The following is a 115343-nucleotide window of genomic DNA, read 5'->3' as shown; positions in this document are numbered from 1 at the left end:
GCCCAGATCCCAAAAAACTACAGTCGGCTGGAAAGCGGCTACCGTGAAAAGGCATTAAAACTCTATCCGTGGGTATGTGGGCGCTGCTCGCGTGAGTTTGTTTATTCAAATCTTCGCGAATTAACAGTCCACCATATCGATCACGATCATAACAATAATCCGGAAGACGGCAGTAACTGGGAGTTATTGTGTCTCTATTGTCACGATCATGAACACTCGAAATATACTGAAGCAGATCAATATGGCACATCGGTTGTCGCGGGAGAGGATGCGCAAAAAGATGTTGCTGCGGCAACCTATAACCCGTTTGCCGATTTAAAGTCGATGATTACGAAAAAGAAATAAGATTAGAAACATCCGCTTTCAGTACAGGGCTGCTCCTACAGCCCTGACCGGCAACACTGCTATGGTGAAGCCTCAGCGGGCAGAGTTGAGTGCCAGAACGCAGGCCGATTCCACTTTCACTCGTCCAGTTCGACGTCGCGCTGTACCAAATAAATCAGCACCAGAATAATGGTGACAAAGAAACGAAATGCACTAGGCACCCCGTTCCATTGTTGTGACATCCACATGCCAAACCATTCCCCGCCCACTGACATAAATCCGACTTGCCAGGTCAGAAAACCGAGTGTCAGGCCAGCCACCGCCATTGTTTTCGTTCTGTTGAAAACCGCTGCAGATTGTTTTAAACCATAAAACAGACGCAGCCCGCCAACCCAACACAGCAGTGCAGTCAGGCTTTCCAACGTGATAATGGCAATGTAACCGGCTTGATGCAGCCAGGGAGACTGTATTGAACGGTAGGTGATTGTAGCGTCAGGAAAAATGGTATCCATCATAAAGACATGGCGCACAAAGGCATAGTTAGAGCCGTAATCCGTAATATTGCCAAAAGCTACCAGCGTGGCAAGCAGCGCAATCGCACACACCAGCAGCGCTTTGGATAAGCGAATGATCATATTAATGAGTCCTGATGAGGTTAATCTGTACACCAAAGGTGCAAGCTGCGGGCTCAGGAATAGAAGGAAAATGAGCTTGATGGATACCCGAAAGAAACAAGCATTTCTTTTTTAACTTAAACAAAAAGCTTAATCAATACGATATTTACGCACGTAGAACCGAGTATCTTACCGTTGCCGCTGAGCAACCGCCGCCGCTCGACAAATCTGCCAGGTGGTTAAAAGTTTCCAGTCACGGTCCAGCGAGTTTTGAGCTGATTTTTGAAAGCGCCAGTTTGAAAAAGATAACCTCTTTAATAAACACCTGTTGGTGCTGCCTGACAATGTTGAGCCTAATTCTACTCAAAGCCTCCGTTAAAACTTCCTCTAGAATGTCCCCTCTCTCCTTCAATTGTGAAGTAATTCACATTAATTTCCATCCATTTATAAAAATAAAATGCTATATCTTTAAAAGTGAAACATCATTTCAATTTAATTTAAGTGTGAAATATTCAACTTTTGAAACGACTATTTTCAGGATGGATACAGATATGTGGCAAGGTAAAATACTTATTGTGGCGCTGGCAGTTGGGATTAGCGCACAGACATTGGCGGCTCCTCTATCCGATTCCGCTAACCTGATTTGGCATAGCATTACTTTCGGTCAGTCGACAGATATTAATTTTGCAACCAACGTGCTTCCTAAAAAAATTGGCACCAATGCGACACGGCTGGCAGACGGAAAAACTGTCCCGGCAGCAGGTACTCGACTCAATACACCTTTCACATTAGAAAGCCGTGGTGGAAAAATTGGTAACAGCCACGATGGTTTGACATTTTTTTATACGCGACTGCCGGCCAACGTAAACTTTGAGCTACAAGCTGACATCACGCTAAATCAATTTGGACCTGAAAATGGGGCAAAACCCGCCGGTCAGGAGGGAGCCGGATTATTGGTACGCGATATTTTGGGTAATGCGCGAGAACCCATACTCAAGCCAGGTGTTGAGGAATTACCCGCGGCATCAAATATGGTGATGAACAGTATAATGCAGACAGGAAATAATCTGCCCGAGGTGGCAATGATCGCTCGGCAAGGAGTCAAGCACCCTTGGGGAAATACCGGAATCGGGATCGTGAGGGAAGCTTATCATCCGCTGTCCACACCCCAAAATTTCTCTTTAAGGCTAATCCGAACCAACATTGGATTTGAGGCTGCTTATTCTTCGCACAATAGCGGACAGTGGGTAAGTAAAATGCTAAAAGGCGCGGATATCGTTACACAGCTGGACAAAACCGGTTATTACGTCGGATTTTTTGCTTCGCGTAATGCTAAAATCACCGTTAATCATGCGAAACTGACCTTAAGTCCAGCCGATATAAAGCCTTCCCTGCCCTATATTCCCCCTAATCTAGAACCTTATATTGAGTTAATGTCCTCGCCTGCTATCACTAAGCGCGATGGTATTTTCCAGCTGCGCAGCAATGTAAATGGAAAGATGCAAATAAAAATGGGGGATGAGAACTTGCTGGCTCCAAAAATGGTCAGAAGCGGTGAGGTCATTGCTGTGCCTGTGCATTTACAACAGCCCTCAGCGGAACTTAACGTGATATTTACTCCCGATAACGGAAAAACTCTGACAAAAAAATTCCCACTACGAATGGCGCAGATTAATAATCCAGATGTTGTTTATGCATCACCACAAGGTGAAGCCAGTAATGATGGTTCGCAACAGCATCCATTAGATTTTTCGAGTGCAGTCAATTTATTAGCCCCTGGTGGAACTCTGTGGATGGCTGAGGGTACCTATCCCGCCAGCACCATCCCGGCCACAGCAAGTGGCATTGCTGGAAAACCTAAATTGCTGCGCCCGCAGGGTAATAATGTGGTATTCAATGGGCTAAATCTCGACGCCAGCTATTGGGATATCAAAGCTATAGCCGTTACTCAAAAAAGTTTTCATATTTCTGGCAGTTATAATCAAATTGACCACGTTGTAGCACATAATGCCGACGATACCGGAATATGGGTCTCTTCACCTGACGGCATCGGCCGAGCTCTTTGGGCCAGCCATAACCTGATCAGCAATTCAGAGTCATGGGGGAATCAGGATCCAGGTCGTAAAAATGCTGATGGGTTTGCCGTGAAAATGCGAGTGGGTGAAGGGAATAAAATCGTCAATTGTTATTCTCACGATAATATCGATGATGGATTCGATTTATTCAATAAAATCGAAGACGGCCCTGACGGAATTGTCACGATTGAAAATAGTCTATCGGTTCATAACGGCAGCAACGGTTTTAAACTCGGTGGCGAAGGGTTACCCGTGGCTCATGTAATCCATAATAACGTGGCCATTAATAATGGCATGGACGGCTTCACGGATAATTTCAATCCAGGAGCTCTGGTTGTTGAGAATAATATATCAATCAATAACAAACGTTTTAATTTCTTGTTTCGCCCCTCTCCATACACAACCGCCGAACATCAGGGCATTTTTAAAGAGAATATCTCATTACGCACTGATGCAGGTAAACTTAGTGACATTGTTAGCGGAAATATTTACAGCGGAAATGATTTTATTGTTAAAAAATAAATATCATTTTATTAAAGTAAAGAATCTAAATAAAAAACAACACCCTCAATGTCTCTGGGAATCATATAATGAAAATTAACAGGCTGCTGCTCTGCGGGCTGCTGCTGTCCAGCACAAGCAGCCAGGCTTTGACCATAGATCTTCGCCATGAATGGCTTGATGACAGCAAACAGCAAAAAGATAGAATATTACTGTCGCATCGTTTTGATAATGGCATTGGTATTTCGTTTGAAGACAAATGGCGGTCAGGAGATAAAAACCCTAATCGACCATTTGATAAGATGGTGGGTAATGGCACAGAAACGACGCTAACCTATCAATATAAAGTCACACCTGCTTTATTTTTGCAGCCCGGCTTTGCCGTTGAGTCTAATACTGGTAATAATATCTATAAACCGTCCTTAAGTGCAGGATATACATTCTCTAACGGAGTTTATTTCAATACACGCTATCGCTACGAGGAAACACGTTACAGTAATGACACGAGTAGTAAGAAAACTAATCGTGGAGAAATCTGGTTGGGTTATCGGCTCAACAATTGGCGTTTGGAATATAATTATATTTATAGGCACAGCAATAAAATTCTTTTTGACAATGCTCGATGGGATTATGAAGAAGATCTTAAATTGGCCTATAACCTTACCAAACACTGGACGCCTTTTGCCGAAATTGGCAACGTGTCTGTTAACTCAACATCACACGACAGACAGACCCGTTTCCGTGTGGGCATTCAATATGCTTTCTAAAATCAGCAAACCTACCATTAAATAGTGATTAAATCTCAATATAGGCCTTGATAAGAAATGATGATTATAGAAATTTGCATGGGTAACTATTTTCCCCTCTATAACCTTTTCCTATCATAGCCTTCCCCTCTTTAACCAAATCTTAACTACATTTCAAATATCTCACCTTAGTTTCGTGATCAACATCACAGTTTAAGCATTAACAAAACTTATAACAAAATTTCACATTAATCTCATTGAATGATAATGATTGTTATTTATAATCTGATTCTCAATATCATTGGTTCTTATAGCCCTGATAATCCACACAGAAAGGAGTGGTTATTGTTCTGATCCGTTAAAAAACTTAGATATTCGAGTTTCTGAGGTGTTTACCTCTCCGCAAAAGCATTAGTAACCCTGAACTATAGATTCTTCGTCAGGGGTTTAACGCTGTCATTTTCAAATGGCGGCAGGGCTTTCTACGTCTTAAACAAAGGAAAAGAATATGGCCTTACGTTCGCCAACTCAGCTGGAGCCAACTCAAAGCGCTGCCGGTTCTCAGGATTATATTTTCAACGATCGCCAGCTTTCTGCGTGGGCCCGGCAAACGCAAGAAGCGTTGGCACTGATGACCAATACGATGAAAAACGTTGAAAAACCTTTCAGCGGCATTCTTCCTCATGAACTTGCACCTAAATTTAGTGAGGTAAATCTTGACCAGCCACTTGGCAGCAACGAAGCGGCTCTTGATGAGCTTAAAGACCTCTATCTGCGAGACGCCGTCTGGTTTCACCATCCTAAATATGTCGCCCATTTGAATTGCCCAGTAGTGCTCCCTTCCCTGCTGGCCGAGCAAATCATGGCGGCGGTCAACAGTTCGGTAGATACCTGGGATCAGAGCGCTGGCGGCACGCTGATTGAGCAAAAGGTAATTGACTGGACCCTTGGCCGCATCGGCTTGCCCGCTTCTTCCGATGGGATTTTTACCAGCGGTGGCACGCAGTCCAACCTGATGGCTATGCTATTGGCGCGTGATAGCTGGTGCGCAGCTCATCATCCAGGACATTTGATCAAACATCGCGGACTCCCGCAGGATGCCGCAAAGTGGCGCGTTTTCACCTCTAAACTGAGCCACTTCAGCATTCAGAAATCGATGGCAATCCTGGGACTCGGCTATGACGCGGTGATCCCGGTGGACTGCGACGAGCACTATCGCATGGATGCCCGCCTGCTCGAGCAGGAGATTCAGCAATGCCTTCACGAGGGGCTTATCCCGATTGCCATCGTGGCCACCAGCGGCACTACCGATTTTGGCAGCATCGATCCGCTGCAGGATATCTCTAAACTTTGTCGGCATTACGGCCTGTGGATGCACGTCGATGCGGCTTACGGCTGCGGATTGCTGGTCTCGGAAAATCATCGCCAGCGCCTTTCCGGCATTGAAAAAGCCGATTCTGTCACCGTGGATTATCACAAATCATTTTTCCAGACCGTTAGCTGCGGTGCCTTCTTCGTGCGTGAAAAGCAGAATCTGAGCCACGTGACTCATCATGCGGATTATCTAAACCCGCTTAGCGCGCAGCAGGAAGGGACACCCAATCTGGTCAATAAAAGCATTCAGACTACCCGCCGTTTTGATGCGCTAAAAATGTGGCTAACCTTGCGTATCATGGGCCCTGCGGCGCTGGGCGATGCTTTTGACAGCATCATCGCGTTGACTCAGGCGGCCCATCAGTTGCTGAAAGTGCATCCGGCAATCGAGGTGTTGCATGCGCCTGAACTAACCACCCAGATTTTCCGTTATGTGCCGCGTCAGGGTATGAATGAAACCCTTGTCGACGACATTAATGCCAATATTCGCAAAGCGCTGTTCCGCTCGGGCAATGCAGTCATTGCTGGCACCAAGGTCAACGGTCGCCAGTATCTGAAATTTACCTTCCTGAATCCAACCACCACGGCGGCAGACATCGAAGATGTCATTGCTCTGATTGTGCATTACGGCCGTGAACTCGTGCGCGACTCTGCGCTTAACGCGGCTAACCAATGAGAACTCTGTCATGAATAACAACATCTATGATTTTATCGGTATTGGCATTGGCCCATTCAATCTGGGCCTGGCCTGCCTGAGCGAGCCGGTTGAAGGTCTGAGCGGCGTGTTTCTCGACCAAAATCCCGGCTTCGACTGGCATACCGGCATGATGCTGGAAAGCGCGCATTTGCAGACGCCATTTATGGCTGACTTAGTGACTCTCGCCGATCCAACCAGTCCCTATAGCCTGCTGAACTATATGAAGCAGAAGGGAAAACTGTACTCTTTTTACATTCGCGAAGATTTTTTCCTGATGCGTAAAGAGTATAACCAGTATTGCCAGTGGGCCTGTTCCCAACTGAGTAATCTGCGCTGGAATACCTGTGTCGAGTACGTCAATTACGACGAGAGCTTACAGTGCTATCGCGTGCGTGCCGTGGATACGGTAAACGGTAAAATACAGGAATGGCTGGGACGTCATCTGATCCTGGGCACGGGTCCGGCTGCCTGGATGCCAGCCTGTAGTCGCCCCTATCGCGATCGTATGACTCACTCCAGCGAATACCTGGTCAATAAAGAAAAGCTGCAGCAGAAAAAATCAATAACCGTGTTGGGCAGCGGACAGAGTGCAGCCGAAATCTATTACGATCTGCTGTCGGATATCGACCGTTTTGGCTATCAGCTGAACTGGGTCACTCGCGCCCCGCGTTTCTACCCGCTGGAATATTCCAAGCTGACTCTGGAAATGACCTCGCCGGAGTGGGTCGATTATTTTCACAATCTGCCGCCAGCCAAACGCGATGAGCTAAATGCGCGCCATAAAAATCTTTATAAAGGCATTAATAGCAGCCTGATCAATGACATCTACGACCTGATGTATGTCAAAGAACTCGACGGCAAACTTGACGTCAACTTGTTTACTCACTCTGAGTTGACCGATATGAAATGGTTGCCAGAGGGTGAATTCGAACTGTCGCTGCATCAGCAGGAACAGGATCGCGCCTTTACCCGCCGTAGCGAAGGGTTGGTAATGGCAACCGGCTATCAGTATCGCCCACCGATGTTTATCGAAGGGATCACCCACCGCCTGCGCTGGGATGAAAAAGGCCGCTACGACGTGCAACGTAATTACAGCATCGATCATCACAACCAAGTCTTTGTGCAAAACGCCGAACTGCATACTCACGGTTTTGTTACCCCGGACTTGGGGATGGCCTGCTACCGCAACTCGGTATTGCTGCGCGAACTGACTGGCCGGGAAGTTTATCCGGTCGAGCGTCAGATTGCTTTCCAGACCTTCCCGTCACAGTCGGAGCGCTGATATGTCTGCTATTTTTCGTACCACACGCCCTGCGGGTGATTTTTCTCTCCGTCCAATGTGCGCAGATGATGCTTCGCTGATCCACAGTTGGGTCACCCGCGACTATGCCCGTTTCTGGGGGATGCAAAACGACAGTCTTGAGCAGGTTGCCGCCTTTTATCAACAGCTGGCGGCGAAAAATCCGCAGGCAGTGATGATTGGCTGCTGCGATGGAAAGCCGGTCTTCCTGATGGAATTTTACCGGGCAAGCGAAGATGACGTCGGTAAATTCTACGCCGCACAACCTGACGATTACGGCATGCACATTCTGATTGCTCCGGCCAACAAACCGGTCAAGCAGTTCAGCTGGCAGGTCTTCACCGTGGTGATGGACTACATGTTTAGCCAGCCACAGGTGGGGCGGGTCGTCGTCGAGCCGGACGTGCGTAATAACAAAATTCATCCGCTGAACAAGCGTGCGGGTTTCCGCTATCAACAAACCATTGATATGGGGCACAAAACTGCCTGGCTGGCCTTTTGCCAGCGTGAAGATTATCAACAAGCTTTAACGAAGGAATCGCTGAATATGAATCATACAACGCCTTTACTGACCGGAACCCACCTCTCGGGTGATAACTGGGCGCAGGCCAATCGCTTGCTGATCCGCAAAGCGATTGCAGAATTCGCTCACGAGAAAATCGTTACCCCAACCCAATCCGACAACAATTTCTATTCTCTTGCCGTTCCGGGCGGGGAAGCCGTTTATCAGTTCAAGGCAAAAAGGCTGGCGCTGGACCACTGGGAGATTGACGCAGGTTCGCTTATCAAACAGGAAAACGGTCATCCACTGACGCTGGATGCTTTACAGTTTATTGTTGAATTTAACCAGCAGATTGGTATTCCGCAGGCGTTATTAGCGACCTACATGGAAGAAATAAGCAGCACGCTGTGCAGTAGCGTATTCAAATTGCAGAAAAATAACCCTGACAGCCAGGCTTTGGTGAATGCGGATTTTCAAACCGTTGAATCCTCAATGACTGAAGGACATCCGTGCTTTGTGGCCAACAATGGGCGCATTGGCTTCGATGCCCGCGATTATCTGGCTTATGCCCCGGAAGCCGCGACACCGATCAATCTGGTCTGGGTCGCCGTCCACCTGCGTAATGCTCATTTCTCAAGTCTCAGCGACCTGGAATATGAGCAACTGATGCACGACGAGTTGGGGCAGCCGACGGTGGATCATTTTAATGCCCTGCTGGTCGAAAAAGGCCTGCCAATCGATGACTACATTTTTATGCCGGTTCATCCCTGGCAGTGGCAAAACAAGCTACTGACCGTATTTGCCGCAGATATCGCCAATAAAGATATTGTTTATCTCGGCACGGGCGACGATCAGTATCAGGCTCAGCAGTCGATTCGTACCTTTTTCAATCGCAGCCAGCCAAATAAACGTTATGTGAAAACGGCGCTTTCAGTGCTGAATATGGGCTTTATGCGCGGCCTTTCGCCTTACTATATGGCGACCACGCCGGCGATTAACCAATGGCTCGAAGAACTGGTAAAAAAAGATGGCTGGCTACAGCGTTGTGACTTCCGCATTCTTCGTGAAGTTGCGGCCGTGGGGTATCACAACCGTTATTACGAAAAAGCCATTCAGGGCGATTCCGCCTACAAAAAAATGTTCGCTGCGCTGTGGCGCGACAATCCTGTAGCCAGTTTGCAGCCTAATCAGCGCCTGATGACTATGGCCTCGTTCCTGCACGTGGATCATCATCAGCAACCCCTATTACCGGCGCTGATTGCCGATTCAGGTTTACCGGCGAAACAGTGGATTGAACGTTACCTGACCTGCTATCTCAGCCCGCTGCTGCACTGTTTCTATCAGCATGATTTGGTGTTTATGCCGCATGGTGAAAACCTGATCCTGCTGCTGGAGAATAATGTTCCGGTGAGCGCCTATATGAAAGATATCGGCGAAGAAATCGCGGTGATGAATCCAGATGCCGTGTTGCCGGAAAAAGTACAGCGCCTGGCGGTAGACGTACCGGAAAACCTCAAACTCCTGTCAATTTTTACCGACGTATTCGACTGCATTTTCCGCTTTATCAGCGCCATCTTGCACGAGTCAGATACTCTGCCGGAAGAGCAATTCTGGCAGGCCGTAGCCAACTGTGTGAAAGAATATCAGCAGGCGCATCCACAATTTGCCGGCAAGTTTGCCCGTTACGATATGTTCGCGCCGGAGTTTACCCGCTCCTGCCTTAACCGCCTGCAATTAGCCAATAATCAGCAGATGATAAACCTGTCCGATCCGGCCGAGAATCTGAAATTCGCCGGTACGCTGGTTAACCCGATTGCTAAATGGCGTTAAAAACTTTCAACTGCTCAGCATAAACACTGAACAGGTTGGCGCGGTCGCTCTAGTGGCCGCGCTTTTTATCATTTTTTGGGGAAGGATTTGCAATGTCAGTGTTTGTTCCCGCGTCGAGCTTAACCCGTCGACAGTTGATTTTCCCGATCTCGCTGGTGCTGTTTGAGTTTGCCACCTATATCGCGCATGACATGATTCAGCCCGGCATGTTGCTGGTCACCAGCGAGTTTCACGTCGGGCCAGAGTGGGTTTCGGCCTCACTGACCGCCTACCTGATGGGCGGCATTATGCTGCAATGGCTGCTAGGCCCCCTTTCCGACAAACTTGGCCGCCGCCCGGTAATGCTCTGCGGGGTAGCATTTTTTATGCTGACCTGTTTTGCAACCCACTGGGTGCAAAGCATTGAACAATTCGTTTTGATGCGTTTTTTACAAGGCGTCAGCCTGTGCTTTATCGGCGCAGTAGGCTATGCCGCGATTCAGGAAGCCTTTGAGGAGTCGCTCAGCGTGAAAATTATGGCGCTGATGGCCAACGTGTCATTGCTCGCTCCCTTGGCCGGACCGATCGCCGGAGCCGCGTTTCTCTCTTTCAGCGGCTGGCGCACCATGTTCTGGGCGTTTGGCGGCGTTACGGCTTTAGCACTGGTGGGTCTATGGCGCTATATGCCTGAAACGTCAGGAGATAAAAATGCATCAGTTTCGGTGAAATCTTTGGCAAAAGGCTATTACATCTTGCTCAAGGATCGACAAGTCATGAGCGGTTCGCTGGCAATTGGCATTGGGACGATCCCTTGCCTTGCCTGGGTTGCCCTGTCGCCAGTGATCCTTATCCATGACCAGGGGCTTAGCCAAATGGATTATGCGCTGCTTCAAATCCCGGTTTTTGTGGCCATGATCGCCGGTAACCTGACTCTGGGCCGCCTCGCCAGCCGACTGCCCATTGAGCAACCGCTTAAACTGGGAGCGTGGCCAATTATCCTTGGTTTAGCCATAGCGGCGATCGCCACCGCAGTGAATAGCCACAGCTACCTGTGGCTGACCGCCGGACTCAGCATTTACGGCTTCGGAACCGGGCTGATTAATGCCGGGCTTTATCGGCTGACGCTATTTTCCAGCAGTGCCGGTAAAGGCAGCGTGGCGGCCATGGTGGGGATGGTCACTATTTTGGTGTTTGCGCTGGGAATCGAGAGCTCGAAAGCCGCCTACTTCAGCGGCGGCAGCCTGCGTTTCAGCCTGATCAATCTGGCCTGTGGCCTGCTTTGGCTCTGGCTGGTACGCGCATTTCTCAGAGAGAGAAAGCGACGTAGCCAGATTACTGTCGTGGAATAATCGTCCGGTTAAAACCAACCCACCAAGGTTGGTTTTAACTGCTCCTCACACCGGCGTGATTGCACCATTTCCGGAAAAATATCCGTCAAGATTAGCCAATACGAGATCCAGCTGTGCCTGAGTTGCTTCTGGAGACCATCCGGCGAGATGCGGGGTGATGAGCAAGTTGTCGAGTTCAAGCAGCGCCTCGGGGCGCGCCGGCTCGGTTTCATAAACATCAATCCCGGCACCCGCAATGACACCATCACGTAGCGCCTCGGCAAGCAGAGTCGTTTCCACCAGACTTCCGCGACCAATATTGATCAGATAACCTTTAGGACCAAGCCTGGACAGCACCGCCGAGTCAATAATATGCATGGTTTCTGCACCGCCGGGCGCAGCGCAAACCAATACATCGCACCACTCGGCCAGCGCCAGCAAATGATCAAAATAGGTGTAAGTAGATTCCGGCTTTGGATTGCGATTGTGATAACCAATTTCCATGTCGAATGCTGCCGCGCGTTTGGCAATCTTCTCACCGATCATTCCTAAGCCAAAAATGCCCATTCGCTTGCCGGAAATATTGGTCGGCTGAGCAATAGCAGTGCGCCAAACGCCGTCGCGGCATAATTGATCGAGTTTACGGAAATTACGCATAGTCGCTATTACCAGACCCATGGCGTGATCGGCCGCGCAGTTATCATTGGTGCCGCGACCGTTTACGAGGGTAATTCCCAATGAACGAGCGGCCTGAACATCAATACCCTCATAACCCGCGCCCATACAGCAGATGAGTTTAAGAAAAGGCATAGATAGCATCTCTTCCCGGGTCAAACCCAGCAAGCCGATGGTCAGCACCGCAGTAAACTCAGCGCCTTTTTCTTTGATGACAGCCGCACGCGTTTCGGGGGTTGCCGCAAATGTGGTAATACAGGCCTGCGCCAGAGCTGCCTGATGTTCTTCGCTCAATGTATTGAGAACCAGCAACGTAATCTTCGAGGTCATTTATGCCCTTCCTTCATAATCATTTGTCGCCTTAAGAAAATCTATAAAAACGCGTAATAAAGGCTTCATGTGTCTACGGCCATGATAATACAAATAAAATCTTCCCGGTGCAGATATACGAATGAAGAGTTAAAAATGCTAACCCTTTAAATACATCTAAAGCTTTGAATATTAACCATCCGTTGAGCGCGTCACGCTTTCCCAGATATCAATTTCGCTGGCTAAAGCTTTAAGCTTGCCACGTACCAGGCCCAATGCGTCGCTTCCCAGCAGCAAATGGGCCGGAGGCGAGTCGCTCTCAATTGCCACCAGCATCGCCCGCGCTGCTTTGGCCGGATCGCCGAGCTGCTTGCCGTTTTTCTCTTCTCGCGCCTGGCGAATAGGGTCGAACAACGGATCGTAATCAGCAATCGTTCGCGGTGTCCTGACCATTGATCGCCCTGCCCAATCGGTTCGAAAGGAGCCCGGTGCTACTGCGGTGACGGCAATATTAAAAGGTTTTAGCTCTTTCCCTAAAACTTCCGAAATCCCCTCCAAAGCGAACTTGCTACCACAGTAATAGGCGATACCTGGCATGGCGATAAATCCCCCCATCGAGGTGATATTGAGGATATGCCCATGGCGACGCTGGCGCATAAAAGGAACCACGGCCTTGGTCATTGCCACTGCGCCAAACACATTGACATCAAACTGGCGTTTCATGTCTTCCAGCGGTGACTCTTCCATCACGCCTTCGTGCCCGTATCCGGCATTATTAACCAGTACATCAATCGGCCCGATAGAGGCTTCAACGTCAGCAATAATCCCTTCAATCGCATTAAAATCAGTGACATCAAGAACACGCGCAAAGGCCCGTGCAGCATTCAGTGCTTCAAAGGCAGTTTTTGCAGCGTCATTACGCACGGTGCCTACTACGCGATAGCCACTGTTTAAGGCTTCTTGCGCCAAAGCTCGTCCAAAGCCGCTGCTGACACCAGTGATTAAAATAATTTTAGAAACAGTCATAAAAACTCCCGTTCGTTAAGAGATGTATGCATACTATTCTCTTGAGTGAGTGTTTTTCAGACCAGATATTCTCTTTTTATTGCCTAAAACTATGAGGACACGTGCCGTGGAGGATAATCGCACTGAAACAGGGCGTTTTGAGGCCGTGCCGTTAAGCATGGCTGAACGTCTTTTGATACTGGCTCCAAACGAGGGTTATAACCTGACCGCCCTGCCAGACGTGCGTTTTCTGCGTTCCAATCGCCCACTGGCAAGGACTCCGGTGCTTTACGATCCCGGGATTGTCATTGTCTGTCAGGGTTCAAAACGCGGGTATTTTGGCGATAAGACTTACGTTTATGACCAACAGCATTATCTGGCGGTTTCTGTTCCTGTGCCGTTTGTAATGGAAACAGATGCTTCACCCAAGAGCCCTTTATTGGCTATTTATTTACATCTGGATTTCCAGTTGGCGGCTGAATTGCTCATTGAAATGGAGCGGCACGGCGTTCCACAGCCCACTGGTTCGCCAGAAAGCATGATGTCTAGCCCGCTGGACCCTGCGTTGAGATTATCAGTACTTCATTTTCTGGAAGTGATGGGCAACCCGTTGGATGCGGCAATATTGGGGCCCGCTTTGGTGCGCGAAATGTATTACCGCATTCTGTCTGGCGCACAGGGGAACGCGATGCGCGCGGCGCTTGGAATGCAGGGCCAATTTGGCAAGATTGGCAAAGCATTACGGCGTATTCATGCAACCTACGCCACGCGACTGGATTTGGCCCAACTGGCCGAGGAAGCAGGCATGAGCGTGCCGACTTTTCATAGTCACTTCAAAGCGATAACTCAGACCTCGCCGATGCAATATCTCAAGTCGACACGTTTACATCAGGCGCGGTTGATGATGGTCCGCCAAGGCATTACCGCGGCAGTCGCCAGCCAGTCGGTTGGCTATGAAAGCCCTTCGCAATTCAACCGAGAGTTCAAACGGCTGTTTGGCTTACCGCCTGCGGAAGAGACTCGCCGCATGCGGGAAAATTTTGCCGTCCCTCCGGCTCATGCAACCTCGGCGTTCGTTTCTTCGCACTGATCCGTCTTTACGCTGACGACTCGCTCCCCGCCAGCAGTTCTTTAGCCAGACTGCCAATCAATGAGCGCAACCAGCGATGAGCCGGGTCGTGTCGGTAGCGAACATGCCAGCCCATTTCGACTGGAAAAGTACCGAGATTGACGGGAGCAGGAATAACTTTAAGCCTTGGGTCTTTGGCCAGATGTCGGCAAATTAATCCCGGCAGCGTGGCGCAATAATCGGTGACGGCGATCATTTCCGGAACGGCTAAAAAATGGGTGACCGAAACGGCGACCTGGCGTTTTAATCCCTGCTGTTCCAGAGCCTGATAAAGCCCTGCGCGCATCCGGCCGGGAGGCAGCACGTTAACATGCTTAATTCGCTCATACTGTTCAGCCGTTAAGTGATTGCCAATTTCAGGATGGTCGGCACGCACCACGCACGCCAGTCCTTCATCAATTAAATGCTGCACCACCATATTATTCGGCGCATCAACGATTCTTCCCAGCACCATATCCGTAGTGCCGGAAATCACGCCGGTTTCAATCAGGTCATTACCAAAAGGCATCAGCCGAACACGAATACCCGGCGCAGACTCGCGTAGCCGCGCCACCAGCGCGGGCATCAGCACAAACTCGACATAACTGTTCGGCGCGAGAGTAAACAGCCGCGTGGTTTTCGAGGGGTCGAACTCCTGCTGACCCTGTATCACATCATCAAGGCTTGCCAGCGCAGTTGTGATCACCGGCATCAGCTCCTCGGCCATCTGTGTCGGGCGCATACCGTAACGTTCACGAATAAATAAAGGGTCGTGCAGCATATCGCGTAGACGATTTAACGCATTGGAAAGCGCGGGTTGCGTCATGCCAAGCCGTTCAGCGGCGCGAGTCACGTTGCGTTCTTCCATCAGCGCGACCAAAACTGGCAGTAAATTCAGATCGTATTTCATCTAGATATTTCCAATATGAATATCTGAAATAATATAAATAAATTTCCGAAATATGTCACTGAGGGAGATGATGCGTTTGTCCGAAACGAAGACGTTTCCCTGAGTGATACAGCTGACAGCGGGAAATCCCCTGCGCTACATAAATTCTTAAAGCAATTAAGGAATTAACAATGAAAATTCTTATGGTTCTCACCTCACATGACCAACTGGGCGACACTGGCAAGAAAACCGGCTTCTGGCTCGAGGAATTGGCTGCACCTTATTACGCTTTCAAGGACGCAGGCGCGGAGATCACTCTGGCTTCGCCAAAAGGCGGCAATCCACCGCTGGACCCGAAAAGCAACGAGCCAATGTTCCAGACTGAGCTGACCCACCGCTTTGAAGCCGATGCTGCAGCCACCGCGCAGCTCGCCACCACGGTGCGTCTGGATAGCGTTTCTCAGGATGATTTTGACAGTGTATTTTACCCTGGAGGTCACGGGCCGCTGTGGGATCTGGCAGAAGATCAGCATTCAATAGCGCTGATCGAATCCTTTATCGGTGCAGGAAAACCTGTCGCACTGGTGTGTCATGCACCGGGCGTACTGCGCCACGTCAAGGCGGCAAATGGCCAGCCTTTAGTCGCTGGCAAGAAAGTCACAGGCTTTACCAACTCGGAAGAGGAAGGAGTTCAGTTGACCCACGTGGTGCCATTCCTGGTTGAGGATGAGCTAAAAAAACTGGGCGGGATTTATTCCAAAGCTGATGACTGGAACTCTTATGTGGTCATCGATGGCTTGCTGATTACCGGCCAGAATCCGGGATCGTCAGCCGCTACGGCAGAAGCGTTGCTGAAGCAGCTAGCGAATTAATACATATATAATAGTGGCGGAAATAGCTGCGCTATTAAGTCATCGCAGATGATATTTCAGCTAAAGAATGAAAATACGGTGTATGCAGCATCGTTATAACTAAATTCCGCCACGGCTTGCATGCCCATATTTTTATGGGCATTGATCGAAGGCGCATTATCATTACGAATAAATAACACGCCTTGCCGCCCTTTAATCTGTAATTTCAACTCTTCGAACATTTTCTTTGCCAAGCCTTTATTTCTGGCTTTTTCGCTAACGCAGACCGGCCCATAGAGATACGCATTATCCCCACCGCGATAAACCGAAAGCATGGCATGCACGATGGGTATATTCGCATTACGTTCCAACGTGGCTGACATCATAAAACCCACGACGTCATCCCCTTGCCGCGTCACGATAATCGGCATCTCCTGCATCATTAACTTAATGGTTTCTTCAGCAAGACCCGAGGAAAGTGTGCCATTGTTGATCGCCAGATTTTGCTCCTGTAACAGCATAATCCCGTTCAGATCACCTAAGTTTGCGATGCCAACTGCAATAGGTTCAGTAGTCATTGTCACTCCTCAGTCTATTCGCTCAAACGAATCCATCGACGCCCGGAAAGCATGGTAATGATAACTATGGTAACACCCGCGGCGAGATGCATGGCAAAATCCAGGCTGTGCAGGTGAATATCATGACACAGCGTAAGCAGCGTTGATGACATGAACGCAATGCCACACCCAGCCAGCGCAAGAGTTTGCCCGGGATAGAGAGAACGGGTGCGGTAAAGGCCAACAATTGAAATAACGATCATCGGCAGGCTAGCCGACAACATAAAAAGATAGCAATGCAGCCCTTCTCCGAACTTGCCTATCCCCGCGTGATCGCTGGAAAAAGAGGTATTGAGCAGGTTGACCGCCAGCCAGATCACGGCGAGCAGTGCTGCCCATTTTAATTTCATCGGCTGCCGCCCGGCGATACTCAGATTAAAGGCCGCAGCAATCGCGATAGCGCCGATAACGAAAGCCAGCAGCAGAGAAAGGATCGCCAAAAGAGAGCCAGTTTGCGACCAATCGGTAAATTTATTGTGTAAGCCCCAGCTAGTCAGCATGCCGCAGGGCAACACTGCGGCTATCCAGGCTGCCACCCGCCAGCTCGTCGGCCAGATGCGTTTCACCGGCTGGGCCGATGCGCTAAGTTTATCGATTAATGGGTCATGGCTTCTCATGATTATCCCTTCCGTATTTACGAAGGCTGAGCATCGCGCGATGCAATAATGATTTTACCGCCGAAACAGAAAGATTATTTTCATCGGCAACCTGCGCCAGGCTTTTTTCGCGCAGGTGTACAAACTCCACCATCTCACGCTGGCGTTGCGGCAAGACTCCCAGATAACCGCTTAATTCTTCATGCAAATCCTGCTCGGCACCGCCATGTTCAACGGGATAATTAAATACGGCGTCTTCGTCCTGAACCTCTTGCCTGCGCCCGTACTGGCGTAACGCATCGATAGCTCGCGCCGAAGTAATGGCCGCGACCCAAGGTAAAATCGGACGTTGGGGATCATAGGTATGACGAACGCGATGAATGGTGATCAACGTCTCCTGAATAACGTCCTCCACCAACACCTCGTCGCTGATTTTTTTGCGCACGAATACCCTGATGGCTGGCACCATCGCTTTTAGCAGTTGGTTATAGGCTTTTCTATCGCCTGCCTGCGCGCGGGCCATCAGTGCAGGCCATTGCAACGCGCGGGCATCAGTTTCCTTCATCGCCTATCCTGATAAACCTAAACAACGTTTTGCACTCAATTTATAGGCAAGCTGCGTTGTAAAAGGATTTATTAATCAATCTCTTCACGTTTTTTTCTCAGGTTCAGAGGCCTTGTCCAAAGCGCTGATAACAATCCCCGGAGTCAGTACTTGTGGCAATACCACCGGTTTTCCGCCGTTCGCTGGATACACCACATACAGCGGCAAACCACCCCGGCCAAAATCACTCAACGCCTGTTCGACATCAGGATTGTACTTGGTTGAATCCGCAATCATATAAATCGTGTTGGTGCGCGCCATTGCCGTTTTTACTGCCTGCGTTGACAGCGAGGTATGTTCGTTTACCTGACAGGTAATGCACCAGGAGGCTGTAAAGTCGACGAAAATTGGCTTGCCCTGGCCTTTAATTGCGTCAACATTTTGCGGCGACCAGGCTACAGGTGCTGCGGCGACGCTGGTTTCCGCCATCTCTGGCGCACCTGCGAAGGTTTTGAGATTGACCAACGGCGGCACAATCAGTAACGCGAAAACCACGGTGGCGATGTGCAAAGCCCAATGACGTCTGCCCATCATACGGCGTTTTTGCGCCATGCCATACAGCCAGGCAGCAAAACTGAGCAGGATACAACAGGCCAGAATGGCAGCAAGGGCGATGGATCCGCCCTGACGTTCAAGCACCCAGATGAGCCAGGCGACCGCCCCCAACATTGGGAAAGCCAGCCCGTGCTTCAAGGTCACCATCCAGGCACCGGGCGCAGGTAATATCCGAGCCAGTACCGGGAAAAACGAAATCAGTGTAAACGGTGCCGCGAAACCAATGGCCAGTGCAATAAAGATAACCAGACTGACAACCGGCGGTTGAGTTAATGCATAGCCTACCGCGCTTGCCATAAACGGTGCGCTACAAGGGGTAGCGACAACTATTGCCAGCGCGCCGGTCAACGCCGAACCGGTCAAACCGCCACGACCGCCGCCGACTTCGCCGACCTTTTGCACCGAAAGTCCGACTTCAAACAAGCCGAACAAATTCAGCGCCGATGCCAGCATCACGAGAATCAGCACTGCGATCACTACCGGTGACTGTAATTGGAAGCCCCAGCCGACTGCCGCCCCGCCCGACCGTGCCAGCAGCAATATGCCCGCCAGCACAAACATGGTCACCACAACACCCACCAGAAATGCCAGACCTTCGGCTCTGGCCTGTGCAGGCTTGTCGTGATGGCGAATCAGACTCAGTGCTTTGAGCGATATCACCGGAAACACGCACGGCATTAGATTAAGAATAATGCCACCCAAAAAGGCGGCTGCAATGGCAGTCAGCATATTAAACCTACTTAATCAATGGGTTAAGCCGGGTTGGCCTGACGGTATTTTTTCACGGCGTCTAATGCTTTCTGGATATGGGCATCCGGGTTTTTATCGGTATAGCTCAGCAGGATTTTGCCGTCCGGGGCAATGACATAAGAAGTTCGGTCGGACAGGGTATTGCCTTTCGCCTGCATGGTATTTTTGTATTCTGCGGCAACTTTAGCGCCTGGATCAGCAGCGACAGTAAATTTATCGCGACATTCGAGCTGGGAGAATTTAGCGATTTGGTCGACGTTTCCGGCAGTAACGCCAATCACCGTTGCGCCCTGCTTGTCAAAATCTGCGGTGGCTTCGGCGAAATCGTGGGCTTCAATGGTACAACCTGCGCTAAAAGCCGCCGGGAAGAAATACAGCACAACCGGCCCTTTCTGCAACGCTTTATCTAAAGAGAAGGTGGTCGGCTTACCGGCCAGAGCGGCTTTAAGCTGGAAATCAGGGGCTTTCTCACCAACCTGCAATGCGGCAAACGCGGAAGTCACAGGCAAACTTAAACCAAGAACGGCTGCAACAGCCAACGTGCCAAGGGTGCTTTTCATACGCATTATCTTTTCTCCATTGTGAGGCAGGCGATATCGCCTGATGACCTTAACCATAGGTTCGATGGCAACAAAGTAAAGGTTGCGGTCGGGAGAAAATATTTTTTAGCGCAGTAATTTCATAAAAAAACCGGCGTTGATTATTCAAAACCGGTTTTTGTGATAATTACGCTTTGAGGGAGGCCATATCAATCACAAAACGGTAGCGCACATCAGATTTCTCCATGCGTTCAAACGCCTCGTTGATTTCATCGATATTAATCACTTCACACTCTGGCAGGATATTTTTTCTGCCACAGAAATCCAGCAACTCCTGAGTTTCGGCAATTCCGCCAATCAGTGAACCGGCCAAACGGCGACGGCCAAATACCATCGGCATCGTTGGCTGCTCGTCGATCGGGCCAATCTGGCCAACCATCACCATAGTACCGTCGATATCCAGCAGCGGCATATACGGTGAAACGTCGTGCTGTACCGGGATAGTATCGATAATAAAATCAAAGCAGTTTTGCGCTTTTTTCATTGCAGCGGCATCGGTTGAAACCAGGTAATCATCGGCACCCAGCTCTTTGGCGTCTTTGGCTTTGGCTGCAGAACGGCCAATAACGGTAACTCTGGCGCCAAGACCTTCGGCGAGTTTAACCGCCATATGCCCCAATCCACCCAGCCCGACAACGGCCACGCGGCTTTCAGGACCAATGCCCCAGGTACGCAATGGCGAATAGGTGGTAATGCCCGCACATAACAACGGCGCAACGCGAGAATAATCCAGCGTATCCGGCACGCGGAGAATAAATTCCTCACGCGCAATCAGATGCTTAGAGTAACCGCCCTGCGTTATCTCCTTGGTTAAACGATCCTGCCCGGCATAGGTTGGCGTCATGCCCTCACGACAGTATTGCTCTTCGCCGTGCCGGCACTGATCGCACTCCTGACAGGAATCGACCATGCAGCCCACCGCCACCACATCGCCGACCTTGGTATTTTTCACACCATGACCAACGGCGGTGACTTTTCCGACAATTTCATGGCCAGGTACCATCGGGAACATCCCGACGCCCCAGTCGTTGCGCGCCTGATGCAAGTCAGAGTGGCAAACGCCACAGTAGAGAACTTCCATTGCTACGTCGTTATCGCGCAGATCGCGACGTTCAAAGGTGAAAGGAGCAAGCTTTTCACCTGCTTTAAGTGCGGCGTAACCTTTAGTCAACATTGTTGAAATTCCTCGGTTTATTCATTTAAGGGTTTACGGCCTTCGACCGGATAGCCTGGATCAGTATAGCCGTGAGTCGAGGCGTGGCCCGGTGCAACCAGAGAGTTAACAAACTCTTCATCTTCTTTCGTCAGTGTAAAGTCCAGGCAGCGCATGTAACTGTCCCAGTGCGCTTCAGTGCGTGGCCCAACGATGGCCGAGGAAATATTCTGATTATTCAAGACCCAGGCAATAGCGAAGGCGATGGAATCGGTGCCACGATCGGCCGAGTAGGTCGCTATCTTTCGGGCAATGGCGATCGACTCCTGGCGCCATTCAGTTTGCTGAATTCGCATATCACCGCGTCCGGCACGGCTGTCTGCCGGAGGAGCCGTTTCAGCGTTATATTTACCGGTCAGCACGCCGCGCGCCAGCGGACTGTAAGGCACCACGCCCAGCCCGTAATGGGCGGCAGAAGGGATCTGCTCGACTTCAGATTTTCGATCCACAATGTTGTACAGCGGTTCGCTAACCACCGGACGCTCAACGCCAAGCTGGTCGGCGATACGGCACATCTCGGCAATCCGCCAGCCCGAGAAATTAGACACGCCGTAATAACGAATTTTGCCCTGATTAATGAGTTCACCCATCGAGCGGACGCTTTCTTCCAGCGGGAGGTCCAAAAGCGCACGATGGAAATACAGGACATCAATATAATCGGTGCCAAGTCTTTTCAGACTGCCTTCCACACTTTGACGGATCCATTTTCTGGACTGCCCGACCTGGTTTGGGCCACCAGCAAAGGGAAAACCAAACTTGGTGGCGATAACCCAGTCATCGCGATGGGTTGCTACCGCTTTGCCAACCACCTCTTCGGATTTACCGGCATGATAGACGTCGGCAGTATCAATAAAGTTAACCCCTTGCTCGCCCGCTTTTGAAATAATACGTTTGGCGGTTTCTAAATCGGTTTCACCACCGAACATCATGGCGCCCAGACAAAGTGGCGAAACTTTCAAGCCGCTACGACCCAAGTTTTTATAATTCATAGTGATTCCTCTCGACGTGTAAACAAAAACCCTCTAACCGATAATGACTAAACAAGAGTGCTTATCAGTGCTGGCTAGTCGTTTGATTCATAAATAGTGGCACTCAGAGAAAGATAGATAAATAGCTAATCGTGAATAGATATATGAGAAGGATTCATTAATGGAATCTCTTCATAGTTAAAAATAAGATCCAGCAGAAACCAAACTAATGAAAATCCCTCATAAGTGTATGCAATATTCATGCATTAATATTATTAAATCCGGCAGGTATTATTGCATCATGAATTCATTACTCAGGTGCAGGCCATGAAAAATACCTCTTTAAAAACTTATTCGTCAGTTACCGAGATAACGTTGCCTTCGCTGGCAATGTATACCGAGAACACCCTGGCGAAAAATTTGTGGAACAGAAGCGGGCTTTCTCCACGCGACAGAAGCCTAATCACGCTAGCCGTGGTTATTTCCCGCAACCACAGTGTCGAACAGGCTAATCATATTCATCTGGCACTGGATAATGGGGTCAAACCGGCTGAAATCTCTGAGATAATTAGCCACCTTGCATTCTATGCAGGCTGGGGCAATGCCACTGCCGCTGCGCAATCAGTTCAGCAAGTTTTTGAGGAAAGAGGCATTATCATCAGTGAGTTACCGGGCAGTGACATTGTACCTTTGCCAATCAACCCGCATGCTGAAGATCAGCGCGCCCAACATGTGAGCAGTAATTTCGAGGCAGTTTCCCAAGGCGTGGTGCAGTTCACTACTGATGCAGTATTTAACGATCTATGGCTGCGCCCGGATCTGGCACCTCGCGATCGCAGCCTGGTAACTGTTTGCGCTTTGGTGGCTAACGGTCAGGTCGCGCAAATTACATTTCATCTAAATAAAGCAATGGACAACGGCCTTACTCAGCCTCAGGCAGGGGAAGCATTGACTCAACTCGCTTTCTACGCGGGCTGGCCAAATGTCTTTTCGGCATTACCGGTTTTCAAACAGGTTTTTGAGTCCCGCTGAAACAAACTTCTATAATCAAACTCAAAGGCCACGGCATTAGCAGTTTTAAGGAAATAAATGAAATCACGCGATAACCTGAATGACTATGTCGCATTTGTCACGGTTGCTCGGGAAAAAAGCTTCACTCGCGCCGCTGCACAGCTTGGCGTCTCACAGTCGGCGCTGAGCCATACTATCCGTGGTCTTGAGTCAAGTCTGGGTGTCCGGTTGCTGACCAGAACCACCCGCAGCGTTTCCCCTACGGAAGTAGGCCAGCGGTTGCTGGATAACCTGGCTCCACGTTTTGAAGAAATCAGCAGCGAAATTGCCTCGATTGGCGATGCGCTGGACAAACCCGCAGGGAATATCAGGATTTCAGCCACCGACTACTCTATCCAGAGAGTTCTATGGCCAAAACTGTCGAACGTTCTCAAGGAATATCCAGAAATTAACGTTGAGTTGATTAACGACTACGGTTTAACCGATATTGTCGCTAATCGCTATGATGCGGGCGTCAGGCTGGGTGAACAAGTCACTAACGGCATGATTTCGTTGCGTATTGGTCCAGATATACGATTTGTCGCCGTCGCTTCTCCTGAATATTTACATACCCATGGCATCCCTGAAACACCTTACCAACTGGCCAAACACCGCTGTATTAATCTGCGGCTTCCAAGCCATGGCGGCTTTTACGTCTGGGAGTTTAAAAGAGACGGCAAAGAAGTCCGGGCCAGAGTCGACGGCCAGGTGGTATTCAACACCGTGGTGCAAGTGGTCGAAGCGGCTATTGATGGTTATGGCATAGCGCAAGTTCCCGAGGATCTGGTCGAGGATGAAATTAAACAGGGAAAATTAGTGCTGATGCTCGAGGACTGGACGCCCTATTGCGAGGGGTTACATATATTTTATTCCAGTCGACGCCAGGCATCTAAAGCGATGCGTATTGTTATTGATGCTTTACGTTATCAGCGTGAATAAAGCGGTATTATTGCACGGGGTTAATAATTCCATTCATTAACAGCTCCTAATAATAATCAAACTGCAGTGCTATATTAATTCCCCATTGACGCTTTTTACAATGCGTTATCAATCATTTAAATATCACGCTATTAAAACCTCCCGGTTATAAAAAGGGAAGTCGGCAAACTAATGCATTAATAAATCATTTTATCGAAAAACTATCGTAAGGAATAACCATGAAACTCAATTTTGAAAATCAGGTCGCTCTGGTGACAGGAGCTGCCTCGGGTATGGGGCTTGCGGCGGCAAAAGCCTATGCCATGGCGGAAATGATGAAGGAAGTCCCAATGCGCCGTCTGGGTCGTGCCGAAGAAGTTGCTGATGCCGTTATTTGGCTTTGTAGCCCGGCCTCCAGTTTTATTATCGGTCACGCTTTGCCGGTAGATGGCGGATATACCGTGCGATAATTAACTCGTTGCTGACACTGATGGCCCTAGTTCTCGCGGTTTTTTGATTATCGGCATCGTCGTGACAATCTACTCGGCGTTTCCTGACTTTGCCGTTAAAGCATCAACATAGGAAAAATTAAAATAGTTAGGAAAGTAATAATTAAGAGTACACTCGAAAACGAATCGCGGCACATAGCACCTTTTGCACAAAAAATCATAAGGTGGCGGTTATGATACTTGTACAAGTAACATTAGTTGTATAACTTTATATTGGCGCATTTAGGCGTTAACTATTAAATTTTGAACAAGGAAGCCCTTATGCGTCAGAGTGAATTTTCAAAATCTAAGATGGGTGATGCTCTTTTCCTGCTCAATAACGTCCCTGCTCTTTCGCAGGATGAGACCATGGGTCAGATTGTGGTCGAAATTTTACGAGCCGGTGAGAATCTTAATCGTAGAGAGATTTTGAAAAAGTTGGTAGGTCGAATTGAGCTGGCAGCCAGTGCCGAAGATGTTAAGCATTTTGAACAGTTGATTCTTGTGGTGCTTAAAAGCGAATTATAATCCTTCTCAAAACGCCCCTATTTTCAATGACACACGCAGCGGGCTGCGTGGTCAATGAAATTACCTGATTGTTTCCAGAACCTGAATAACGCCCCCCTTTTTAAATGAAGTCACGTCCAGGCTCTGGATAAATCACATTAATTAATCTGCGCGCGCCCTGGCAAAGTCTGGCAACTGCCGCCTTTGGAAGCCGGAGCCGTCACCGGATATTTAGCGTCAGGCGTGATATAAACCTGCGTCGTCGCCACGTAACCATCGGCGAAGGTCGCCTCAATAAATCTCGCCTGCCATCCTGCGCCACTGTAGTCCAGTGACAAATTAACCGTGTTTGCCTCGGTGGCCGTCAGCGGTTCAGAGGTGTAGCGAATACCACAGTTGTAGCGGAAATCTCTGGAATCAGTATTGACCGCTGTCCATTGCACCACTTTCACCGGCTTCTCGGAGAAAGTCACCAGCCGCTGCTGTGGATTATTTGCATCAGATTTCGCCACCGTCACGGTTGGCAGTGCAACATGGTCCTGATAACGATTGACGAAAGGCACCAGCGAGCTTTGCATGAATTTCTCAATGCCCATATGGTCGCTATTTGGCGCAACGCGCATCGATTTTTCGCCAGGCAGCTGATCGTAATAATAATGCGAATCATCGGCCGGGAAGAAGTCATCGCCGCTGGCATTGACGATATATTTCGGAATAGCCAGACGTGACGCTTCGCTGCTGTCGCGATACTGTAGCGGATCCTCAATTTTCATCAGCTTGTCAAACGCCGGTTTGTCGACGTCGAGATCAACTTTGTGGTCATAGTAAGGCTTGAACGCAATCGGCCAGTTGCCACCGTAAGTCTTATACATGTGCTTGATGATGTCTTTGGTATTCAAAATATCGGCAACAAACGGCACAATAGCGACCACGGACGGATCAGAAATTCCCGCCAGCCAGCTTGCCCAGCCGCGTTTTGAAGCGCCGGTCACGATAAACTTGTCCACGTGCCATGGCTTGAGTTCTAACTGAGCAAGCCTGATGGTCTGGGAAATCGCCGCAGACATCGGCACGTGCAGCGGCAGTGTTTGCCTCTGGTCCGGGTTATCCATGAATAATTCAAAACTACGCCCGATGCTGTCGTCCTCGATACGCGGCGTCTTGTCATTATCATAAATCAGGCCGACGGACGGGATATTGTCCAGTGACACCACAATAGTGTTGGTGGACTGCGCGATATCAATCATCACATCCGGGGTCATATCGATGGCAAGCACAGCCGTAGTGCCTTTTACATCCTTTGGAATGTAAATGCTGACGTCGTGGGTCCATTTCTGTGGCGTGACCAGTCCGGCAGGCGACCAGGATTGTGAATTCAGTTTATAGGTGTTGACCTGCACCGGAGGTTTCGACGGATCGATGTGGTAGTGAGCAGGTAAAACACTGTTCAATAAATAGCGATACTCGCGAGGCGCCTGTTTGTTATCGACAAACCAATAGTCCAGGGGCTGCTGTGCAAGCTGCTGACGGTAGCACGACAGGACTTGCGAGCCATCAGCCTGCGGTCCCTGACTGTTGCATGCCGGCGCTACGGGAAGCGTTTGTGCAAACAGACCATTTGACAATAAAGCCAGTGAAAACAAACTCAATCGTAATACTTTCATATATACCCTGGGATAGAAATTAAATGCTAAAGTTTTAGTAAGATATTTCTTTATTAATACTAGGCCTGTAACGGCTCTTAATTAACTATGTAAGCTAAGCTCCAAATTCAGCCTTCTGTCATTTTAACTGCAATGACAATAATTAAAGTTATAGTCACGTTGCTAAATGGTTAACGCACAAACATTTGCATCATGGATAATTACTTTGTTTATCATTCGCATTAAAGCAGATGCACAAGGAGCTACTCAGCAAACTCATGGTTATTTTGCTGAAGAATTTAATTTACTATCGCTGTTATTTTTCCCTTTCAAAATCCACGCATTATTTGTTAAAAAATGCTGTTTTCTGTGTGTTAGAGAAACTTACCAACACTAACGAGTTTCGCCCCCGATTCATGACGAATGGGAGCAAGAGATTCCTTTCAATAAATAACAACAGATCAGAGGGATATGTAGCCTACCTGCGGACACCCCGTTATAGCGCTGCTAAAACTATACAAATTCATCTCTGCTGTACAATAATTTTGATCAAAAAATTGACAACCCATAGGTTAACCCACACCAAAACAAAGGTAACTATATGTTTTTGATCGATAAAAATCCAAATGCAGACTTTTCTTATAATTTAAAATTTTTTTGAAATTTTGCTAGCACTTAACCTAAATTAACCGTTCATCATTATTTGGCTTTTAACACCGCGTAAATTAATAACGAAATTCTCTAATTATATTTATTTGCTATAGAGAATTTTACAAAATATTTCATAATATTTGATGTAATTACATCAAGCATTAAATTGACATTCATCCCCTTGCAAAGTTTTAGACATAAGTAAATACCGGCTTGCTATTTATTCTGTTTTTAAGTCATGAAACACACGAATTGCCACAAATAAATCAAGTTTAACCATCAATATCCACACAATAACTACAAGTTTAACATTTATTTAATTTCCCCCCGCTTGTTTCAATTTGAGGAATCAATGTGAATCGTAGAAAAGTGCTTAAAGGCGGAATGGTACTGATTGCCAGTGCCACTGTTGCATCCGTTTTCAGACCCGCAGGCGCAGCTGTAAAAGTGTTTACCGGCGGCCAACAGTGGAATTCCCCCCCTGGCCGCCTACCGCAAATAATTGATGACAGCAAATTAGTCTTCTTTACTCCGCGCGAGGCCGATCTTCTTAAAGCAGTTTATGACCGCCTGATCCCGGCCGATGAATTGTCAGTCAGTGCTTCTCAGGCAGGTTGTGTCACCTTTACTGACAATCAGTTAATTGGGCCATTTGGTTCGGCACAAAACCGCTACAAGTTAGGTCCCTTGGTTCAGGGTACGCCGGAACAAGGAATACAAGACATCATTACTCCAGCAGAGATTTATCGGAAGGGTTTGGCTGCAATGGATAGTCATTGTCAGAAAACGACAGGTAAGGCCTTTTTAGATCTCAGCGATGAGGAAAAGGATAACTACTTGGAAAAAATGGAATCAGGCAGTTTTGATTATGGTGAATTTAATGGCAGTAAATTGTTCAGTTTAATGCTGACAAACGTCAAAGAAGGCTTCCTGGCTGACCCTGTATATGGCGGAAATAAAAATATGGCAGGCTGGAAAATGATTGGCTTCCCTGGCGCACGTTACGATTATCGCGATTATATAAATATTAAAGGAAAAAGAGTCGAACTAGAGCCAATTAGCCTAATCATGATTTGATATTTAGTTATTTTTCTTTTTTTTGGGGAATGTGAGCATGGAATATAAAAGACCTAAAGCAGATGTGGTTATTGTCGGACTTGGCTGGGCTGGCTCGGTTATGGCTGAAGAGTTAACGCGCGCAGGACTGAATGTGGTCGCTATTGAACGTGGAGCCTGGCGCGAAACCAGCGCCGATTTTCCCACAACGACCGATCCTGATGAATTAAGATATTCTGTACGCAAAGAGATCCTTCAACCCGCCTCGGTTGAAACTTATACCTTTCGCAATAATAGCAATCAAACGGCCCTTCCAGGGCGTGAATGGAATAACTGGACGCTAGGGATGAACGTTGGCGGCGCTGGAACTCACTGGGCGGCCGCTTCGTGGCGTTTCCTGCCTTATGATTTGGCCGTTGCAAGCCACGTTGAGCAACGTTATGGAAAAAAGCAACTGGTAGACGGGCTTATCGTTCAAGACTTTGGCGTGACCTACGATGAGCTGGAACCTTTTTACGACCGTTTCGAGAAAATAGCAGGAACTTCCGGTACGGCAGGCGTCATCAATGGCGTCAAACAGCCCGGCGGGAATCCGTTCGAAGGCAGTCGCAGCAGCCCTTATCCCACCCCTTCATTGGTTCGTTCACGCTGGAATGATATTTTCGCCGAAAAAACCACCCAAATGGGATTCCACCCTTTTCCTGTTCCAGCAGGAACTATCGGCGCAGCCTATAAAAATGCCTTAGACATCGAGCTGGCACCTTGCACCTACTGCGGTTACTGCCAACTTTATGGTTGTGGCAACTGGTCGAAATCCTCCCCCAACGCCTGTGTAATGCCAGCTTTGATGCAGCGTAAGAATTTCACCATGCTCACCGAATGTGAAGTTTTGCGCATTGAAAAAAGCCCGGATGGTAAAACGGCTTCTGGCGCGACTTTTATTGATTCTGATGGCAACTATGGATTCCAACCTGCTGATATCGTTGTAATCACAGCATATCAACTGGATAACGTGCGATTGCTGATGTTGTCGAAATTCGGGAAAATGTACGATCCTAAAACCGGTGAAGGCACTTTAGGTCGGGCATTTAATTTCCAGACGCTTTCCTATGCGTTTCTGAATCTTGAAAATGAATTTTTCAATCCGTTTATGAATACCGGCGCATTGGCAACCCAGATTGACGATTTTAACGGCGACAATTTCGACCACACAGGCCTTGGTTTTATCGGTGGTGCCGGTATTCAGGCGCTTTCCAATACCGGCTTGCCAATAAGCCTTTCCGACCAAATCCCGCAAGGGCATCGTCAGTGGGGATCAAGCTGGAAAAAAGATTTTCAGGAAGGTTATCAAAACTGGGCCATGGTCCAGGGTCAGGGAACCAGCTATTCGCATCGCGATCAGTTCCTGGACCTTGACCCGACCTACAAAGACCGCCACGGCCAGCCGTTATTGCGCATGACTTACGATTACAATCTTAACGACCGACGCTCAGGCGCCTATATTCGGGATCGCTGCCGTGAAATTGCCGAGGCCGTTGGGGGCAAAAACATTCGTGCACTGAATTTTGCTGACGATCATTATTCGCCATATCGCCCTTTTGACAGCTCGCATACGATGGGTGGCGCGGTGATGGGCCTCGATCCCAAAACTTCGGTGCTCAACCGTTATCAGCAGCATTGGGATGCACATAATCTGTTCGTTTCTGGCGCTTCCTCATTCCCGAACAACGGCGGCTACAACCCAACCATTTCCATTGGTGCGCTAACTCTCCGTACTGCCCGAGCCATCATCGAACGTTACGTTAAAAACCCCGGTTCGCTGGTTTAAACATCCCCCCCTTATACCTTGACGCTAAGTCACTATTTATTAAGGTTAAAAGTGTATAAGGGGGACTTTTCCTTCATTAGCCGGTTAACTATTTTACCTCCTGCTGTGTAATAACACGGCGATGCGAGCCATGGAGCAACAATTTTTGTTCCGATGCAAAATATCGAGCTGCTACACAGCGAGCTTAACAATAAGCACTATGGCTATGGACGCCCGGACATTGTTCAGCAAGGCTGGGGAAAGGTGCTGGAAGTTTATGATCCTTTCGGCAACCGTATCCGATTTTGCCAATACTAACTTTGTTCAACGTGCCGACTTATGTCGGCACTTTAATTGCCTGAATTCTGCTATTAAAGGAACCTATAAATGAATAAAAATGTGATATAAATGAATTAAAAATCACAATCGAACAAAGGTTAAAATGACAGGAAATCATGGTACCAGATCGAAACTATTGCAATTTTACGCTTTTTTAGCATTGGTGTACGTGAGTGATATCGTCGTTTTAGTTGGCATAATTTGGAATACTTATAAAATAACCGCCTCTTCGTGGTTCCTTGGCGTTGTTCTCTCTATCAGTATTATTACTCCCTATTTGCTGAGGAAGATTTTTCCAAAAGCCAACCTTTTGCATCTGAATTTGAAACAATTATTTTTATTTCGCATTTTTATCTATGCAGTAATACTTTTAGTGTCAAGAACGCCATTCTCTGAGAGTTACTTAGGTATTACTCTTTTGATTATATTCTATGGGGTACTAACCCTATCAACCCAGAGTGCATTTGAAGCAAGAAATACTCAATTAGTAATTAATAAATCGATTACTTCCGGGAATGCTTCAAGGGTCATGCAAACGGTAATGCAAACTGGGGCTTTTGTCGGTTCTTTAGTAAGTGGTTTGCTTTCTGCAAAGTATCCTTTGGCGATGACCCTGCTTTTTATCAGCCTCGTTGATATCACCTTGAGCTTAATTGCGTTAACTTTACTTTGGAATCATAAAGATAAAGAAAGAGTTACTTCAGATATCAACACGTTTGCAAACAAATCCATTGAACAATTCAAGGCTTCCAGTGATCAGATTGCGCTATTTTTTACTAATGGTCTGATCGGCTTGCATATTGCGGCATTCAACGTCTTAACTCCCATATTCTTTCAGAGTTTAAATCATTGGAGTAGTCAACAATTTGGAATAGCTGCCGGTATTTCGGGGGTGGGGGCATTGAGTGCTGCATTGTTGAAACAGGGAAGATTTTCATTTCTTCTCTGTTCAATCCTGTTAGTTATAGGCGATACAATTTTTTGTTTAGTACAAATAAGACTCATTAGCTTAGCGGCCTGCTTCTTTATCGGCTTTTCATTAAACACAATTCGAATCGGCAATCGTGTCAAAATGATAGATTCAGTACGAGACGATAAAGACGCCCATCCTGTTGCAGCCCAGAGTGCTACTTACTTTTCAGCCTTTCAGGCCATTGGCCCCTTGGTCATGGGATTTTTGTTAACCAATACTTTTTTCGGACTGGGAGCTTCAAAGTGGATGCTACCCGTGGCTGCGCTGCTGATTTTTGCATCGATAGTCATTCAAGCCTCGGTTGTCCCCAACAGAGTGACTAAGCCTGATATTTAGGCTTATATTCGGGATGATCTTTTGGCAGCTTGCTCTATTCCCCCCTGTCGTCTATACCCTCTCATAGCACAGTTCAATCACCTTCAATCTAAGTGACCACTCACTTAGATAAGTGACTGCCATTGGCGGAAACAATAACGTCGCGAAACGAGTGGCATTTGTTGTATAGTATTTAAAGCGTGCTCAATCTAATTGAGCACAACTTATATTGAAAAAGCTAAGGCCACGAAAAGAAGCAAAGTAATGGTTTACTACCTATCCAGCTGATAAGCGGAAAGGTTTCAACATCACTGAATGTGACCCTGACAGCCTTTGCTGTGAGAGGGCGAATAATTTGGAACCCTACATGTTGTCAACAATCATTTATCGTAGCCATCTCTGCGATAACGTTTCGGTAGAAATTTTGGCTGGTTTAGCCGCTGACGCCAATGTCAGGAATCAGCTCTTTGACGTTACAGGCATTCTGCTTTTCAACGGAAGCCACTTTTTTCAGTTGCTTGAAGGTCCTGAAGAAGCTGTTAACAAGATTTACGATAATATTTGTTCAGATAACAGGCATAACAATCTGGTCGAGCTGATGCGCGATTACGCACCCGAACGGCGTTTTGGTAACGTCGGGATGGAGCTTTTTGATCTCAGTCAATACGCCCAGGAAACAGTTCTCGAGGCGGTGCTGAAAAAAGGCACCTCCAAGTATCAGCTTACCTATGACGACCGAGCACTTCAGTTTCTCTGCACCTTCGTTGAAGCAAGAGAGCAGGAAAACTATCTCGAAATCCCGCCTGCTGACAGCTGGTCATTTGTTGCGGATGAGACTCCAGAACCGGCAATTGAGTTCAGCAAGGCGAGTATGGAAGATTACAGTTTTGCTTTTCAGCCGATTGTTGATCCACTGACTCGTGAAGTCATTTCGCTGGAAGCCAAGCTTTGCAATCTGGAAGGCAATTCTGCGCACAATTATTTTTCTTGTCTGTCGCCTGAAAAAGTTTATCAGGCCGATTTGGACTCCAAAAAACTGGCATTCGCTCTCGCCGGCAAGTTAGGGATTGGCAGGAAAACGCTTTCTATAAAACTATTACCGATGTCATTGGTTAGGGTACCCGAGGCCGTTGATTTCCTGATTGAGCAAATCAAAGCAAATGGCCTGGTCCCGGAACAAATAGTGGTCGCGGTCACAGAGACCGAGGTTATTACGCAGGTTGAGGAATTTGCTTCAGCCATCAGGAAACTCAAGGCATCGGGAATAAGTCTGGCCATAGACGATTTCGGGGCAGGCTCTGCGGGTTTGTTGTTGCTGGCTCAAATTCAGCCCGAAAAAATCATTATCGATCGCAACATCATTAGCGACGTGCATAAAAATGGTCCGAAACAGGCGATCGTTCAAGCAATCATCAAATGTTGTTCTTCACTCGAAATATCAGTGATTGCAGCTGGCGTTGAGAGGCCTGAAGAGTGGATGTGGCTTGAAGCCGCAGGAGTGCTTAACTTCCAGGGTGATTTGTTTGCAAAACCTCGGCTCAATGGCATTCCGGCAGTTGCCTGGCCGGAAACAGAACTATAGGTTGATTCATTGAACACCATTTAACTTTGCCTTCCTTTGAGAAGGCCTTGTTAAATATAGTAAAAGGTATTTATATGAAGAAAATCACTATAGTACTTCTGGTCGTTTCATCATTCCCCGAACTCGCGGATTGCCAGCAATAAGATTTTTAGCCCCGACACTTAGCCGGGGATTAATATCATCAGCTCATCCCAGTCGCAATGTCACTTCAACATCCCCGCCGAAAGGTACTGAAACATAGCCATTGCTGGTCGAACGGATATAAGCCAGATAGTCAGGGCTGTAATCGGCATCATCAGCAACAATGATTGCTCCTGGTCTGAGCCGACTCTCGAGCAAAGCCAGAATCTCTGGATACAGGGCCTTGGCACCGTCGAGCACCAGTAAATCAATATTTTCAGGCATATCAAAAGCGAGTGTCTGCAAGGCATCCCCTGCGCGGATTTCCACCAAATCTCCTACCCCGCCCTCAATCATATGCTGAGCAGTATTTTGCAAATAGAAAAAAGTCGCCGCCAGAAAGGTTGCGCGAGTTGGTGCAGGTTTTTATTCAGTCGGAATGTGAAGAAGCATTGATGCGTACCGCGCTCGATGATGCTGCGCCGCTTTACCGTGATGCGCCTGAAGCACTTGAGATCAAGGCCGGTGCAGAAAAGATCTTTGACGATTTTATCCGTGAGGCGCTTCCCGACGTCGGGTCAGAAAAGCGGAAATTAGCGGGAGAATTAATTTCCAAAACTTTGGGCGCTGTAGGGAAAGACTTTTCCGAAAGCTCTCGGACTGCCGAGGAAATCAACGCCTATGCCCAGGCTATGGCAGACATGTTTTGCGCCTATCTTGCGGTAACGGAAAACTCTGCCGCTTAAGTTCGCGCAGCGTGCATTTCATCGACCAGTGTTAACACTAAATCTTGTGCACTCATTTCGCGAGCCAGTTGAGCACCTTGCCCGGCCCACTGGGCTCCAAAACCATGCTCTCCTTTCGCTGCTGCCGCACTGGCCAATGCTTTTCCGAGTGCATAAGTCAGAGGATAAGAAGGAATGGTATGTTTGGCAAAGTCACGCGCATAGGTACAAAAAGCGTTTTCGATACAGCGCGCAGGTCGGCCAGATATTGCAGAAGTTAACACCGTATTGGCGGCCTGCTTACTTTTTAGAGCCTCACGATAAGCGCTATTGGCCGAGGATTCGGGGCACAGAACAAATGCGGTTCCCAACTGTGCGCCCTCCGCGCCTAGAGCTAACATCGCCGCGATCCCTGCCCCGTTCATTATTCCCCCTGCGGCAATCACCGGTTTTCGACAGTGGTGCTTAATCGCCTGTACCAAGGCAAAGGTGCTGAGCATACTATCCGCCTGCATCGGGTCAAATATGCCCCGATGCCCTCCAGCTTCGATACCCTGCGCTACGATAAAATCGATACCGCTGGCTTCGATTTCTTTGGCCTCATTGATGCTCGTCGCCGTCGCCAGCGTAATAATTCCCTTTTGCTTCAGTAGATTGATTACTCCAGAAGCCGGTATGCCAAAGTGAAAACTCACCGCAGCAGGCCGAGTGTTTAACAAAATGTCGAGTAGCAGACTGTTGTTATGAAAGGTGGTGTAAATCTCTTCCAGCTCGCCTGGGAGCTGAGCATCATATTGCACAAACAACTCATGAAACTGCTTTATCCACGCCTTTTCGAGCTGTTCATCGCGCTGTACTGCCTGATGGCAAAAAACGTTAACGTTAACTGGCCCAGAACTCAGTGCGAGCGTCTTTTGAATCATCAGCTCGGCCTGTTCGGGGTTGGCGGCACCGATACTGATCGATCCCAAAGCCCCCGCATTAGACACTGCGGCAGCAAGTTCGGGGGTTGAAACACCAGCCATTGGCGCTTGAATAATCGGATATTGCAGGTTGAGTAATTCGCATAAAGAGTTTTTCATTCTTATCGCTGCTTGTCATTTTATGTGCTGAAAATATACAATCTCTTATAGAGACCATAAAATCAATATCGTTTTCATTATGAGAATATAAGATGAATCACACTTCATTAAAAATCTTCGAAGTTGTAGCTGAAGAGATGAGTATCATAAAGGCCGCGAAGCGCCTCGGACGAGTCCAGTCGAATATAACCACGCGTATTCAGCAGCTTGAGCATGAACTTGATGTGCAACTGTTTATCCGTGAAAGCAAAAAACTCAAGCTCTCACCCCAGGGAAAACAGTTTTTGGTGTATACCAAAAAGCTGCTCAGCCTGGCTGAAGAAGCCCGCCAGTCGCTACATCCGCAGCAACCCGGCGGCATTTTTTCTATAGGAACGATGGAATGCACGGCAGCCAGTCGCCTTTCTGCACCATTGGCAACATTCAGCCGCACTTGCCCAGAGGTAAAACTTAACCTAACGATGATGCCAACTCGTCAATTAACCGAGCGCGTTCAGCAATCTGAGTTGGACTGTGCGCTGGTCGCATTGCCGGTTATTGCTGGTAAAAGTGTACAATGTCCTGAAGATTTGCATAACTTGCCGCTATTTGTTGAAAATCTCACTCTGCTTTTACCTGCCAGCATGAGTCATGTAAACAAACTTGAAGACATAACAATAGGTAGATTGGCTGCCTTTAAAGAAGGCTGCACCTATCGCGATTTAGCCAGGAAGCTTCTAGAAAAAGCTTCAGCGCAAGGCGGCGGCATCCAAATTCAGGATGTAGCCTCTTACCATTCAATGATGGCGTGTGTCGCATCAGGGACTTACATCTGCCTATTGCCAGAAAGCGTGGTCGATTTGCTACAACTGCCAGAAGGATTAAAAAGAATTGAAGCAGGATCCGCTGTAACACACCTGATTTGGAGAAAAGATTTTGCTTCTCCGGTGCTGGAACAGCTGTGTCGAATTTTGCATGAAACTTCCAATCTTGATGGCGCTCAGCAGCAGGCGCTGAGTTAAACCTTTTTCTATTTATAATAGAAATCGAACATTAACCTCTCGTTTTTAACCACCAGCCCGGTTGCAATAATTAGACTCCTGCAATCAAAGGACCCGCAGGCCAGATAATGCTTGCGAGGCGCCTCGCAATACCCACACGGTTTATGTCCATATATTGGTTGTCGATCACGCCGATAAGATGTATTTTAAATACATCTTATCGACATATGGAGTGTGACCGTGTTAAATAATCAACAAAAAGAATTGGTTAAAGCGACAGTTCCTGTATTGCGTCAAAACGGCGTGGCTCTTACCGACTACTTTTACCACCGTATGCTCAACAATAATCCCGAGCTAAAAGAAACTTTCAATATGGGAAACCAGCGCTCTGGAGCGCAGGCAAAAGCGCTGGCGGGGGCAGTTTTAGCCTACGCCGAGAACATTGATGATCCGTCAGTGTTGGCACCAGTAATAGAATTGGTATGCAATAAACATGTGAGCTTGAATATTCAGGCTCCTGACTACGCGATTGTTGGTGAAAATCTGCTGCATTCGATTAGTGAAGTCCTCAATATCTCTATGGAAGATGAGCTGATTTCTGCCTGGTCGGCGGCTTATCAACAGCTTGCAGAGCTGTTTATTGCGACTGAAAAGAACCTCTACGATCAGCATCAAAAAACTCGCGGCAGCTGGCTCGGCTGGCGTCAGTTTGTGATCGATAAAAAAGTGAAGGAGAATGATGAAATCACCTCTTTTTACCTGATTCCCAAGGATAATCAGTCACTGCCAACCTATGAAGCAGGGCAATACATCACAGTGCGGGTCACCGTACCTGAACTGGGGATAAAACAGCCGCGACAGTACAGTTTGTCTGATGCTCCTGGAGGTCAATATCTGCGTATTTCTGTCAAGCACGAGCAGGCGCGGATTGCGGGACAAGACGCGGGATATGTCTCTTCAACGCTGCATACATGGATAAAGCCGGGGGATGTTATTGAAGCCAGCGCCCCCACGGGCAACTTCTATCTGCTTAATCCGCAGTGCAATAACGTGCTGATTAGCGCAGGTATTGGCTTAACCCCGATGTTAGCAATGCTAAAGCAGCTAACTGCAGAAAATTCGAGTTGCAAAGAGAAGCAAGAAATTGCACATAGTTCTGATATTGATGAAGGTAATAAGTCGATCTACTTTCTTCATGCGGCACGCAGTTCAAAAGCGCAGGCGCTACGCGATGAAATATCTTTTCTTGCCAACAAAAACAAAAACTTAAAAACATTTATTGCTTTCGAAAATATTGAACAGAATGATGTTTTAGGCAAGGATTATCATCTTGAAGGCAGGTTGAATCTAAAACAGGTTCCTGAGAGCTATCTGCCAAAGGATGCCGACTATTACCTTTGTGGCCCTCTGCCCTTTATGAGACAGCAAAATAATTCATTGTTAGAATTAGGTATTCCTCAAGAGAGGATCCATAGCGAGGCCTTTGGCACAGGCGGGGTTTCGCTATAAATCATCTTCAGCGTGCTCCAAATAGGGGCACGCATAGGGTCTTTATGAAACTTAATCAATTTACCGATCTTGGCTTAAGAACACTTATCTATCTGACCCAACCAAATCGAGAGACGCCGTTTACCATTGGAGAAATGGCGAGCGAGCTGAATGTCTCTGCCAACCACCTGGTAAAAGTGGTGCATTTTTTGGCAAGGCAAGGTTGGGTAAACACGACTCGCGGACGAAATGGCGGGATCGTATTAGCCAAAGACATGCTTGAATATCAGTTAGGTACCGTTATAAGAATTCTAGAGGAGCGGGCAGATAACTCGAATGAACTGGTAAATTGTCACAGCCCGGAATGTGTACTGATTAGACATTGTCAGTTGAAATCGCTGTTACACAGCGCGATGCTCAACTTTTTTGAGTATCTGAATCAATATACACTTGCTGACGCGGTAAATAATCCACAGTCTCTGAGCGCACTTTGGCGCATTGATTCTTTGGATTTTCCAGGGCGCTCGCTTTAACAAGATTTAACGAGAAACGCATTTGGTACCGCTTTACCAACTCAATGTTGCGCATTATCGACGCAAAGTTTTTCAAGTCTTTTCTTTTAAAGTACGCGTTTTGCTCAAGGCGTACTAAGATATAACTGTGTGTCACAGGTTTGTAATGTGATTAAGGTGCATTATTTTGAATGAAAATTTAGCTGGGGAGGTACAAGTGGTTATTACTGATGAAGCAAAGGGCAATGCTCTAATCGGCGAGGCGGCAATGAACCTTATCTTCAACAGGGAAGAAGTGACAGTCAGTACGTTGCTAAAAAAGTTGAAAACGATGGCCGAGCATGAACTCGATGAGGGAAGACTACTGCTAATGCATGAAGTTTGCCGCTGGCTTCGAGGATTCTTAAGCCTTGGAAGCCTTTCACCCGAAAGAGCTGGCTGGCTGGAATCCGCTTTGATGGGGGATGCTGCTAATTTCCCCGAGAACGCCATTCGATTTGAGTCATTACGTGCAATTAAGGAATAACCAGCATCGATTCTGGACCTTAGCCAACACTGGCCGCTGCAGCGGTCAGTTTCAATTTGCCAATTAATATAACGTCCTGCGTTCGCCATTAATCCCTATAAGCTTCTCCTTGCCGCAACAATAAGTTTCCATAAAGACTAAATGTGCATTTTTAGCACTTTTTGCACAAAAATAAAGTTTTTCGAAACTAAAATAACTGTACAAGAATGATTAAGCTGTATAACTTTTAGCATTATAGCCGATCATTTTTTAATCAGACCTAGCCTAAGGATCACTTATGCGTCAGGATGAATACGGTAACTCACAGACAAGCAATGCACAGTACTTTAATAACGTGCCTGTTTTCACGCAGGACGAGACCATGGGTCAAATCGTTGTCGAGTTATTGCGAGCCGGTAAAAATCTCAATCGTAAAGCGCTGTGTTCCAAACTGCTGCGCCGCATTGAAGTTGCTGGCAGTGCAGAGGAAGAAAAGCATTATCAGGAGCTTATTCGTTTAGTGCTTGAACGTGATGCTTGAGCAATGTTGATTTTTTCTAAATTTTAAACATGCATCCTCGCAAACCGTACACGTTTTATACCCTGACGTATTAAGCCAAAACGGACAGACTTTGCCCAAAGGAGTATCATCTCTGCCGGGTGCGGCCCCCGCTGATTAATTATAGGGCCTGATATCCGCCTTTTCCGGTACGCGCCGGACAGGCAACTGAATTCCGAGAAGCTGATATGAACAGAAACGACGACGAAAAATTAATCGATATCATGATGGGTAAAGCTGTCCTTGCGATGCTGCATGGCGGCGGCCCCGTATCTACTAGCGAGCTGATTACTCAGCTACAAGCTATCGCGACCGACGAAAAAAACGAATCTAGAAAGCGCGCTTGTGAACTCGCAATTGTCGAAGTGCGCAACAGCGCGACTGCAACCCGTCAACATACAACTTTCAAAGTACGGGGCAGTGACAACGTTGGTCATATTTTTTCTTCTGAAGGGCCGTCCGACAACAAGAAGAAACATTGAGATTTTTAAGTCAAATCCCTAACTTTTAACGGGCAATTTTGCCTGGAGAGGACGCAGCATATGCAGCAGCTTTCAGATGAAACTGAAATTTTCGAATACTTCGCAAGCGCAGGCGATTTATACGCAAGCGAAACCGAATTACTGGGCGCGGTGATCCGAAATATTACTGCAGAACAGGGTTCCATCACCAAAAAGGCAATTATATTGCGACTGATTGCTTTGATGGAACACACCACTGCTGCGGTCCAGCAAGACGTTTTACGTAAAACTCTTGAACTGGTCGTGAGTCTCACTCCCGATGATCCTGATCTCTAGCATTTTAATAGCTTACTTTCAGCAAACGAATTTTAAAGGCCGCCCGCAAGGCGGTCTTTTTATTTGGGATTTTATTAATACGAATTGGGTTTTAGCGGGGATTAATTCATTTTATCTGCGATGAGACGCACGGCACGCAAACAGTTTTTCCTCAGCGTTTTATCAGTGGCCCTCTCGGCCTGCTTCTTTAACTGAGCTGCAATTTCATGCATATGTACCGGCCTTCCTGCTTCAAGTAGCAACGATACGACAGAACCTATAACCGCGTGAATTTCATCCGAGTTTGCAGCTTTATCTTCACACAAAAGCCATCCTCCATTTTCATAAACTGGATACCTATACAGTTTACCATTTCGCTCCAAGGATGAACAAGTTTATGGCTCTGCAAAGTTAGCGATTATTGCTAAAAGAAGGACTTTATTTCGGGTGATAGATAACAACTTCCTCATTATTCATCTTCTACTCAAGTTCTGTACTGCCCTGATTTAGAGTTATTTCAATCCTTATACCTGAAAACATAAAAGCAACGCTCAAAAAAAGTACTGGATATTAACCCAGTTGTTTGTATAATATTTCCACAGCAGGAAGGTGTTGATTCAAACTCGCTGCAGGCCGTTAATGTTAATTGCCTGAGTGATTGATAGAGCAGGTTCTGATGCTGTGAGTCAAGGCAATCAGTGACCACAAATACGGGGTGAAACCTATGATGATTTCGACAAATAATCTGCATTCATTCAACCAGCCAGTGACGATGAGCAGCCGTGAAATCGCTCAAATGACGGGCGTCACTCACGGTGAAGTGAAGCGTTTCATTAAAAACCTGGAGACGTCACAGCGACTTTCACAGCCTCTCGCTGAGGTCCTGTATGAACGAGAAGGCGAAATGCGTCAGGAATATTGTCTGAATAAGCGAGACTCTCTACTCGCCGTTGCGCGTCTTTCCCCCGGCTTCACCGCAGAAGCTCTCGATCGCTGGCAAGAGCGGGAGAAACGCGCTCACTTGCCAGACTTTACCAATCCGGCAGCAGCGGCGCGTGCGTGGGCAGAGCAATTTGAACAAAGACAGGCCGCTGAACAACAGCTCGCGCTTACCGAGCCTAAGGCCAAGTTTTTTGACCGATATGTACAGGTGCAAGACTCACAGGGTTTTCGGCAGCTCTGCAAAATGCTCAAGGTTAAAGAGCAAGATTTCCGCCAGTTCTTGATTGAGCGAAACATAATGTACCGTGCCAACGGTGTGCTGACCCCGCATCAGCACTATAAGCATGCAGGATACTTTACCGTGCGGTCTGGCGTGGGCGAGAATCAGCACGCCTTCACACAGGCCCGCTTCACAGCCAAAGGTGTTGAATGGATAGCCAGCGTGTGGGCCAGGCAGCTGGTGTCTGAAGCAAAAGGCGCAGCCGCGTAAAACTGAAACAACTAGCTCCTCCTGGTGGAGCTAGTGTCTTAATGGCTGTTTTATTGCTTGACCCAAACGCTGACGCTGCCGCCGTTGCAGGTAAAGTCTCCTGCTCCTTCGTCATTACATTCCACCGTTGCGTCCTGATTGCCCGTAATATCCTTCCAATGGCTGTGAGCAAAGGGTTCGCCAAGAATGATGTGTTTTGCTCCCTGCTCGTGGTTTGACATAACTACCACACAACCGGGCTTCTCTGCCGTGCCGCTGCGGACAAAGGCAATACAGTTTGGATCGTCGAAGTAATCTGTCTGTATGCCCCAGGCAAAATTCTGGCGCGCGGAAATCAGGCTCTCCAACTCATTCACTTTGCCCAGCTCAATCTGATGAGTATTGCCATCGTCACCGCTGTCTTCGTATTGGGCACCAAACAGGTCTGGATAAAATACCGCAGGCACGCCCTGTTCACGCAACAGTATCAAAGCATAAGCCAAGGGTTTGAACCATGGTTCAACCGGTATCTCCAGCGACTGCAACGGCTGCGTATCGTGGTTGGCGACAATCGTCACCGCATGCCACGGGTCTGCCTGAACCAGCGAACCATCAAACAAAGTGCGCAAATCAAAATCTTTACCGTTCAGCGATGCGTGATGAAAATTTAACAGCAAAGGCGCATCAAAGAGCATCGTTTTGCCTTCAACCTGATGGATATACTGCTGTAGCTTTTCCGTCTCAAACGACCAATATTCCGCCACAATGTACATCGGTTGTTCTGCCGCTTCCTGAATGCTGTCAATCCACTCTTTATAAAACCAGGCAGGAATATGCTTGACCGCGTCAAGGCGAAAACCGGTGCAAGGCACCTGCTCCATCACCCATCTCGCCCAATATTTCAGCTCTTCCCTGACGGCGTTGTTGCGAAAGTCGATATTGGCGCCCATCAGATAGTCAAAATTGCCAAATTCATCATCGACCTCGGTATTCCAGCCCTCGGCGGTATAGTCGTTCACTATCTTGAATACGCCCTGTTCGTCAGGATCCTCGATATGATCAACACCGCTAAAACAATGATAATCCCAGACAAATTCGGAATATTGCCCCTGCCGAGCGCCAAAAGTAAATCGAGTCCACGCGTCGGCTTCAATGACCTGTTCTTCTATCTCTTCACGGTTATCTTCAGACACTCGATTTACTTTGACACGTTCCTTCTCATCGGCACCCATTTTGTGATTAAGGACTACGTCAAGCAGTACGCCAACGTTGTGCGATCGCAGTGCTTCAACAGCGGTGATCAACTGAGCCTTATCGCCATACTTGGTGGCAATGCTGCCTTTTTGATCGAATTCGCCGAGATCGAAAAGATCGTAAGTGTCGTAACCCACTGAATATCCGCCCGACTCCCCTTTGTTAGCCGGAGGCAGCCAAACCATCGTGATACCAATCGAGGCCAGCCACTGTGCTTTTTCAGCAACTTCAGGCCAGAGTTTGCCGCCATCAGGGTAATACCAGTGAAAAAACTGCAACAAGGTCGGGTTTTCCATTTTTACTATTCCTTGAGTGGAGGGCAATGAGTCAGGGCCGATTTTGCAGATGATAAAAATGATCGTAGAGTAATTTCGCTGTCTCATATCAGTTTCAGACCAAGTGCACATAATTGCCAATTTATCGACCGTGAGATCTAAAAAAGCCCCTGGCGATAGCAGGGGCAAACTTGGCTTTACAGAGACAGGAAACTTCCATGTTGGAACAGAGACGAGCATCCAGTATTGAAGATCAAACAGCAGTACTGCTATTCAAAAAAATATTCGTATTGAGTCAAAGCGAACTGTTTAAAGACGCGTGACCTTACTTGTTGGCGGGTAAAAAAACCCTCTGAAAGTGAAATTCCGTAACACTTTCAGAGGCGGCGCAAAGCACCTTTCGTTACGTGTAGCTCATCGCCACACTTCAAAGTTATACAACAAAATGAGTTTTGTACAACTTTGCAGTGAAAATAATTTACTGGTCGGATGAGAGGCGCTGCCGATTTGGCTTAATGAGCTTTACCCGTTTTGGCTAAAGCATAGGCCGCCGGAAGATTAAGTCGCTGCCAAAATGCCTGGTCCGGCGTTGTGCCAGACAGCGCATAACCGGCAGGTAGTGCAGTCTTGATCATCAACTGGCGGCGCTGTGCGGCCGAAAGATTAGGCAATGCGCTTTGCAGCAGCACTTCGGCTCCCGGTGGCACTACCAGCGGCGTATTTTTTGCAGACAGTTTTGGCAGGTTGTAAGTCATGGTGAATTGATAGAACTGTTTCATATCAGCTGAACGATATGGGTCGTCTTTCCCAGCCGTTTTCGCACACTCTGCAAGTGAAGTTCCGCACTCTTTTTCCAGCGCTGCACGCAGTTGTTCGCTGGCCTCTTTGAACAGCGCCTGATAACGAGGATCGTTGAGATAATTGGCTACGTTTCGCTGAGCGACCATTCTTGAGCCGATGATATCCAGGGGATAATGCACCCCCAGAACAATACGTGAATAACCGTAACGCGCACCCCGCTCGACCAAAGAGTCATAGCGCTCCGGCAGCATTTGCGCCAGCAGCACCGAATCGGTGAAGCCGGTATTGGTATGGCCGCTCGGGAACGAGCCACCGTCTGCGGAGTAAGGTTGATTATCTTTAACGACGGTGTCATCTGGCACCAAGTGAATGGTATTGCCTTTGACGAGGAACGGACGAGAATAGTTAAAGTGTTTTTTGGCAGCGCTGGTGCTGACTTCGCTGGCTTTAATTAACGCCGCAGCCTTGCTGATTTCCCCCTTGTCATAAGCTGTCAGGAAAGCTTTACCTAAACGAGGTCCGAGCGCGTCGGCAAGGAAATAAAGGTAGTTTTGCCCCTCTGCATCGGCCAAGGCTTTTTGACGGGTGCCTTGCACGGCATCGCGGTTAATATCGGTCACGCTTTGCAGGCTGGCCTGCAATATTGAAGCAGGCAAAGTACTAAAGCTGGCAAGCAGCTCAATCCCCGCTTTTTGATTAGTTTTGGTTTGAAAATCATATCCGCTGGCCTTCAACCAGGCGCGGTCCGCCAGAGCAGCGCCTTGCTTGGCCTTCTCCAGTTGCTCCCTCTTCAAGATACTCTCACTACCTTTCAGACTGGTGATTTCAGCCTGCAACTCCTGAGCCTGAAGTGCATCATAAGGCTGGCTGGTAGAGGCGAAAGAGGTACTGTTGGCAACCGCCGCGGCCTGCGGTAAAGAAACGGCCTGAGCCTGCTGTGCAAGCATGAGCGCAGCAGCAATCAGCGTTAAGCGAATTTTCATAACTTTCCCTTATAATCAGAAGATTAGTCTATTTGCGCTTAACGCTAGCACTGCGGGATGACAGTTTTATTGCAGAAATAATTATTATCCCTGGTTGGCTGCGACAGGAGTTTGATCGAACTATTTTCGATTTTCACCTAAACTAAGTATCCAGGATGAATATTTATTTTATAACTCTTTCAATACATTAAGAGTTTAGCATTACAAATGAGTGGTAGATTCTAACCATTCATGTTCGTCATGATCTTCTGTGTAAGCAGGTAGATTACTTTGCAAAGGATCGTGTTCCGAATAGGCTGGTGGACGATTCGAGTTAACAGCCTCACCATATGTCGGTAACCGAGAGGTATTTCCACCGACGGCCTGCGGGTTAGAAATCGGTACCGAACGAAATGTTCGTTGTCCGGAAGAAAGTCCTAACTCGTTGTAAACTCGTAGAAGCTGTGTGCGGTAAACCCCTTCAGGTGAAGCAATAGCGAGCAGATCGGTACTATAAATCGGTATTCTTACACCTAACATACGCAGATGCGGCCCCAAGTCTAAAGGGGACGATGGCAATGTATCTACGGGACCTAAGAGCCCTGCGTCGCTGAGAATAATTCTGCTAGACGCCTCATAACCCCTTCGGAACGTAACAAAATTACGAGGTAGTTCATAATGGACTATTCGCTCAGCAAGTTGATTCATTTCCCGCGCCGCAGCCTGCGCCCCACGCCCGCTCATACCAACGGTTTGAATAGTCTGTAATCGTCGACGTAACAGAGCCGTGCTGTTGTAAATCAATTTAGATCCCGAGGCACTGAGTACGCTGCCGAAAGACACGACTCCGCTAGCCAAAGATAGCCAGCCCAGCGCGGCCGAGGCCCGTGGGTTACTTTCCTCTGTTACCGCACTGGCAATCCCGCTAATACTGGCAACCAACGCCGAGCCTCCGACGACCAATGATGATGTAGAAGCCGTGGCAAACGCTGCTGCCAAACTACCGGCCGCAACCAGCGACGCACCACCGGTAAACACTGACCCCAAAACTCCCAGGATCCCTAAACCAATACCTATTTTGGCCGACCAGCTCATATGGCCGGAGGGATCGGCGCGGTTAATCGGATCGCCAAGACAGTAGGCGTAAGCATTGATTCCACCATTGGCAAAAGGACTCCAGCTATCTGGAGTATTAAATCGCATCAATGTGGAATTGAAGGTCCGATATCCGTTACCCAAATGCGTGCCACGGCCGAGTGGATCATGCCGTTCCCCGTTAAATCCTAAAGCTGAATAAGTCATACGCCTCCCATCAAACTCGTTGATTGACAAAGCGTTACTAATCACACAACGTGTTTCTAAAAACCATTAAAAAACAGTCACTTTAATCACATTAATAAACATGGGCGACAAGATTCTCTTCAATCTCGATTTGCCTGTCTATAATTTTAGCTCTGGGTTTTGTGATGCCTTGCCCCTGCAGCGGTCATTGATAAATTTGTTCAACAAGTTGTCCAAAATCTTGCCTTATCTTTATTAAATCCCGCGAGTTAATGTTATTGCCAGACGTCAAAAACATTGTTGAATTCACTAATTGATAAATAAGGGAACCTCATGAGCACATTTAAAACACAAGATGGTACCAGCATTTATTACAAAGATTGGGGCACGGGTAAGCCGATCCTTTTCAGCCATGGCTGGCCGCTTGATGCAGATATGTGGGACAGCCAGCTGAATTTCCTGGCTGAGCGCGGCTACCGCGTGATTGCTTTTGACCGCCGAGGTTTTGGGCGTTCAGAACAACCCTGGACTGGCAATGAGTATGATACTTTCGCCTCGGATATCAATGGTTTGATTGAGCACCTTGACCTGCACGATATCACCTTGGTGGGTTTTTCGATGGGTGGCGGTGACGTCGCACGCTATATCGGCAATTACGGCACCGACCGCGTCAGTGCTCTTGTGCTGCTGGGTGCGGTGACGCCAATCTTTGGCAAAACGGCGGATCATCCTGAAGGTGTCGATGAATCTGTATTTGATGGCATCAGGGATGGATTACGCAAAGATCGGGCGCAGTTTATCAGTGATTTTGCGACACCTTTCTATGGGCTAAATAAAGGACAGACGGTTTCAGAGGGTGTGCTCACACAGACATTAAATATCGCGCTGCTGGCATCGTTAAAAAGCACTATCGATTGTGTAACGGCTTTTCAGACCTCGGATTTCCGCGGCGATTTAGCCAAAGTTGATGTCCCGACTCTGATTATTCACGGCACGGCAGACCAGGTTGTTCCTTTTGAAGCCACCGGCGCTCTGTCGGCCAAAATAATTACTAATTCACAGCTCAAAACCTATGAGAATGGGCCACACGGTTTTGCCGCAACCCATCAGGATCAGTTGAACAGCGATCTACTGGCATTCATTAAAACTGTTTACTGATTTAGCCGCTAATCGATTGAAATTGATATAAATAACAATAAAAAGCCCCTGTACCGTGATGGTACAAGGGCTTATTTTATTATTTCTTGGTTTGAACCCAGAAACCGTGTATCAGGCCTGGGAAATAGCCACAGATAGTCAGAATGATATTAATGATAAATGCCCATCCAAATCCTTTGCCAATTAACACACCCAGCGGTGGAATAAGAATGGTAAACAGAATTCTCCAAAATCCCATGGTGCTCTCCTTTTCTTCATTGTAGCTCTAACCTTATTCCTATTAAGTTGATGTAACAATAAGAGTTCTCTTGTTTAACGATTGCCTCTCATGGGTCAGGAGATTAGTATTCGATTAGGCAATGATGCTGGTAGTGATTGGCTCAAGAGGAAACAGAGTTCATGAAACAAGATGTCGTGATGCTTATCCTGGTGATTATTTTTATCGTCATCCTGTTTGGAACAGCGGCCAGCATCGCCGTGCGCGCGAACGGGATGAAGAAAGTCTACTGGTTGCTTTGCAGCTTTTTGCTGGGCATGGGCAGTCTTTCCTTTATCTATTTTCTGGCCTTTCCGGTGCAGCATAAACTTCCTGACGGAAGCCTCTCGGGCGAGATGCCACCGCAGCTGGGCCTTGCCGGAACAATCACTCAATTAGGAGTCTATGGAACTGTGCTGGGCTTCATGGTCATGGGTCTGTGGCGGCTGATCGAGCTTTTCAACAAACGTCACGACTCCTGATTTTATCGAAATAATCGCTTGGCCCCTCCTCCGTTTAACTGTATATTTATCCAGCCAAAACTTCATGGGCGACATTTTTAATTCTATTGATATGTCATGATGACCGATGACGTCTTAAAACGACCAAGAAAGATAGAGAGCAGGCTATGCGGGTTGAACTGAGTTACGACAAAAGAAATGTGGCGGCAATCCCTGATGCCGGTGAAAAGATTACTGTTGAGTTAACCAAACGGGTACACAGAATGTTCCCGGATGCTGAAATAAAGGTAAAAGCCATGCAGGCCAACGGTCTCAGCACTCACGGCGCAAGTAAGCAGGAAAAGTCACAGCTGAATCAAATGCTTGAAGAGATGTTTGATGAAGCTGACGAATGGCTCTCCCACGAGTAATCCGTACTCATTTACTTACAAAGCGCAACTAAAATAAACATGTCACTGCGATGGCTTATTATAAGATAGCCAAAGAAGATAAAATATTTTAACGACTTTGCGAAGTAATCGATGCCAAATCCCAAGAAAAACAGCGCCCAACCTCATTTTTATTCCAAACGTTTCGCGTTGATTTGCTTGGGGATAGTCGTATGTATGCTATTACTGCTCGGACGAGTTGGCTATCTGCAGCTCCTCAACCGGCCAATGCTCGAGCGTCAGGCCGATCAGCGATCGCTGCGCACCCAAATCATTCCTGCCGATCGCGGCACCATTGCCGATCGTAATGGCCATCCATTAGCATTAAGCGTGGCTTCAAAAGACGTTATCGCCGACCCTTTCCGTATCGAACAACTGCACAGTGATTTAAACAGCCCTAAATGGCAGTATCTTGCTTCGGCTCTCGACATGCCGCTTTCACAGCTGCAGCAGACGATTACCAGCGATCCTAAACGTCGTTTTGTGTTCCTGGGCAGAAAAATCGAACAGGGTATCGCCAAAGATATCGGTGAACTGCATCTTGGCGGCGTTATCCTCCAGCATGATGACAGCCGTTATTATCCAATGAGTGAAGCATCTTCTAATCTGGTTGGCGTGGTCGGTACTGATAATGAAGGGCTGACTGGCATTGAGAAAGGTTTCAACTCCCTGTTGGAAGGTAAACCTGGCATGCGCGAGTATCGCCAGGATGGTCAGGGCAATATCATTGGTATTTTGAAGGACGTGCCGCCGCAGCAGCCGCCGACGGTTAACCTGAGCATTGACAGCTATATCCAATACACTGTTTATGCCGCGCTGCGCAAAGGCGTAATGTTGAACCAGGCAGACTCCGGCGCTGCTGTCATGGTTGACGTCAATACCGGTGAAATTTTAGGAATGGCCTCCTACCCCTCTTTCAATCCAAATAATTACGCTGGCACAGACGTTAAAGACATGCGTAACGTGGCGATTAGCGACAGCTTTGAACCCGGCTCCACTGTAAAGCCACTGGTTGTCATGGCAGGTCTGGCGCATAAGATTATTAGGCCCGATACCGTTCTGGATACTCGCCCCTATACCGTTAACGGACACCTCATCCGCGACGTTGGACACGAATCCGCACTCACCATTACCGGCGTGCTGCAAAAATCCAGTGACATCGGCGTATCACATATTGCGCTGGCGATGCCTGCACAAGTATTGGTCGATCAATATCGTTCATTTGGATTGGGCAAACCAACCGATCTAGGCATTGGCGGCGAAAGCGGCGGTTATTTCCCGCTGCACCGTGAGCGCTGGGCCGATATCGAACGTGCAACTTTTGCGTTTGGCTACGGCCTGCGCGTCACGCCGCTGCAAATTGCCCGCGAGTACGCCACCATCGGCTCTTTTGGTATTTATCGCCCGCTTTCTATCACTAAAGTGACACCACCGGTACTCGGAACGCGAGTCATGGACAAAAGTGTGGTTGAAACTGTGGTACATATGATGGAAAGCGATGCCTTGCCAGGCGGATCGGGTTTGAGCGCCGCGGTGCCAGGCTATCGACTGGCGATTAAAACGGGTACGGCAGAGAAGATGGGGCCGAGCGGAAAATACGACGGCGGTTATATTAACTACACGGCGGGCGTGGCTCCGGCAAGTAATCCTCGCGTCGCTTTGGTGGTAATGGTCAACAATCCTCAGGCAGGTCGACACTTCGGTGGTTCCGTAGCTGGCCCGATTTTTGGCGACATTATGGGGCAAGTGCTGAATCATATGAACATTGCGCCCGATGCTTTGGTCCCTGAAACACCGCCAACGACAGTCGTGTCTTCCAGTAAAGCTGTTAAGTTGAAAGAAAAAGGTGCTCAATAGAGGCGTTAATAACATATCAAAAGTTAACAATTTCATGCGGCAAGACTAGATTTGGCCAAATGAATTTTGTACCTTTCTGTGTTAATTTTCCTTCATAGACGCGGTCTTCCAATATGAAAAGACTCTTTATTGTTATCCTGGTTTTCCTGACAGTCTGTCTTTTAGTCATCGCCCTGAACATGCGTGGCACTAACCCCTGGGGTTAACGACACTAGGCTACAAGGTTCTTGAGAGGTTATTTTGCCCACCGGTAAACGTTTTATTTTAATGGTGATCGCAATCCTTGTTGGCATTGTGGTTCTGGACGATGTTATTGCCCGCATTATTCACTGGATACTGCTACGTTAAGCACCAGTGCAGGATTTTAAGCCATAATCGCAGATGATTTAAACTTGCTGCTCTGGATTGCGGATTCGTCGTGGCCGCTTAGGCCGCGAATTTGTGTATAATCATCTTATCGAAACTAATCACTGACAGGCTATGGCACAAGATATTCACCTCTCTGTCGTTAACGCACTCAGCAAATGGATTGAAGGCCATTTGGGCAGAGTGATCCATCTTGAGGAGCTGGCAGAATATTCTGGCTACTCACTTTGGCATATGCAAAAACTCTTTAAAGAGTCGACAGGCATTTCCCTCGGCAAGTACATTCGCGAACGTCGCCTTGCTAGCGCGGTCTATCAATTGAGCAGCAGCGATTCATCTATTTTTGATATCGCCATGGATTTTGGCTTTGGCTCGCAGTCGCACTTTACCTATATGTTCCGCAAGCGTTTTAACATCACGCCTCACGAGTTTCGCCAAAATCCCGAGATAAAACTCGATGTCGCACCACCGCTGCACATGATCCAGCAAAAATCTGCCTGATTAAAAACCTAACTCACCAAGACCCGGATGATCGTCGGGTCTACGCCCCAGCGGCCAGTTAAATTTACGATCTGATTCTTTAATCGGTAAATCGTTAATACAGGCGTGGCGCTCGTACATTAATCCCTGTTCATTGAATGCCCAGTTTTCGTTACCAAAGCTGCGGAACCAATTACCCGAGTCGTCGTGCCATTCGTAAGCAAAGCGCACAGCAATACGCTCGCCATCAAAAGCCCAAAGCTCTTTAATCAGTCGATAATCCAACTCTTTCGCCCATTTTCGCTGCAAGAACTCCACCACATCTGATTGACCGCTGACAAACTCACTGCGGTTGCGCCAACGGGTATCAACAGAGTAAACCTGACTGACACGCTGTGGGTCACGGCTATTCCAGGCATCCTCGGCAAGGCGAACTTTTTCGGCGGCGCTTTCTCGCGTAAAGGGCGGTAGTGGTTTTTTCACATTTGAACTGTTGTTATCGGTCATTATTTCCTCACTTTTAATAGATAATGCTTCTGCACCTTACGTAGACAACTCTGTCTACTTCTGTCACACTAGCCGATGTAGACAAAGCTGTCTACATGTATTAACTATTAACCAATCGACTTGCCAACAGGATGCTTTATGGAAATGCGGCCCTCTCCTGCAACCACTTCACTCGCCGCGCGCGAGCGGATCCTGCACACTGCCCATGACCTGTTTTATCGCGACGGTATTCGCGCTACCGGTATTGATTTAATTATCAAACAGGCGGGTGTCACCAAGGTCACGTTTTACCGGCACTATCCGAGTAAATCAGCCCTGGTTCTGGCCTTTCTAGACTATCGCCACCAGCGCTGGATATGCTGGTTTAGTGAAACTTTGCGTGAGAAGACATCGACAGCAATTCCTTTTCCAGCTGCATTAGCGGCAACTTTGCTGGAATGGTTCACGCGTGGGGACTATCGCGGCTGTGCCTTTATCAATAGCAGTCTGGAATATGGTGATGCCCTTCCTGAAGTATTGAAGATTTCAGTAGCGCACAAAAAAGACATGGTCGACGTGATAGCCGGATATTTTAAGGAATTCTCAGATAAAAATCAGATAGCCGAGAGTGCTGCGCTATTGATTGATGGAGCAATCGTGAAGGCACAAATGGAGAACGACGCTGTCAAGGCGACGCAACTTTTACAGCAAATGCTATGTTTGCTGCTCGAGCAGTGGTCTGCAACAGCCTGACTAAGCGGCCCAACGGCAAAAAAAACGCAACCCCAGGGCTGCGTCTTTTCTATCTATGTCTTTTCTGTCTGTGTCTTTGTATCTGTGTCTGTAAAAGGCAATGCTTAGAACTGGTAAATCAGGCCTACCGCTACAACGTCTTTGGTATTAATGCCCGTAGCGTCTGTGAAATCATTGGTTTTCATCAAGTTAAGTTTATAGTCGATGAAGGTAGACATGTTTTTGTTGAAGTAGTAGTAAGTGCCGATATCGATATATTTCTCGATATTCTGAGTACCATAGTTGGTACCCCCCGCAACATCACTGTTAATGCCTTTACCGCGCGATTGCAGGAACGCCAACGATGGGCGCAGGCCGCTGTCGAACTGGTACTGTGCAACCGCCTCAAAGTTAGTCGCTTTGTTGGCAAAGCCGTCGAGATCGTCTGAATCATCGCCAATGCGGGTCAAATCCTTGGTACGAGTCACCATCGCTGCCAGATAAACATTGTTGGCATCATATTTCAGACCCAGGCTACCGGCCTTGGCGCGGTTGCCATCGCCATAGTCCAGCTCGTTTTGATCGGTGGTGCGCTTGGAGCTGGTGTAAGCAGCTGCTGCACTGATGCCCATTCCCAGGTCATAAGTTGCAGACATACCGTAACCGTCGCCGTTTGCTGCCTGAGCAGAACGACCTGAGGATTCACCGCCCGGGTTGTCATTTTTACCCTGATACTGCAGAGCAATGTTCAGCCCTTTGATCAGACCAAAGAAGTCGGTAGCGCGATAGGTCAGCATACCGTTGCCGCGCTGTTCCATAAAGTTATCAGGGGTGTAAGTGTCACCCCCGAACTCTGGCAGGACGTCAGTCCATGAACCGATGTCATACAGCACGCCGTAGTTACGGCCGTAATCCAGTGAACCCCAATTGCCGAATTTCAGACCGGCGAAACCTACACGGGTATAGCTATTGGCAGTACCTTCTTCTTCGGCAGAGTTTAATGCTGCCTGATACTCCCACTGGCCATAACCAGTAAGTTGATCGCTGATCTTTGTCTGACCATCGAAGCCAAAACGCAAATAGGACTGGTCGCCATCGACACCGTCATTTTTTGAGAAATAATGCTCTGCGTCTACTTTACCGTTCAGATCTAATATATTGCCGTCTTTGTTGTAGATTTCTGCCGCACTTGACGCACCTGCGAATAATATCGCAGGGATCACAAGTGAAAGAACGCGAAGTTTCATTTATCTATCCTCATTATAGGTGTCGAGTTGCCGCCACTGGATTATAAGTTTACGAATGTGAAAAAATTGTTGTACTCGACAGACAAGCCTATTCTCAGGATTTATCTGTATTAATCCATAAAGAAAATGATACTGAATTAGTGATAGTGTTTCATATTAATAAGTAAATGTAACAAATATTGTATTTCTCTGAACTTTTGTCAGCAGTGTAAATAAAAAAAATAAGGCACTTATCGCTAAAATAAATATTAAACCATTAAAATCAGTAAGATGAAGGCAATGTAAAACGCACTAAGTGATAAATCAAAATCTGGGCTTTGCTCTATAATCAATCCCGCTATCATCATTATTTGTTATTTATTACTTTCATTATCCCCTGTTTTTGGACACAACAGCCGGCCTTATGGCCGGTTTTTTTTGCATTTAGTGCTGTAGTTTATAATGGTTATTACCCCACCCTTTACTCAACCTTCTTGAAAAATCTGAGTTCTCTAAATAGCCATTTATTTCACGGCACGAATTAAGCTCATTATTTATCAGTTTTAAAATATATCTTTGGTATAAACACCCAACCATTTATGACAATTCTTTAATAGTCAATATTTAAATCAATAATATAAAACAGCGATTTAGTTATTGGTGGTTGATTTAACATACAGTCAGTAAGGTTTTTATTTATTGTTTAACCTTATTAATGAAATGCCTTTAACCTCCACGTTTTTTCCAAATTCTGTTGTCAGTTAACCAAGAAGGTGATTGCAGATTCCGTTACTATAAGACCAATCCCGCTGTGGCGAGCTTCGAGGGTCGCTACACTGGCACATTTCGACTATTGATCAGGTGACAAGGAATCGCATGCAACAACCGGACAAGCAAGACAACATCGCCAAGGCACAAATGCTTCTGGCAACCCGCCGTTTCCTGAAATTAGACGAGTGGCTGTTGTCACAAATGCGCGGTTGGCAGAACCAGACTGAAGCAGGCAACGCTTATGGTTTAATCATGCATCCCGACACCCTATTCTCCAAGGACGAAAACGCCCACCAGCGGCTGGAAATTCTTAATGACTGGGTGCAACAGTGCCCGACCAGCTATCACGTCCACTGCCTGATGGGGATGTTCTGGCACGAGCAGGCGTGGGTTATCCGCCGAGGTAAAGGGCCAGAGCACGAAGTAGAAGATTCACAATGGCTTGGCGCGCAACTGTGCTGTGACTATGCAGTACTTTCTTTCCTTAATGCTATTGCCTGCCACCCGCGCCCTACCCATGCTTTCAGACACATGATGAATCTTGCTGGCGGATTTGGCGAACCTTACTGGCTGCGCGCATTGTTTGTCGGTCAATCACCCAAACCTTTGCACGAGCAGTTTAATATCAAAGACAGCCCGGTTTGGCATCAGGGTGCCGCTTATCTCTATGAATTAGGTGTTGCCCCGGCGACCCATTGGCCGCAACAGTTGCCCTCGGCGCTGCAACAAACTCGCCGTGACCAGGAAGATGCGCTGGATTATTGGCTGCGTATGGCGATGTCGGTGCGTCACAGCGATGTCGGCAGTATGGAGTCCTATCTGCTGTTCCATTCAAGCTATTGGGGCGGCGGCGAAGAGCAGCAAAATCAGATTATCGAAGGCCCGATGTGCGCAGAATTTAGCGATGACGAGCGTAATCAGTTCCGCGCCAATGCCCTGCTCGACGCCCTGGCCGGTGAAATAGCCGATCGCGAGTCCCCTCGGGCCGAAAAATTACAGCAGCAATTAACGGCACTGTTGGCTCAGCCCCTCGAGCCGGCTACACGTATCGCATTGTTAAATCTCGCCGGGACCTGTATCGCCTATTGGCAAGATGACGACAGCGCCGGGTTACAGGTTTATGCCGAGCTGTTTGCCGTTGCTCCCGACGCTATGCCGGGTAAGTTTGCCGCGCTGTTTATCTCGCGCGCCGTGCTGGCGAATGAGCAGCTGCAGGGCCTATCGGTGCTGACATCACTGCTTGTCCGCGCCATCAATCGCGCCGATGATCCACTGCTGACCGCTTTTGCCGCCGCTGCGGTTAATTACGGACTTTACGGTCTGCCTTGCGATCCTGCCTTGAGCAACGGGTTAATGGATTGCGCCTGGTCTCTCATGAAGCAGCAACAGTCTACCGAGTCAGTGAGTAAAGACTTACTGGTGCTGGCCCACGACATGGCTATTAATGATGACCTCGACGCGACACATTTTCTGATGACCGAAATGGCGCGTCGTGGCAGCGCAATTCACAGCTATGAACTGTTCTTCTTTTATCGTAATGCCTGGCACCAGGATGTCCCGGAAGCTTTACATAATGACAGCAATGCCCTCGACTGTGTGTTAAGCGCAGCGCGTTCAGGTCTGGTACCGGCAATGTTCAGCTGCGCCAATGCCCTGCGCGAAGGCCTCGGCGGCGAAGTGGATTATCAGCAGGCGATGCAGTGGTATCAGCGCGCCAGCGATGCGGGTCACCCTTCGGCGGACTACTGGCGTGCAAGCTGTGCGCTGGATCTCGGGCCGGATGCAGACAAACGTCAGGCGGTGGAAATCGATTTGCCTGCAATTTTGGCTCAGACCAGCCATTCCGAGCGTTTCGAAGCGGCATATACTCTCGGCATGGCTTACATGCAGGGCATCAGCTGCAAGAAGAATAAATATATTGCCTGGCAGTTGATGAATTTCGTGCTTGAGCTAAATCCTGAATCAGACGTTGCCCGCCATGCCCTGACACAGCTGGAGGGTTCACTTCGCGCGCGCATGAGCCTGTGGCAAGACAAACGCAAAGTCGATGGCGCAGACTTTACCGCGCCTTATCGACTAAGCAAGGCACCGACTTTGCCCGATGAAGAATCCGTGACACAGCAGGCAGATTAGGACGATCGGAAATAACACTGCCCGAAGCTATCTGTTAGAATATGCGGCCAGTTTTACCCAAAACTGGCTTTTTTTATTGAATGATAGCCGTTTATCGACAAATATTCGTTATCTCCTGCAAATGGACTTCCAAGAACAATAACAAAGGATTGACGACCAGATGCCAGCCGAATCGACGATAGCGCTAGCCAAGCCAGCAGCCAGACCGGGCCGAGCCCAACAGATGTCGACCCGTATTATCTTTTTACTTTCCGGATTCGCCATGTCGGCCTGGGCGCCGCTGGTGCCGTTCGTTAAAACGCGCCTTGATATTAGCGACGGCACGCTGGGGCTACTATTACTGTGCCTCGGCGCGGGTTCAACCTTTTCGATGCCTTTAACCGGCATGCTGACCGGAAAACTTGGCTGCAAAGCGGTGATCATTCTGGCACTCGTGCTTATCTGCATAGACCTTCCGCTGCTGACCTTGATGGACACAACCGCTGGTATGGCACTGGCATTATTGCTGTTCGGCGTGGCGATGGGCATGGTTGACGTGGCGATGAACGTCCACGCCGTGGTTGTCGAGAAAGCCAGCGGCCGTGCAATGATGTCAGGCTTTCACGGATTCTTCAGTATCGGCTGCATTCTGGGCGCATTGGCAGTAAGCGGTCTGTTATCGTTGAGCTTTACGCCGTTTATCGCCAGCCTTGTGGTGATCGCGGTGACGCTAATTACGCTGTTCGCGGTCAGCAGGCATCTCTGGCAAGATACTCGCAGCAAGCAAGGCGATCCCATGCTGGTGCTACCGCGAGGCTGGGTAATCTTCCTCGGACTGCTGTGTTTCGTGATGTTTATGACCGAAGGCGCGATGCTTGACTGGAGCGCACTATTTTTAACCAGCGAACGCGCGGTCAGTCCACATCATGCGGGGATAGGTTATACCCTGTTTGCGGTAGCAATGACCATTGGCCGCCTTTCCGGCGATAAAGTAGTTAACTATTTCGGTCGCTTCAAAGTGCTATTTTTCGGCAGCCTTCTTGCCTGCGCAGGGCTACTGCTTTCCGTGGCCGTAGATAGTCTCTATGCTGTGGCGGTGGGTTTTGTTATGGTCGGTTTTGGCGCTTCGAATCTGGTGCCTATTATGTTCAGCGCCGCCGGAAATCAAAAAACCATGCCAGCCAATCTGGCAATTGCGTCGGTCACCACGCTGGGTTATGCCGGAATTTTAGCCGGCCCGGCTCTGGTTGGCTTTATTGCTCAAGTATTCAGTTTGTCGATTGCATTAAGTTTCGTTGCTGCGCTGATGCTGCTGGTTACCGCCAGTGCCCGCGCCGTAACGCGCTAATCAAGGAAAAGCCTCACCACCATGCCAAGTAAATATTTATCGCTGAATTCGGCCAATATTACGCGATCATTTTGGGTCTTCATTTTGCTGTTGGCAATCGGCCTGGGCCTGTATGGCTATAACTATACCAATGCCTATTTGAGCGACAGACTGCACACTGTGCAATACACTGCCGAACGCCTGCAAAAGCGCGTCGATCATTATCGTTACCTGACCTACCAGATTTACGATAATTATACAGGTCAGCCACTGGCACAAATTCCGCCAAACGTGCAGGAAGTGAAGCTGCGTCAGGACATGTTTTTCATTAATAAGCCGCACAAGAAAACCGATGCGGTAATTTATGGCACCCATGACGCGGCCACGCTTGATCTCACACTCAAGATTTCCAATTTTCTCGATGACCAGTGGGGCGCTAAAAACCAGCCTTACACCCTGTATTATCTCAATGGGCAAGACAACAGCCTGATGATGGTGACTACTCAGCCGTTGCAGCAGCAAGACTCTAGGCTAAAAGAAAACTATTTTTATGCGGGATTGCAGGCCCGTCGCGCAGAAATGCTGCAACAGGCCAATACGCTGGACGAGCGTGAAAGTTACTCCAACCTGCGCAAGCAGCGAAATTCCAACGATTACTTCTTCTCGCTGCGTACCACCTTCAATAACCCTGGCAATCTGGCGACGGTAATCGCTTTTGATCTGCCTATGAGCGATTTAGTCCCTGGTAATCTCGCAAGGGACAATTTCCAGCTGACCAGCAACAATGACACAGTCAACGAAGGCGATGCGCCGCAAGACCCCAACGCGGGCAGCACTGTGACCCTGCACGACTGGTCGATTTACCTGACAGCACCGCTAAGCAATTCTCCGCTGAATCTGACCTATCGAATCCCGTTGATTGCTCTGATCGTCGATCTATTGCACAACAATTTCTGGTTAATTCTGGTAAACCTCATTCTGCTCGGCATGGCGATGGTCGGTATTTATCTGATCCGTCATAAATTTATCCGCCCTAGCGAGAACCTGGCACACCAGCTGCACACCCAGCAGGCATTGAATCAGGAGATTATTTCCAACCTGTCCGTTGGACTGTTGATTTACAACTTCAGCAGCCACAGCGTGGTGGTCAGCAACAAGATTGCCGAACAGCTATTGCCACATCTCAGCCTCGACAAGATTGCCAACATGGCCGAGGAGCACCACGGGGTAATTCAGGCGACGGTAAATAATGAAGTTTATGAAATCAGAATGGTGCGCAGCCAGATAGCGCCAGATACCTACCTGTTCCTGATGCACGATCAGGATAAAGAGGCGATGGTCAACAAAACGCTTCAACAGGCACGCCGCGAGCACGAAAGAAACCTTCAGGCACGCAAGCTAATGCTACATAATCTGGGCATCGAGTTGCATCAGCCGTTGATTGAATTACATGGCATAGTGGAAAAACTTCATGCTTCGGGTAGCGCCGACGACCGATATAAACTTGAACAAACGCTGCTTAATGGTTCGAAAGATACCCTGACGCTGGTGGATAACATCACTCAGCTCACTCGTCTGGAAACCCAGGACTGGCAGCCGGCGACACAGCGTTATTCGCTTGCTACGCTGACTGACGAATTGCTGATGGATGCCTTACCAAAAATCAACCAGAAAGGCCTGGTGCTGCTGAATCATTTCGAGATGAACCCGCAGAATCATTACCTTGGCGATGCATCGGCAGTGAAAAAGATCCTTTCTCTTCTGCTTGATTACGCAATTGTTGCCACTTCTGTTGGCAAAATCACGCTGACCAGTGAACAGGACCCAGAGCATCCAGATCAGTTGATTTTCCACATTACCGACACCGGCAGTGGCATATCGAAAGAAGAGCTGAGCAATCTCAACTATCCGTTCCTGAGTCAGACGCTGGTAGACCGTTTTAACCACGGCTCGGGATTGACCTTCTATCTTTGTAATCAACTGTGCAAAAAATTGGGTGGCCAACTGGAGATCCGCAGTAAGATTGATATTGGCACCCGCTACACGGTACGTATCAAGCAAACGCAGGAAGCAGTCGATACCGAGGCCGAAGCATCCGATGAAGGTCTGCTGGAAGATGTTACCGTGCTGCTGGACATCACCGCTGATGAAGTTCGCGGAATTGTTACACGGGTGATGAGTGCCTATGGTGCGATTTGTATCGTGGCCGACGAACGACAACCGACGCGTGAATATGATGTATTATTGACCGATAATGCACAAAATAGCGATAGCTTTACGCTGCTGCTCACCAGCGATGAGTTGGGCTTCCATAAACTGGAAAAACGTTATATTCGCGTCAATTACAATATAGGCAGCGCCCTGATTGATGCAACTTTACTGTTGATTGAACAACAATTGCTGGAAGAGGCGGAGCAGAATGTGACTTACTCCGACCCGAACAGCGTTGAAAATTCAGCTTACGGTAAAACAGGTTCCGGTACCGGCGAAGACGAGATCGACGCCTATGTTAAACAGCTGCTCGCCAGCGACTATTACCCGCTTTTCGTCGATACAGTACCGGAAGATTTAGAGAAACTGTATAATGAAAATCAACGTCGTGATTTTACATCGCTTTCCCAGACTGCCCATCGGCTCAAGGGAGTGTTCGCCATGCTTAACCTGACACCAGGTAAGCAGTTGTGTGAAAAATTAGAACAGCATCTCGCCGAAGGTGAAGTGTTGATGATCTCAGACAATATTAATCAGATTGATTCTTTTGTCTCCAGACTGCTGCAGCAAGGTAGCTAATCACATGAACAATATGAACGTAATTATTGCCGACGACCATCCTATCGTCTTATTCGGGATCCGTAAGTCCCTTGAACAAATTGAGTGGGTTAATGTAGTAGGCGAGTTTGAAGACTCGACTGCGCTTATCAATAGCCTCAGCAAGCTTGACGCCCACGTGCTGATAACCGATCTCTCCATGCCTGGGGACAAGTACGGTGACGGTATAACGCTGATTAAATACATCAAGCGCCATTACCCACAGCTGTCAATTATTGTTCTGACCATGAACAATAACCCGGCTATCTTAAGCTCGGTGCTGGACTTGGATATCGAAGGTATTGTGCTGAAACAGGGCGCGCCTACTGACCTGCCGAAAGCGCTGGCCGCATTGCAGAAGGGTAAGAAATTTACGCCTGACAGCGTTGCCAAACTGCTGGAAAAAATCAGTGCCAATGGCTACGGTGACAAGCGCCTGTCGCCTAAAGAGAGCGAAGTACTGCGCCTGTTCGCCGAAGGCTTCCTGGTAACAGAAATTGCCCGCAAGCTGAACCGCAGTATCAAAACTATCAGCAGCCAGAAGAAATCAGCCATGATGAAACTGGGTGTCGAGAATGATATCGCTCTGCTCAACTACCTGTCTTCTGTCAGCTCGACTCCGGTAGACCGTGGCTAAGCTTGTCGGCTTCGTCGGTTAGCAACGTCATAAAGCAGAAAGGCACAACATCAGTTGTGCCTTTTTTATGCCCTACCCTTTTCTACACCTTGGCCGAGACACTGGCAGATCGTTTGCGTCGCACATGCTGGCTGTAAAAGCCCAGAGTTTTACGCAGCTGGTCCAGCGTCACCGGTTTGGAAAGACAGTTATCCATCCCCGCCTCCAGACACAGCTGCTTCTGCTCGGCCAGCGCATTTGCCGTCACGCCGATTACCGGCAGCACATACTCCATCTCACGCAGGCGCTGGGTCAACCCATAGCCGTCAAGGTTTGGCATGTTGACATCGCTGAGCACAATGTCGACAGGATGCACTTTCATGGCTTCAAGCGCGTCCAAACCGTCATTGGCAGTAACCACAATATAGCCCATTGATCCAAGTTGGTCCGCCAGCAACCGGCGGTTAATCGGATGGTCATCCACCACCAGCAGCAGAATATCGCCGTTATCCTGTGACTCGATGGTTTCAGACAGCGCCAGACTGTTCTCAATTGCCGTTTTCAAATGATAGATACGGTTGAGCAACAGCGTAATTTCCAGCGGAGTCGAGGTGCTATGCAGCCAATAGCCTGGACTGCTTTCTCGCGGCGGCCCGATATGATCGATCGAAAACTCGATTTGAGCGCAAAGCACACCGCGATGGATTACCGGCATGTCGGTAATCAAAACGTCTTCGGCCTGACTTTCATCCTCCGGCTTCCAGCGCTGGACGTCTGCGCCGTGATGACGTAGCAGTTGCATCAAATAACTTTCGAGATAACTGTTGCGAATGTTGACCCAAAGTCGCTTGCCCGCCCAGATGGGTGACGACGGCGGTGCCGGATGTACCTCACCATAAACCGGCAGGCGTACGGTAAAGGCGCTACCCAGCCCCGGTTCCGAATCGACCGAGATATCGCCGTCCATCAGGTTGATCAGCTTTTCACAAATTGCCAAGCCAAGGCCGGTGCCCTGGAAATGACGCTGCACACCGCTGCCAACCTGGAAGAATGGGTCAAACAGGCGAGTTATCTCTTTGGTTGGGATACCCACACCGGTATCGCGGATCATAAATTCCAGATAATTTCCGCAGGTGCGCGCATGCAGCACAATGCAGCCGGTATCGGTAAACTTAATCGCGTTGTTCAGGATGTTGGAAAGCACCTGCTGCAGGCGCACCGGATCGCCGACGAAAATCTCCGGCACGTTGTGCTCGATAAAGCAGTACAGTCCAAGATGCTTTTTAACCACCAGCGGTAAATAGTTACCGGCAATATGGGTGATAACCTCGCGGCAGGAAAACTCCTGCGGCTCGATTTTAAGCTGCTCGGATTCAATTTTTGAAAAGTCGAGAATGTCGCTGATGATTTTTAGCAGCAGCGCCGAGGAGTTGTTCATCGCAGTGACCAGGCGATCGACCCCCTGCGGCAGACCTTGGGTTTGCAGCAGATCGAGGTTACCGATAATTCCATACAGCGGCGTGCGCAACTCGTGGCTGACCGTGGCAAGGAACATTGATTTCGACTGGCTGGCCTGCTCGGCGGCGTTGGCCATTTCCTGCAGCGACTCTTCCATCTTCACCCGCGAACTCACGTCAATCAGCACGCAGATTGCGACATCTTCGTTACGATAGCGCGAATGTACAAAACTGAGCTGAATGTTGTTGTTATCGCGAGTAATGATATCGACGAAACGCGTTTGCTGATCGCAAATAATCCGCGTTATGCGCTGGCGATCTTCGTGAGTCAACATGCTGATGTAATTATGCGCCAGCTCGTTACTCAAAATATTAACGCCGTCGCTGATGCGCAAAATCGAGATCCCGACCGGCGCAGAGGCAACAATCTTGTGATTGAACTGCTCGTGTTCTTCCAGGCGAAAAGCGTTCTCTTCCGCAGGCAGGAACATTTTGCGCTCAAACAGCCAGGCCAGCACAAACAGCACCAGCGCCGAGAAAACGTTAAGCAGTACAGCATTGAGAATAAGGATTCTAAAACGCTCAATCACCGTTTTAAACGGCAGCGAGTAGGCCACGCTTAACCCGGCAGGCGGCAAAGGTCGTTTATAGATCAGATCGTTATAACCATTCATGTAACCAAAATAGCTCTGGCTTGATGGATAACCGTCGAGTATCGAAGTGTAACGATCGCCCTCAAAGAAACTGAGTTGCGGCAAATTATCTGCGTCCAGCAGTGTCACTCCAGCATGAGCGGCGTTGCTGGCGGTTAAGTCTTCAAGACGCAGGGTTTGCTGAATGCCCATAATCGCCGCGAGCTTGTTGCCGACGTAAATCGGCGTCAGCACATACAGATTACCCTGATCTTTATTATTGCCTGGCTGAACCCAGTACTGGCTTTTTTGTTTGTCCTGACTTTTGCCGTTGCGGAATTTAACAATGCGATCGTGCAATGATTTGAGCACGCTATCACGCTGAATTGTCGGGACATTATCAACGACGCCAAAGTCTACCAGGCAAAGATTATCACCGCCGATATAAAATATACGCCGCAGTGAATAGTCGTCTGAGAAGTTGTCTTTCCAGTAGTGGATCATATTGCCGAGCGAGGTCAAGGCATTGCGATTACTGTCGGTCAGCGTGGAACAGTTAGATTCTGGAAACAGCGAATGGTAGGTCGGATCGACGTTTTTAGTGCTTAGTACGCCGTTGATTATGTCCAGACCGTTCAATGAATCGCTAAGGCGTTTTTCCGCAATCGACCTGACACTACGCACAATCTCGGCGGTATTTTTTATGTAAGCCTGAGCCTGATTGTAGTTAAGGTTGTCCTCTTCGCGGATCTCGGATTCTTTATTATGGAAGATATTCAGCACGTAAAAAGTCGTCAGCAATGCGCCAAGCGACCAAAGCATAATAGCCAATACCCTGAACAGGTAGCGGGAAATTCGTAATGTTGTTCGAAACGAAGTTAAGTACTTCAAGCGGCTACCATATCAAATAAACGAAAAGGGCATAATAAGTTGCCATATTATGCCCTCCTGCCCGATATCTTTGAAGCCGCAGAAACGGCTATTGCCATTGTGCGGCTGCAAATTTTTCGGTTATGACTTATCAAAGATAATCGATGTTACTCGTCTTCAGACGGTTGTTCGTCGTCTTCGGCATCGATTTCTTCAGGTGCGTCACTTTCCTGCGCAGCTTCCAGTTCACCCTCAACTGTGGCTACACCATCAAGTTCTTCATCTTCTACCGGTTCTGCAACGCGCTGCAAACCAACAACGTGCTCGTCATCAGCGGTACGGATTAGCGTCACACCCTGGGTGTTACGGCCAACCTTGCTGACTTCGGAAACGCGTGTGCGCACCAGCGTGCCGGCATCGGTGATCATCATAATCTGATCGGCATCGTCAACCTGAATAGCGCCGACAACCGGACCATTACGCTCGCTCACCTTGATGGAGATAACGCCCTGCGTCGCACGTGATTTAGTTGGATATTCCGCGGACTCGGTACGTTTACCGAACCCGTTCTCGGTCACGGTAAGAATTGCACCGTCGCCGCGAGGAACAATCAAAGACACCACGCTGTCGGTTTCGCCAAGACGAATACCGCGAACACCGGTGGCTGTACGACCCATTGAACGGACTGCCTGTTCAGAGAAACGTACAACTTTACCCGCCGCAGAGAACAGCATGACTTCATTGCTACCGTCGGTCAGGTCAACACCAATCAGCTCATCACCCTCGTTGAGGTTGATGGCGATGATGCCAGCACTGCGCGGACGGCTGAAATCGGTCAAAGCAGTTTTCTTGACGGTACCGCTGGCGGTCGCCATAAAGACGTGACGCCCTTCTTCGTATTCACGAACCGGCAGGATCGCAGTAATACGTTCGTTCGGCTCCAGCGGCAGCAGGTTGATAATCGGACGCCCACGGGCACCGCGACTCGCTTCCGGCAGCTGGTAGACTTTCATCCAGTACAGACGTCCACGGCTGGAGAACATCAGGATGGTATCGTGCGTGTTGGCAACCAACAGGCGATCGATAAAGTCTTCTTCTTTAATACGTGCCGCTGACTTGCCTTTACCACCACGACGTTGCGCTTCATAGTCGGTCAAAGGCTGGTACTTGACGTAGCCTTGATGCGACAGCGTAACAACAACGTCTTCCTGGTTGATCAGGTCTTCGATGTTGATGTCGGAAGTGTTGGCCGTTATCTCGGTGCGGCGGGCATCGTTATACTGATCGCGAATCGCTTCAAGCTCTTCACGGATAACTTCCATCAGGCGATCCGGGTTTTCCAGAATGAAGATCAGTTCTGCGATTTGAGTCAGCAGCTCTTTATATTCATCCAGCAGTTTTTCATGCTCGAGGCCGGTCAGTTTCTGCAAGCGCAGATCCAGAATTGCCTGAGCCTGCTGTTCAGTCAGGAAGTATTTTCCATCGTGAATACCAAACTGCTTCTCGAGCCACTCTGGACGCGCGGCATCGTCGCCGGCGCTAGCCAGCATGGCCGACACATTGCCAAGATCCCATGAACGGGCGATCAGGCCAGCTTTCGCTTCGGCTGGCGTTGGTGCCGCACGAATAAGCTCGATGATAGGGTCGATGTTTGCCAGAGCAATCGCCAACGCTTCGAGGATGTGCGCACGATCACGCGCTTTACGCAGCTCAAAGATGGTACGACGGGTCACCACTTCGCGGCGGTGGCGCACGAACGCAGACAGGATCTCTTTCAGGCCCAGAATCTTTGGCTGTCCCTGATGCAGGGCAACCATGTTGATACCAAACGAAGTTTGCAGCTGAGTGAGTGAATAAAGGTTATTCAACACCACTTCGCCAACGGCATCACGTTTGATCTCGATTACGATGCGCATACCGTCTTTGTCAGACTCGTCGCGCAGGGCGCTGATCCCTTCCAGACGTTTTTCTTTTACCAGCTCGGCGATCTTTTCGATCAAACGGGCCTTGTTCACCTGATACGGGATCTCGTGAACAATAATGGTTTCGCGACCGGTTTTCGCGTCAGCTTCTACTTCAGCACGCGCGCGAATGTAGATTTTACCGCGACCGGTACGATAGGCTTCTTCGATCCCACGGCGACCATTGATGATGGCGGCAGTCGGGAAATCAGGACCTGGAATGTGTTCCATCAGCCCTTCGATGCTGATGTTTTCGTCTTCGATAAAGGCCAGACAACCGTTGATAACCTCGGTAAGGTTATGTGGCGGGATGTTGGTGGCCATACCTACGGCGATACCCGATGAACCGTTAACCAACAGGTTAGGGATACGGGTAGGCATTACCGCCGGGATCTGCTCGGTGCCGTCGTAGTTCGGCACGAAGTCGACGGTGTCTTTCTCAAGGTCTGCCAACAGTTCGTGGGCAATTTTTGACATGCGAATTTCGGTATAACGCATGGCAGCAGCGGAGTCGCCATCTACCGAACCAAAGTTGCCCTGTCCGTCTACCAGCATATAACGCAGGGAGAAAGGCTGAGCCATACGAACGATGGTGTCATAAACTGCGGTATCACCGTGCGGGTGATATTTACCGATAACGTCACCGACCACACGGGCCGATTTCTTATAGGCTTTGTTCCAGTCGTTACCCAGAACATTCATTGCGTAAAGTACGCGGCGGTGCACCGGTTTCAAACCATCGCGCACATCTGGCAGCGCACGTCCGACGATAACGGACATCGCATAATCCAAATAAGAGTTTTTAAGCTCTTCTTCGATGTTTATCGGTGTGATTTCTCTGGCAAGGTCGCTCATGGAGCTGCTATCCCTCTACTGATTATTCATGGCCGCTGCCTAGATAGGCAAAGGTGTAAAACTATACCACAAAGCTGGGATTCGTGGGAAACAACCGCACCCGGATGTGCACTATTATTCAGCCTCTTTCAATCCGTTGCGCAAGTTGCACATTTGAACGACGCCTTTTGTATGAATATTGTGCAAAGGACAAAGCACTGACTCTTGGCTGCGGGAATATGTATAATCTGTCATACAAGGCATAAGGAGTTTATCAGCCCAATGACAACCACACCGAACAGCAAACAACCTAATAACATCCCTTATAACGTTGATCACCAAAACGTGGATCAGTCTGAAATCGCCAAGTTTGAGGCCGTTGCCTCGCGCTGGTGGGATCTGGAAGGTGAATTCAAACCACTGCACCGCATCAATCCGCTGCGTCTGAACTATATTCTCGAGCGATCCAACGGGCTGTTCGACAAAGAAGTGCTCGACGTCGGCTGCGGCGGCGGCATTCTGAGCGAAAGCATGGCGGTTGCCGGTGCGAAAGTCACCGGTCTGGATATGGGCGCAGAGCCGCTGCAAGTGGCTCGCCTGCACGCGCTGGAAAGCGGTGTCATGGTGAAATATGTGCAGGAAACGGTAGAAGCGCACGCCGAGGCCAATGCACAGCGTTACGACGTGGTGACCTGCATGGAAATGCTCGAGCACGTGCCTGATCCAGCTTCAGTGGTTGCAGCCTGCGCGCGTCTGGTCAAACCCGGCGGTCATGTATTCTTCTCAACCATAAACCGTAACAACAAAGCCTGGCTGATGGCGGTGTTCGGCGCAGAATATGTGCTCAAGATGGTTCCCAAGGGCACTCACGACATCAAGAAGTTCATCAAACCTTCCGAGCTGCTGTCATGGATTGACCGCACGCCGCTGTTTGAACGCAATATTATCGGCCTCCATTACAACCCGATTAGCGATCACTTCAAACTGGGTCGCAACGTTGACGTTAACTATATGCTGCACACACAATCACAGGAAACTGCTGAAAGTTAAGCATTAGTCAACCCCCAATGCCCCCTAATGGCCGCGTAAACCCCGACTTAAGTACATTTACGCGGTCATGAGTTACGATAAAAGCTTAGTTTTTAGCGCGTTGAGTGGGCAACCCCTTTAACATGATTTTTTAGAATAGTTTTCTCGCGCAATATAGCGTTTTTTTCTAACGTTTAATAAAACGGCAGTCGATCACCTTTTCGAAAAATATAAGAAAATCGTATCTCAGATATTGACAGTTCTTTAAGCCCAGCAGCTACGGGCACTGTGGAGATGACCACGGATTTTCTCCCCAACTTATCCACAAAACAGGCCGGTTTCATCCCTTGCAAAAGTGTGGGTTGAACACTATCTTGTCGTCATTAAATATCAAATCCACAATATGTAGTGTTTATATCCTGAGCAGCACACTAGGTTTGTCCCAGAGCTATTTTGCTCGGCAGAGCCTTTTTCGCGTTGTCGTCAGTTACTTTATAAACCTTAAAGGTATAATCCCGAATGAATCAGAGCCTACTTGTTACTAAACGTGACGGCCGTAAAGAACGCATCGATCTTGATAAAATCCACCGAGTTATCGACTGGGCAGCGGAAGGTCTCCAAAACGTATCAGTTTCCCAAGTAGAATTGCGTTCCCATATTCAGTTTTACGATGGGATCAAAACCGCCGATATTCATGAAACGATCATTAAAGCGGCTGCCGACCTGATTTCCAAAGACGCACCGGATTACCAATATCTGGCTGCGCGTCTGGCAATTTTCCACCTGCGCAAAAAGGCTTACGGCCAGTTCGAGCCCCCTGCACTGTTCGACCACGTAAGCAAAATGGTCGAGATGGGCAAATACGACAAACATCTGCTGGAAGACTACACGGTTGAAGAGTTCGAGCAGATGAACAGTTTTATCGATCACTGGCGCGACATGAGCTTCTCTTACGCCGCGGTCAAGCAGCTCGAAGGCAAATATCTGGTGCAGAACCGCGTTAGCGGCCAAATCTACGAAAGCGCCCAGTTCCTGTACATCCTGGTTGCAGCCTGCCTGTTCTCGGGTTACCCGCGCGAGACGCGTCTTGATTACATCAAGCGCTTCTACGACGCCGTATCCACCTTCAAGATTTCTTTGCCTACGCCAATCATGGCCGGCGTGCGTACACCGACTCGCCAGTTCAGTTCTTGCGTACTGATCGAGTGCGGCGACAGCCTGGACTCCATCAACGCGACCTCCAGCGCCATTGTTAAATACGTGTCACAGCGCGCCGGTATTGGCATCAACGCTGGCCGCATCCGTGCGCTGGGTAGCCCAATTCGCGGCGGTGAAGCTTTCCACACTGGCTGTATTCCTTTCTACAAGCACTTCCAGACCGCGGTTAAATCCTGCTCTCAGGGCGGCGTTCGCGGCGGTGCAGCAACACTGTTCTATCCAATGTGGCATCTGGAAGTTGAAAGCCTGCTGGTTCTGAAAAATAACCGTGGCGTTGAAGGCAACCGCGTTCGCCATATGGACTACGGCGTACAGATCAACAAGCTGATGTACCAGCGTCTGGTTAAAGGCGGCGACATTACCCTGTTTAGCCCTTCTGACGTGCCTGGCCTGTACGATGCATTCTTTGCCAATCAGGACGAGTTCGAACGCCTGTACACCCAGTACGAGCAGGACGACAGCATCCGCAAGCAAAAAGTCAAAGCGGTTGAACTGTTCTCCCTGATGATGCAGGAACGCGCCTCTACCGGTCGTATCTACATTCAACACGTTGACCATTGCAACACCCATAGCCCGTTTGACCCGGCTATCGCCCCGGTGCGCCAGTCGAATCTGTGTCTGGAAATCGCCTTGCCAACCAAGCCGTTGAACGATGTTAACGACGAAGAAGGCGAGATTGCGCTGTGTACGCTGTCTGCCTTTAACCTTGGCGCAATCGACAGCCTGGACGACCTGGAAGAGCTGGCCACCCTTGCCGTGCGCGCGCTCGACGCCCTGCTCGACTATCAGGATTACCCGATTCTGGCCGCCAAACGCGGTGCTATGGGCCGTCGTACACTGGGTATCGGCGTTATCAACTATGCTTATTATCTGGCGAAGAACGGCGTGCGCTACAGTGATGGCAGCGCCAACGGCCTGACTCACCGCGCGTTTGAAGCCATTCAGTACTACTTGCTGAAAGCTTCCAACGAACTGGCGATCGAGCAAGGTGCCTGTCCGTGGTTCAAAGAAACCACTTATTCTCAGGGTATCCTGCCGATTGATACCTATAAAAAGGATCTCGATGCGCTGTGCGACGAGCCGCTGCACTACGACTGGGAAGCGCTGCGTGTCAGCATCCAGGAGCACGGTCTGCGTAACTCCACGCTTTCTGCGCTGATGCCGTCTGAAACCTCTTCACAGATTTCAAACGCCACCAACGGGATTGAACCACCGCGCGGCCACGTTAGCATCAAGGCCTCAAAGGACGGCATTCTGCGCCAGGTTGTGCCAGAGTATGAGCGCCTGAAAGACCAGTACGAATTGCTGTGGGACATGCCGAACAACGACGGTTACCTGCACCTGGTTGGCCTGATGCAGAAGTTCATCGACCAGGCGATTTCGTCGAACACCAATTATGATCCATCGCGCTTTGCCAACAGCAAAGTGCCGATGAAACAGCTGCTGAAAGATTTGCTGACTGCCTATAAGTACGGGGTGAAAACTTTGTACTATCAGAACACCCGCGACGGCGCGGACGATGTTCAGGAAGATATGAAGGCTGAAGTAGACGACTGCGAAAGCGGTGCCTGCAAGATTTAATTGCTTTACCTGTCGCCGATAAACTCAGGTCGTAGCTCCGCAAATGCGGCTACGGCTTGAACTTTTGGCGCATCGGTTTCTAGAGGACGTTATGGCATATACCACTTTTTCACAAAATAAAAACAACCAGCTGCTGGAACCGATGTTCTTCGGCCAGTCAGTTAACGTTGCGCGTTTCGACCAGCAGAAATATGAAATCTTTGAAAAGCTGATCGAAAAGCAGTTGTCTTTCTTCTGGCGTCCTGAAGAGATTGACGTAGCCCGCGACCGTATCGATTTTCAGGGTCTGCCCGAGCACGAGAAGCACATCTTCCTCAGCAACCTGAAATATCAGACACTGCTGGACTCGATTCAGGGGCGTAGCCCAAACGTGGCTTTGCTGCCGCTGATCTCCATCCCTGAGCTTGAGACCTGGGTTGAAACCTGGGCGTTTTCGGAAACTATCCACTCCCGCTCCTACACGCATATTATCCGTAATATCGTGAACGATCCGGGTCTGGTTTTCGATGACATCGTGACCAATGAAGAGATCCTCAAGCGCGCGAAAGATATCTCCGGCTATTATGATTCGCTGATCGAAATGACCAGCTACTATCACCTGCTGGGTGAAGGCACGCATCAGGTCAACGGCAATACCGTAGTCGTTGACCTGCACGAGCTAAAGAAAAAGCTTTATATTTGCCTGATGAGCGTTAACGCGTTGGAAGCCGTGCGTTTCTACGTTAGCTTTGCCTGTTCCTTTGCTTTCGCCGAACGCGAATTGATGGAAGGCAACGCCAAGATTATCAAGATGATCGCCCGTGACGAAGCCCTGCACCTGACTGGCACCCAGCACGCGCTGAACCTGCTGCGCAGCGGCGTTGATGATCCGGAAATGGCCGAGATTGCCAAAGAGTGCGAGAAAGAGTGTTACGATCTCTTCGTGCTGGCTGCCGAGCAGGAAAAAGACTGGGCAGAATATCTGTTCCGCGACGGCTCGATGATCGGCCTGAACAAAGACATTCTTTGCCAGTATATTGAATACATCACCAATATCCGCATGCAGGCCGTTGGCCTGACTGCACCGTTCAAGACTCGTACCAACCCGATCCCATGGATCAACGCCTGGTTAGTGTCTGATAACGTGCAAGTTGCGCCACAGGAAGTTGAAGTAAGCTCTTATCTGGTCGGTCAGATCGATTCAGAAATGAATGCCGATGATTTGAGTGATTTTGAGTTCTAATTAATGAGCAACACAACCATCAAACTGCACGATCACGGCAAAACGCTCGTCTGCGAGGGCGAGCACAATAATTTGCTGGAACTGTTTGAGCAGCATAAGTTGGTGGTCGAATACCAGTGCCGCGAGGGTTATTGCGGCTCTTGTCGTATGCGTCTGGTGAAAGGTGAAGTGGCTTATAATCAAAAGCCACTGGCCTTTATCCATGACGGTGACATCCTGCCATGCTGCTGCCTGCCAGTGGGGGATATAGAGCTGGTGCTCTAAGCCTGCTTTTTAGGTCAAAATCTTTTGATTCAACGTCTTTTGGGGCAAAAGCTTTAAATTCAAAAGCATTCGCTTCGCTCAATGGGTGACGAACATGCAGGCGACACCAGAGGGCGCGGAGATGCAAGAGGGCTCGCCCTGTAGACCTCTTGCCCGGTTCCGGCACTGCCGGTTATATGCCCATTGAATTTAGCGAACCGGAAAAACTTCTCCGAGTCTATTGACCTGAAAAGCGTACAGGGCCGCTTTGCCCGAAAGATCTATACTTTTTCCACCACCGATAACCACGGATAATCCGCAACCACCGGCCATTCGTTCAGATAACGGCGCAGCATATCCATTGCCACCATCGCGATGGTTTCCTGACGCAGTTGCTGCCCGTGACGACCAGCAGTGTATTGGATCGTCATCCCGCTGGTGCCGCCCGGCGTGTACAGCGCCAGACTCAGGCGATCTTCTACCACGTTGCCCACTGCCAGTGCCAACTGCGCGCCGCTGCTTTGTGCCAGATTCTGCGCACGCGCCAACAGCGCAGACAGCGATTCATCCTCGCAACTGCCCGGCAATAGTTCACCGCGCGTCAACGGCACGGCAGCATTCTGCATCCGCCAGTTGAGCAATCCGCCAGTAAAGCCCTCACTGATTGCCAACCGTAGATTCTGCTCGAGCAGGCGTTCGGCCAGTCGCGCTGGCAGGCTGGTGAACCCTTCAAAAATGGTGCTCTCACCTGCGACCTCGCGCACCCGCTCCCAGATTTCACGCATGGCCGCTTCCTGGCTGCGCGGTCCGGTGAGTTTAAGTTCGATGATAGGTGATGAAGAACGATAACCGATGGTCACGCCTTCCGGCAGAGGTAACACGTCCAACTCGCTGGCAAGGTCGCTTTCACCGCGCCCGAAAGTGGTCAAACGCAGGCACAGTGGCGCTTCTAATGCAGGATGATCGCGATGCAGACGAGGAACAATCTGCTGCTCGACCATCACTTTAAATTCTGAAGGCACTCCCGGCGTAAAGAACAGCCGGCAGCGATTAAGTTTGAGGGTAAAGCCACAGGCGGTGCCAACCGGGTTGTCGATAACCTCGGCATTGGCTGGGATCTGCGCCTGTTTACGATTGGATTCAGCCATCGGCCTGCCACGCTGGGCAAAAAACGCTTCCATATTGGCTAACCAATCGGCGTCTTCGATCAGCTCAACGCCGCAGGCCTTTGCCGCCGCCTCGGAGCTGAGATCGTCGCTGGTTGGCCCAAGCCCGCCGTTGACGATCAGCACATCGGCGATGTGGCTGCGTTCAAGCATCACGGAAACCAGCTCGTCAAAGCTGTCGCCTACGGTTTCACGGCTGGTCATCGGCAATCCCTGATCAAACAGGTAAGTTGCCAGCCAGGCAGCGTTTGAATCGACGATCTGACCATGCAGAACTTCTTCGCCGGTGCTAAGCATCTCAACCCTAAGCATTACCCTCTCCTTAATTACATTACTTAAAAGTTCACCGAACCACCAACAAACAGGCCGTCGGCAATTTTCTGGTTAGGATGGTAGTTTTTACCTTCCATTTCTTCATAACGATAGCCTACGTCAACGCTTAGCAGACTGATAGGGGTGAAACGCACGCCAGCGCTGGCTTCTTTGTAGTTCTTGATGTGGCTGGAGCTGACGTTGGGCGCGTAATAGCCTTCGCCGTACAGGCTAACGTATTGGTTAACCGGGAACTGTAAACCACCGCCAACCGGAACTGCATAGCCTTCTTTGCTGTGGTTTGGATTGGTGTACAACAGCTTGCCGCCAACGGTTGCAAGAACTGGACCCAGTCCAATGTTGTAGCCCAGACCAACACCGGCTACGTCGCCGCGATGATTGCGCTGTGACCACTGGCCGCTCAATGCCAGACCTGGAGTAGAAGTCCCCAAACCGACGCCAAGGTTAGTGTAATGTTCACCAACTTGCGCATTAACGTCAATCGCGTGAGCAGAAACAGTGGTCATCAGCATAGCGGCTGCGGACAAGGCTACGAATGTCTTTTTCATCTTTTATCCTGAATTATCAAAAACTATGGGTATGTTGCTCAGGGCAGTCTAAAGCAATTCGCTAGCAGAGTAATTAATCCAAATGCTTAAAAATGTTTTCGTTTTAAGAAATATTTTGCAATGGCAAATCAGCGAACCTATTGCGAAAAATACGCATAAAAAAGCCCCGCCTTGTGATTTCTTGCCAAGGTGGGGCTAGATCTACCTTATCAAACAGTAGTTTTGACCATACTCTGCTGATAGGCGCGCTGGCGGGTGATCAGCGGCAGTACAATCAACGCCAGCAGACCACACGCCGCGGAGATAGCCAGCCACACGCCCGGCATAGCTTTGTTTCCCGTGACGTGGATCATGTAGCTCGAAATCGCCGGTGTAAAACCGCCAAAAATCGCGGTCGCCAGGCTGTAGGCCATAGAGAAACCGGTGGCACGCACTTCCGGTGGCATCAGCTCGGTCAAAGCCACCACCATCGCCGAGTTGTAGCTAGCGTACATAAATGACAACCACAGCTCGACCTCAAGCAGCCGCGCAAAACTCGGTGAGCCTACCAGCCAGTTCAACGCAGGATAAGAGGTGAGTAAAATCAGCGCGCTAAAGGTCAATAGCAGCGGGCGGCGGCCGATTTTATCCGAGAATGCCCCCATTATTGGCAGCCAAATCAGGTTAGATACTCCAACACACAGCGTGACGAGGAAACTCTCCTGCTCGGTAAGTTGCAGCACGTTTTTACCGTAAGTCGGCGTAAAGGCAGTGATCATGTAGAACGATACAGTGGTCGTGACCACCATCAGCATCCCCACCAGCACAATCTGCCAGTTTGCGGCCACAGAACGGGCAATCTCGCCCATTGAAGGATGATGCTTGCGCTGCTGGAAAGCATCGGTCTCCTCCATCATGCGGCGGATCCAGAACAAGAAAGGGACAATCAGGCAGCCGATGGCAAACGGGATGCGCCAGCCCCATTCGTTCATCACGCCATTGCCCAGCAGATGGTTAAGCGTCACGCCGAGCAGTGCGGCAAAGACCACCGCAACCTGCTGGCTGGCCGACTGCCAGCTGACATAGAAACCTTTTTTACCTTGCGGAGCAATCTCGGACAAATAAACCGATACGCCACCCAGTTCGACTCCCGCCGAGAAGCCCTGCAGCAGGCGACCAAGCAGGATAAGGATCGGCGCAGCGACGCCAATGCTGTGATAGCCCGGTACGCAGGCAATGGTGAGTGTCCCAAAGGCCATTAACCCAAGGGTGAACAATAACCCTTTGCGACGCCCGTGATGGTCGATGTAAGCACCTAACACCATCGCCCCCAAAGGGCGCATCAGGAAACCGGCACCGAAGGTCATCAGCGTCAGCATTAAAGAGGCAAAGGGGTTTGAGTCGGGGAAAAAAGTATGGGCGATGGCAGTGGCGTAATAGCCAAAGACCATAAAATCATACATTTCCAGGAAGTTACCGCTGGCGACGCGGAAGATATTTTTTGCTGTGCCTTGTCGGCTGCCGCCTGACGCGACGTTAAGTGAAGACTTGGGGTTAATGGACGACATGTGTTAACTCCTGATTTTATTTCTCTCCAGTTAACATGTCTTTATCATTACTCAATGTGATGGCTCTCACACTTTTCTTAGCCTGCTAGCTTATTTTCCGTAACATGATATTAACAATAAAAAACCGAGCCAGCGTGAGCCGTCTCGGTTTTTAACTGCGAGGTGAAAACCGGGTGATTATCGACGCAGAAGCAGACCGATAACCAGACCCACGGCAGCGCCAACGCCTACACCATGCCACGGTTTGTCATGAACGTAGCTGTCAGCCTGACGCACGGCAGTTTTTGCCCTGGCGCAATAAGAATCTGTTGCCGAACTGAGGCGTGATTGCACGTCATTCAGCGCCTGTTCGGCTCTGGTCTTTATTTCGATGTATTTCTCGTCTGCTTTATCACCAGAAGATTTAAGCACCTCTTCCAGCGTTTCACTGAGCATTCTGAGATCGTCGTCGAGACTGGTTTGCTGTGGTTCGAATTGGTTAGCCATTCTATTCTCCTTGTGATGTTGTTCTAATAACCCTAGCCTATTTTCTGCCACTTGCCGAAATGAATAAGGAGGATTGCGCTAACTAATTGGCTTTTAAGAACCTTCCGACCAGTTTGTCATGAAGGTGGCAAATTGCGGACAAAAAAAACCGCACACCTTGGATGCGCGGTTTTTGACAGTTCAGGCTGTACTACAGCAGCGGCTGAGCCAGCTGAACCAGCGAAATGAGCGGCTGTGGATAAATACCCAGCGCCAGCACCAGAATCGCGGAAATCAGCACTACCACACCACCGGCAGTAAATGCCCAGTTATTCGGCGTGTCGCGAACCAGCTTATCTGGCGCATTGAGGTACAAACTGACCGTCACGCGCAGATAATAGTAAAGGCCAATCGCACTGCCCACGACCACCGCACCGGTCAACCACCACAGGTGCGCAGTCACGCCGGTTGCAATCACGTAGAACTTGCCGATAAAGCCCAGCGTCATCGGGATACCGGCCAGCGACAGCATCATCACCGTCATTACGGCTGACAGGATTGGCTTATGCCAGAACAGCCCGCGATAGGAGAACAGCGATTCTGCATCCGGGCCGCTGTAAGGGCTGGACATCAGGCTAACCACGCCAAACGCGCCGAGGCTGCTGAACAGGTAACCGGCCAGATAAACGCCGACGGTTTCCATCGACAGCTGATGCGTTTGCACCGCGATCAGCGCGACCAGCAGGTAACCCAGATGCGCGATGGACGAGTAACCCAGCAGGCGTTTGATGTTGCTCTGGCTGATGGCCATTATGTTACCAAACAGAATCGAGCAGAAGGCGATAATGCCCAGCACGACGCGGATGGCTTCACTGTTGGCAACCGGTGCGTAGAGGAACAGGCGCATTACCACGGCGAAGATGGCAATCTTGCTGGCGGTGGCTAGGAAGGTTGATACCGGAGCAGGCGCGCCCTGATAAACGTCTGGTGTCCACAGATGGAAAGGCACCAGCGACAGCTTGAAGCCCAGACCAACAATCATCAGACCCAGACCGGCCAGCAGCAGCGGCTGGTGAATCGCCGCATCGCCGAGGTTTTTACCCAGCGCAGCAAAGGTCAGGTCACCGGATTCCGCGTATAGCAGCGCCATACCAAATAGCAGGAATGACGAGGCAGCGGCAGACAGCAGCATGTACTTGATACTGGCTTCCAGCGAACGTTTCTGACGATACGCGTAACCAACCAGACCAAACAATGGCAGCGAAATCAACTCGATTCCCAGGAACATTGAAGCCAGGTGGTTGGCGCAGGCCAGCAGGATGCCGCCCATTGCCGCGATAAGAACCAGCAGGTAAAACTCTTCGCGGTTGTCGGGATAGCCTTCGAGCCACGGATAGGCAAAAGTGCTGGTCGCCAGACTGGCCAGCAGCACCAGCCCGATGTAGAACATCGAATAACCATCGACACGCAGCAGCGGAGTCACATCCTGCGCCCCCGCATGGCCGACGAAGTACAGCGACAACAGCGCCAGGTTCAAACCAATAACAGTCAGGGTGGCATTAACAAAATGGTCGCGTCGCCACGCTATGGACAGCATCACCACGACCACCGTCAATCCGACGATCAACAGTGGTAACAGTGCGATCAGATTTTGAGGAGTAAATGTCATGGCGAATTACGGCCTTGTCGTTGAAATTGATGAAACTGATGACCCGAACCAGTGCTGAATATTACTCATCGCTGCGTTAGAGGTATCGAGGATAGGCTGCGGATAAACCCCGAGCAGCACCAGCAATACGACCAGCAGCAGGATGATTGACAGCTCGCGCGCCGTCATACCTTGCAGAGGTTGGTCCGACTTAGGCGCGCCGTAGTACGCACGCTGCATCATAACCAGCGAATAAACCGAGGCAAACACCAGCCCGAAGGTCGAAATCACAGTGATCACCGGCACAATCGGGAAGCTGCCGAACAGGATCATGAATTCGCCGACGAAGTTACCGGTTCCCGGCATACCCAGCGTCGCCACCGCGAAGAACAACGACAGCGCAGGCAGGTATTTGATACGCCCCCACAGGCCGCCCATCAGACGCATGTCACGGGTGTGCAGTCGTTCGTAAATCTGACCACAGATGATGAACATCCCGGCCGCAGAAAGACCGTGGGCGATCATCTGAATCACCGCGCCCTGATACGCCAACTGGCTGCCGGTATAGATGGCAATCAGTACGAAGCCCATGTGTGACACGCTGGTGTAGGCAATCAGACGTTTGATGTCTGTTTGCGAGAACGCCATCCAGGCACCGTAGAAGATACCGATAACGCCCAGCCACATGGCGATTGATGCAAACTCGTGGGAGGCCTGCGGGAACAGCGGCAGACAGAAACGCAGCATCCCGTAGGCTGCCGTTTTCAGCAAGATACCCGCCAGGTCAACGGAACCCGCCGTTGGCGCCTGACTGTGCGCATCCGGCAACCAGCCGTGCAGCGGAACCACTGGCATTTTCACCGCGAAGGCGATGAAGAAGCCGAGCATCAGCAGGTATTCCACGTTGTGCGACATTGGCGTCTTCAGCAGCTGTTCGTAGCTGAAGGTCCAAACGCCGGTAGCGTTATAGTGCACAAACACCAGCCCCAGAATCGCAATCAGCATCACCAGACCACTGGACTGGGTATAGATGAAGAATTTGGTTGCAGCGCTGATACGCGTTTTACCGTCTGACGCTTTGTGACCCCAAAGCGCAATCAGGAAGTACATCGGCACCAACATCATTTCCCAGAAGAAGAAGAACAGGAACATGTCGATCGACAGGAACACGCCGATTACGCCGCCAAGGATCCACAGCAGGTTCAGGTGGAAAAACCCTTGATACTTCTGAATTTCACGCCACGAACAGAGGATAGCCAGCAGGCCAAGCAGCCCGGTGAGCACCACCATCAGCAGCGAAAGACCATCCAGTGCCAGATGGAAACTAATGCCAAAGCGCGGGATCCACGGCACCGAAAACTCGGATTGCCACTGCGGAATGCCTTTAGGCGCTGTTAATGAATACCCACCCTGCAACCACAGTTGCAGGGAAAGTGCCAAGGTCAACCCCATTGCGATCAGAGCTATCCAGCGCGGTACTTTGCTTCCGAAGCGCTCAGTCTGCCAACACAGCAGTCCGCCAATAAAGGGGATAAAAATTAGCCAAGGTAATAGCATGGCGTATAGGTCCCTATGTTTTTACAATGTTTCAAATCGCCAGCAACAGCGCTAAAACGACGACTGCACCCAATCCCATTGACGCAACGTACCAACGCGTCTGTCCGTTTTCACTCAGCGTCAGCCCACGATTGCCCAGACGAGAGAGCAATGCAGGAATATTCATCAATGAGTTCAGCGGATCGCGTTGCAGGAGTTTCGCGATAGCCAGATAAGGTTTCACGAAAATCATGTCGTACAGCCAGTCAAAGCCCCAGGCGTGGAACCACCAGGTCGTGAAGAAGCGTCCCGGTGCGCTTTTCGCAATGCTGTTAACCAGCGTGCGCTTGCCGAGATACAACGCTGCCGCCAGCAAGATGCCGACAATGGCCACAACACCAGAGGTGATTTCAAGCTTCAATACCGTACCGTGCGGCAGTTCAGTGGTGCCTGGCAATACGCCCTGTAGTGGCGGAACAATCATCGCGCCAATAAAGGTAGACAGGACCAGCAGAACCAGCAGGGGTAAGTGGTGAGTAATCCCCTTGCCGGCATGAGCTTTGATTTTTTCTTCGCCATGGAAGACGATAAAGATCATGCGGAAGGTGTAAAGCGAGGTCATAAACGCCCCCACCAGGCCAGCAATCAACAGATTGTAATTACCGTTTGCCAACGCGCCGGAAAGGATTTCATCCTTACTGAAGAACCCGGCCGTGATGATTGGCAAGGCTGACAGCGCCGCACCGCCCACCAGGAAGCAGACATAAACCAGTGGAATCGATTTACGCAGGCCGCCCATTTTGAAGATGTTTTGCTCGTGGTGGCAGGCGAGGATCACCGAACCGGACGACAGGAACAGCAGCGCTTTGAAGAACGCATGGGTCATCAGGTGGAAGATGGCCGCGTCCCAGGCGTGAACGCCCAAAGCCAGGAACATATAGCCTATCTGACTCATGGTCGAGTAAGCCAACACGCGTTTGATGTCGGTTTGCACCATGGCTGCAAAACCTGCCAGCACTAGCGTTACCGCACCGATAATCCCCACCAGATGCAGAATTTCAGGTGCCATCAGGAACAACCCGTGGGTACGAGCAATCAGATATACACCGGCGGTGACCATGGTAGCAGCGTGGATCAGCGCGGAAACAGGCGTTGGACCGGCCATCGCGTCAGCAAGCCAGGTTTGCAACGGCAGCTGCGCCGATTTACCGACCGCGCCGCCGAGCAGCATTAACGTCGCCCAAGTAATAGCGGTGTCGCCGACTGCCAGCTTCTGCGGTGCCAGGATCATCAGTTCACGAATGTTTAGCGTGCCCAACTGGTGGTAGAGGATAAACAGCGCAAAAGCCAGGAACACGTCACCTACACGGGTCACGATAAAGGCTTTCATCGCCGCAGCGCCGTTTTCCGGATGGGTATAGTAGAAACCAATCAGCAGATAACTGCACAGCCCTACCCCTTCCCAACCCAGATACATCAGCAACAGGTTGTCTGCCAGTACCAGAATCACCATGCTGGCGATAAACAGGTTGGTATAGGCGAAGAAGCGTGAATAACCCTCTTCACCGCGCATGTACCAGGAGGCAAACATGTGGATGAGGAAACCAACGCCGGTGACCACAGACAGCATGGTCATCGACAGGCCGTCGAGTGACAGGGTGGCAGAGATGTTGAAATCGCCCACCTGCATCCAGTTCCACAGCTCTTGATTAAAGACCGGAACCCCTGCAGCACGCTGGCTCAGGAAGTTGATCCCGACATAAAGAGTGACTAATGCTGCCAGTCCGATTGAACCTACGCCGACCGTGGCTGACGTATTTTCTGACCAGCGTCCGCGAGAAAAGGCCAATAACAGAAAGCCAATCAGCGGAAACACAACTGTTAAATATAATAGGTTCATCCGCGCATCTCACTGACAGTGTCGATATTCAGGGTATGACGACGACGATAGAGTTGCAGCAGTAAGGCTAAACCGATACTGGCTTCCGCTGCCGCCAGGCTGATTGCCAGGATATACATCACCTGCCCGTCTGCCTGTCCCCAATAGCTGCCGGCTACAATAAAGGCCAGCGCCGCCGCGTTGATCATCACTTCAAGGCTTATCAACATAAACAACAGGTTACGTCTTACCAGTAACCCGGTCAGTCCCAACACGAACAGGATTGCGGCCAGGATCAGGCCATGCTGTAGAGGGATCATGCTCTCTCCTCCGATTTTCTTTTTGCCATCTCTTTGGCCGGCGCAGCGGATGCATTGCCGAGCACTTCGCCCGGCTTGTGCTCACGTCCGATGTGGAAGGCCACGACCAGACCGGCGAGTAGCAGCATTGACGCCAGCTCCACCGCCAGTACATAAGGACCAAACAGCGCGATGCCCACCGCTTTCGCGTCTACCATCGTGCCTTTGATGTTCTGATCGTGCAGCCCGGTAATAGAAGCAATCATCACCCCCAGCAACACCACCGACAGAATTGAAGGTCCAATCCAGGTCGAGGGCTTCAGCCAGGCCTTTTCCTGCTCCTGAACGCTGCCCAGGTTGAGCATCATCACGACGAACACGAACAGCACCATAATGGCACCGGCGTAAACGATTATCTCCAGCGCGGCGGCGAAGTAAGCCCCCAGCGAGAAGAACACTGCGGCAATCGCCAACAGCGAGATGATCAGATACAGCAGTGCGTGAACCGGGTTGGTGTGCGTAATTGTTCGCAACGTCGCCAACACCGCCACTACGCCTGCAATGTAAAATGCAAATTCCATGCTTGCGGCTCCTTAGGGCATGAGACCTTTGACGTTGATCGGCTTGGCTTCGTTTTCGGCTTCGCCTTTCGCTTTGCCGTCCACTGCCATACCGGCCATCCGGTAAAAGTTATATTCCGGATACTTACCGGGTCCAGATATCAACAGATCTTCTTTCTCATACACCAGATCCTGGCGTTTGAATTCACCCAACTCAAAGTCCGGCGTCAGCTGGATAGCCGTAGTCGGACAGGCTTCCTCGCACAGTCCGCAGAAGATGCAACGAGAGAAGTTGATACGGAAAAACTCCGGATACCAACGACCGTCTTTGGTCTCGGCTTTCTGCAACGAGATACAGCCTACCGGACAGGCTACCGCGCACAGGTTACAGGCCACGCAGCGCTCATCACCGTCTGGATCACGCGTCAAAACAATGCGACCACGATAGCGCGGCGGCAGATAAACGGGTTCTTCCGGGTACATCAAGGTTTCACGTTTGGCGAAGGCGTGCATGCCTATCAGCCACAAACTGCGAACCTGGGTGCCGAAACCAACCACCAGTTCTTTCAATGTCATGGTTCAATCACCCCTATATTAATGTGCGTTGTACAGAATGACCGCAGCGGTTGCCAACAGATTCAGCAAGGTCAGCGGCAGGCAAATACGCCAGCCAAATGACATCACCTGATCGTAACGAGGACGAGGCAAAGCAGCACGGAGCAAAATGAACATCACCATGAAGAACGCGGTTTTCAACGCAAACCAGATAAACGGCGGCAAGAACGGACCCTGCCAGCCCCCGAAGAACAGCGTGACGATCAGCGCAGATACCGTCACGATACCGATGTACTCACCAACGAAGAACAAACCGAATTTCATACCGGAATATTCAATGTGGTAACCATCGGCAAGTTCCTGCTCGGCTTCTGGCTGGTCAAACGGGTGACGGTGACAAACCGCAATCCCGGCAATCGCAAAAGTCAGGAAGCCAAAGAATTGCGGGATGATGTTCCACAGATGTTCTTGTGAACGAACAATATCTTGCAGGTTGAACGACCCTGCCTGCGCAACAACGCCCATCAGCGAAAGGCCGAGGAACACTTCATAGCTCAGGGTCTGGGCCGAGGCGCGCATGGCACCCAACAGCGAGTATTTGTTGTTACTGGACCAGCCAGCAAACAGCACGGCGTAAACCGTCAAACCCGCCATCATCAGGAAGAACAGGATGCCGATATTAAGGTTGGCGGCATACCAGGTCGGTGAAACCGGCACAATCGCAAACGCCATTAACATCGAGCTGAAAGCAATCATCGGCGCCAGTGTAAAGATCGCGCGGTCCGAGAACTTGGGTGCCCAGTCTTCTTTAAAGAACATCTTGATCATGTCGGCAGCCAGCTGCAGCGAGCCGCCCCAGCCGACACGGTTAGGTCCGTATCGGTTCTGGAACAGACCCAGCAGGCGGCGTTCCGCGAAGCTCATAAATGCCCCAACGGTGACCACCACCAACAGGATCACCACCGCTTTAACCACGGCGATAATGGTGTCGATAACTTCTGGTGTAAACCAACTCATCGGGTTGCCTCCCGCAGATTCTCAACCGTTGCGCCCACCAGCGCCGGAGAAATTCCCGGCAAGCCCAGCGGCAGACCAACTTGTCCTTTTTCCAGCGTCTCGCTGAGGCGAACCGGCAGCGTCAGAGTTTGGCCATTACAGGTAAATTCAACCTGCGTGCCCTGATTGACGCCAAGCGCGGCGGCATCGGCGGTGCTAACCATCACGTAAGGTGCAGGCATACGCTGCTGGATTACGCTCGAACGCTGAGACATCTCTTCACTACCGAACAGGTGATAGTAAGGGGCAACGCGCCAGTGATTTTCCACGGCGACAAAAGCAGCCGGGATCTCGCTGAAGTAGTCGAGACTGCCCTCTCCTGCTTCAATCAGACGCACGCCCGGATCGCCATGACGCAGTTTGCCACCCACTTCGGCCTGGAATTTGTTCCACGCCTGCGGTGAGTTCCAGCCCGGCGCCCAGGCAAACGGCACCTGTTGACGGTTAGCATACGGGCTGTTGTTCCCTTCCATCGAGAAGGCAAACATGGTGTCTTTATCCTGAGGCTGACGCGGTTCATGCACGCTGATGTTGGCGCGCATGGCGGTGCGTCCGCTGGAACGAATAGGAGAACGTGCCAGTTTCTGACCACGAATGCGGAAAGAGGCATCCGGCGCAGCTTCAACAATGCCGTTGAGCTGAGGCAGTGCCGCGACGCAGGCCTCGATCACGTGATCGAGCTGGGTCCAGTCCACACGGCGGCTGTTGATGGTGGAATGCAGCGAGTGCATCCAGCGCCAACTTTCCAGCATCACCACGGTGTTGTCGTAATAAGCCGGGTCATAAACCTGGAAGAAGCGCTGGGCGCGGCCTTCCTGATTGACCAGCGTACCGTCGCTTTCGGCAAAACTCGCCGCAGGCAGGATCAAACTGGCCTTATCCATAATGCGTGATCGCTGGTGATCGACGACCAACAGGTTCGGCACTTTAGACAGTGCCGCATCGACCACCGCTTCCGGTGCCTGACGGTAAAGATCATTTTCCATGACGATTGCGCTGTCGGCACCGCCGTCGTTCAGCAGGCTCAGGGCGTCATCGAGACTGCCGCCGCCGATCAGTGACAAACCGATGCTGTTGGCAGCGGAGGCGACGAAGGTAATGCCGACGTCACTGCCGCGTGCTTTCAAGGCTTTCGCCACGTTGGCCGCTGCGGCAATGATTGCATCGCTGCCTGCGTTGGTGCCGGTAATAATCAGCGGTTTTCTCGCGCCGGTTAAAGCCTGCACGATCATGTCGATTTTCTTGTCGAGACCTTCAGGTAAATCACTGACGGCCGGCGCGGTTTCGTCAATCGCATGGGCGATGGCAAAACCGAAGCGCGCCTGTGAGTCAACCGGAGCGCGGTAATTCCAGGCTGCGATATCATCCAGACGGGTGTTATCGACATTCGTTACAAATAGCGGATGCTTGGCGTGCTGACCGATGGTCTGAATCGCGGCAATCTGCCAGTCGGCAACGCGCTGTGCGGCTGCCATGGCGCGAGCTTTACCTTTCACCGCCTGACGAACGGACAGCGCAATGCGCGCGCCGGTTTGCGTCAGGTCTTCACCCAGCACCAGAACCGCATCGTAGGATTCAATGTCGTGCAGCGCAGGAGTCGTCACACCGCTGTTTTTCAGGATGTTGAGGATCATCGCCAGACGATTTTGCTCGGCGGCGCTGATACCGGTGTAGAAGTTTTCTGCCCCGACCAGTTCGCGCAACGCGAAGTTACTTTCCAGACTGGCGCGCGGTGAACCGATACCGATGGTTTTGCTCGACTGCCGAATAATATCCGCTGCGCCCTGCATTGCCTGCTCGGCGTTCAGCGCTATCCAATCGTTGCCGCGCTGCTGCATCGGATGTTTAGGACGATCTTTGGCGTTAACGTAGCCGTAGCCAAAACGACCGCGATCGCAGAGGAAATAGCGGTTCACGGTGCCGTTGTAGCGGTTCTCGATACGACGAAGTTCGCCGTAGCGCTCGCCTGGGCTGGTGTTACAGCCGACGCTGCACTGCTGGCAAACGCTTGGCGCAAACTGCATGTCCCATTTACGGTTATAGCGTTCGGAGTGCGTTTTATCGGTAAATACGCCAGTCGGACAGACTTCAACCAGGTTGCCGGAGAATTCGCTTTCCAGCGGACCGTCTTCCGGGCGACCGAAGTAGACGTTGTCGTGAGCGCCATACACGCCGAGATCGGTGCCGTCTGCATAATCTTTGTAGTAGCGAACGCAGCGATAGCAGGCGATACAGCGGTTCATCTCGTGAGAAATGAACGGACCGAGATCCTGATTCTGGTGGGTACGTTTAGTGAAACGATAGCGACGCGTGGCGTGGCCGGTCATCACCGTCATGTCTTGCAGGTGACAGTTACCGCCCTCTTCACACACCGGACAGTCGTGTGGGTGGTTAGTCATCAACCATTCCACAACGCTCTCACGGAACTGCTTGGCTTCTCCGTCATCGATGGAAATAAAGGTTCCATCTGACGCAGGCGTCATACATGACATAACCAAACGGCCGCGCGTATCTTCCGCGTTTTGGTATTGCTTAACCGCACATTGGCGGCAAGCGCCGACGCTTCCCAGCGCCGGATGCCAGCAAAAATAAGGAATATCGAGGCCTAGAGAGAGGCAAGCCTGAAGTAGGTTGTCCGCTCCGTTAACATCGTATTCTTTGCCGTCTACATGAATCGTAGCCATAGTCAGCATGCTTCCACAAGGCCCGGGTTTAAACGGGCGTTAATCCAAAATTCTGGCCCTTTTCCTTCATTATCCGACACGCAGGGATGTTGGCTTCCTTCTCTCATCCCAGTCACTGACTTCATGTAAGCTCAGGGGATTCGCTTCGTTACCGCCTACCTGCCTATCGAATACTTTTGGAAAAGACTTTTAAGAAATAATCTTTAAGCTCGACTTACCATCGCTCTTTCAGCAGGTTGTTTGGCTGTATGCCGCCAATTGCCCGCGCATTGTTGTAGTGCTGCTTGGCGATGCCTGCTTCAAACTCTTCACGGAAATATTTGATTGCGCTCTGCAATGGCTCTACGGCACCCGGCGCGTGCGCGCAAAATGTTTTGCCCGGGCCAAGCTGACGGCAAAGCTGTTCGAGAGTTTCGATATCTCCCGGCTGACCTTCGCCACGCTCCAGAGCGCGCAGGATCTTGACGCTCCACGGCAGACCATCACGACACGGAGTACACCAACCGCAAGACTCGCGCGAGAAAAATTCTTCAAGATTACGCACCAGAGGAACCATGCCGATTTCGTGATCGACGGCCATCGCCAGCGCAGTACCAAGACGGCTGCCGGCTTTACCAATGCTGGCAAATTCCATCGGCAGGTCGAGATGCTGTTCGGTCAGGAAATCGGTTCCTGCGCCGCCCGGCTGCCAGGCCTTGAATTTCAGTCCATCGCGCATACCACCAGCATATTCTTCGAGAATTTCACGCGCGGTGGTGCCAAACGGTAGCTCCCACACGCCCGGATTTTTCACGCGGCCGGAGAAGCCCATCATCTTGGTGCCGGTGTCTTCACTGGTCGAAATACCTTTGTACCACTCAACACCGTTGGCCAGTATTGCCGGAACGTTGGACAGCGTTTCAACATTGTTGACACAGGTCGGCTTGCCCCATGCGCCAACGGATGCCGGGAATGGCGGCTTGGAACGCGGGTTGGCACGACGGCCTTCGAGCGAGTTAATCAGCGCCGTCTCTTCACCACAAATGTAGCGGCCTGCACCGGTATGCACGATCAGCTCGAAATCAAATCCGGTGCCAAGAATGTTTTTACCGATAAAACCGGCAGCGCGAGCCTCTTCAATGGCGCGGCGCAGGTTGACGGCGGCTTCGATATATTCTCCGCGCAGGAAGATGTAGCCGCGATAGGCTTTCAGCGCGAAAGCACTGATTAGCATGCCCTCTACCAGCTGGTGCGGCATCTGCTCCATCAACAGGCGGTCTTTGTAGGTGCCCGGTTCCATTTCATCGGCGTTACACAGCAGGTAACGGATGTTCATGGATTCGTCTTTCGGCATCAGGCTCCACTTCAGGCCGGTAGAGAAGCCTGCGCCGCCGCGTCCCTTCAGACCTGAGTCTTTGACCAGCGCGACTATCTCGTCTTGCGACAGAGTATTCAGCGCTTTTTCGGCACCGGCATAGCCATTTTTACTGCGGTATTCATCAATCCATACCGGCTGCTGGTCTTCGCGCATGCGCCAGGTCAGTGGATGCATCTCCGGCGTGCGGATAATTTCTCTTGGCGTATATCCGTAGAAATTCATGAGTAACGCTCCAGTAACTGACCGATTTCTTCAGGTTTCAGGTAGCTGTGCGTGTCATCATCGATCATCATCGTCGGGCTCTTGTCGCAGTTGCCCAGACAACAGGTCGGCAACAGAGTAAAGCGCCCGTCCGGCGTGGTTTCGCCTGGCTTGATGTTGAGCTTTTCTTCAATCGCGGCCTGAATGCCTTGATAGCCGGTAATGTGGCAGACCACGCTGTCGCAATAACGAATTACGTGACGTCCAACCTGCTGGCGGAAGATTTGGCTATAGAATGTTGCCACTCCTTCGACGTCGCTGGCTGGAATGGCCAGAATCTCTGCGATAGCGTAGATTGCGCCATCTGGCACCCAGCCACGCTCTTTCTGCACAATTTTTAGCGCTTCAATCGACACGGCACGGGCATCTTCGTAATGATGTTTTTCGTGCTCAATCGCTTCACGTTCAGTCGCGCTCAGTTCAAAGCCGTGCTTGCCGTGCGCGGAATCAAAAGCACCGGCCGCAGAGACATTGATATACTGAACCTCTGAGTTTTTATTAAGATCTGTCATCGTTAGCGGTCCACATCAGACATTACAAAATCGATACTGCCCAGATAGACGATGAGGTCCGATACCAGGCTGCCACGGATAACCGACGGAATTTGCTGCAAGTGCGGGAAGCTCGGCGTGCGCACGCGAGTGCGGTAGCTCATGGTGCTGCCATCGCTCGTCAGGTAGTAGCTGTTAATCCCTTTCGTTGCCTCGATCATCTGGAAGGATTCGTTGGCAGGCATGACCGGCCCCCAGGAAACTTGCAGGAAGTGGGTGATCAAGGTTTCGATATGCTGCAACGTGCGCTCTTTCGGCGGCGGAGTTGTCAGAGGATGATCGGCCTTGAACGGACCTTCAGGCATGTGATCGACACACTGCTGTAAAATACGCAGACTTTGGCGCATCTCTTCCATTTTCAGCATCACGCGAGAATAGGAATCGCTAATACCGTCGCCAACCGGAACTTCAAAATCGAAGTTTTCATAGCCAGAGTACGGACGCCATTTACGCACGTCGAACTCAACGCCGGTAGCACGCAGGCCAGCACCGGTAGTGCCCCACGCCAACGCGTCTTCCGAGTTGTAAGCGGCAACGCCTTTCGAACGAGCGACCAGGATGCTGTTTTTCAGCGCCGTCTTCATGTAGGAATCAAGACGTTTTGGCATCCATTCAAGGAATTCACGCATCAGGCGTTCCCAGCCTTTCGGCAGGTCATGAGCCACACCGCCGATACGGAACCATGCCGGATGCATACGGAAACCGGTAATCGCTTCGACCACGTCATAGATTTTCTGACGGTCGGTAAAGGCGAAGAATACCGGCGTCATTGCGCCAACGTCCTGAATGAAAGTCGAGATGTAAAGCAGGTGGCTGTTGATGCGGAACAGCTCGGACAGCATCACGCGAATGGTGTTGACACGATCGCCTACGGTAATTCCGGCCAGTTTTTCAACCGCCAGCACGTAAGGCATTTCGTTAACGCAGCCGCCAAGATATTCGATACGGTCGGTGTAGGGAATGTAGCTATGCCATGACTGGCGTTCACCCATTTTCTCGGCACCGCGGTGGTGATAACCAATGTCCGGAACGCAGTCGACAATCTCTTCACCGTCGAGCTGCATCACGATACGAAAAGCACCGTGCGCGGACGGGTGGTTAGGACCGAGGTTAAGGAACATAAAATCTTCGTTTTCCGTACCGCGCTTCATGCCCCAGTCTTCAGGCTTGAAGGTCAGCGCTTCCATTTCCAGATCTTCACTCTGCCTGGTCAGTTCGAACGGGTCGAACTCGGTGGCACGCGCCGGATAGTCTTTACGCAGCGGATGCCCTTCCCAGGTCTTCGGCATCATTATGCGCGTCAGATGGGGATGACCGTCAAAGGTAATGCCGAACATTTCCCAGGTTTCACGCTCATACCAGTTGGCATTCGGGTAAACCTTGGTCAGGGTTGGCAAGTGAAGATCGTTCTCGGCCAGCGCAACTTTGATCATGATGTCGCTGTTGCGTTCGATCGAAAGCAGATGGTAGAAAACGGAAAAATCCGCAGCCGGTAAACCGTCGCGGTGGGTACGTAAACGTTCATCAACGCCATGCAGGTCATACAGCATAACGTAAGGTTTTGGCTGTTTGCGCAAGAAGGTAATTACTTCCAGTATCTGCTCGCGCTTAACCCAGATAACCGGAATACCGGTACGGGTTGGCTGCACAGAAAAGGCCTCTGGCCCAAAACGGTTACGCAGCTCGCCAATTACCGGATCATCAAGGTGATCGCGGGTTTGCCATGCTGGCTGAGCGAGGTCTTGCGTCGTCAAATCTGTCATATTTTCTCACCACACAAAATGGTCATTTATGCCCAAGGGGAAGAATCACCTGGCTTCCAACCGTTATTTTTAGAGATTAATTTCAACGGTTTCGCCCCTCAGGGTTGACGGACAGTGTTAAATCTCGTCAGGGGTTCGCAAATTGGTCACGGCAATACGCTCGGCGCGTTTACGCTCTTTTTCAGACTGCATATTGGCGCGGTAAACACCCTGATCGCCCACTACCCACGACAGCGGGCGGCGTTCTTTTCCGATGGATTCCTGCAGCAGCAGCAGCGCCTGCATATACGCTTCCGGGCGCGGCGGGCAGCCAGGAATGTAAACGTCTACCGGCAAGAACTTATCGACACCCTGCACCACCGAGTAAATGTCATACATGCCGCCGGAGTTTGCGCAGGCACCCATCGAGATAACCCATTTAGGTTCAAGCATTTGGTCATAAAGGCGCTGAATAACCGGTGCCATTTTGGTAAAACAGGTTCCGGCAACCACCATAAAGTCGGCCTGACGAGGCGAGGCACGGATAACTTCCGAGCCGAATCGTGCCACGTCGTGTACCGCAGTAAACGACGTGGTCATTTCTACGTAGCAGCATGAGAGACCAAAGTTGAATGGCCAAAGCGAGTTTTTACGACCCCAGTTCACCACGTCATGTAAAGCATGCTCGAGTTTCCCCATGTACACGCTCTGGTTAACTTGCTGCTCGAGAGGATCGGCGACCGTCTCTTGTTTCTGCAGTGGGTAACGGTCGTTCTCACCGTTCGGGTCTAAGCGCGTGAGCGTATAGTCCATCTTGATGCCTCACTTTATTGTTGGCGATTGCCATGCGGGTGATTGCTGGTCTTAATGACTGGGCTCGGGATAACCGGGCTGGCTTTGACAGGACCTTTGGAACGGGTTGGAGTCCAGTCAAGCGCACCGATACGAACCAGATAAAACAGGCCGGCTAAAAGTACGAAAATGAAAATGGCGGCTTCGGCAAATCCGGTCCATCCGCTTTCACGAATAGACGTTGACCATGCGTACAGATACAGGGCTTCAACATCGAAAATGACGAAGAACATGGCGACCAGGTAGAATTTTGCCGAAAGGCGCATATGAGTGGAGCCCACCGCGGCAATTCCCGACTCGAATGGCGTTTCCGTGTTACGACCGCGAACCTTCCCTCCCAGGAAAGCTGCGCCCAGCAACATCAGGCAACACAGGCCGACTGCGATAATAAGAAAAACTGCGAGCGCCCAGTTATGAGCGATGACATCTGTGGCTGTTGACATACTCTATGCTTACTCATCAAAAGTGGCGTCATGCATTTGCTCTTGCTCGGCAATTTGCCTGCCACATCGATTCAAGGGAAGGATTAATAACCACCAGTCTTCACGGGTCCCCTGTTTAGAAATCACCCTATTTTAGCGGTAACCTCATAGAGTTCGGGGTTTAAAAAGCGATTATCCAGTGAATTACTGTGGGCTTTTTACCCTTTTCTATAACCTTTTGTCAACTTTGACAAAAGTATCTCCACGTTAATTTACATCCTTATCATTTTATTAACATATGGTGCGGGAGCTGCCAGCTAAATCGAGTCAGTCAAAAAGTTAAAAAAAAGGATGGTTGTTAACGGGAGTCAATGATTTAGCTTCTACCCTTACTATTGTCGCAGGTATGTTCCATTCTTCCACTCTGGAAACAGGGTTATTTATTGATCCAGGACACGTTTTAGGCAAGATTGCTAAAAAATAAGACAATTTTTGAATAGTTTTTGATTAATGATTTCAAATAAAAATGCATTTCATCAAAAATTTGAAGAAATCATTGAGCAAAAGGTGTTTAAAAACTCAACTAATTGGTACGAATGACACTTCAGCAAGAGGGTAATGAAATCGAAAGAATGCGTGAGGTAAAGCGTGGAAAAAGAAGGTTTGGTAAAGAAAAACTGATGAGTTGGTTATTAATTAACCTTTGGACCCCCTATCCCCAGCCCTGACGAAATATTCGCAGGGTGGGGGGAGGAAAATCCGTGCCTGGTAAGAATTAAGGGGCTTCCTGGAACTCGTCGTCAATGTCAGCACGCTGAGTATAACTATGCAGAGAATAAGGATCGTTGCCCTGCTCTACGGCATTGAAAATCGCCATGGCGAGATCATTGTCGCAGCTCTGATTTTTATATAGCACATATTGAGTATCTGGCAGACGCGGCAGACCGTCCTGCTCACCCAATACTCTCAGCTCTGGACTCATCATCTCGATAGGTCTGACCGTTACACCCAGTCCGGCACGTACAGCAGCGCGGATAGCCGACAGAGTCGAGGCCACATAGGCAATACGCCATGGGATCCCGGCCTTGTTGAGATGATCAATGGCCATCGAGCGATAAGAGCTCGGCTCATCAAGCAGCACTAACGGCACACTGTCCCCTGAAGGATAAGAGAAGTCGGCAGAGCAATACCACAGCGTCGGCGACGTTCTCAATACAATGTGAGGATGATCGGTGGTGGTCATCGTGGTGATCGCCAGATCAACCTCATCACTCTCAAGCATTGGCAGCATAAACGGACTGCGCTTAACGCGAACGTCGATTGAGAGTTTGGGGTAAATCGAGGTCACGCGACTGAGCAGATACGGCAGAATGGTGTCAGCCGTGTCGTCAGAAGCACCGATGGTTACCCCACCCTGAACATCGCTATACATTAGTGAAGTACAGGCTTCGTCATTAAAACGCAATATTTTACGTGCATAACCTAGTAATTGAATACCGTGTTCCGTCAACAACTTATTGCGTCCATGCCTTGCGAACAGTTCTTTTCCGACAAGCTGCTCTAGGCGCTGCATTTGTTGACTCACTGCCGATTGTGTACGACATACTGCTGCTGCGGCGGCGGCAAAAGTATTTAAATCGGCGACGGCAACAAAAGTCCTTAGCAGGTCAAGATCTAGATTAAGAATTGGACGATTTGCATTTGTCATAGTTTTTCTTCACTTTTAAAATCTAATAACAAGCTACCCTGGATAGAGCGGAAAATTTCCCGCAAAATGCAGAATACCAGATCTGAAAGACACTCACTCATTAGATAATGAAGAAATGAGAAATATTTCTGTCCGACAACTAATTTTCAAATGATTATCATTAAGATACTTTTTCAAATAGCTATTAAATTCAAAGAAATATAATTCCCTATCGAACAAGTATCAAAATTCATTCATTAACCTGGCTGTACGGTAAGGCCACAGAAGCTCATTTCAACGGCTATCCATGCAGGCACAGCGCCGCGCTAGCAATGTGACTAATATCAAAATTCAAAGATTAATATCGCTAAAATCTATTTTTATCTGCTGAAAACTTGTGTCTGGTGATTCGCAAGCTAAGAATATTTTCCACGCTTTAATAAGAAAATTCTCATTAAAATAGGCAAATGTATTAACCTGCATTAATAACTACATTCAGATATTTAATTATTAATGACGCAAGAAATCATCAGGTTTATTTAACTAATTACCCACGTTATTAGTTGACTGTCATGTAAAAGGCTTTTAAGTGCGATTTACTTTTTCAGCTTCATTTATACACTATTAAAAAACACAAAAGGCAGGTCGGCCCACAGTTTAAGATAAAGCCTAGCGAGTTTATAATTGCTAGCATTGTGCTAGTTTTCAATTAAATAGAGTTGTTCCTCTCTCTATCCTGATGAATAAATTGCAGTATCCTCTGTACATTGACAAATACACCATTAACATTCTCCGCATCTATTTTCACAGACATATAATCCAAAATAATCAAAATATTTAGATTTTAATAATGCTTTATTCTCAATGATAGGTGACTAATGTCGCCAGTTACGTCGGAGGTACTGTTTTAAGCCAAAGCCTGACTTTGCTCTTCAAAATCGAGCCCGGTGAGAGTAAATTGTCGGCTTCGCTATGTTCTAAAGCACCTCCTACCCAGGGAAGAACGAGCTTTACCGCAAAAGGTTCACACAGACTATGTCCCCCATTGAAAAATCCCGCAAACTGGATAACGTTTGCTACGACATCCGCGGCCCGGTGCTTAAAGAAGCAAAGCGTCTGGAAGAAGAAGGTAATAAAGTTCTTAAACTAAATATCGGTAACCCTGCCCCCTTCGGATTCGATGCGCCTGATGAAATTTTAGTCGACGTTATTCGTAACTTGCCGACAGCCCAGGGATACTGTGACTCAAAAGGCCTTTTCTCTGCGCGTAAGGCGATTATGCAGCACTATCAGGCCCGTGATATGCGCGACATGACCGTTGAAGATGTCTATATCGGCAACGGTGTTTCCGAATTAATCGTGCAGTCCATGCAGGCTCTGCTCAACACTGGCGATGAAATGCTGGTCCCGGCTCCCGATTACCCGCTGTGGACTGCAGCCGTGTCACTTTCCGGCGGCAATGCGGTGCATTATCTTTGCGATGAAGGCGCTGAATGGTTCCCGGACCTCGACGATATTCGTGCGAAAATCACTCCACGCACCCGCGGAATCGTGATAATTAACCCCAACAATCCGACCGGTGCCGTATATAGCAAAGAATTGTTGCTGGAGATTGTCGAGATTGCGCGCGAGCACAATCTGATCATCTTCTCTGACGAGATTTACGACAAGATTCTTTATGATGAGGCGCAGCACATCTCCATTGCTTCGCTGGCTCCAGATCTGCTGACCGTAACCTTCAATGGCCTGTCCAAGACCTATCGCGTTGCCGGTTTCCGTCAGGGCTGGATGGTGCTGAACGGTCCCAAAAAGCATGCGAAAGGTTACATTGAAGGCCTGGAAATGCTGGCTTCAATGCGTTTGTGTGCCAACGTACCTATGCAGCACGCGATTCAAACCGCGCTTGGCGGCTATCAGAGCATCAGCGAATTTATCCAGCCTGGCGGACGCCTTTATGAACAACGCAATGCGGCCTGGGAAATGATTAACCAGATCCCCGGCGTTTCTTGCGTGAAGCCAAAAGGCGCGCTGTATATGTTCCCTAAAATCGACGCCAAACGTTTCAATATTCACGACGACCAGAAAATGGTGCTCGATTTGCTGTTACAGCAAAAAGTGCTGTTGGTGCAAGGTTCAGCGTTTAACTGGCCATATCCGGACCACGTGCGTATCGTTACCTTGCCGCGCGTTGACGAGCTGGAAATGGCCGTCGGCAAACTGGGCCGTTTCCTGGAAACCTACCGCCAATAATGCCTGCCATCTTCGAGATGTAGATGCGTCGACTGTCCGCATTCCCCTTAATCACTGACGGGTGTCAGCTAATGGGGATGCGCCTTGCCGCCGTCTTCCTGCATCTCGAAATCTTTTGGGCATTGGAATTAGTATGCAAGAATGGGGCTCTTTAAATTTATCGAAGTCTAGAGAGTAAGAGAGTCCCATGAGCCAAAGTCATTTTTTTGCCCACCTTTCCCGCCTTAAGCTTATTGGTCGCTGGCCTCTCATGCGCAATGTGCGCACAGAAAATGTCTCGGAACACAGCCTGCAAGTGGCATTTGTCGCCCACGCCCTGGCGCTAATCAAAAATCGAAAATTTGGTGGCACCCTCAACGCCGAACGTGTTGCGTTGCTGGCGATGTATCACGATGCCAGCGAAGTGTTGACCGGCGACATGCCGACGCCAATCAAGTATTACAACCCGCAAATTGCCCACGAATACAAGAAGATCGAAAAGATCGCCCAGCAAAAGCTGATTGAAATGCTGCCCGAAGAATTTCAGGATGATTATCGCTCGTTGATTGACGAACATCATTTTAGCGACGACGAGAAAAAAACCGTCAAACAGGCAGATGCTCTTTGCGCCTATTTGAAATGTCTGGAGGAGTTGTCAGCAGGAAACACCGAGTTTGCGATGGCGAAAACGCGTCTTGAGAAAACGCTGGCTGAAAGGAATAGCCCGGAGATGGACTACTTTATGGCGGTATTTATTCCCAGCTTTAGTCTTTCACTGGATGAGATAAGCCAGGATTCGCCGCTATAAACGCCCGCCCTTTCTCCTGCGCGGGAGAAAGGGTGCGACAAATTTGCTGTCAGAGGTCGTCGAGGAAGGTTTTATCGAGCTGCTTGAAGGCACGTTTCAGCACTTCAGCCAACGACTGATAGGTTGGAGCCCCTTCGATAGGTGCCAATGCCAGCCCAGACTCCATTAATTTGTGCCTGACTTCATGGAACCAGCCCAGCAATGTTGGCGGTAAAGGCGTGATTGAACGACGCCCCAACCACCACAGCCCCTGCATTGGCAGGCTACAGGCGAAGATTGAGGTCGCGACCGCAGGGCCGAGCTGACCGCCCATTGCAATCTGCCATGCCAGTGTAAACACCGCAAGCGGTGGCATGATACGCACGCCAAAGCGCGTTGCCGTAGAGATACGATTCTCAGGGAAAACAGGGGCAAGACGCTTGTCTGACGGCCACGTCTTCATGTATTGCTGCCCACGCTGGAACACCTGAAACCAACCGACTGAACCCGATGGCTTGCTGGTCATGTTGCACCTCAACATCTTAAATTAAAAAATAGTTGTAAAACTAAAAATATATTTTATCACATGCAAATATATTTTGTTTTTATCAAAACCTATCGGTATTCTAGCCCGGCCTTTAGGCCACTAGGGATAAATAAACAACCTTACTAATACAGCTGGCTTTGCTGCATTTTACTCTAACAGTCGGCGTCTGGAAAACAGAGTTGGGCTATTGAACGAATCGGCAAGAACTTAATCAAACAAGTCACCGGAAACGATCAATTTCCCTCACCTGCATCCTGTGCCAATGCGGGTAATTCGTGCCAGAAATTATTTTGGCATGATGTTAATCATAATTACCGCTTCCATAATGCGCTACGCTTATGTGATTCTGAAAATTAATTAACCATGTATATTGTTACTTAACGGCACCAACACAATAAATAGGTACTTCCATGTCAAGTAAGTTAGTTCTGGTTCTTAACTGTGGCAGCTCTTCGCTGAAGTTTGCCATCATCGACGCCGCGAATGGCGAAGAACATATTTCAGGTCTGGCCGAATGCTTCCATCTTCCAGAAGCCCGCATTAAATGGAAACTGGATGGCGCTAAACATGAAGCTGCATTAGGCGCCGGTGCTGCCCACAGCGAAGCATTGAAGTACATCGTTAATACTATTTTTGCAGAAAAGCCAGAGTTATCTGCCAACCTGATTGCTATTGGTCACCGTATTGTTCACGGCGGTGAGAAGCTCACCAAGTCAGCAATCATCGATGACGCCGTTTTGCAGGGTATCAAAGATTCTATCCCATTTGCACCGCTGCATAACCCTGCACACCTGATTGGTATCGCTGAAGCGTTGAAATCCTTCCCGAAACTGGCGAAAAAAAATGTTGCCGTCTTCGACACCGCCTTCCATCAAACCATGCCGGAAGAGTCTTACCTCTACGCTTTGCCGTACCAATTATACCGTGACCACCATATCCGCCGTTACGGCGCACACGGCACCAGCCACTTTTACGTGACTCAGGAAGCTGCTAAAACCCTGGGTAAACTGGTTGAGGAAGTTAACCTGATCACCTGCCATTTGGGTAACGGCGGCTCGGTAAGCGCAATCCGCAATGGTAAATGTGTTGATACTTCAATGGGTCTGACCCCGCTTGAAGGCTTGGTAATGGGCACGCGCTCTGGTGATATCGACCCCGCCATCGTGTTCCACTTGCATGACGCATTAGGTATGAGCGTTGCGCAAATCAACAAAATGCTGACTAAAGAATCTGGCCTGCTGGGCCTGACCGAAGTGACCAGCGACTGCCGTTATGTTGAAGACAACTACGAAAAAGAAGCCAACGCCAAACGCGCAATGGACGTATTCTGCCACCGCCTGGCGAAATACATCGGCGGCTACACGTCCCTGATGGAAGGCCGGCTCGACGCGGTAGTGTTTACCGGCGGTATTGGTGAAAACTCTTCTCAGGTTCGCGAGCTGACCTTAAACAAGCTGAGCCTGCTGGGCTTTGAAGTAGACCACCAACGCAATCTGGCGGCACGTTTTGGCAAAGCCGGTGAAATCAATAAAGAAGGCACTCGCAAAGCACTGGTTATCCCAACCAATGAAGAGCTGGTCATCGCCCAGGACGCAGCGCGTCTGACAGCGTAACAACATTATCATCCCCACTGCCAGCGCCTGCTGGCAGTGTTATTTTCACCGCAGGCGGGTTTTGCCTATCAATTTGGCCAACCACTGCCTGGAAATTGTCGAAGAGGTTTGCCGTGTCTCGTACAATTATGTTGGTTCCCATTGGCCAAAGCGTCGGTCTGACCAGCGTCAGCCTTGGCGTTATCCGCGCTATCGAACAGAAAGGCGTAAGCCTGAGCGTGTTCAAGCCAGTTTCTCAGCCTCGTGCAGGCAGCGATGCGCCTGATCAAACCACTACCATTATTCGCGCTAACTCTAATATCACCGCGGCCGAACCGCTGAAGATGAAACACGTGCAAAGCCTGTTGAGTTCAAATCAGCAGGATGTGTTAATGGAAGAGATCGTCGCCAACTATCACGCCAATACCAAAAACGCCGAAGTCGTGCTGGTTGAAGGACTGGTCTCGACCCGCACCCATCAGTTTGCCAGCGCGCTGAACTACGAAATTGCCAAAACCCTGAACGCCGAGATAGTGTTTGTTATCGGCCAGGGTAGTGATACAGCGGTGCAGCTTAAAGACCGTATCGAACTGGCTCGCAGCGTGTTTGGCGGCAGCAAAAATAAAAATATCACTGGTGTGATTATCAACAAGGTCAATGCACCGGTTGACGATCAGGGTCGCACACGTCCCGATCTTTCAGAGATTTTTGACGACTCTGACAAAGCGACCTTCGCTCAGGTTGATATCGAGCAGTTGATAGCCGTCAGCCCGATGCCGGTGCTGGGTTGCATCCCGTGGAGCTTTGAGATGATAGCCGTGCGCGCTACCGACATGGCTCAGCATCTGGGCGCGCGCATTATTAACGAAGGTGAAATCCACTCTCGTCGCATCAAATCAGTCATCTTCTGCGCACGCAGTATTCCCAATATGCTATCGCTGTTCCGCGCAGGTTCGCTGCTGGTTACCTCGGCAGATCGTCCTGACGTATTGGTCGCAGCCTGCCTTGCGGCCATGAACGGTATCGAACTGGGCGCGATTTTGCTGACCGGCGGTTACCCGGTTGATGAACGCATTCAGCAGCTTTGTGCTCGCGCCTTTGAGACCGGCCTGCCGGTGTTTATGGTCGACAGCAATACCTGGCAGACCTCACTGAATCTGCAAAGCTTTAGTCTGGAAGTTCCTGCTGATGACCACGAGCGGGTCGAGAAGCTGCAAACTTATGTTTCTTCACATATTAACGCTGACTGGATCAACTCGCTGAGCGCCCACTCAGAGCGTTCTCATCGACTTTCGCCTCCTGCCTTCCGCTATCAGCTGACCGAGCTGGCGCGCAAAGCTGGTAAACGAATCGTCTTGCCAGAAGGCGATGAGCCACGCACGGTCAAGGCGGCATCTTTGTGTGCCGAACGTGGCATTGCGGAATGCGTGTTGCTGGGTAATCCAGACGAAATTAAACGCGTGGCCGCTGCTCAGGGTATCGTGTTGGGTAAAGGTATAGAAATTGTCGATCCGGTTGTGGCGCGCGAAAAGTATGTCGATCGTTTGGTTGAATTGCGCAAAAGTAAAGGCATGACCGAGGTTGTTGCTCGCGAGCAGCTAGAAGACAACGTCGTGCTTGGCACGCTGATGCTGGAGCAAGGCGAGGTTGATGGCCTGGTTTCAGGCGCGGTTCACACCACCGCCAACACGATTCGCCCCCCGTTGCAGCTGATCAAAACCGCACCTGGCAGCTCTCTGGTGTCATCGGTATTCTTCATGCTTCTGCCGGATCAAGTGTTGGTTTACGGCGACTGCGCGATCAACCCCGATCCCGATGCCGAACAGCTATCCGAGATTGCTATCCAGTCGGCCGATTCTGCGGCTGCCTTTGGTATCGAACCTCGCGTGGCAATGATTTCCTACTCTACCGGGACTTCCGGTGCCGGTAGCGACGTCGAGAAAGTGCGTGAAGCGACACGTCTGGCGCAGCAAAAACGTCCTGATCTCATCATCGACGGCCCATTGCAATACGATGCGGCGATCATGGCCGATGTGGCGAAATCCAAAGCGCCTAACTCACCGGTTGCTGGGCAGGCAACAGTATTTATCTTCCCTGACCTCAACACCGGAAACACCACTTACAAAGCGGTGCAGCGTTCAGCAGACCTGGTCTCCATCGGCCCTATGCTGCAGGGGATGCGCAAGCCGGTAAACGACCTGTCGCGCGGTGCGCTGGTTGACGATATCGTCTACACCGTGGCCCTGACAGCAATCCAGTCAGCGCAGGCAGATGAAGCCCTTGCGGCAGGGGCAAAATAGCGCCACCACCGTTTTGAAAACGCAAAGCCGGTCTTGATGACCGGCTTTTTTGTGCGCGATGTCAGTGGAAGAAGTTCAGGATATGACCGTACACTAACCCAACGCTGATGATATCGGCATCGCTAAAAGTGACGTTTTGCAGGCCGTAGCTGCCCAGCAGCGGTAACAACAGCGCGGGCAATAGAGTGATTAGAAATCCGTGGAAAATGCCGCCAATAATGGCTCCGCGTCGCCCCCCCACCGCATTGGCAAACACCCCGGCCGTGCCACCCGCGAAGAAGTTGGTCAGCATGCCCGGCAATATCATCGCTAGCCCAACACTTGGGAAAATAAACATCCCGAGAATCGACCCAACTGTTGTCGACAGAAAACCCACAATCACCGCATTCGGCGCATAGGGGAACAGGACCGGGCAATCCAGAGCCGGAATCGCATTAGGCACGATGCGCAGCGCAATGCCGCGAAACGCCGAAACAATTTCTGCCAAAAGTAAACGCACCCCTGCCAGCAGCACGTAAACACCCACCACAAACTGCACCGATTGCAGGAAAGCGAAGATTAAATAGCTGACGCCGTGAGAATACTGGGCTACCACCTCAGGACCTGCTGCAATAGTCGGGATCAGATAGATAGGGATCATCACCACCATCATCGACAGATAGGTATCTTGCAGAAAGGAGAAAGACTCAGGCAGCTCGATGTCTTCGGTACTCTTGCTCACGTCACCCGTGACTTTGGCGACTCCTGCCTGAATTAGATATCCAATTGTGCAAAAATGCCCCAGAGCGATGTCATCGGAGCCGGTTATCTTGCGCACGATAGGCTGCGCCAGCGCGGGCATACCTACGGACATCAGCCCGGCGATAATGCCACCAATCAGGATCAGTTCAGTACCGCGCAGGCCGCCCATATACCCCACGACCGAACACACGGTTGCCATCCATAAGGATGCCTGACCGGTAAGAAAGATGTATTTAAAACGGCTAAAACGCGCTATCAGGATATTAATGATAAATGCCAACACCATGATAAGCGCCGTCTCTCGACCCAGCATTTGTTGGGCAATGCCGGCAATCGAACCCACGTCGGTGACGACGCCGCGCATGTGAAAACCTTTCTGAAACACTTCGCCCAAAAAGTTAAGCGCGCCGACAATGATGTTGGCACCCGCTAGCAATATCAAAAATCCGAGCAGCGTTTTTAAGGTGCCGGTGATAATCTGTCCGACACTTTTCTTTAATGCTATTAGCCCTACCATGGCGATGAGGGCAATTAATATTGAAGCCTGGCCTAAAACATCGTTAACAATAAAATATAGGAAAGACATGACCTGCCCCTCGTGTTTGCAGGATGAATAAGATTAATTTTTTATTTTTTTCGTGATTGATTATGTCTATTTTTGGCTGGATTTAATTCAGATAACCCAGCTCTTTTAATACTGGAGTGAGCTTTTCACTAATCTCTTTTTTATCGACCAAACGCTTAAGATAAATAATATTTGAGTTGATGGTGTAATGATCAAATTGCGATTTGAAATTTGAACCAGTCATAATGATATCGGCTCTCGTCGATGCGGCACTTGATATATCGCAGTGAGACAAGTTGGCTTTAATGCCTAAATCTTTTAATACAGCCTCAATACTCATCTCACAGGCGAAGCTACTGCCCAGACCTGCACCACAAACTGCTAAAATCGTTAAAGATTTCATCTTTACCTCATGGATTTATATGCAAAGCGAGTACAAATGAGTATGCGGGCAAATCAGGAAATATCTGTGATGAAGCCCACAAAGATAGCGCTATCATCAAGTGCATAGCCTTTTTGTGATAGCGCTATCAAAAATTTCCGAAGGTTCTACGTTATTTGTCTTAAAGCGCGCTATGATATGCTTACACTAAGTTTAAAAAAATATTCAAGCTATAACGGGTCCATTCCAAAGCGGAAGATTTTTGCCGTATAGAAATTAACTTATAAAAATCATCTTAAATAAATTCATCTATTCATGCGGTCATTATTTATTTACAAAGTTTTATAAAACAGCCTAGTTCGCACTAAACCTGGTATTCATGAAGAAAGGTCAGGAGTCATAATATGGAGGGAAGGAGACGGCGAGGAACGGGACGAATCACGCTGGCCGACGTGGCAAAACTGGCGGGTGTCGGCACGATGACCGTGTCGCGAGCCTTGCGACAACCGGAGATGGTCTCTGACAAACTCAGAGAAAAGATTGAATCTGCAGTTAGCGAACTCGGCTATATTCCCAATTATTCTGCTAGCGCGCTGGCCTCTTCCACCTCGAACGTGGTGGCGGTTATCTGCTCCTCGCTGGCGGAATTTGGTCATGCGGAAATGATCGCCGGGCTACAGGAGGTGCTGATTCCGGCCGGATTCCAGCTAATGCTGGCAGAGTCGCAGAATCAGGAAGACCGCGAGCAAAAACTGCTCGAAACCTTTTTATCCTACAACCTTGCCGCCGTAGTCCTGTTTGATGCCCGACATACCGCCGCCACCTATGACATGCTTGAAAATGCCCAGCTGCCAACCGCTGAACTGGGTGCCAGAGTCGAAAATCCGCTTGATATCAACATCGGCATTGATAACGCCTCTGCTGTTTATAAGCTAACTGAATATCTGATTTCTCTTGGCTACAGCAAGATAGGCCTGATGTGCGCCGCGCAAAAACAGTGGGTGTCGCAGCAAAGACTGCGCGGCTGGCATCGCGCCCTGCTCGACAATAATCTTTCCCCCACGCGGATGCTTAGCACTCACGCCGCTTCAAGTTTTAGTACGGGTGCCGCGTTGCTGCCCGAACTGGTGCTCAACTGGCCAGATATGGACGCGCTGATTTGCAGCAGTGATGCACTGGCCTGCGGAGCAATGTTTGAATGCCAACGCCGAAAAATACGCGTGCCGAAAGATTTGGCGATTGCAGGGTTTGGCAACAGTGACATCAGCAAAGTCTGCCAGCCGCCGCTGACTACCGTGGCCGTGCCGCATAGGGAAATAGGGACTCAGGCAGGAATGGCGCTACTGGCCAGAATTCAGGAAAACGAGTGGGATGAACAAAAGGCCGTAATTTCGGCCCTTTGCAAACGGGAAAGCTGTTAGACAGTCCCGTCATTTGAAACGATTATTCTTCAACGCTAAGCGGTTTGCCGTGATCTTTCTCATTGTTACGGCTTAGCCACAGTGACAACGCCTTAAGAGAGTCCGGGGTGAACTCGTCACAACGGGCGGTGATCTCTTCCGGTTTCATCCAGCTAACTTCGTCAACTTCTTCTTCCTGCAACGCAAAAGGTCCATGGGATACGCAGCTAAACAGTGCCCCCCAGACGCGACAGTTGTCCTGCTCAAAGTAAAAAGAGCCGTGCTCGGCAAACGGCACACCGGCAATTCCCAACTCTTCTTCGCCTTCACGACGCGCCGACTCGAGGATATTCTCACCGCTCTGCACTACACCACCCGCGGTTGCATCCAGCCAGCCAGGATAGAAATCTTTTGTTTCGGTTCGACGCTGAACCAGAATATTTCCCATGCCATCATGAACCACAATGTAGCTGGCGCGATGACGGAGATTTTGAGCGCGCATCTGTTGGCGACTTGACTGGGCAATCACTTCGTTTTCTTCATTAACGATATCAACCCACTCAGTACTGCCGGTGTTTTGCTCTTGATTCGTCATCCTGTGAAACCTTCTTTATAGCGCGGGAGATGCGCAGTGATTTTCAATGAGTTCGCTGATTCTATCTGGCTCATGGGGATCGCTTCAATAGCAACAGATGCGTTATTGATATGTAAAACCTATGTCAAAGGTCGCGATAAAGCATCAGACTAGTCTCACATAGCCTGCTATCATTAGCAGCTATATTAGCCACAAGGCTATTTGTTAATATTTAGTTGATAAAATCAGGCACAATTTATACGCAGTAGAATTCGCATCCAGCCCATCGGTTGACATCAAATACTCAGATGGACCATAAAATAATTACGCAGGAGGCAATCATGATCGATCTTTATTATGCACCAACACCAAATGGACACAAAATCACCCTTTTCCTGGAAGAGACTGGCCTTCCCTATCGACTTCATCGTGTCGATACCAAAGCAGGAGACCAATTCCAACCCGCATTTCTCGCCATTTCCCCCAACAATAAAATCCCTGCGATTGTCGATACCCAACCGGTTGACGGCGGCGCACCGCTGAGCCTGTTTGAATCTGGCGCTATCTTGCAGTATCTGGCAGAAAAAAGCGGCAAATTATTGAGTAAAGAGCTACGCGAAAGAACCAGCACCCTGCAGTGGCTGTTCTGGCAAATGGCGGGATTCGGCCCCATGTTAGGTCAAAACCATCATTTTACTCATTTCGCCCCACAACCCGTGCCTTACGCCATTGAACGTTTTCAACAGGAAACTAAGCGCCTGTACGGCGTTTTGAATACTCAACTTGAGAAAAATGTTTATATTTCAGGCGAGTACTACAGTATCGCTGATATTGCGACCTATCCTTGGGTCGTCGCTCATGAACGCCAGCGCATAGATTTAGCTGATTATCCCGCCGTGCGCAACTGGTTCGAAAGAATCAAAAATCGCCCGGCAACCGCCAGGGCCTACGCACTGGCTGAAGCAAAATAATCCGCTCGCCCTCTGCTCAAGGGGGCGTTAAATCCCCCTTCCTTACCACTTCTGCTTATCATCTCATCTCACTTAACAATAAATAACTTCAGGATGTGCTCTGCATCGCGCGTTGCGACGCCGACATAAACTATGCTCAATTCAGGGTACAGATAAGTATCAGCACGTTATTAGGAGGCAGACCATGAAGATTTTAATTACCGGTGCCAGCGGACTGATTGGACGTCGTCTCACTGAAACGCTTCTGAGTCAGTCTCACCAGATTACCGTTTTAACCCGCGCGCCGGAGCGAGCGGCCAAAATTCTTGGCCCCAAAGTCGATCTCTGGCCTTCTTTAAAAGATAAAACCTCATTAGATGGCTTTGACGCGGTGATTAATCTGGCCGGTGAGCCGATTGCCGACAAACGCTGGACCAAAGAGCAAAAACAGAAGCTTTGCGACAGCCGCTGGCAGATGACAGAGAAACTGGCACAACTAATCAACGCTAGCCAGCAGCCCCCTGCAGTATTTATTTCTGGTTCGGCGGTGGGTTATTACGGCGATCAGGGACAGGCGGTTGTCGCCGAGGACGAACCGCCGAATAAGCAGTTTACCTGGCAGCTTTGTGCCCGTTGGGAGGCATTGGCGCTAGCGGCAGAAAGCGATAAAACTCGAGTTTGCCTGCTGCGTACCGGCGTCGTGCTGGCTGAAAAAGGCGGCGCACTGGCCAAAATGGTGCTGCCGTTCAGAGCTGGACTCGGCGGACCTCTGGGTGAGGGTCAGCAATACATGCCGTGGATCCATATCGACGACATGGTGAATGGGATCATTTTCCTGCTTAATCATGAAACGCTCAATGGCCCCTTCAACATGGTTGCACCCTATCCGATCCGCAACGATCAGTTCAGCGCGCTGTTGGGCGAACTGCTGCACCGACCTTCATTTATGCGCGTTCCGGCTGGCGTGGTCAGGCTGCTAATGGGCGAATCGGCGGTTTTGGTGCTGGGAGGGCAACGGGCGATCCCGCAGCGGCTGGAGGATGCCGGCTTCGAATTCAAATACAGTGAATTGAAACCGGCGCTGGAAGATGTGTTGGATAAATAAATCCCACTAATTACGCTGTATAAAAGGGTGAAGGGTTTTTGGCGCCTTCACCCGCGCACTCTTATTTCACTGATGTTTGATAGAAAATATGTTTACCAAACGGGTCGATTTCATAGCCTGACACTTCCTTGCGCACAGGTTCAAAGATCGTTGAATGTGCAATCATGATAGCCGGAGCCTGATCGTGCATGATCTGCTGCGCCTGCTGGTACAACGCCACGCGTTTTTCATGATCGGTAGTCATGCGGGCTTCGTTGATTATCTTGTCAAACTGCGGATCACACCATTTCGCCGAGTTGGACCCCCCCTGCGCTGCCTTGCAGGTAAACAGCGGGCCAAAGAAGTTATCCGGATCGCCGTTTGCCGTGGTCCAGCCCATTAACGCCGCTTGATGTTCGCCGTTGCGAATACGCGTTTGATATTCCGCCCATTCATAGCTGACGATATGCGCCTTAACGCCAATCTTGGCCCAGTCGGCCTGGATCATTTCGGCCATGCGTCTGGCGTTCGGATTGTAAGGACGCTGAACCGGCATCGCCCACAGGTCAATATCAAAACCGTTGGGATACCCCGCCTCGGCCAGCAGTGCTTTGGCTTTTTCCGGCGAATAATCGTAATCTTTCATGGTCTTATCTTCACTGCTCCACACCGCTGGCGGCAGCAGGCTTCGCGCCACTGTGCCAGTCCCCTGGAACACTGCTTCAATAATCGAGGCTTTGTTGACTGCCATTGTCAGCGCCTGACGTACCTTGACGTTATCCAGTGGTTTCTTCTGGGTATTAAACGCCAGGAATCCGGTATTCAGGCCAGACTTGCTCAGCAGAGTAATATCTTTGTTTTCACTCAGGCGTTTGAGGTCTGCTGGATTAGGGAACGGCATCACCTGACACTCATTTTTCTCAAGCTTGGCCATTCTGATTGAAGCATCAGGAGTGATGCTGAAAATCAGACGGTCAATTTTGGACTTACCTTGCCAATAATCCGGAAAAGCTTTGTAAAGGATACGGGTGTCTTTTTGATATTGAACCAGCTCAAACGGACCGGTGCCGATGGGATCAAGATCCACTTTCTCTGGCGTGCCGGCTTTCAGCATTTTATCAGCGTATTCAGACGAAAGAATTGAGGCGAAGTACCAGCCCAAATCAGCAATAAATGGTGCTTCGGGACGCGAAAGATTAAAGCGCACCGTGTAATCATCCACCCGATCAATACTTGAAATCAGGTTGCTCATATCCAGGCTGTCAAAGTTCAGATAGGTGCCATTGGAAACTTTGTGGTAAGGATTGTTAGGATCTTTCTGGCGCATAAAAGAAAAAATGACGTCGTCGGCGTTAAAATCGCGCGTCGGAGTAAATAGCTTGTTGCTCTGGAACTTAACCCCTTTGCGCAGGTGGAAAGTATAGGTTTTGCCGTCGGAGCTAACATCCCAACTTTCGGCCAGGCTCGGGATCAGTTCGGTCGTGCCGGTCTTAAAATCTACCAGACGGTTGTAAATTGGCACTGCGCTGGCATCGACGTTGGTACCGGAAGTGTAAAGCTGAGGATTGAAAATGTCCGGTGAGCCTTCGGAGCAATAGACTAATGTTTGCGCCGAGGCCCCGGCCACCATAGCCATGGCCAATAATCCGGTGGTTAATTTTACTATTTTTCGTTTCATGCGTTTCCCTGTAATTATGCTGGAAGGCTAATAATTTCTTTAGTAAGCAATTCAAAAACAGACTACCATTCAGGACAAACTTAGTAATACTCTGTTATATATGAAAATCTTATAGATAAACAACTCAGAGGTTAGGATGTCGACTCAAATTGCCAAGCAGCTCACTGAACGTTTCTTCCGTTACCTGTCTGTTACCAGCCAAAGCGATGCCAAAGCGACCACTCTGCCAAGCACCCCGGGGCAACAAGAATTAGCCAATCTGCTGGCCGTAGAGTTGAAAACGCTGGGCCTGGAGAATATCCAGATTGACCAGCATGCCACAGTGACCGCGGTAAAACCGGGTACTAAACAAGGCGGTCCGCGCATTGGTTTTATCACACACATTGATACCGTCGATGTCGGCTTAAGTCCGGATATCCATCCACAGACCCTGGTATTTGACGGCGGCGACATTTGTCTAAATACAGAAAAAGATATTTGGTTGCGTACGCAAGAGCATCCTGAGATTCTGCCTTATAAAGGCGAAGAGATTATCTTTAGCGACGGAACCAGCGTGCTGGGTGCGGACAACAAGTCGGCGGTAACCGTTGTGATGACCCTGCTGGAGAATCTAACGGCGCAAGATCAGTTCGGAGATATTGTTGTCGCGTTCGTGCCAGACGAAGAGATTGGCCTGCGCGGTGCCAAGGCATTGGATCTGAAACGTTTTGACGTCGATTTTGCCTACACTATCGACTGCTGCGAGCTGGGTGAAGTCGTTTATGAAAACTTTAACGCCGCAGCTGCCGAGATTACTTTTACTGGCGTGACTGCTCATCCTATGTCGGCCATCGGCGTGCTGGTTAACCCTATCCTGATGGCCCATGACTTCATCAGCCATTTTGATCGTCAGGAAACGCCAGAGAAAACCCAAGACCGTGAAGGTTACATCTGGTTTAACGACATCAGTGCAAGTCAGCAGTCTGCGACCCTAAAAGCCTCAATCCGCGACTTTGACAGCGCCAGCTTTGCCGCACGCAAGGTCAAGATTGAGGAAGTCGCAAAATCCATTGCTGAACAATATCCTACGGCAAAAGTATCGGTCACTATCTCTGACACTTACAGCAATATTAGTAGCGCGATCGGCGAAGATCGACAGGCGATTGACCTGATCTTTGCTGCATTGGAGGAAATACAGGTCGAGCCAAAAGTAACCCCTATGCGCGGCGGCACCGACGGCGCGGCATTGTCGGCGAAAGGTCTGTTGACGCCTAACTACTTTACCGGTGCCCACAACTTCCATTCTAAATTTGAATTCCTGCCGGTAAGCTCATTTGTGAAATCCTATGAATTGACCAAAGCCATCTGCCTATTGGCGGCAAAAGGTTAGACTTCGCAAGCTAAGCCTGACAAATAAGCAAACCTTGCCCAAAGCACGACTGCGGGCAAGGTTTTATTTTGCTGTTACCACGACAAATGTTATAGCAACAAATGTTATAGCGATAATTTAGTTCAAGAGGCCACTTCCTCAACGCTAACAGCCTGCGGGCCAAACTGTTTCTGGGTAAACTGAATGTACAGCGTTAGCACAAACCCAAAGATATACAGTGCGCTATAGGCATAAACCACCCCAACCACGCCGTAGAACGGTAACAGCGCAGTAGCTATTGCCGGAGCAAAAAAATTGCTTAAGCCAGCAGAAAGATTGCACACCGAGATTGCCGCGCCTTTGTGTTTCGGTTCCAGCGCCGGGAATAGCGCGGTCATTGGCACGAAAGCCGCGGTTGATGCACCTAATAGTGTCGCCCCAAGTGCGGCTATCCAGAAATTATCGCCAAAATAGATCGGCAGGTAATAAAACAGCAGGCTAAACACTGCACAACCGATGCAGCCATACCAGCGGATCAGCCGCAACATGCCCCACTTCTGCGACATAATCCCCCAGAAGACGTTGAACACAATAGTCGAGAAGAAGAATATCGCCCAGATTTGCAGCCAGTCAGGCATGGAAAACCCAAGCTCGCCTACAAATAACAGCGGCATAATAATTGCAAAACCGTACAGCGACAGGGTATTAATAATTCTGACAATACTCGCCAAAGTGATATTTTTATTAGTCATTAGCAGCGTGACCGCCCGACTCATTTCACTAAGTTTTTCTTTGGTATTTAAATTCAGCATATGACTAGATGTTTTAATATTTTTCAATGCGACCATAGAAAGTAAGCCACCGGCACAGACCCATATTAGTGAGAACCATAAAACATTCAGCTCACCTATTTGAGTAATAATCAAACTGGGTAAATAGCTGCCAATTACACCGATACCTAATGAATAAGCCGCCCAGAACCAACCGCAGGCTGAACCGACCAATTCTTCTCTGACATTGTGAACAATAACCACGATGAATGAATAAAGAAATAACGGGTATGCCAAGCCGCGTATCCCATAAAATAGTAGAATATAATAATAGTTTTTTTGCGTAAGCCCAAAAACCATAAATAAGACATGAAACACCACCCACATTATAAACCCAATCTTCATCGCTTTTTGCGGAGTGATGACCTCGGCAATAACCCCCGACCCCCACGCAGCCAAAGCTGCACACAGGCCGTATACGGTGAAAGCAAAGGTTGCCTGAGCGGGTGTAAACCCTATCTCTACCATGTACTTGGAGAGAAATGCCAGCTCAAATCCGTCGCCGGTCATAAATAAAAATATTGCGACATAGCCCCAAAATAAATTTTTTGGCAGTCCTAGCCAGTGGTCTTTTTTAGTATCCATTTAATTCCCTTAATTGTTTAATCGCTTAAATTAAAAGTTAAACCTTCCTGACTCCGTAACTAATCTGTGATTATCTCTCTTCAGTCAACATGATATTTTCATTATCAAAGCGTGAGTCGCAAAAATAGCCAAATTAACATCTCTTCAGGACTATTAACCTACAGGGAATTTAAATAAACATTCTTATTTTAAATAATTAAACTAAATTAATTTAAGTGATGGCGATCTAAAATAACAAGATTCGTGTTGACGAGATTATTTTAAAAAACTAGGGTGAAAATTAAGAAACAGTGCAAAGGTGAATTAATCAAAGAGCGCCTTCGTCACCTCTCGATTATTCATTATTTAATTGAACAATTTTTTTAAAGATAAACACCACATTTTGCAGCTTCACTTCAGCTGTGCCTATTATGACCAATTTTTAAATAATTATATAAGGATTATAAAATGAACCACACTGTACCCTCCATGAACACATCCCTTGCTGGCAAAGTCGCTGCTATCACTGGCGCGGCGTCGGGGATCGGTCTTGCGTGTGCAAAAACGTTATTGAGCGCGGGTGCAAAAGTTGTTCTGGTTGACCGGGAAGGCGAAAAGTTAAAGAAAATCGTTGCGGAGCTGGGTGAAAACGCGTTTGCATTAAAGATAGATTTGATGAGACCGGAAGAGGTCGACAATATGCACTCCGACATTCTCGAACTGACTGGTCGCCTGGATATTTTCCACGCCAATGCGGGCGCGTATATTGGCGGCCTCGTTGAGGAAGGAGATCCCGATGTCTGGGACCGTGTACTTCACCTGAACATCAACGCTGCATTCCGCTGTGTCCGTGCAGTACTGCCGCACATGATCGCACAAAAATCGGGAGACGTTATCTTTACCAGCTCCATTGCGGGGATGGTGCCGGTTGTTTGGGAACCTATCTACACAGCCTCGAAGTTTGCCGTTCAGGCCTTTGTTCATAGCACACGTCGTCAAGTCGCAAAGCACGGCGTCCGTGTCGGAGCCGTCCTGCCGGGGCCGGTCGTTACTGCTCTGCTCAACGATTGGCCAAAGGCCAAACTGGATGAAGCGCTGGCTAACGGCAGTCTGATGCAGCCCGAAGAGGTGGCTGAATCCGTTCTGTTCATGTTGACCCGCGCCAGGAACGTTACTGTTCGCGATTTGGTTATACTTCCCAACAGTATCGATCTCTGACTATCCAACATTCGGCTTCTAAAGCTGAAAGGAGCAGGTATGAATAATAAACCTACCCCGGTAGTCATTGGCGTTGACGTCGGTTCGGGGAGCGTTAGGGCAGGCGTGTTTGATACCTCAGGGACAATGCTGGCCCGCGCTACGCAGCCAATAACCCTCTATAAAGGTCCTGAACATTACGTCGAGCAATCAAGTAGCGAAATATGGGATGCAGTTTGTCAAACCGTCAGGCAGGCGTTGGCCGCGTCAAAGGTTTCCCCGGAGCGCGTTGCCGGTATCGGCGTTGATGCCACATGCTCTCTAGTCGTGGTCGGCGACGGCGGTGTGCCCCTTGCCGTCGGGCCGTCTGAAGACCCGCAGAGAAACGTTATCGTCTGGATGGATCATCGCGCTACTGCGCAGGCCGAAATGATCAATGCTACCGGGCATCCCGTTCTTCAGTATGTCGGCGGGAAAATATCGCCGGAAATGGAGACTCCCAAGCTGCTCTGGCTCAAGGAGAACCTGCCGGACGTTTACCATAACGCGTGGCAGTTCTTTGACCTGGCCGATTTCCTGACCTGGAAGGCAACCGGAGACCTCGCTCGGTCGGTGTGCACCGTTACCTGTAAGTGGACTTATCTGGCCCACGAGAAACGATGGGACCCCGACTACTTTCGACGTATTGGGCTGGAAGAGCTGGCGGATGAGGACTTCCGCCGTATCGGTATCAACATCGTTGAACCAGGCGTGCCCTGCGGACAGGGACTCACGGCAGAGGCGGCGGATCGGATGGGGCTGCCTTCGGGTACGCCGGTGGGCACCGGTATAATTGATGCACACGCCGGTGGTATTGGTACTCTGGGCGTCGGTGGCGGTGCGGTCCGTAATCTGGCCTACGTTTTTGGCACTTCATCCTGCACCATGACCAGCACGCAGGAGCCAGCATTCATTCCCGGTGTCTGGGGGCCTTATTACTCGGCAATGGTTCCTGGCTTGTGGCTGAACGAAGGCGGACAAAGCGCCGCCGGCGCTGCTATTGCTCAACTTGTCTCCTTGCATCCCGCCGCGCCCGAGGCCTCTATCAAGGCTACAGAAGCGGGCGTCTCGCTGCCCACCTATCTCGCCGGTCTGGCCCGGAAAAAAGGGTTGTCAGCCGCTGATGCGGTTCAGTTAACGCGTAATATACACGTAGTGCCTGAATTTTTGGGAAACCGCTCACCGCAAGCAGATCCTCACGCACGGGCGGTGATTGTGGGGCTAGGGATGGAAAGTGATATCGATAGCCTGATCTGCTTGTACATCGCTGGTCTCTGCGGCATTGGCTACGGGCTCCGGCAGATAATTGACGCCCAGGCCCGTATGGGAGTAACCGTTGATAACGTGGTACTCAGCGGAGGGGCAGGACGGCACCCGCTGGTACGCCAACTGATAGCCGACGCCTGCGGGTATCCGGTAATAACAACAAAAGCCGAAGAGCCAGTCATGCTGGGAGCAGCCATCCTTGGCGCAGTAGCAGGTGGACTCTCACCGTCAGTCAGTCATGCAATGGAACAATTTTGTGTTCTTGACGGTCAGTATTTACCTGAGGCTAGCGTGAGCGAACTGCATACCCTTCGCTATCAGGCCTTTGTTCGCCTGCAGAATGAAGCGAGGCTTATCCGCGAAACACTGCAGTAACTTTGGAATAGGCCCTGGGAAGGGCCTATTTGCGGAGTTGTGGTGCTAATTACGACGGGTTATTTTAAAGCACCCGAGAGGAACTGCTGCAACCGCGCACTCTTCGGACTACCAAACACATCGGCAGGATTGCCCTGCTCTTCGATTACCCCCTGATGGAGGAAAATCACGTGATTGGAAACGTGGCGAGCAAACTCCATCTCGTGGGTAACCACCACCATGGTTTTCCCCTCCTCCGCCAGCTTTTGCATAATGCGCAAAACTTCGCCCACCAGCTCAGGATCCAGCGCCGAGGTTGGTTCGTCAAATAAAAGCACTTCCGGTTCCATCGCCAACGCCCGCGCAATCGAGACACGCTGCTGCTGACCGCCGGAAAGGTTGACCGGATATTTGCCACGCGCTCGCTCGTCGATACCCACCTTATCAAGATAACGAATAGCGCGATCTTTGGCTTCCGCCTTGCTCAGTCCCAGCACCTGAATGGGGGCTTCCATGACATTTTCCAGAACCGTCATGTGACTCCACAGGTTGAAGTGTTGAAACACCATCGTCAGCTTGGTGCGCAGCAGCTGTAACTGTTTTTTGTCGAATACTTTCAGCTGGCCGTCTGTATCACGCACCATGCGAATATCGACATTGTTTACGCTGATTGAACCTTCACTCGGTTTTTCCAGGAAGTTGATACAGCGTAAAAAGGTACTTTTCCCCGATCCAGAAGATCCAATAATGCTGATAACGTCACCCGCGTTTGCAGACATCGAAACGCCTTTCAGCACCTCGTGCTCGCCATAACGTTTATGCAGATCGATTACGGCTAATTTATTTTCTGACATGATTTTTCCCGCACAGGTTTAACGTTTTCGCTGTGAATACATTCATTTTTAGTGAGAAGACTGAGGCCTGACGTGCGCCAACCAGCGCTTTTCCGCCATACGGAACAAGTTAATCAACACAAACGATACGCAAAGGTAGATAACTGCCGCGATGCCAAAGGCATAAAAAGGCTGGTAGGTCGCTGAGTTAATATCGCGAGCAATCTTGAGCACGTCCGGCACGGTGGCAGTGAACGCCAGCGCGGTGGAGTGCAGCATCAGAATCACCTCGTTGCTGTATGCCGGTAAAGCAGTACGCAATGCAGAAGGGAGAATAATGCAGGTGTAGAGCTTGAAGCGCGAAAAACCATAGGCATGAGCTGCTTCAATTTCACCGTGCGGAACGGCGCGAATAGCCCCGGCGAAAATCTCGGTGGTATAGGCACAGGTGTTCAGCGTCAACGACAAAATGGTGCAGTTAAGGCCGCTGCGGAAGAAAGCGTTGAGGAAGTCTGTCCCACGCACAATCTCCAGGCTGTACATTCCCGAGTAAAATACCAGCAGTTGCACATACAGCGGAGTGCCGCGAAAAATATAGGTAAACAGCCAGATTGGCGAGCTTATCCAGCGATTGCTTGAAACGCGACCCACGGCAAGCAGCACCGCCAGCAGTCCGCCCATCACCACAGAACTGATTAACAGCCATAAAGTGATCGCCAGGCCGGTAAATCGGTA

General features: G+C 49.6%; 99 protein-coding genes and 1 pseudogene (2 of these 100 cut by a window edge). 51 read left to right on the top strand and 49 right to left on the bottom strand.

Going from position 1 to position 115343, the window contains the following annotated elements; all coding sequences use genetic code 11:
• On the top strand, window positions 1–345 hold the 3' portion of the coding sequence (yajD, locus tag SPM24T3_RS09520) for an HNH nuclease YajD (RefSeq protein WP_009636535.1). The gene continues 3 nt to the left of window position 1, outside the view; only the last 345 of its 348 coding nucleotides appear in the window; the start codon falls outside the window, past its left edge; its stop codon occupies window positions 343–345.
• A gap of 116 nt (window positions 346–461) precedes the next feature.
• On the opposite strand, the gene SPM24T3_RS09515 is transcribed toward yajD, so the two are convergent.
• Window positions 462–959, bottom strand: a complete 498-nt coding sequence (locus SPM24T3_RS09515) for a DUF2165 family protein (protein ID WP_009636534.1) — start codon at window positions 957–959, stop codon at window positions 462–464.
• Between the two features lie 323 nt (window positions 960–1282).
• On the opposite strand from SPM24T3_RS09515, the gene SPM24T3_RS09510 reads away from it, so the two are divergent.
• The 6 genes from SPM24T3_RS09510 (at window position 1283) to SPM24T3_RS09485 (ending at window position 11291) form a co-directional block, all read left to right on the top strand.
• On the top strand, window positions 1283–3535 hold the full coding sequence (locus SPM24T3_RS09510) for a right-handed parallel beta-helix repeat-containing protein (protein WP_237713015.1): 2253 nt from the start codon (window positions 1283–1285) through the stop codon (window positions 3533–3535).
• Window positions 3536–3603: 68 nt separating this feature from the next.
• Window positions 3604–4281, top strand: a complete 678-nt coding sequence (locus SPM24T3_RS09505) for an oligogalacturonate-specific porin KdgM family protein (protein WP_009636532.1) — start codon at window positions 3604–3606, stop codon at window positions 4279–4281.
• 487 nt (window positions 4282–4768) lie between these two features.
• Window positions 4769–6310, top strand: coding sequence for an aspartate aminotransferase family protein (locus tag SPM24T3_RS09500; RefSeq protein WP_009636531.1), 1542 nt, complete (start codon window positions 4769–4771; stop codon window positions 6308–6310).
• Window positions 6311–6320: 10 nt separating this feature from the next.
• On the top strand, window positions 6321–7613 hold the full coding sequence (locus tag SPM24T3_RS09495; protein ID WP_009636530.1) for a lysine N(6)-hydroxylase/L-ornithine N(5)-oxygenase family protein: 1293 nt from the start codon (window positions 6321–6323) through the stop codon (window positions 7611–7613).
• Between the two features lies 1 nt (window position 7614).
• Window positions 7615–9963, top strand: coding sequence for a GNAT family N-acetyltransferase (locus SPM24T3_RS09490; RefSeq protein ID WP_009636529.1), 2349 nt, complete (start codon window positions 7615–7617; stop codon window positions 9961–9963).
• A 92-nt stretch (window positions 9964–10055) separates the two neighbouring features.
• Window positions 10056–11291: an MFS transporter gene (locus SPM24T3_RS09485; protein WP_009636528.1), complete on the top strand. Its 1236-nt coding sequence runs from the start codon at window positions 10056–10058 to the stop codon at window positions 11289–11291.
• A gap of 45 nt (window positions 11292–11336) precedes the next feature.
• Here SPM24T3_RS09485 and SPM24T3_RS09480 read toward each other — a convergent pair whose 3' ends face one another.
• On the bottom strand, window positions 11337–12275 hold the full coding sequence (locus SPM24T3_RS09480; RefSeq protein WP_009636527.1) for a 2-hydroxyacid dehydrogenase: 939 nt from the start codon (window positions 12273–12275) through the stop codon (window positions 11337–11339).
• Window positions 12276–12446: 171 nt separating this feature from the next.
• Window positions 12447–13280, bottom strand: coding sequence for an oxidoreductase (locus SPM24T3_RS09475; protein WP_009636526.1), 834 nt, complete (start codon window positions 13278–13280; stop codon window positions 12447–12449).
• A gap of 157 nt (window positions 13281–13437) precedes the next feature.
• Between SPM24T3_RS09475 and SPM24T3_RS09470 the strand changes: the two genes are divergently transcribed.
• Window positions 13438–14349: an AraC family transcriptional regulator gene (locus SPM24T3_RS09470; RefSeq protein ID WP_037378095.1), complete on the top strand. Its 912-nt coding sequence runs from the start codon at window positions 13438–13440 to the stop codon at window positions 14347–14349.
• Window positions 14350–14356: 7 nt separating this feature from the next.
• Here SPM24T3_RS09470 and SPM24T3_RS09465 read toward each other — a convergent pair whose 3' ends face one another.
• Window positions 14357–15277: a LysR substrate-binding domain-containing protein gene (locus SPM24T3_RS09465; RefSeq protein WP_009636524.1), complete on the bottom strand. Its 921-nt coding sequence runs from the start codon at window positions 15275–15277 to the stop codon at window positions 14357–14359.
• Window positions 15278–15447: 170 nt separating this feature from the next.
• On the opposite strand from SPM24T3_RS09465, the gene SPM24T3_RS09460 reads away from it, so the two are divergent.
• Window positions 15448–16128, top strand: a complete 681-nt coding sequence (locus SPM24T3_RS09460) for a type 1 glutamine amidotransferase domain-containing protein (RefSeq protein WP_009636523.1) — start codon at window positions 15448–15450, stop codon at window positions 16126–16128.
• A gap of 56 nt (window positions 16129–16184) precedes the next feature.
• On the opposite strand, the gene SPM24T3_RS09455 is transcribed toward SPM24T3_RS09460, so the two are convergent.
• The 7 genes from SPM24T3_RS09455 to SPM24T3_RS09425 all read right to left on the bottom strand — a co-directional run bounded on the left by SPM24T3_RS09455 (window position 16185) and on the right by SPM24T3_RS09425 (window position 22030).
• Complete coding sequence (locus tag SPM24T3_RS09455) at window positions 16185–16685, bottom strand: GNAT family N-acetyltransferase (RefSeq protein WP_009636522.1); 501 nt, start codon at window positions 16683–16685, stop codon at window positions 16185–16187.
• Window positions 16686–16699: 14 nt separating this feature from the next.
• Window positions 16700–17341, bottom strand: a complete 642-nt coding sequence (locus SPM24T3_RS09450; RefSeq protein WP_009636521.1) for an NrsF family protein — start codon at window positions 17339–17341, stop codon at window positions 16700–16702.
• Window positions 17328–17885 (bottom strand): sigma-70 family RNA polymerase sigma factor, encoded by a 558-nt coding sequence (locus SPM24T3_RS09445; protein ID WP_009636520.1) that lies wholly within the window; start codon window positions 17883–17885, stop codon window positions 17328–17330. Before SPM24T3_RS09445 ends, SPM24T3_RS09450 begins: the two co-directional genes overlap by 14 nt.
• An 84-nt stretch (window positions 17886–17969) precedes the next feature.
• Entirely contained in the window at window positions 17970–19208 is a 1239-nt protein-coding gene (locus SPM24T3_RS09440) for a protein-disulfide reductase DsbD (RefSeq protein WP_009636519.1), read from the bottom strand.
• A gap of 23 nt (window positions 19209–19231) precedes the next feature.
• A complete protein-coding gene (locus SPM24T3_RS09435; RefSeq protein ID WP_009636518.1) occupies window positions 19232–19795 on the bottom strand; it encodes a peroxiredoxin in 564 nt (187 codons plus the stop codon).
• 160 nt (window positions 19796–19955) lie between these two features.
• On the bottom strand, window positions 19956–21002 hold the full coding sequence (locus tag SPM24T3_RS09430) for an NAD(P)-dependent alcohol dehydrogenase (protein WP_009636517.1): 1047 nt from the start codon (window positions 21000–21002) through the stop codon (window positions 19956–19958).
• A gap of 17 nt (window positions 21003–21019) precedes the next feature.
• Window positions 21020–22030 (bottom strand): aldo/keto reductase, encoded by a 1011-nt coding sequence (locus tag SPM24T3_RS09425; RefSeq protein ID WP_009636516.1) that lies wholly within the window; start codon window positions 22028–22030, stop codon window positions 21020–21022.
• A gap of 306 nt (window positions 22031–22336) precedes the next feature.
• Here SPM24T3_RS09425 and SPM24T3_RS09420 point away from each other — a divergent pair, with 306 nt between their 5' ends.
• From SPM24T3_RS09420 to SPM24T3_RS09405, 4 genes are all read left to right on the top strand, one after another.
• Entirely contained in the window at window positions 22337–23041 is a 705-nt protein-coding gene (locus SPM24T3_RS09420; protein WP_009636515.1) for a carboxymuconolactone decarboxylase family protein, read from the top strand.
• 57 nt (window positions 23042–23098) lie between these two features.
• Window positions 23099–23998, top strand: a complete 900-nt coding sequence (locus SPM24T3_RS09415; protein WP_009636514.1) for a LysR family transcriptional regulator — start codon at window positions 23099–23101, stop codon at window positions 23996–23998.
• A gap of 218 nt (window positions 23999–24216) precedes the next feature.
• Window positions 24217–24447, top strand: a complete 231-nt coding sequence (locus tag SPM24T3_RS25880; protein WP_009636513.1) for an SDR family oxidoreductase — start codon at window positions 24217–24219, stop codon at window positions 24445–24447.
• A gap of 300 nt (window positions 24448–24747) precedes the next feature.
• Window positions 24748–24993 (top strand): hypothetical protein, encoded by a 246-nt coding sequence (locus SPM24T3_RS09405; protein WP_009636512.1) that lies wholly within the window; start codon window positions 24748–24750, stop codon window positions 24991–24993.
• 137 nt (window positions 24994–25130) lie between these two features.
• Here SPM24T3_RS09405 and SPM24T3_RS09400 read toward each other — a convergent pair whose 3' ends face one another.
• The gene (locus tag SPM24T3_RS09400; RefSeq protein ID WP_009636511.1) at window positions 25131–26636 is read right to left on the bottom strand and encodes a PhoPQ-activated protein PqaA family protein; all 1506 of its coding nucleotides are present in this window, start codon (window positions 26634–26636) and stop codon (window positions 25131–25133) included.
• Between the two features lie 984 nt (window positions 26637–27620).
• Between SPM24T3_RS09400 and SPM24T3_RS09395 the strand changes: the two genes are divergently transcribed.
• The 5 genes and pseudogenes from SPM24T3_RS09395 to SPM24T3_RS09375 all read left to right on the top strand — a co-directional run bounded on the left by SPM24T3_RS09395 (window position 27621) and on the right by SPM24T3_RS09375 (window position 33338).
• Complete coding sequence (locus tag SPM24T3_RS09395; protein WP_009636510.1) at window positions 27621–28343, top strand: gluconate 2-dehydrogenase subunit 3 family protein; 723 nt, start codon at window positions 27621–27623, stop codon at window positions 28341–28343.
• Window positions 28344–28380: 37 nt separating this feature from the next.
• Window positions 28381–30150: a GMC family oxidoreductase gene (locus SPM24T3_RS09390; protein ID WP_009636509.1), complete on the top strand. Its 1770-nt coding sequence runs from the start codon at window positions 28381–28383 to the stop codon at window positions 30148–30150.
• Between the two features lie 126 nt (window positions 30151–30276).
• Window positions 30277–30447 (top strand): annotated as a pseudogene (locus SPM24T3_RS09385) (glyoxalase superfamily protein); the annotation flags it as partial.
• Window positions 30448–30637: 190 nt separating this feature from the next.
• Entirely contained in the window at window positions 30638–31777 is a 1140-nt protein-coding gene (locus SPM24T3_RS09380) for a hypothetical protein (protein WP_157135282.1), read from the top strand.
• Between the two features lie 346 nt (window positions 31778–32123).
• Entirely contained in the window at window positions 32124–33338 is a 1215-nt protein-coding gene (locus SPM24T3_RS09375) for a diguanylate phosphodiesterase (RefSeq protein ID WP_009636506.1), read from the top strand.
• Window positions 33339–33524: 186 nt separating this feature from the next.
• Here the strand turns inward: SPM24T3_RS09375 and SPM24T3_RS09370 are convergent, their stop codons facing one another.
• The gene (locus tag SPM24T3_RS09370; protein ID WP_202799590.1) at window positions 33525–33815 is read right to left on the bottom strand and encodes an O-methyltransferase; all 291 of its coding nucleotides are present in this window, start codon (window positions 33813–33815) and stop codon (window positions 33525–33527) included.
• A 59-nt stretch (window positions 33816–33874) separates the two neighbouring features.
• On the opposite strand from SPM24T3_RS09370, the gene SPM24T3_RS25710 reads away from it, so the two are divergent.
• Complete coding sequence (locus SPM24T3_RS25710) at window positions 33875–34204, top strand: TetR family transcriptional regulator (protein ID WP_157135281.1); 330 nt, start codon at window positions 33875–33877, stop codon at window positions 34202–34204.
• On the opposite strand, the gene SPM24T3_RS09360 is transcribed toward SPM24T3_RS25710, so the two are convergent.
• Window positions 34201–35265, bottom strand: a complete 1065-nt coding sequence (locus SPM24T3_RS09360) for a nitronate monooxygenase family protein (protein ID WP_009636503.1) — start codon at window positions 35263–35265, stop codon at window positions 34201–34203. The genes SPM24T3_RS25710 and SPM24T3_RS09360 overlap by 4 nt on opposite strands.
• A gap of 92 nt (window positions 35266–35357) precedes the next feature.
• Here SPM24T3_RS09360 and SPM24T3_RS09355 point away from each other — a divergent pair, with 92 nt between their 5' ends.
• The 7 genes from SPM24T3_RS09355 (at window position 35358) to SPM24T3_RS09325 (ending at window position 40106) form a co-directional block, all read left to right on the top strand.
• A complete protein-coding gene (locus SPM24T3_RS09355) occupies window positions 35358–36266 on the top strand; it encodes a LysR family transcriptional regulator (RefSeq protein ID WP_009636502.1) in 909 nt (302 codons plus the stop codon).
• 219 nt (window positions 36267–36485) lie between these two features.
• A complete protein-coding gene (gene hmpA, locus SPM24T3_RS09350) occupies window positions 36486–37754 on the top strand; it encodes an NO-inducible flavohemoprotein (protein ID WP_009636501.1) in 1269 nt (422 codons plus the stop codon).
• 44 nt (window positions 37755–37798) lie between these two features.
• Entirely contained in the window at window positions 37799–38266 is a 468-nt protein-coding gene (locus SPM24T3_RS09345) for an Rrf2 family transcriptional regulator (RefSeq protein ID WP_009636500.1), read from the top strand.
• 166 nt (window positions 38267–38432) lie between these two features.
• On the top strand, window positions 38433–38771 hold the full coding sequence (locus SPM24T3_RS09340; protein ID WP_009636499.1) for a hypothetical protein: 339 nt from the start codon (window positions 38433–38435) through the stop codon (window positions 38769–38771).
• Between the two features lie 277 nt (window positions 38772–39048).
• A complete protein-coding gene (gene ycgZ, locus SPM24T3_RS09335) occupies window positions 39049–39291 on the top strand; it encodes a regulatory protein YcgZ (protein ID WP_009636498.1) in 243 nt (80 codons plus the stop codon).
• Window positions 39292–39497: 206 nt separating this feature from the next.
• Window positions 39498–39791, top strand: coding sequence for a hypothetical protein (locus SPM24T3_RS09330; protein ID WP_009636497.1), 294 nt, complete (start codon window positions 39498–39500; stop codon window positions 39789–39791).
• Between the two features lie 60 nt (window positions 39792–39851).
• Window positions 39852–40106: a biofilm development regulator YmgB/AriR family protein gene (locus tag SPM24T3_RS09325; RefSeq protein WP_009636496.1), complete on the top strand. Its 255-nt coding sequence runs from the start codon at window positions 39852–39854 to the stop codon at window positions 40104–40106.
• Window positions 40107–40207: 101 nt separating this feature from the next.
• Here the strand turns inward: SPM24T3_RS09325 and SPM24T3_RS25445 are convergent, their stop codons facing one another.
• Window positions 40208–40411, bottom strand: coding sequence for a hypothetical protein (locus SPM24T3_RS25445; protein WP_071988420.1), 204 nt, complete (start codon window positions 40409–40411; stop codon window positions 40208–40210).
• Window positions 40412–40809: 398 nt separating this feature from the next.
• Here SPM24T3_RS25445 and SPM24T3_RS09320 point away from each other — a divergent pair, with 398 nt between their 5' ends.
• Window positions 40810–41517: a phage antirepressor KilAC domain-containing protein gene (locus SPM24T3_RS09320; RefSeq protein ID WP_009636495.1), complete on the top strand. Its 708-nt coding sequence runs from the start codon at window positions 40810–40812 to the stop codon at window positions 41515–41517.
• Between the two features lie 50 nt (window positions 41518–41567).
• Here SPM24T3_RS09320 and amyA read toward each other — a convergent pair whose 3' ends face one another.
• The 3 genes from amyA to SPM24T3_RS24275 all read right to left on the bottom strand — a co-directional run bounded on the left by amyA (window position 41568) and on the right by SPM24T3_RS24275 (window position 46090).
• Entirely contained in the window at window positions 41568–43046 is a 1479-nt protein-coding gene (amyA, locus tag SPM24T3_RS09315; RefSeq protein ID WP_009636494.1) for an alpha-amylase, read from the bottom strand.
• Window positions 43047–43537: 491 nt separating this feature from the next.
• A complete protein-coding gene (locus SPM24T3_RS09310; RefSeq protein ID WP_009636493.1) occupies window positions 43538–44809 on the bottom strand; it encodes a phosphatase PAP2 family protein in 1272 nt (423 codons plus the stop codon).
• Window positions 44810–45010: 201 nt separating this feature from the next.
• The gene (locus SPM24T3_RS24275) at window positions 45011–46090 is read right to left on the bottom strand and encodes an RHS repeat-associated core domain-containing protein (protein ID WP_009636492.1); all 1080 of its coding nucleotides are present in this window, start codon (window positions 46088–46090) and stop codon (window positions 45011–45013) included.
• 312 nt (window positions 46091–46402) lie between these two features.
• On the opposite strand from SPM24T3_RS24275, the gene SPM24T3_RS09300 reads away from it, so the two are divergent.
• Complete coding sequence (locus SPM24T3_RS09300) at window positions 46403–47227, top strand: alpha/beta fold hydrolase (protein ID WP_009636491.1); 825 nt, start codon at window positions 46403–46405, stop codon at window positions 47225–47227.
• Window positions 47228–47306: 79 nt separating this feature from the next.
• Here SPM24T3_RS09300 and SPM24T3_RS24625 read toward each other — a convergent pair whose 3' ends face one another.
• Entirely contained in the window at window positions 47307–47465 is a 159-nt protein-coding gene (locus SPM24T3_RS24625; RefSeq protein WP_009636490.1) for a YqaE/Pmp3 family membrane protein, read from the bottom strand.
• Window positions 47466–47626: 161 nt separating this feature from the next.
• Here SPM24T3_RS24625 and SPM24T3_RS09290 point away from each other — a divergent pair, with 161 nt between their 5' ends.
• From SPM24T3_RS09290 to SPM24T3_RS09275, 4 genes are all read left to right on the top strand, one after another.
• Entirely contained in the window at window positions 47627–47965 is a 339-nt protein-coding gene (locus SPM24T3_RS09290; protein ID WP_009636489.1) for a hypothetical protein, read from the top strand.
• A gap of 146 nt (window positions 47966–48111) precedes the next feature.
• Entirely contained in the window at window positions 48112–48354 is a 243-nt protein-coding gene (locus SPM24T3_RS09285; protein ID WP_009636488.1) for a DinI family protein, read from the top strand.
• Between the two features lie 111 nt (window positions 48355–48465).
• On the top strand, window positions 48466–50229 hold the full coding sequence (locus SPM24T3_RS09280; RefSeq protein WP_050956152.1) for a penicillin-binding transpeptidase domain-containing protein: 1764 nt from the start codon (window positions 48466–48468) through the stop codon (window positions 50227–50229).
• 480 nt (window positions 50230–50709) lie between these two features.
• Complete coding sequence (locus tag SPM24T3_RS09275; protein WP_009636486.1) at window positions 50710–51096, top strand: helix-turn-helix domain-containing protein; 387 nt, start codon at window positions 50710–50712, stop codon at window positions 51094–51096.
• On the opposite strand, the gene SPM24T3_RS09270 is transcribed toward SPM24T3_RS09275, so the two are convergent.
• Window positions 51097–51582: a nuclear transport factor 2 family protein gene (locus tag SPM24T3_RS09270; RefSeq protein ID WP_037378067.1), complete on the bottom strand. Its 486-nt coding sequence runs from the start codon at window positions 51580–51582 to the stop codon at window positions 51097–51099.
• A gap of 138 nt (window positions 51583–51720) precedes the next feature.
• Between SPM24T3_RS09270 and SPM24T3_RS09265 the strand changes: the two genes are divergently transcribed.
• Entirely contained in the window at window positions 51721–52314 is a 594-nt protein-coding gene (locus SPM24T3_RS09265) for a TetR/AcrR family transcriptional regulator (protein ID WP_009636484.1), read from the top strand.
• 104 nt (window positions 52315–52418) lie between these two features.
• Here SPM24T3_RS09265 and ompC read toward each other — a convergent pair whose 3' ends face one another.
• Window positions 52419–53540, bottom strand: a complete 1122-nt coding sequence (ompC, locus tag SPM24T3_RS09260) for a porin OmpC (RefSeq protein WP_009636483.1) — start codon at window positions 53538–53540, stop codon at window positions 52419–52421.
• 855 nt (window positions 53541–54395) lie between these two features.
• Here ompC and SPM24T3_RS09255 point away from each other — a divergent pair.
• The 4 genes from SPM24T3_RS09255 (at window position 54396) to rcsB (ending at window position 61174) form a co-directional block, all read left to right on the top strand.
• Complete coding sequence (locus SPM24T3_RS09255; protein WP_009636482.1) at window positions 54396–56423, top strand: DUF4034 domain-containing protein; 2028 nt, start codon at window positions 54396–54398, stop codon at window positions 56421–56423.
• 160 nt (window positions 56424–56583) lie between these two features.
• Window positions 56584–57750 (top strand): MFS transporter, encoded by a 1167-nt coding sequence (locus tag SPM24T3_RS09250; RefSeq protein WP_009636481.1) that lies wholly within the window; start codon window positions 56584–56586, stop codon window positions 57748–57750.
• Between the two features lie 21 nt (window positions 57751–57771).
• Complete coding sequence (rcsD, locus tag SPM24T3_RS09245; RefSeq protein ID WP_009636480.1) at window positions 57772–60519, top strand: phosphotransferase RcsD; 2748 nt, start codon at window positions 57772–57774, stop codon at window positions 60517–60519.
• A gap of 4 nt (window positions 60520–60523) precedes the next feature.
• Window positions 60524–61174 (top strand): response regulator transcription factor RcsB, encoded by a 651-nt coding sequence (rcsB, locus tag SPM24T3_RS09240; RefSeq protein WP_009636479.1) that lies wholly within the window; start codon window positions 60524–60526, stop codon window positions 61172–61174.
• A gap of 82 nt (window positions 61175–61256) precedes the next feature.
• Here rcsB and rcsC read toward each other — a convergent pair whose 3' ends face one another.
• The gene (gene rcsC / locus SPM24T3_RS09235) at window positions 61257–64133 is read right to left on the bottom strand and encodes a two-component system sensor histidine kinase RcsC (RefSeq protein WP_037378066.1); all 2877 of its coding nucleotides are present in this window, start codon (window positions 64131–64133) and stop codon (window positions 61257–61259) included.
• Between the two features lie 146 nt (window positions 64134–64279).
• Window positions 64280–66928, bottom strand: coding sequence for a DNA topoisomerase (ATP-hydrolyzing) subunit A (gene gyrA / locus SPM24T3_RS09230; protein ID WP_009636476.1), 2649 nt, complete (start codon window positions 66926–66928; stop codon window positions 64280–64282).
• A 261-nt stretch (window positions 66929–67189) separates the two neighbouring features.
• Here gyrA and ubiG point away from each other — a divergent pair, with 261 nt between their 5' ends.
• The 4 genes from ubiG to yfaE all read left to right on the top strand — a co-directional run bounded on the left by ubiG (window position 67190) and on the right by yfaE (window position 72221).
• Window positions 67190–67957 (top strand): bifunctional 2-polyprenyl-6-hydroxyphenol methylase/3-demethylubiquinol 3-O-methyltransferase UbiG, encoded by a 768-nt coding sequence (gene ubiG, locus SPM24T3_RS09225; protein WP_009636475.1) that lies wholly within the window; start codon window positions 67190–67192, stop codon window positions 67955–67957.
• A 498-nt stretch (window positions 67958–68455) separates the two neighbouring features.
• Window positions 68456–70735, top strand: a complete 2280-nt coding sequence (gene nrdA / locus SPM24T3_RS09220) for a class 1a ribonucleoside-diphosphate reductase subunit alpha (RefSeq protein ID WP_009636474.1) — start codon at window positions 68456–68458, stop codon at window positions 70733–70735.
• A 91-nt stretch (window positions 70736–70826) separates the two neighbouring features.
• Window positions 70827–71957, top strand: coding sequence for a class Ia ribonucleoside-diphosphate reductase subunit beta (nrdB, locus tag SPM24T3_RS09215; RefSeq protein WP_009636473.1), 1131 nt, complete (start codon window positions 70827–70829; stop codon window positions 71955–71957).
• Between the two features lie 3 nt (window positions 71958–71960).
• Window positions 71961–72221: a class I ribonucleotide reductase maintenance protein YfaE gene (gene yfaE, locus SPM24T3_RS09210; protein ID WP_009636472.1), complete on the top strand. Its 261-nt coding sequence runs from the start codon at window positions 71961–71963 to the stop codon at window positions 72219–72221.
• Between the two features lie 260 nt (window positions 72222–72481).
• Here yfaE and SPM24T3_RS09205 read toward each other — a convergent pair whose 3' ends face one another.
• The 18 genes from SPM24T3_RS09205 to lrhA form a co-directional block, all read right to left on the bottom strand.
• Entirely contained in the window at window positions 72482–73678 is a 1197-nt protein-coding gene (locus SPM24T3_RS09205) for a nicotinamide mononucleotide deamidase-related protein YfaY (protein ID WP_009636471.1), read from the bottom strand.
• Window positions 73679–73701: 23 nt separating this feature from the next.
• Window positions 73702–74247, bottom strand: a complete 546-nt coding sequence (locus SPM24T3_RS09200; RefSeq protein WP_009636470.1) for a YfaZ family outer membrane protein — start codon at window positions 74245–74247, stop codon at window positions 73702–73704.
• A gap of 209 nt (window positions 74248–74456) precedes the next feature.
• The gene (locus SPM24T3_RS09195; RefSeq protein WP_009636469.1) at window positions 74457–75794 is read right to left on the bottom strand and encodes an MFS transporter; all 1338 of its coding nucleotides are present in this window, start codon (window positions 75792–75794) and stop codon (window positions 74457–74459) included.
• Window positions 75795–75971: 177 nt separating this feature from the next.
• Window positions 75972–76280 carry a stress response protein ElaB gene (elaB, locus tag SPM24T3_RS09190; protein ID WP_009636468.1) on the bottom strand — a complete coding sequence of 103 codons (309 nt, stop codon included), beginning with the start codon at window positions 76278–76280 and terminating at the stop codon, window positions 75972–75974.
• A 190-nt stretch (window positions 76281–76470) separates the two neighbouring features.
• A complete protein-coding gene (gene nuoN / locus SPM24T3_RS09185; RefSeq protein WP_009636467.1) occupies window positions 76471–77928 on the bottom strand; it encodes an NADH-quinone oxidoreductase subunit NuoN in 1458 nt (485 codons plus the stop codon).
• Window positions 77929–77934: 6 nt separating this feature from the next.
• Window positions 77935–79464, bottom strand: coding sequence for an NADH-quinone oxidoreductase subunit M (nuoM, locus tag SPM24T3_RS09180; protein WP_009636466.1), 1530 nt, complete (start codon window positions 79462–79464; stop codon window positions 77935–77937).
• A gap of 31 nt (window positions 79465–79495) precedes the next feature.
• A complete protein-coding gene (gene nuoL, locus SPM24T3_RS09175) occupies window positions 79496–81343 on the bottom strand; it encodes an NADH-quinone oxidoreductase subunit L (protein WP_009636465.1) in 1848 nt (615 codons plus the stop codon).
• Complete coding sequence (gene nuoK / locus SPM24T3_RS09170; RefSeq protein ID WP_004936014.1) at window positions 81340–81642, bottom strand: NADH-quinone oxidoreductase subunit NuoK; 303 nt, start codon at window positions 81640–81642, stop codon at window positions 81340–81342. The genes nuoL and nuoK overlap by 4 nt, the downstream gene beginning before the upstream one ends.
• A complete protein-coding gene (gene nuoJ, locus SPM24T3_RS09165) occupies window positions 81639–82202 on the bottom strand; it encodes an NADH-quinone oxidoreductase subunit J (RefSeq protein WP_009636464.1) in 564 nt (187 codons plus the stop codon). Before nuoJ ends, nuoK begins: the two co-directional genes overlap by 4 nt.
• A gap of 12 nt (window positions 82203–82214) precedes the next feature.
• Complete coding sequence (nuoI, locus tag SPM24T3_RS09160) at window positions 82215–82757, bottom strand: NADH-quinone oxidoreductase subunit NuoI (RefSeq protein ID WP_009636463.1); 543 nt, start codon at window positions 82755–82757, stop codon at window positions 82215–82217.
• Window positions 82758–82775: 18 nt separating this feature from the next.
• Window positions 82776–83753 carry an NADH-quinone oxidoreductase subunit NuoH gene (nuoH, locus tag SPM24T3_RS09155; protein ID WP_009636462.1) on the bottom strand — a complete coding sequence of 326 codons (978 nt, stop codon included), beginning with the start codon at window positions 83751–83753 and terminating at the stop codon, window positions 82776–82778.
• Window positions 83750–86476, bottom strand: coding sequence for an NADH-quinone oxidoreductase subunit NuoG (nuoG, locus tag SPM24T3_RS09150; protein WP_009636461.1), 2727 nt, complete (start codon window positions 86474–86476; stop codon window positions 83750–83752). The genes nuoH and nuoG overlap by 4 nt, the downstream gene beginning before the upstream one ends.
• A gap of 214 nt (window positions 86477–86690) precedes the next feature.
• A complete protein-coding gene (gene nuoF / locus SPM24T3_RS09145; RefSeq protein WP_009636460.1) occupies window positions 86691–88055 on the bottom strand; it encodes an NADH-quinone oxidoreductase subunit NuoF in 1365 nt (454 codons plus the stop codon).
• Window positions 88052–88606 carry an NADH-quinone oxidoreductase subunit NuoE gene (gene nuoE / locus SPM24T3_RS09140; protein ID WP_009636459.1) on the bottom strand — a complete coding sequence of 185 codons (555 nt, stop codon included), beginning with the start codon at window positions 88604–88606 and terminating at the stop codon, window positions 88052–88054. Before nuoE ends, nuoF begins: the two co-directional genes overlap by 4 nt.
• Window positions 88607–88608: 2 nt before the next feature.
• The gene (gene nuoC / locus SPM24T3_RS09135) at window positions 88609–90408 is read right to left on the bottom strand and encodes an NADH-quinone oxidoreductase subunit C/D (RefSeq protein ID WP_009636458.1); all 1800 of its coding nucleotides are present in this window, start codon (window positions 90406–90408) and stop codon (window positions 88609–88611) included.
• A 117-nt stretch (window positions 90409–90525) separates the two neighbouring features.
• On the bottom strand, window positions 90526–91200 hold the full coding sequence (locus SPM24T3_RS09130; RefSeq protein WP_009636457.1) for an NADH-quinone oxidoreductase subunit B family protein: 675 nt from the start codon (window positions 91198–91200) through the stop codon (window positions 90526–90528).
• A gap of 14 nt (window positions 91201–91214) precedes the next feature.
• Window positions 91215–91682, bottom strand: coding sequence for an NADH-quinone oxidoreductase subunit A (locus SPM24T3_RS09125; protein ID WP_009636456.1), 468 nt, complete (start codon window positions 91680–91682; stop codon window positions 91215–91217).
• Window positions 91683–92436: 754 nt separating this feature from the next.
• Window positions 92437–93369: a transcriptional regulator LrhA gene (lrhA, locus tag SPM24T3_RS09120; protein WP_009636455.1), complete on the bottom strand. Its 933-nt coding sequence runs from the start codon at window positions 93367–93369 to the stop codon at window positions 92437–92439.
• Between the two features lie 1014 nt (window positions 93370–94383).
• Here lrhA and SPM24T3_RS09115 point away from each other — a divergent pair.
• A complete protein-coding gene (locus tag SPM24T3_RS09115) occupies window positions 94384–95598 on the top strand; it encodes a pyridoxal phosphate-dependent aminotransferase (RefSeq protein ID WP_009636454.1) in 1215 nt (404 codons plus the stop codon).
• A 187-nt stretch (window positions 95599–95785) separates the two neighbouring features.
• A complete protein-coding gene (gene yfbR, locus SPM24T3_RS09110; protein WP_009636453.1) occupies window positions 95786–96385 on the top strand; it encodes a 5'-deoxynucleotidase in 600 nt (199 codons plus the stop codon).
• A 49-nt stretch (window positions 96386–96434) separates the two neighbouring features.
• Here the strand turns inward: yfbR and yfbV are convergent, their stop codons facing one another.
• On the bottom strand, window positions 96435–96890 hold the full coding sequence (yfbV, locus tag SPM24T3_RS09105) for a terminus macrodomain insulation protein YfbV (protein ID WP_009636452.1): 456 nt from the start codon (window positions 96888–96890) through the stop codon (window positions 96435–96437).
• Window positions 96891–97321: 431 nt separating this feature from the next.
• Between yfbV and ackA the strand changes: the two genes are divergently transcribed.
• Both ackA and pta read left to right on the top strand, forming a co-directional pair.
• The gene (gene ackA / locus SPM24T3_RS09100) at window positions 97322–98524 is read left to right on the top strand and encodes an acetate kinase (RefSeq protein ID WP_009636451.1); all 1203 of its coding nucleotides are present in this window, start codon (window positions 97322–97324) and stop codon (window positions 98522–98524) included.
• 128 nt (window positions 98525–98652) lie between these two features.
• Window positions 98653–100803 (top strand): phosphate acetyltransferase, encoded by a 2151-nt coding sequence (pta, locus tag SPM24T3_RS09095; protein WP_192807942.1) that lies wholly within the window; start codon window positions 98653–98655, stop codon window positions 100801–100803.
• Between the two features lie 61 nt (window positions 100804–100864).
• On the opposite strand, the gene SPM24T3_RS09090 is transcribed toward pta, so the two are convergent.
• On the bottom strand, window positions 100865–102130 hold the full coding sequence (locus SPM24T3_RS09090; RefSeq protein WP_009636449.1) for a PTS sugar transporter subunit IIC: 1266 nt from the start codon (window positions 102128–102130) through the stop codon (window positions 100865–100867).
• A gap of 82 nt (window positions 102131–102212) precedes the next feature.
• A complete protein-coding gene (locus tag SPM24T3_RS09085; RefSeq protein ID WP_009636448.1) occupies window positions 102213–102512 on the bottom strand; it encodes a PTS sugar transporter subunit IIB in 300 nt (99 codons plus the stop codon).
• 383 nt (window positions 102513–102895) lie between these two features.
• On the opposite strand from SPM24T3_RS09085, the gene SPM24T3_RS09080 reads away from it, so the two are divergent.
• Complete coding sequence (locus SPM24T3_RS09080) at window positions 102896–103912, top strand: LacI family DNA-binding transcriptional regulator (RefSeq protein WP_009636447.1); 1017 nt, start codon at window positions 102896–102898, stop codon at window positions 103910–103912.
• A 22-nt stretch (window positions 103913–103934) separates the two neighbouring features.
• On the opposite strand, the gene yfcD is transcribed toward SPM24T3_RS09080, so the two are convergent.
• A complete protein-coding gene (gene yfcD, locus SPM24T3_RS09075) occupies window positions 103935–104486 on the bottom strand; it encodes an NUDIX hydrolase YfcD (RefSeq protein WP_009636446.1) in 552 nt (183 codons plus the stop codon).
• A gap of 320 nt (window positions 104487–104806) precedes the next feature.
• Between yfcD and yfcG the strand changes: the two genes are divergently transcribed.
• Both yfcG and SPM24T3_RS09065 read left to right on the top strand, forming a co-directional pair.
• A complete protein-coding gene (gene yfcG / locus SPM24T3_RS09070) occupies window positions 104807–105436 on the top strand; it encodes a GSH-dependent disulfide bond oxidoreductase (protein WP_009636445.1) in 630 nt (209 codons plus the stop codon).
• 184 nt (window positions 105437–105620) lie between these two features.
• The gene (locus SPM24T3_RS09065) at window positions 105621–106520 is read left to right on the top strand and encodes a TIGR01777 family oxidoreductase (protein WP_009636444.1); all 900 of its coding nucleotides are present in this window, start codon (window positions 105621–105623) and stop codon (window positions 106518–106520) included.
• A 61-nt stretch (window positions 106521–106581) separates the two neighbouring features.
• On the opposite strand, the gene SPM24T3_RS09060 is transcribed toward SPM24T3_RS09065, so the two are convergent.
• Window positions 106582–108135: an ABC transporter substrate-binding protein gene (locus SPM24T3_RS09060; RefSeq protein ID WP_237713018.1), complete on the bottom strand. Its 1554-nt coding sequence runs from the start codon at window positions 108133–108135 to the stop codon at window positions 106582–106584.
• Window positions 108136–108313: 178 nt separating this feature from the next.
• Between SPM24T3_RS09060 and pepT the strand changes: the two genes are divergently transcribed.
• Window positions 108314–109546 (top strand): peptidase T, encoded by a 1233-nt coding sequence (pepT, locus tag SPM24T3_RS09055; protein ID WP_009636442.1) that lies wholly within the window; start codon window positions 108314–108316, stop codon window positions 109544–109546.
• Between the two features lie 122 nt (window positions 109547–109668).
• On the opposite strand, the gene SPM24T3_RS09050 is transcribed toward pepT, so the two are convergent.
• Window positions 109669–110940 carry an MFS transporter gene (locus SPM24T3_RS09050; protein WP_009636441.1) on the bottom strand — a complete coding sequence of 424 codons (1272 nt, stop codon included), beginning with the start codon at window positions 110938–110940 and terminating at the stop codon, window positions 109669–109671.
• A gap of 447 nt (window positions 110941–111387) precedes the next feature.
• On the opposite strand from SPM24T3_RS09050, the gene SPM24T3_RS09045 reads away from it, so the two are divergent.
• Both SPM24T3_RS09045 and SPM24T3_RS09040 read left to right on the top strand, forming a co-directional pair.
• On the top strand, window positions 111388–112137 hold the full coding sequence (locus SPM24T3_RS09045; protein ID WP_037378051.1) for an SDR family oxidoreductase: 750 nt from the start codon (window positions 111388–111390) through the stop codon (window positions 112135–112137).
• Between the two features lie 39 nt (window positions 112138–112176).
• On the top strand, window positions 112177–113796 hold the full coding sequence (locus tag SPM24T3_RS09040) for an FGGY-family carbohydrate kinase (RefSeq protein WP_009636439.1): 1620 nt from the start codon (window positions 112177–112179) through the stop codon (window positions 113794–113796).
• Between the two features lie 59 nt (window positions 113797–113855).
• Here SPM24T3_RS09040 and hisP read toward each other — a convergent pair whose 3' ends face one another.
• The gene (hisP, locus tag SPM24T3_RS09035) at window positions 113856–114629 is read right to left on the bottom strand and encodes a histidine ABC transporter ATP-binding protein HisP (protein ID WP_009636438.1); all 774 of its coding nucleotides are present in this window, start codon (window positions 114627–114629) and stop codon (window positions 113856–113858) included.
• A 48-nt stretch (window positions 114630–114677) separates the two neighbouring features.
• On the bottom strand, window positions 114678–115343 hold the 3' portion of the coding sequence (locus SPM24T3_RS09030; RefSeq protein WP_009636437.1) for an ABC transporter permease. The gene runs 51 nt beyond the window's last position; 666 of the gene's 717 nt are visible here — the last part of the coding sequence; its start codon lies off the right edge, out of view — the gene reads right to left on this strand; it ends in the stop codon at window positions 114678–114680.

The organism is Serratia sp. M24T3 (genome assembly GCF_000257645.1).
GTDB lineage: Bacteria > Pseudomonadota > Gammaproteobacteria > Enterobacterales > Enterobacteriaceae > Rouxiella.
The sequence above is the reverse complement of the archived record's forward strand: the minus strand, read 5'-3'. Positions and strand labels throughout refer to the sequence as shown.

Coding starts and splice junctions, on each gene's coding strand:
- SPM24T3_RS09265 (WP_009636484.1), top strand. CDS start 51,721: ATGGAAATGCGGCCCTCTCCTGCAACCACTTCACTCGCCGCGCGCGAG.
- SPM24T3_RS09250 (WP_009636481.1), top strand. CDS start 56,584: ATGCCAGCCGAATCGACGATAGCGCTAGCCAAGCCAGCAGCCAGACCG.
- SPM24T3_RS09115 (WP_009636454.1), top strand. CDS start 94,384: ATGTCCCCCATTGAAAAATCCCGCAAACTGGATAACGTTTGCTACGAC.
- SPM24T3_RS09345 (WP_009636500.1), top strand. CDS start 37,799: ATGAAACTTAATCAATTTACCGATCTTGGCTTAAGAACACTTATCTAT.
- SPM24T3_RS09355 (WP_009636502.1), top strand. CDS start 35,358: ATGAATCACACTTCATTAAAAATCTTCGAAGTTGTAGCTGAAGAGATG.
- nuoE (WP_009636459.1), bottom strand. CDS start 88,606: ATGACAGATCTTAATAAAAACTCAGAGGTTCAGTATATCAATGTCTCT.
- SPM24T3_RS09465 (WP_009636524.1), bottom strand. CDS start 15,277: ATGAAATACGATCTGAATTTACTGCCAGTTTTGGTCGCGCTGATGGAA.
- elaB (WP_009636468.1), bottom strand. CDS start 76,280: ATGGCTAACCAATTCGAACCACAGCAAACCAGTCTCGACGACGATCTC.
- nuoK (WP_004936014.1), bottom strand. CDS start 81,642: ATGATCCCTCTACAGCATGGCCTGATCCTGGCCGCAATCCTGTTCGTG.
- SPM24T3_RS09405 (WP_009636512.1), top strand. CDS start 24,748: ATGCGTCAGAGTGAATTTTCAAAATCTAAGATGGGTGATGCTCTTTTC.
- SPM24T3_RS09360 (WP_009636503.1), bottom strand. CDS start 35,265: ATGAAAAACTCTTTATGCGAATTACTCAACCTGCAATATCCGATTATT.
- SPM24T3_RS09440 (WP_009636519.1), bottom strand. CDS start 19,208: ATGCTGACTGCCATTGCAGCCGCCTTTTTGGGTGGCATTATTCTTAAT.
- yfbR (WP_009636453.1), top strand. CDS start 95,786: ATGAGCCAAAGTCATTTTTTTGCCCACCTTTCCCGCCTTAAGCTTATT.
- nuoG (WP_009636461.1), bottom strand. CDS start 86,476: ATGGCTACGATTCATGTAGACGGCAAAGAATACGATGTTAACGGAGCG.
- SPM24T3_RS09320 (WP_009636495.1), top strand. CDS start 40,810: ATGATGATTTCGACAAATAATCTGCATTCATTCAACCAGCCAGTGACG.
- SPM24T3_RS09475 (WP_009636526.1), bottom strand. CDS start 13,280: ATGACTGTTTCTAAAATTATTTTAATCACTGGTGTCAGCAGCGGCTTT.
- SPM24T3_RS09495 (WP_009636530.1), top strand. CDS start 6,321: ATGAATAACAACATCTATGATTTTATCGGTATTGGCATTGGCCCATTC.
- SPM24T3_RS09080 (WP_009636447.1), top strand. CDS start 102,896: ATGGAGGGAAGGAGACGGCGAGGAACGGGACGAATCACGCTGGCCGAC.
- yfbV (WP_009636452.1), bottom strand. CDS start 96,890: ATGACCAGCAAGCCATCGGGTTCAGTCGGTTGGTTTCAGGTGTTCCAG.
- SPM24T3_RS24625 (WP_009636490.1), bottom strand. CDS start 47,465: ATGGGATTTTGGAGAATTCTGTTTACCATTCTTATTCCACCGCTGGGT.
- SPM24T3_RS09480 (WP_009636527.1), bottom strand. CDS start 12,275: ATGACCTCGAAGATTACGTTGCTGGTTCTCAATACATTGAGCGAAGAA.
- SPM24T3_RS25880 (WP_009636513.1), top strand. CDS start 24,217: ATGAAACTCAATTTTGAAAATCAGGTCGCTCTGGTGACAGGAGCTGCC.
- SPM24T3_RS09060 (WP_237713018.1), bottom strand. CDS start 108,135: ATGGCTATGGTGGCCGGGGCCTCGGCGCAAACATTAGTCTATTGCTCC.
- SPM24T3_RS09205 (WP_009636471.1), bottom strand. CDS start 73,678: ATGCTTAGGGTTGAGATGCTTAGCACCGGCGAAGAAGTTCTGCATGGT.
- SPM24T3_RS09445 (WP_009636520.1), bottom strand. CDS start 17,885: ATGAAGGAAACTGATGCCCGCGCGTTGCAATGGCCTGCACTGATGGCC.
- nrdB (WP_009636473.1), top strand. CDS start 70,827: ATGGCATATACCACTTTTTCACAAAATAAAAACAACCAGCTGCTGGAA.
- SPM24T3_RS09375 (WP_009636506.1), top strand. CDS start 32,124: ATGTTGTCAACAATCATTTATCGTAGCCATCTCTGCGATAACGTTTCG.
- yfcG (WP_009636445.1), top strand. CDS start 104,807: ATGATCGATCTTTATTATGCACCAACACCAAATGGACACAAAATCACC.
- SPM24T3_RS24275 (WP_009636492.1), bottom strand. CDS start 46,090: ATGACTTATTCAGCTTTAGGATTTAACGGGGAACGGCATGATCCACTC.
- SPM24T3_RS09065 (WP_009636444.1), top strand. CDS start 105,621: ATGAAGATTTTAATTACCGGTGCCAGCGGACTGATTGGACGTCGTCTC.
- SPM24T3_RS09430 (WP_009636517.1), bottom strand. CDS start 21,002: ATGTTGACTAAAGGTTACGCCGCACTTAAAGCAGGTGAAAAGCTTGCT.
- nrdA (WP_009636474.1), top strand. CDS start 68,456: ATGAATCAGAGCCTACTTGTTACTAAACGTGACGGCCGTAAAGAACGC.
- amyA (WP_009636494.1), bottom strand. CDS start 43,046: ATGGAAAACCCGACCTTGTTGCAGTTTTTTCACTGGTATTACCCTGAT.
- ompC (WP_009636483.1), bottom strand. CDS start 53,540: ATGAAACTTCGCGTTCTTTCACTTGTGATCCCTGCGATATTATTCGCA.
- nuoN (WP_009636467.1), bottom strand. CDS start 77,928: ATGACATTTACTCCTCAAAATCTGATCGCACTGTTACCACTGTTGATC.
- SPM24T3_RS09255 (WP_009636482.1), top strand. CDS start 54,396: ATGCAACAACCGGACAAGCAAGACAACATCGCCAAGGCACAAATGCTT.
- SPM24T3_RS09300 (WP_009636491.1), top strand. CDS start 46,403: ATGAGCACATTTAAAACACAAGATGGTACCAGCATTTATTACAAAGAT.
- SPM24T3_RS09045 (WP_037378051.1), top strand. CDS start 111,388: ATGAACCACACTGTACCCTCCATGAACACATCCCTTGCTGGCAAAGTC.
- pta (WP_192807942.1), top strand. CDS start 98,653: ATGTTGGTTCCCATTGGCCAAAGCGTCGGTCTGACCAGCGTCAGCCTT.
- yfcD (WP_009636446.1), bottom strand. CDS start 104,486: ATGACGAATCAAGAGCAAAACACCGGCAGTACTGAGTGGGTTGATATC.
- SPM24T3_RS09500 (WP_009636531.1), top strand. CDS start 4,769: ATGGCCTTACGTTCGCCAACTCAGCTGGAGCCAACTCAAAGCGCTGCC.
- SPM24T3_RS09370 (WP_202799590.1), bottom strand. CDS start 33,815: ATGATTGAGGGCGGGGTAGGAGATTTGGTGGAAATCCGCGCAGGGGAT.
- SPM24T3_RS09330 (WP_009636497.1), top strand. CDS start 39,498: ATGAACAGAAACGACGACGAAAAATTAATCGATATCATGATGGGTAAA.
- hisP (WP_009636438.1), bottom strand. CDS start 114,629: ATGTCAGAAAATAAATTAGCCGTAATCGATCTGCATAAACGTTATGGC.
- SPM24T3_RS09310 (WP_009636493.1), bottom strand. CDS start 44,809: ATGAAAATTCGCTTAACGCTGATTGCTGCTGCGCTCATGCTTGCACAG.
- SPM24T3_RS09125 (WP_009636456.1), bottom strand. CDS start 91,682: ATGTCAACAGCCACAGATGTCATCGCTCATAACTGGGCGCTCGCAGTT.
- SPM24T3_RS09490 (WP_009636529.1), top strand. CDS start 7,615: ATGTCTGCTATTTTTCGTACCACACGCCCTGCGGGTGATTTTTCTCTC.
- ycgZ (WP_009636498.1), top strand. CDS start 39,049: ATGCGTCAGGATGAATACGGTAACTCACAGACAAGCAATGCACAGTAC.
- SPM24T3_RS09510 (WP_237713015.1), top strand. CDS start 1,283: ATGTTGAGCCTAATTCTACTCAAAGCCTCCGTTAAAACTTCCTCTAGA.
- nuoJ (WP_009636464.1), bottom strand. CDS start 82,202: ATGGAATTTGCATTTTACATTGCAGGCGTAGTGGCGGTGTTGGCGACG.
- nuoH (WP_009636462.1), bottom strand. CDS start 83,753: ATGAGTTGGTTTACACCAGAAGTTATCGACACCATTATCGCCGTGGTT.
- yfaE (WP_009636472.1), top strand. CDS start 71,961: ATGAGCAACACAACCATCAAACTGCACGATCACGGCAAAACGCTCGTC.
- SPM24T3_RS09425 (WP_009636516.1), bottom strand. CDS start 22,030: ATGAATTATAAAAACTTGGGTCGTAGCGGCTTGAAAGTTTCGCCACTT.
- rcsD (WP_009636480.1), top strand. CDS start 57,772: ATGCCAAGTAAATATTTATCGCTGAATTCGGCCAATATTACGCGATCA.
- SPM24T3_RS09390 (WP_009636509.1), top strand. CDS start 28,381: ATGGAATATAAAAGACCTAAAGCAGATGTGGTTATTGTCGGACTTGGC.
- SPM24T3_RS09470 (WP_037378095.1), top strand. CDS start 13,438: ATGGCTGAACGTCTTTTGATACTGGCTCCAAACGAGGGTTATAACCTG.
- SPM24T3_RS09450 (WP_009636521.1), bottom strand. CDS start 17,341: ATGAGAAGCCATGACCCATTAATCGATAAACTTAGCGCATCGGCCCAG.
- SPM24T3_RS09400 (WP_009636511.1), bottom strand. CDS start 26,636: ATGAAAGTATTACGATTGAGTTTGTTTTCACTGGCTTTATTGTCAAAT.
- pepT (WP_009636442.1), top strand. CDS start 108,314: ATGTCGACTCAAATTGCCAAGCAGCTCACTGAACGTTTCTTCCGTTAC.
- SPM24T3_RS09505 (WP_009636532.1), top strand. CDS start 3,604: ATGAAAATTAACAGGCTGCTGCTCTGCGGGCTGCTGCTGTCCAGCACA.
- rcsB (WP_009636479.1), top strand. CDS start 60,524: ATGAACAATATGAACGTAATTATTGCCGACGACCATCCTATCGTCTTA.
- nuoL (WP_009636465.1), bottom strand. CDS start 81,343: ATGAACCTATTATATTTAACAGTTGTGTTTCCGCTGATTGGCTTTCTG.
- SPM24T3_RS09285 (WP_009636488.1), top strand. CDS start 48,112: ATGCGGGTTGAACTGAGTTACGACAAAAGAAATGTGGCGGCAATCCCT.
- nuoF (WP_009636460.1), bottom strand. CDS start 88,055: ATGAATTTCTACGGATATACGCCAAGAGAAATTATCCGCACGCCGGAG.
- SPM24T3_RS09270 (WP_037378067.1), bottom strand. CDS start 51,582: ATGACCGATAACAACAGTTCAAATGTGAAAAAACCACTACCGCCCTTT.
- SPM24T3_RS09200 (WP_009636470.1), bottom strand. CDS start 74,247: ATGAAAAAGACATTCGTAGCCTTGTCCGCAGCCGCTATGCTGATGACC.
- nuoI (WP_009636463.1), bottom strand. CDS start 82,757: ATGACATTGAAAGAACTGGTGGTTGGTTTCGGCACCCAGGTTCGCAGT.
- SPM24T3_RS09435 (WP_009636518.1), bottom strand. CDS start 19,795: ATGCGTATGAAAAGCACCCTTGGCACGTTGGCTGTTGCAGCCGTTCTT.
- nuoC (WP_009636458.1), bottom strand. CDS start 90,408: ATGACAGATTTGACGACGCAAGACCTCGCTCAGCCAGCATGGCAAACC.
- gyrA (WP_009636476.1), bottom strand. CDS start 66,928: ATGAGCGACCTTGCCAGAGAAATCACACCGATAAACATCGAAGAAGAG.
- SPM24T3_RS09325 (WP_009636496.1), top strand. CDS start 39,852: ATGCAGCAGCTTTCAGATGAAACTGAAATTTTCGAATACTTCGCAAGC.
- ubiG (WP_009636475.1), top strand. CDS start 67,190: ATGACAACCACACCGAACAGCAAACAACCTAATAACATCCCTTATAAC.
- SPM24T3_RS09050 (WP_009636441.1), bottom strand. CDS start 110,940: ATGGATACTAAAAAAGACCACTGGCTAGGACTGCCAAAAAATTTATTT.
- SPM24T3_RS09485 (WP_009636528.1), top strand. CDS start 10,056: ATGTCAGTGTTTGTTCCCGCGTCGAGCTTAACCCGTCGACAGTTGATT.
- SPM24T3_RS09415 (WP_009636514.1), top strand. CDS start 23,099: ATGAAATCACGCGATAACCTGAATGACTATGTCGCATTTGTCACGGTT.
- SPM24T3_RS09420 (WP_009636515.1), top strand. CDS start 22,337: ATGAAAAATACCTCTTTAAAAACTTATTCGTCAGTTACCGAGATAACG.
- SPM24T3_RS09290 (WP_009636489.1), top strand. CDS start 47,627: ATGAAACAAGATGTCGTGATGCTTATCCTGGTGATTATTTTTATCGTC.
- lrhA (WP_009636455.1), bottom strand. CDS start 93,369: ATGACAAATGCAAATCGTCCAATTCTTAATCTAGATCTTGACCTGCTA.
- SPM24T3_RS09460 (WP_009636523.1), top strand. CDS start 15,448: ATGAAAATTCTTATGGTTCTCACCTCACATGACCAACTGGGCGACACT.
- SPM24T3_RS09130 (WP_009636457.1), bottom strand. CDS start 91,200: ATGGACTATACGCTCACGCGCTTAGACCCGAACGGTGAGAACGACCGT.
- SPM24T3_RS09085 (WP_009636448.1), bottom strand. CDS start 102,512: ATGAAATCTTTAACGATTTTAGCAGTTTGTGGTGCAGGTCTGGGCAGT.
- SPM24T3_RS09515 (WP_009636534.1), bottom strand. CDS start 959: ATGATCATTCGCTTATCCAAAGCGCTGCTGGTGTGTGCGATTGCGCTG.
- ackA (WP_009636451.1), top strand. CDS start 97,322: ATGTCAAGTAAGTTAGTTCTGGTTCTTAACTGTGGCAGCTCTTCGCTG.
- SPM24T3_RS09280 (WP_050956152.1), top strand. CDS start 48,466: ATGCCAAATCCCAAGAAAAACAGCGCCCAACCTCATTTTTATTCCAAA.
- SPM24T3_RS09455 (WP_009636522.1), bottom strand. CDS start 16,685: ATGACTACTGAACCTATTGCAGTTGGCATCGCAAACTTAGGTGATCTG.
- SPM24T3_RS09275 (WP_009636486.1), top strand. CDS start 50,710: ATGGCACAAGATATTCACCTCTCTGTCGTTAACGCACTCAGCAAATGG.
- SPM24T3_RS09195 (WP_009636469.1), bottom strand. CDS start 75,794: ATGTCGTCCATTAACCCCAAGTCTTCACTTAACGTCGCGTCAGGCGGC.
- SPM24T3_RS09090 (WP_009636449.1), bottom strand. CDS start 102,130: ATGTCTTTCCTATATTTTATTGTTAACGATGTTTTAGGCCAGGCTTCA.
- SPM24T3_RS09040 (WP_009636439.1), top strand. CDS start 112,177: ATGAATAATAAACCTACCCCGGTAGTCATTGGCGTTGACGTCGGTTCG.
- nuoM (WP_009636466.1), bottom strand. CDS start 79,464: ATGCTATTACCTTGGCTAATTTTTATCCCCTTTATTGGCGGACTGCTG.